General features: G+C 53.8%; 97 protein-coding genes, 1 tRNA gene and 1 other RNA gene (2 of these 99 cut by a window edge). 46 read left to right on the top strand and 53 right to left on the bottom strand.

Annotation, left to right across the window (positions count from 1 at the left end):
• The 7 genes from hmsP to bcsR all read right to left on the bottom strand — a co-directional run.
• Positions 1-1,765: the 5' portion of a biofilm formation regulator HmsP gene (hmsP, locus tag BM427_RS19135; protein ID WP_090124283.1), read on the bottom strand. 242 nt of this gene lie to the left of the window's left edge; the window shows 1,765 of its 2,007 coding nt (coding positions 1-1,765); its start codon is at positions 1,763-1,765; the stop codon falls past the left edge of the window.
• 223 nt (positions 1,766-1,988) lie between these two features.
• Positions 1,989-5,486, bottom strand: coding sequence for a cellulose synthase complex outer membrane protein BcsC (gene bcsC, locus BM427_RS19130; protein ID WP_090124280.1), 3,498 nt, complete (start codon positions 5,484-5,486; stop codon positions 1,989-1,991).
• Positions 5,468-6,574, bottom strand: coding sequence for a cellulose synthase complex periplasmic endoglucanase BcsZ (gene bcsZ / locus BM427_RS19125; protein ID WP_090124277.1), 1,107 nt, complete (start codon positions 6,572-6,574; stop codon positions 5,468-5,470). The genes bcsC and bcsZ overlap by 19 nt, the downstream gene beginning before the upstream one ends.
• Before the next feature lie 6 nt (positions 6,575-6,580).
• Positions 6,581-8,950 carry a cellulose biosynthesis cyclic di-GMP-binding regulatory protein BcsB gene (gene bcsB / locus BM427_RS19120; RefSeq protein ID WP_090124274.1) on the bottom strand — a complete coding sequence of 790 codons (2,370 nt, stop codon included), beginning with the start codon at positions 8,948-8,950 and terminating at the stop codon, positions 6,581-6,583.
• A 25-nt stretch (positions 8,951-8,975) separates the two neighbouring features.
• Positions 8,976-11,579 carry a UDP-forming cellulose synthase catalytic subunit gene (gene bcsA, locus BM427_RS19115; protein ID WP_090124271.1) on the bottom strand — a complete coding sequence of 868 codons (2,604 nt, stop codon included), beginning with the start codon at positions 11,577-11,579 and terminating at the stop codon, positions 8,976-8,978.
• Positions 11,576-12,334, bottom strand: coding sequence for a cellulose biosynthesis protein BcsQ (gene bcsQ, locus BM427_RS19110; RefSeq protein WP_090124268.1), 759 nt, complete (start codon positions 12,332-12,334; stop codon positions 11,576-11,578). Before bcsQ (BM427_RS19110) ends, bcsA (BM427_RS19115) begins: the two co-directional genes overlap by 4 nt.
• A gap of 11 nt (positions 12,335-12,345) precedes the next feature.
• Positions 12,346-12,534, bottom strand: a complete 189-nt coding sequence (gene bcsR / locus BM427_RS19105) for a cellulose biosynthesis protein BcsR (RefSeq protein WP_090124265.1) — start codon at positions 12,532-12,534, stop codon at positions 12,346-12,348.
• 174 nt (positions 12,535-12,708) lie between these two features.
• On the opposite strand from bcsR, the gene bcsE reads away from it, so the two are divergent.
• The 3 genes from bcsE to bcsG are packed head-to-tail and all read left to right on the top strand — an operon-like array spanning position 12,709 to position 16,134.
• A complete protein-coding gene (gene bcsE / locus BM427_RS19100) occupies positions 12,709-14,268 on the top strand; it encodes a cellulose biosynthesis c-di-GMP-binding protein BcsE (RefSeq protein WP_090124261.1) in 1,560 nt (519 codons plus the stop codon).
• Positions 14,265-14,462, top strand: a complete 198-nt coding sequence (bcsF, locus tag BM427_RS19095) for a cellulose biosynthesis protein BcsF (protein ID WP_090124258.1) — start codon at positions 14,265-14,267, stop codon at positions 14,460-14,462. Before bcsE ends, bcsF begins: the two co-directional genes overlap by 4 nt.
• Entirely contained in the window at positions 14,455-16,134 is a 1,680-nt protein-coding gene (gene bcsG, locus BM427_RS19090; RefSeq protein WP_090124255.1) for a cellulose biosynthesis protein BcsG, read from the top strand. Before bcsF ends, bcsG begins: the two co-directional genes overlap by 8 nt.
• Positions 16,135-16,172: 38 nt before the next feature.
• Here bcsG and BM427_RS19085 read toward each other — a convergent pair whose 3' ends face one another.
• The 19 genes from BM427_RS19085 to BM427_RS18995 form a co-directional block, all read right to left on the bottom strand.
• Positions 16,173-17,168, bottom strand: a complete 996-nt coding sequence (locus BM427_RS19085) for a family 8 glycosyl hydrolase (protein WP_090124252.1) — start codon at positions 17,166-17,168, stop codon at positions 16,173-16,175.
• 4 nt (positions 17,169-17,172) lie between these two features.
• Positions 17,173-17,655 carry a cellulose biosynthesis protein BcsD gene (bcsD, locus tag BM427_RS19080; RefSeq protein ID WP_090124249.1) on the bottom strand — a complete coding sequence of 161 codons (483 nt, stop codon included), beginning with the start codon at positions 17,653-17,655 and terminating at the stop codon, positions 17,173-17,175.
• Positions 17,652-21,647, bottom strand: coding sequence for a cellulose biosynthesis protein BcsC (locus BM427_RS19075; protein WP_090124246.1), 3,996 nt, complete (start codon positions 21,645-21,647; stop codon positions 17,652-17,654). Before BM427_RS19075 ends, bcsD begins: the two co-directional genes overlap by 4 nt.
• A 14-nt stretch (positions 21,648-21,661) precedes the next feature.
• Positions 21,662-23,947 carry a cellulose biosynthesis cyclic di-GMP-binding regulatory protein BcsB gene (gene bcsB, locus BM427_RS19070; protein ID WP_090124242.1) on the bottom strand — a complete coding sequence of 762 codons (2,286 nt, stop codon included), beginning with the start codon at positions 23,945-23,947 and terminating at the stop codon, positions 21,662-21,664.
• Positions 23,944-26,052, bottom strand: a complete 2,109-nt coding sequence (bcsA, locus tag BM427_RS19065) for a UDP-forming cellulose synthase catalytic subunit (RefSeq protein WP_090124239.1) — start codon at positions 26,050-26,052, stop codon at positions 23,944-23,946. Before bcsA (BM427_RS19065) ends, bcsB (BM427_RS19070) begins: the two co-directional genes overlap by 4 nt.
• Before the next feature lie 16 nt (positions 26,053-26,068).
• A complete protein-coding gene (gene bcsQ / locus BM427_RS19060; RefSeq protein ID WP_090124236.1) occupies positions 26,069-26,872 on the bottom strand; it encodes a cellulose biosynthesis protein BcsQ in 804 nt (267 codons plus the stop codon).
• Positions 26,863-27,348: a cellulose biosynthesis protein BcsO gene (gene bcsO, locus BM427_RS19055; protein ID WP_090124233.1), complete on the bottom strand. Its 486-nt coding sequence runs from the start codon at positions 27,346-27,348 to the stop codon at positions 26,863-26,865. Before bcsO ends, bcsQ (BM427_RS19060) begins: the two co-directional genes overlap by 10 nt.
• On the bottom strand, positions 27,335-27,598 hold the full coding sequence (locus BM427_RS25500) for a hypothetical protein (RefSeq protein ID WP_139234434.1): 264 nt from the start codon (positions 27,596-27,598) through the stop codon (positions 27,335-27,337). Before BM427_RS25500 ends, bcsO begins: the two co-directional genes overlap by 14 nt.
• 380 nt (positions 27,599-27,978) lie before the next feature.
• Complete coding sequence (dppF, locus tag BM427_RS19050; RefSeq protein ID WP_090124230.1) at positions 27,979-28,992, bottom strand: dipeptide ABC transporter ATP-binding subunit DppF; 1,014 nt, start codon at positions 28,990-28,992, stop codon at positions 27,979-27,981.
• Positions 28,989-29,972, bottom strand: a complete 984-nt coding sequence (gene dppD / locus BM427_RS19045) for a dipeptide ABC transporter ATP-binding protein (RefSeq protein WP_090124228.1) — start codon at positions 29,970-29,972, stop codon at positions 28,989-28,991. Before dppD ends, dppF begins: the two co-directional genes overlap by 4 nt.
• 10 nt (positions 29,973-29,982) lie before the next feature.
• Complete coding sequence (dppC, locus tag BM427_RS19040; RefSeq protein ID WP_090124226.1) at positions 29,983-30,885, bottom strand: dipeptide ABC transporter permease DppC; 903 nt, start codon at positions 30,883-30,885, stop codon at positions 29,983-29,985.
• A gap of 9 nt (positions 30,886-30,894) precedes the next feature.
• A complete protein-coding gene (gene dppB, locus BM427_RS19035; RefSeq protein WP_090124223.1) occupies positions 30,895-31,914 on the bottom strand; it encodes a dipeptide ABC transporter permease DppB in 1,020 nt (339 codons plus the stop codon).
• 134 nt (positions 31,915-32,048) lie between these two features.
• Positions 32,049-33,656 carry a dipeptide ABC transporter periplasmic-binding protein DppA gene (gene dppA, locus BM427_RS19030; RefSeq protein ID WP_090124219.1) on the bottom strand — a complete coding sequence of 536 codons (1,608 nt, stop codon included), beginning with the start codon at positions 33,654-33,656 and terminating at the stop codon, positions 32,049-32,051.
• A gap of 683 nt (positions 33,657-34,339) precedes the next feature.
• Positions 34,340-34,456: non-coding RNA, RtT sRNA (locus BM427_RS19020), on the bottom strand.
• Positions 34,457-34,493: 37 nt separating this feature from the next.
• Positions 34,494-34,570 (bottom strand) — tRNA-Pro (locus tag BM427_RS19015).
• 91 nt (positions 34,571-34,661) lie between these two features.
• A complete protein-coding gene (eptB, locus tag BM427_RS19010; protein ID WP_090124216.1) occupies positions 34,662-36,344 on the bottom strand; it encodes a kdo(2)-lipid A phosphoethanolamine 7''-transferase in 1,683 nt (560 codons plus the stop codon).
• Between the two features lie 198 nt (positions 36,345-36,542).
• Positions 36,543-36,974, bottom strand: coding sequence for an organic hydroperoxide resistance protein (locus tag BM427_RS19005; RefSeq protein ID WP_007369567.1), 432 nt, complete (start codon positions 36,972-36,974; stop codon positions 36,543-36,545).
• A 120-nt stretch (positions 36,975-37,094) separates the two neighbouring features.
• Positions 37,095-38,297, bottom strand: coding sequence for an L-lactate MFS transporter (locus BM427_RS19000; RefSeq protein WP_090124414.1), 1,203 nt, complete (start codon positions 38,295-38,297; stop codon positions 37,095-37,097).
• Between the two features lie 244 nt (positions 38,298-38,541).
• The gene (locus BM427_RS18995; protein ID WP_090124214.1) at positions 38,542-39,231 is read right to left on the bottom strand and encodes an autotransporter domain-containing protein; all 690 of its coding nucleotides are present in this window, start codon (positions 39,229-39,231) and stop codon (positions 38,542-38,544) included.
• A gap of 146 nt (positions 39,232-39,377) precedes the next feature.
• Here BM427_RS18995 and tag point away from each other — a divergent pair, with 146 nt between their 5' ends.
• A complete protein-coding gene (gene tag / locus BM427_RS18990) occupies positions 39,378-39,956 on the top strand; it encodes a DNA-3-methyladenine glycosylase I (RefSeq protein ID WP_090124211.1) in 579 nt (192 codons plus the stop codon).
• Entirely contained in the window at positions 39,937-40,383 is a 447-nt protein-coding gene (locus tag BM427_RS18985) for an N-acetyltransferase (RefSeq protein ID WP_090124208.1), read from the top strand. The genes tag and BM427_RS18985 overlap by 20 nt, the downstream gene beginning before the upstream one ends.
• Here the strand turns inward: BM427_RS18985 and BM427_RS18980 are convergent.
• A complete protein-coding gene (locus tag BM427_RS18980) occupies positions 40,346-42,676 on the bottom strand; it encodes a molybdopterin guanine dinucleotide-containing S/N-oxide reductase (protein WP_090124205.1) in 2,331 nt (776 codons plus the stop codon). The two genes, BM427_RS18985 and BM427_RS18980, sit on opposite strands and share 38 nt — an antisense overlap.
• Positions 42,677-42,881: 205 nt before the next feature.
• On the opposite strand from BM427_RS18980, the gene BM427_RS18975 reads away from it, so the two are divergent.
• From BM427_RS18975 to ghrB, 5 genes are all read left to right on the top strand, one after another.
• Positions 42,882-43,898, top strand: a complete 1,017-nt coding sequence (locus BM427_RS18975; protein ID WP_090124203.1) for a LacI family DNA-binding transcriptional regulator — start codon at positions 42,882-42,884, stop codon at positions 43,896-43,898.
• 113 nt (positions 43,899-44,011) lie between these two features.
• Positions 44,012-44,773: a sugar phosphate isomerase/epimerase family protein gene (locus tag BM427_RS18970; protein WP_090124199.1), complete on the top strand. Its 762-nt coding sequence runs from the start codon at positions 44,012-44,014 to the stop codon at positions 44,771-44,773.
• On the top strand, positions 44,766-45,707 hold the full coding sequence (locus BM427_RS18965) for a sugar kinase (RefSeq protein WP_090124196.1): 942 nt from the start codon (positions 44,766-44,768) through the stop codon (positions 45,705-45,707). The genes BM427_RS18970 and BM427_RS18965 overlap by 8 nt, the downstream gene beginning before the upstream one ends.
• 106 nt (positions 45,708-45,813) lie before the next feature.
• Complete coding sequence (locus tag BM427_RS18960) at positions 45,814-47,106, top strand: MFS transporter (RefSeq protein WP_090124194.1); 1,293 nt, start codon at positions 45,814-45,816, stop codon at positions 47,104-47,106.
• The gene (gene ghrB, locus BM427_RS18955) at positions 47,103-48,077 is read left to right on the top strand and encodes a glyoxylate/hydroxypyruvate reductase GhrB (RefSeq protein WP_090124191.1); all 975 of its coding nucleotides are present in this window, start codon (positions 47,103-47,105) and stop codon (positions 48,075-48,077) included. Before BM427_RS18960 ends, ghrB begins: the two co-directional genes overlap by 4 nt.
• Positions 48,078-48,457: 380 nt before the next feature.
• Here the strand turns inward: ghrB and BM427_RS18950 are convergent, their stop codons facing one another.
• Both BM427_RS18950 and BM427_RS18945 read right to left on the bottom strand, forming a co-directional pair.
• Positions 48,458-49,174: a hypothetical protein gene (locus tag BM427_RS18950; RefSeq protein ID WP_090124188.1), complete on the bottom strand. Its 717-nt coding sequence runs from the start codon at positions 49,172-49,174 to the stop codon at positions 48,458-48,460.
• Positions 49,175-50,504: 1,330 nt separating this feature from the next.
• Entirely contained in the window at positions 50,505-51,218 is a 714-nt protein-coding gene (locus BM427_RS18945) for a DUF3053 domain-containing protein (protein WP_090124186.1), read from the bottom strand.
• 391 nt (positions 51,219-51,609) lie between these two features.
• Here BM427_RS18945 and BM427_RS18940 point away from each other — a divergent pair, with 391 nt between their 5' ends.
• The 4 genes from BM427_RS18940 (at position 51,610) to BM427_RS18925 (ending at position 54,377) form a co-directional block, all read left to right on the top strand.
• Positions 51,610-51,903, top strand: coding sequence for an HTH-type transcriptional regulator (locus BM427_RS18940; RefSeq protein ID WP_090124183.1), 294 nt, complete (start codon positions 51,610-51,612; stop codon positions 51,901-51,903).
• A 517-nt stretch (positions 51,904-52,420) separates the two neighbouring features.
• On the top strand, positions 52,421-52,792 hold the full coding sequence (locus BM427_RS18935; RefSeq protein WP_090124180.1) for a response regulator: 372 nt from the start codon (positions 52,421-52,423) through the stop codon (positions 52,790-52,792).
• The gene (locus BM427_RS18930) at positions 52,789-53,427 is read left to right on the top strand and encodes a chemotaxis protein CheC (RefSeq protein ID WP_090124177.1); all 639 of its coding nucleotides are present in this window, start codon (positions 52,789-52,791) and stop codon (positions 53,425-53,427) included. The genes BM427_RS18935 and BM427_RS18930 overlap by 4 nt, the downstream gene beginning before the upstream one ends.
• A gap of 2 nt (positions 53,428-53,429) precedes the next feature.
• Positions 53,430-54,377 (top strand): sensor domain-containing diguanylate cyclase, encoded by a 948-nt coding sequence (locus BM427_RS18925; RefSeq protein ID WP_090124174.1) that lies wholly within the window; start codon positions 53,430-53,432, stop codon positions 54,375-54,377.
• A gap of 80 nt (positions 54,378-54,457) precedes the next feature.
• Here BM427_RS18925 and glyS read toward each other — a convergent pair whose 3' ends face one another.
• From glyS to BM427_RS18910, 3 genes are all read right to left on the bottom strand, one after another.
• A complete protein-coding gene (gene glyS, locus BM427_RS18920; RefSeq protein ID WP_090124171.1) occupies positions 54,458-56,527 on the bottom strand; it encodes a glycine--tRNA ligase subunit beta in 2,070 nt (689 codons plus the stop codon).
• Between the two features lie 9 nt (positions 56,528-56,536).
• Positions 56,537-57,448, bottom strand: a complete 912-nt coding sequence (gene glyQ, locus BM427_RS18915; RefSeq protein ID WP_035886762.1) for a glycine--tRNA ligase subunit alpha — start codon at positions 57,446-57,448, stop codon at positions 56,537-56,539.
• A gap of 136 nt (positions 57,449-57,584) precedes the next feature.
• Positions 57,585-57,881 carry a YsaB family lipoprotein gene (locus BM427_RS18910; RefSeq protein ID WP_175539144.1) on the bottom strand — a complete coding sequence of 99 codons (297 nt, stop codon included), beginning with the start codon at positions 57,879-57,881 and terminating at the stop codon, positions 57,585-57,587.
• A gap of 173 nt (positions 57,882-58,054) precedes the next feature.
• Between BM427_RS18910 and BM427_RS18905 the strand changes: the two genes are divergently transcribed.
• On the top strand, positions 58,055-59,050 hold the full coding sequence (locus BM427_RS18905; RefSeq protein WP_090124168.1) for an acyltransferase: 996 nt from the start codon (positions 58,055-58,057) through the stop codon (positions 59,048-59,050).
• On the opposite strand, the gene BM427_RS18900 is transcribed toward BM427_RS18905, so the two are convergent.
• The 4 genes from BM427_RS18900 to xylA form a co-directional block, all read right to left on the bottom strand.
• The gene (locus tag BM427_RS18900) at positions 59,043-59,963 is read right to left on the bottom strand and encodes a GlxA family transcriptional regulator (protein ID WP_090124164.1); all 921 of its coding nucleotides are present in this window, start codon (positions 59,961-59,963) and stop codon (positions 59,043-59,045) included. The genes BM427_RS18905 and BM427_RS18900 overlap by 8 nt on opposite strands.
• Complete coding sequence (locus BM427_RS18895) at positions 59,960-60,499, bottom strand: isochorismatase family protein (RefSeq protein WP_090124161.1); 540 nt, start codon at positions 60,497-60,499, stop codon at positions 59,960-59,962. The genes BM427_RS18900 and BM427_RS18895 overlap by 4 nt, the downstream gene beginning before the upstream one ends.
• Positions 60,500-60,620: 121 nt before the next feature.
• The gene (gene xylB / locus BM427_RS18890; protein WP_090124159.1) at positions 60,621-62,075 is read right to left on the bottom strand and encodes a xylulokinase; all 1,455 of its coding nucleotides are present in this window, start codon (positions 62,073-62,075) and stop codon (positions 60,621-60,623) included.
• Positions 62,076-62,125: 50 nt separating this feature from the next.
• A complete protein-coding gene (gene xylA, locus BM427_RS18885; protein WP_090124156.1) occupies positions 62,126-63,448 on the bottom strand; it encodes a xylose isomerase in 1,323 nt (440 codons plus the stop codon).
• 349 nt (positions 63,449-63,797) lie between these two features.
• On the opposite strand from xylA, the gene xylF reads away from it, so the two are divergent.
• From xylF to xylR, 4 genes are all read left to right on the top strand, one after another.
• Positions 63,798-64,790, top strand: coding sequence for a D-xylose ABC transporter substrate-binding protein (gene xylF, locus BM427_RS18880; RefSeq protein WP_043956119.1), 993 nt, complete (start codon positions 63,798-63,800; stop codon positions 64,788-64,790).
• 87 nt (positions 64,791-64,877) lie between these two features.
• A complete protein-coding gene (locus BM427_RS18875) occupies positions 64,878-66,419 on the top strand; it encodes a xylose ABC transporter ATP-binding protein (RefSeq protein ID WP_090124152.1) in 1,542 nt (513 codons plus the stop codon).
• Positions 66,397-67,578, top strand: coding sequence for a xylose ABC transporter permease XylH (gene xylH / locus BM427_RS18870; protein WP_090124149.1), 1,182 nt, complete (start codon positions 66,397-66,399; stop codon positions 67,576-67,578). Before BM427_RS18875 ends, xylH begins: the two co-directional genes overlap by 23 nt.
• A gap of 105 nt (positions 67,579-67,683) precedes the next feature.
• A complete protein-coding gene (gene xylR, locus BM427_RS18865) occupies positions 67,684-68,862 on the top strand; it encodes a D-xylose utilization transcriptional activator XylR (protein WP_090124146.1) in 1,179 nt (392 codons plus the stop codon).
• Between the two features lie 52 nt (positions 68,863-68,914).
• Here xylR and BM427_RS18860 read toward each other — a convergent pair whose 3' ends face one another.
• Positions 68,915-69,742 carry a protein bax gene (locus BM427_RS18860; protein WP_090124143.1) on the bottom strand — a complete coding sequence of 276 codons (828 nt, stop codon included), beginning with the start codon at positions 69,740-69,742 and terminating at the stop codon, positions 68,915-68,917.
• 315 nt (positions 69,743-70,057) lie between these two features.
• Here BM427_RS18860 and BM427_RS18855 point away from each other — a divergent pair, with 315 nt between their 5' ends.
• Both BM427_RS18855 and avtA read left to right on the top strand, forming a co-directional pair.
• Positions 70,058-72,094 carry an alpha-amylase gene (locus BM427_RS18855; RefSeq protein WP_090124140.1) on the top strand — a complete coding sequence of 679 codons (2,037 nt, stop codon included), beginning with the start codon at positions 70,058-70,060 and terminating at the stop codon, positions 72,092-72,094.
• Positions 72,095-72,243: 149 nt separating this feature from the next.
• Complete coding sequence (gene avtA / locus BM427_RS18850) at positions 72,244-73,500, top strand: valine--pyruvate transaminase (protein ID WP_090124137.1); 1,257 nt, start codon at positions 72,244-72,246, stop codon at positions 73,498-73,500.
• A gap of 155 nt (positions 73,501-73,655) precedes the next feature.
• On the opposite strand, the gene BM427_RS18845 is transcribed toward avtA, so the two are convergent.
• The 4 genes from BM427_RS18845 to BM427_RS18830 all read right to left on the bottom strand — a co-directional run bounded on the left by BM427_RS18845 (position 73,656) and on the right by BM427_RS18830 (position 78,174).
• Positions 73,656-74,129, bottom strand: a complete 474-nt coding sequence (locus BM427_RS18845; RefSeq protein ID WP_090124134.1) for a 4Fe-4S dicluster domain-containing protein — start codon at positions 74,127-74,129, stop codon at positions 73,656-73,658.
• 126 nt (positions 74,130-74,255) lie between these two features.
• Positions 74,256-76,100, bottom strand: a complete 1,845-nt coding sequence (selB, locus tag BM427_RS18840) for a selenocysteine-specific translation elongation factor (protein ID WP_090124131.1) — start codon at positions 76,098-76,100, stop codon at positions 74,256-74,258.
• Positions 76,097-77,473 (bottom strand): L-seryl-tRNA(Sec) selenium transferase, encoded by a 1,377-nt coding sequence (gene selA, locus BM427_RS18835; protein ID WP_090124127.1) that lies wholly within the window; start codon positions 77,471-77,473, stop codon positions 76,097-76,099. Before selA ends, selB begins: the two co-directional genes overlap by 4 nt.
• Before the next feature lie 92 nt (positions 77,474-77,565).
• A complete protein-coding gene (locus tag BM427_RS18830) occupies positions 77,566-78,174 on the bottom strand; it encodes a glutathione S-transferase (protein ID WP_090124124.1) in 609 nt (202 codons plus the stop codon).
• Between the two features lie 514 nt (positions 78,175-78,688).
• On the opposite strand from BM427_RS18830, the gene BM427_RS18825 reads away from it, so the two are divergent.
• The 8 genes from BM427_RS18825 (at position 78,689) to trmL (ending at position 87,269) form a co-directional block, all read left to right on the top strand.
• Positions 78,689-80,599: a PTS mannitol transporter subunit IICBA gene (locus BM427_RS18825; RefSeq protein ID WP_090124121.1), complete on the top strand. Its 1,911-nt coding sequence runs from the start codon at positions 78,689-78,691 to the stop codon at positions 80,597-80,599.
• A 132-nt stretch (positions 80,600-80,731) separates the two neighbouring features.
• Positions 80,732-81,880 (top strand): mannitol-1-phosphate 5-dehydrogenase, encoded by a 1,149-nt coding sequence (gene mtlD, locus BM427_RS18820; protein WP_482793369.1) that lies wholly within the window; start codon positions 80,732-80,734, stop codon positions 81,878-81,880.
• A 49-nt stretch (positions 81,881-81,929) separates the two neighbouring features.
• Entirely contained in the window at positions 81,930-82,466 is a 537-nt protein-coding gene (mtlR, locus tag BM427_RS18815) for a mannitol operon repressor MtlR (protein WP_090124118.1), read from the top strand.
• Between the two features lie 53 nt (positions 82,467-82,519).
• Positions 82,520-82,882: a YibL family ribosome-associated protein gene (locus BM427_RS18810; protein WP_090124114.1), complete on the top strand. Its 363-nt coding sequence runs from the start codon at positions 82,520-82,522 to the stop codon at positions 82,880-82,882.
• Between the two features lie 264 nt (positions 82,883-83,146).
• Positions 83,147-84,802 (top strand): L-lactate permease, encoded by a 1,656-nt coding sequence (gene lldP / locus BM427_RS18805; RefSeq protein WP_090124111.1) that lies wholly within the window; start codon positions 83,147-83,149, stop codon positions 84,800-84,802.
• The gene (gene lldR / locus BM427_RS18800) at positions 84,799-85,575 is read left to right on the top strand and encodes a transcriptional regulator LldR (RefSeq protein WP_090124108.1); all 777 of its coding nucleotides are present in this window, start codon (positions 84,799-84,801) and stop codon (positions 85,573-85,575) included. The genes lldP and lldR overlap by 4 nt, the downstream gene beginning before the upstream one ends.
• Positions 85,572-86,759: an FMN-dependent L-lactate dehydrogenase LldD gene (gene lldD / locus BM427_RS18795; RefSeq protein ID WP_090124104.1), complete on the top strand. Its 1,188-nt coding sequence runs from the start codon at positions 85,572-85,574 to the stop codon at positions 86,757-86,759. Before lldR ends, lldD begins: the two co-directional genes overlap by 4 nt.
• 36 nt (positions 86,760-86,795) lie before the next feature.
• Entirely contained in the window at positions 86,796-87,269 is a 474-nt protein-coding gene (gene trmL / locus BM427_RS18790; RefSeq protein WP_090124101.1) for a tRNA (uridine(34)/cytosine(34)/5-carboxymethylaminomethyluridine(34)-2'-O)-methyltransferase TrmL, read from the top strand.
• A gap of 133 nt (positions 87,270-87,402) precedes the next feature.
• Here trmL and cysE read toward each other — a convergent pair whose 3' ends face one another.
• The 5 genes from cysE to BM427_RS18765 form a co-directional block, all read right to left on the bottom strand.
• Positions 87,403-88,224, bottom strand: coding sequence for a serine O-acetyltransferase (cysE, locus tag BM427_RS18785; protein WP_090124097.1), 822 nt, complete (start codon positions 88,222-88,224; stop codon positions 87,403-87,405).
• A 137-nt stretch (positions 88,225-88,361) separates the two neighbouring features.
• A complete protein-coding gene (gene gpsA, locus BM427_RS18780; RefSeq protein WP_007369519.1) occupies positions 88,362-89,381 on the bottom strand; it encodes an NAD(P)H-dependent glycerol-3-phosphate dehydrogenase in 1,020 nt (339 codons plus the stop codon).
• On the bottom strand, positions 89,381-89,848 hold the full coding sequence (gene secB, locus BM427_RS18775) for a protein-export chaperone SecB (RefSeq protein ID WP_007369518.1): 468 nt from the start codon (positions 89,846-89,848) through the stop codon (positions 89,381-89,383). Before secB ends, gpsA begins: the two co-directional genes overlap by 1 nt.
• A gap of 38 nt (positions 89,849-89,886) precedes the next feature.
• On the bottom strand, positions 89,887-90,138 hold the full coding sequence (gene grxC, locus BM427_RS18770; protein WP_007369517.1) for a glutaredoxin 3: 252 nt from the start codon (positions 90,136-90,138) through the stop codon (positions 89,887-89,889).
• 48 nt (positions 90,139-90,186) lie between these two features.
• Positions 90,187-90,618 (bottom strand): rhodanese-like domain-containing protein, encoded by a 432-nt coding sequence (locus tag BM427_RS18765; protein ID WP_090124094.1) that lies wholly within the window; start codon positions 90,616-90,618, stop codon positions 90,187-90,189.
• A gap of 249 nt (positions 90,619-90,867) precedes the next feature.
• Here BM427_RS18765 and gpmM point away from each other — a divergent pair, with 249 nt between their 5' ends.
• From gpmM to BM427_RS18750, 3 genes are read left to right on the top strand one after another with little or no spacing between them, the layout of a single operon-like run.
• Complete coding sequence (gene gpmM, locus BM427_RS18760; protein ID WP_090124406.1) at positions 90,868-92,412, top strand: 2,3-bisphosphoglycerate-independent phosphoglycerate mutase; 1,545 nt, start codon at positions 90,868-90,870, stop codon at positions 92,410-92,412.
• 9 nt (positions 92,413-92,421) lie between these two features.
• Complete coding sequence (gene envC, locus BM427_RS18755; RefSeq protein ID WP_090124091.1) at positions 92,422-93,687, top strand: murein hydrolase activator EnvC; 1,266 nt, start codon at positions 92,422-92,424, stop codon at positions 93,685-93,687.
• Between the two features lie 3 nt (positions 93,688-93,690).
• Complete coding sequence (locus BM427_RS18750; protein ID WP_090124088.1) at positions 93,691-94,629, top strand: divergent polysaccharide deacetylase family protein; 939 nt, start codon at positions 93,691-93,693, stop codon at positions 94,627-94,629.
• Between the two features lie 335 nt (positions 94,630-94,964).
• On the opposite strand, the gene tdh is transcribed toward BM427_RS18750, so the two are convergent.
• Together tdh and kbl are read right to left on the bottom strand one after the other, a co-directional pair.
• Positions 94,965-95,990 (bottom strand): L-threonine 3-dehydrogenase, encoded by a 1,026-nt coding sequence (gene tdh, locus BM427_RS18745; protein ID WP_090124085.1) that lies wholly within the window; start codon positions 95,988-95,990, stop codon positions 94,965-94,967.
• A gap of 9 nt (positions 95,991-95,999) precedes the next feature.
• The gene (gene kbl / locus BM427_RS18740) at positions 96,000-97,196 is read right to left on the bottom strand and encodes a glycine C-acetyltransferase (protein ID WP_090124082.1); all 1,197 of its coding nucleotides are present in this window, start codon (positions 97,194-97,196) and stop codon (positions 96,000-96,002) included.
• A 216-nt stretch (positions 97,197-97,412) separates the two neighbouring features.
• Here kbl and rfaD point away from each other — a divergent pair, with 216 nt between their 5' ends.
• Genes rfaD through BM427_RS18710 form a run of 6 tightly spaced genes read left to right on the top strand, consistent with a single transcriptional unit; the run spans position 97,413 to position 103,600 of the window.
• Positions 97,413-98,345 (top strand): ADP-glyceromanno-heptose 6-epimerase, encoded by a 933-nt coding sequence (gene rfaD, locus BM427_RS18735; RefSeq protein ID WP_090124079.1) that lies wholly within the window; start codon positions 97,413-97,415, stop codon positions 98,343-98,345.
• 2 nt (positions 98,346-98,347) lie between these two features.
• Positions 98,348-99,394 carry an ADP-heptose--LPS heptosyltransferase RfaF gene (rfaF, locus tag BM427_RS18730; protein ID WP_090124076.1) on the top strand — a complete coding sequence of 349 codons (1,047 nt, stop codon included), beginning with the start codon at positions 98,348-98,350 and terminating at the stop codon, positions 99,392-99,394.
• A 3-nt stretch (positions 99,395-99,397) separates the two neighbouring features.
• Positions 99,398-100,378, top strand: coding sequence for a lipopolysaccharide heptosyltransferase RfaC (gene rfaC / locus BM427_RS18725; protein WP_090124073.1), 981 nt, complete (start codon positions 99,398-99,400; stop codon positions 100,376-100,378).
• A 3-nt stretch (positions 100,379-100,381) separates the two neighbouring features.
• Positions 100,382-101,491 carry a glycosyltransferase family 9 protein gene (locus BM427_RS18720; protein WP_090124070.1) on the top strand — a complete coding sequence of 370 codons (1,110 nt, stop codon included), beginning with the start codon at positions 100,382-100,384 and terminating at the stop codon, positions 101,489-101,491.
• Positions 101,492-101,495: 4 nt separating this feature from the next.
• Entirely contained in the window at positions 101,496-102,404 is a 909-nt protein-coding gene (locus BM427_RS18715; protein ID WP_090124067.1) for a glycosyltransferase family 2 protein, read from the top strand.
• On the top strand, positions 102,392-103,600 hold the full coding sequence (locus BM427_RS18710) for an O-antigen ligase family protein (RefSeq protein WP_090124064.1): 1,209 nt from the start codon (positions 102,392-102,394) through the stop codon (positions 103,598-103,600). The genes BM427_RS18715 and BM427_RS18710 overlap by 13 nt, the downstream gene beginning before the upstream one ends.
• 48 nt (positions 103,601-103,648) lie before the next feature.
• Here the strand turns inward: BM427_RS18710 and BM427_RS18705 are convergent, their stop codons facing one another.
• Positions 103,649-104,602, bottom strand: a complete 954-nt coding sequence (locus BM427_RS18705) for a polysaccharide deacetylase family protein (RefSeq protein WP_090124062.1) — start codon at positions 104,600-104,602, stop codon at positions 103,649-103,651.
• A 153-nt stretch (positions 104,603-104,755) separates the two neighbouring features.
• Between BM427_RS18705 and rfaQ the strand changes: the two genes are divergently transcribed.
• From rfaQ to coaD, 7 genes are all read left to right on the top strand, one after another.
• Positions 104,756-105,823, top strand: coding sequence for a putative lipopolysaccharide heptosyltransferase III (gene rfaQ, locus BM427_RS18700; protein WP_090124059.1), 1,068 nt, complete (start codon positions 104,756-104,758; stop codon positions 105,821-105,823).
• Positions 105,820-106,947 carry a glycosyltransferase family 4 protein gene (locus BM427_RS18695; protein WP_090124057.1) on the top strand — a complete coding sequence of 376 codons (1,128 nt, stop codon included), beginning with the start codon at positions 105,820-105,822 and terminating at the stop codon, positions 106,945-106,947. The genes rfaQ and BM427_RS18695 overlap by 4 nt, the downstream gene beginning before the upstream one ends.
• A gap of 1 nt (position 106,948) precedes the next feature.
• Positions 106,949-108,052 carry a glycosyltransferase gene (locus BM427_RS18690; RefSeq protein WP_090124055.1) on the top strand — a complete coding sequence of 368 codons (1,104 nt, stop codon included), beginning with the start codon at positions 106,949-106,951 and terminating at the stop codon, positions 108,050-108,052.
• Between the two features lie 11 nt (positions 108,053-108,063).
• Positions 108,064-109,053, top strand: a complete 990-nt coding sequence (locus tag BM427_RS18685) for a glycosyltransferase (RefSeq protein ID WP_090124053.1) — start codon at positions 108,064-108,066, stop codon at positions 109,051-109,053.
• A gap of 67 nt (positions 109,054-109,120) precedes the next feature.
• Entirely contained in the window at positions 109,121-110,395 is a 1,275-nt protein-coding gene (gene waaA, locus BM427_RS18680) for a lipid IV(A) 3-deoxy-D-manno-octulosonic acid transferase (RefSeq protein WP_090124051.1), read from the top strand.
• On the top strand, positions 110,395-111,165 hold the full coding sequence (locus tag BM427_RS18675; protein ID WP_090124050.1) for a glycosyltransferase family 2 protein: 771 nt from the start codon (positions 110,395-110,397) through the stop codon (positions 111,163-111,165). Before waaA ends, BM427_RS18675 begins: the two co-directional genes overlap by 1 nt.
• Before the next feature lie 3 nt (positions 111,166-111,168).
• Entirely contained in the window at positions 111,169-111,651 is a 483-nt protein-coding gene (coaD, locus tag BM427_RS18670) for a pantetheine-phosphate adenylyltransferase (protein ID WP_090124047.1), read from the top strand.
• A 63-nt stretch (positions 111,652-111,714) separates the two neighbouring features.
• Here the strand turns inward: coaD and mutM are convergent, their stop codons facing one another.
• The 4 genes from mutM to radC form a co-directional block, all read right to left on the bottom strand.
• The gene (gene mutM, locus BM427_RS18665; protein WP_090124034.1) at positions 111,715-112,524 is read right to left on the bottom strand and encodes a bifunctional DNA-formamidopyrimidine glycosylase/DNA-(apurinic or apyrimidinic site) lyase; all 810 of its coding nucleotides are present in this window, start codon (positions 112,522-112,524) and stop codon (positions 111,715-111,717) included.
• A gap of 74 nt (positions 112,525-112,598) precedes the next feature.
• Positions 112,599-112,766, bottom strand: coding sequence for a 50S ribosomal protein L33 (rpmG, locus tag BM427_RS18660; protein ID WP_003024094.1), 168 nt, complete (start codon positions 112,764-112,766; stop codon positions 112,599-112,601).
• A 20-nt stretch (positions 112,767-112,786) separates the two neighbouring features.
• Positions 112,787-113,023 (bottom strand): 50S ribosomal protein L28, encoded by a 237-nt coding sequence (gene rpmB / locus BM427_RS18655; RefSeq protein ID WP_002436699.1) that lies wholly within the window; start codon positions 113,021-113,023, stop codon positions 112,787-112,789.
• A 339-nt stretch (positions 113,024-113,362) separates the two neighbouring features.
• The gene (radC, locus tag BM427_RS18650; protein WP_090124031.1) at positions 113,363-114,031 is read right to left on the bottom strand and encodes a RadC family protein; all 669 of its coding nucleotides are present in this window, start codon (positions 114,029-114,031) and stop codon (positions 113,363-113,365) included.
• 170 nt (positions 114,032-114,201) lie between these two features.
• Here radC and coaBC point away from each other — a divergent pair, with 170 nt between their 5' ends.
• Positions 114,202-115,343, top strand: partial view of a bifunctional phosphopantothenoylcysteine decarboxylase/phosphopantothenate--cysteine ligase CoaBC gene (gene coaBC, locus BM427_RS18645; protein ID WP_090124030.1) — the 5' portion only. Its footprint extends 73 nt past the window's final position; only the first 1,142 of its 1,215 coding nucleotides appear in the window; it begins with the start codon at positions 114,202-114,204; its stop codon lies off the right edge, out of view.

Below are 115,343 nucleotides of genomic sequence, written 5' to 3'. Positions count from 1 at the left end.
TTTTCAGCACATCCACCGGCAGCGATTTCATATGATGAAGCTGGTGCAGACCGGCATAGCCCATGCCGAAATCATCCAGCGCAATGCGCACCCCGGCATTTCGCAGCGGACGCAGGATCTCCACGGCGGCTTTCGGGTCATCAATATAGCGGCTTTCCGTCACCTCCAGAATCATCGTCTGCGGGGCGATTCGGTAGCGGTCCAGCAGCGCCAGCATGTCCGGTACTCTATCGTGATGCAGCAACTGCAATGCCGGAAAATTGACCGACAGCGGTAACATAATGCCGCGCGATTGCCAGGCGGCAAGCAGGCGGCAGGACTCTTCCAGCACCCAGTAACCGACGGTCGCCATCAGGCCGCAAGACTCAATGCGTTCAATGACCTCCGAGGGTAAATCCCAGCTCCCATCAGGCTGGCGAACCCGCAGCAATGCTTTCGCGCTGACCAGTTCACCGTTGTCGATTGCCACCTGCGGCTGAAGCCAGAGCGCAAATTCCCCTTGCTCGAGGGCGGTGAGAATAGCGCTCTCCTGCGTTAACCGCTGCTGCGCCAGCTCCATCTGCTCCGGGTCGAAGAACTGGATCTGGTTTTTCCCTTTACGCTGCGCGCTGGCCAACGCTGACATGCCGCGATGATAAAGCTGCCCGGCGCTCAGATCGCCATAACACATTGCCACACCGATATTGGCGTTAGGCCGCAATTGAATACCGTTTAGCGGAACACGTTCATTAATGACAGTGAGTGCTTGCTTACATAGCGTCATCGCATGCCACGGTTCCTGCACCCCGTTGGCAATAATGGCAAAGTCATAGCCGCTGACTTGCGCCAGCACCATGCGCGGAGAAAGCACCGATTTCAGCTTCTCAACCAGCGTGACCAGCAGCACTTCACGCTGGGACTCCTGCAACACGCCGGCGGTCTCGTGCAGCGTTTCGCAGGAGACAATCATCAGCGCCATCGGCTTTTGCCGGGCCACCGTTTGCTCCAGCATCGCCATCAGGAATGCCTTATTGGGCAAATCCGAAACCGGGAAGCGAGTAGACTGAGTATTCATCTCTTCAATCTGGCGCATCAGCATCTGCTGGTTGCGGTTGTAGTTGCGCACCAGAACACCAATTTCATCATCAGAATGGTGGCCAGGCAGCGTCAACTGATGGCCAATGCTTTCCTGCGCGGACAGCGCGTTCAGTTCGGTAGAGAGTTTGCGCAGCGGATGGACGATCAGACGGTTAATGCACCAGGTGATCGCCACGGTAATCATCAGCGACAAAAGTAAGTAAGTCGTTACTAACAAAGAGAGCGTGCTGAGGATAAATTTGTAGGTGTGCCATGAATCTGCCTGCAACACCAGATACGCCAGCGGCTGCGGGTTCGCCGGACGCTCAAGCGAGTAAATCGGCAACGTAATCTGGATCGGTAATTCGAAAAAGCGGGTAATGGTGACAGGTACCGGATGCTCCGCGATAAAGCGTACGCGCAGCGCCTGGAATTGATTCGGCAATACCACATCCGCCCGGCTGACCACGCCCGCCGGTTTGATCTGTTTCAGGATGGTTTCCGCTTCAGGGATATCGGCTTTCAAAATGGCCGCCGAGATCGGTTCGCGCACAGAGCGGGCAATACTTTCCAGTTGCGTGGCCGTGTTATAGCGATTCTGCTGTAAGAAGTGAAACAGCAAAATAACGCAGAATATAAAAACAAACACCATGGAAACACAGGCAACCATGGCCATCTGTTTAATGGTTAAAGAACGGCTGACACGCAAAATTACTTCTCCAGGGACACAAAGCCATAAGTTCAGAGCTAACACAGTAAACTCTGACGGGAGAGTATACTCGATCGCAATGCGGTTAGATAAACAGGCTGATAGATCGTTTTTGCAGACGGAACAACGGCAGAAAAGGAAGATAATAGTTTAAATATCTGGCAGTTAACCGCAGTATTGACAGTCTGTCTTTACCGTGTCTCCCGCCAGGAATGTTCCTGTCTTACCAGTCAGCGTACGGCGTCAACGGCTGTGGAGGCATATCCATGTCACCCTGCCAGCCCGCCATTGAATACCGCACGAACAAAATGCCGTGACTCGGAGTGTAATCCTTCGCCTGCTGAATATCGATGCCAGCACCAAGCGACCAGTGTGATGTGACACGCCGTTCCACCAGCAACCTTGCGGTATAACCGAAACCGTTTGAACTGCTGCCCGCGCCTAAATTATCTTTATCCGCATACATTGCCGTACCGTCCGGGGAAAACGGGTTATCCGGGATAAGGTTCTGCAACGGATAGCGTAGTATCGAATCCGTCTTCGAGTGCGACCACGAAACCGAACCACCCAGCTCCCACGACCAGTTTTCCATGCGTTTGCGCCAATTGACTGGCAAAGCAAAAGAGACATATTGCTGCGGACTGTAGTAACCGCCCTGACCGAGCGAATAACCGCTCAGATCTTTATCGTAGTGCCACAACATATTGTTGGCACCCACGGTCAACCGCTCGTTGTTTTTGTTGATCAGCTTGTAGTAGTAGCCGGTCATCCAGCGGACGCGCCAGTTATCTTCGACGTTTTTACCGCTGAGAGTTTCGGCGTTCAGGCTCGACCAGACGCCGTTCGCTTCACCTTTATCGTAACTGATGCTGACCCCGCCACCGGTCGCACGTACCCCCCCCCAGGTAATGCCAGTATTCGGGTCTTTCTGCCCGGCAAAGGCCAGAAGTGAGCTGGAGATCGGACGCCGATGCGCGTTAACAGTATACCCAATGGGGCCGAGATCGTTGCTGTAACTCACGCCGCCAACCACATCGACAACATCAAATCCCATCGGTGTGGTGCCGATATCCGCCGCCCAGGTACGATCTTGCCAACCGATGGCAACACTCGCGCCGTTCGCGGTCTGGCTGGTGCTGCCGCTACACGGCGTGGCGGAACATGTTCCCCACGTCGGATCGTAGGTACCATTGGTGGTGGCAAAACTCCCGGCATCCATATTGACGACGTCGGTACGGAAGAACATGCGCCCGTCCGATAGCGGCGCATCAACCTGCAACATGGTGGTATGTGCTTTCAGGTCAGAATAACCGCCTGTACCGCTGGAACCCCAGTAATCATGTTGCAGGGTGGCGTTAACATCTTGCTGGCGGTAAAGCTCCGCCGCATCGCTGCGCACGCCGCGCTTCAGCCAGTCATCTTTTTCATCGTTGCGCATCAATTGGGTAAAGCTGGCGTTATCCGCCGGGCGCGCAGTGGTAATACTGGAAGCGACCATCGCATCTTTCCAGATTTCCAGCGCTTGCTGCGGTTCGCCATTTTGCGCCTCAAAACGGGCAGCATCGCGTAGTACCAGTGCATTCGCCATTGATGGTGCCCGGGATTTAGCCTGCGCGACAAGTGCCCTGAAAGCTTGCTGCGCGCTGGCGCTATCGCCAAGCGACGCCTGCACCAGCGCAATACGCCGTTGAGTATTGATCGAACGCGGCTGTGTCGCTATCGGCGCAGCCAGTTTCGCCAGTTGCTGACGCGCCGCCATGTTATTACCTTCTGCGGAATACACTTCCGCAAGGCCGAGTAATGCATCCTCATTGGCCGGTTCGCGATCAAGTACGCGCTGATAATATTGCCGGGCCGCACTGAAGTCGCCGCGCTGCTGCGCCCAGTCAGCCAGCGTTGAATCAATACGCGTGGAAGCTGGCTGCTGGTTTAAGAAGGTAATCGCCTGTGCTTCGTCGCCGCTATCCCGTAGCTTGTTCGCTTTAGCCAGTAACTGGTTGGCTTGCAGCCGGTCAGCCAGTTCCTGAATATTGCTGTTCCATTTTGCTTTCGGCAGCCGGTTGAGATGATTCAGTGCCGCGATTTCCTGATTATTGCCCGACAGATAGAGTCCATAAGCAAAGACCTGCTGCGGATCGTCCGGCTTTTGCGCGGCCAGTTGACTCATCAGCGAATCGGCCTCGCCACGCCTTCCGGACTGGCGTAAATCACTGGCCAGTCGATACGTTATCCAGACGTCACCAGGCGAGAGCGCCAGCCGTTTACGTTGCAACTCCGCTGCCTGCGACCATTGTCCCTGATTTTCCAGCGCTTCGGCCTGTTGCGACAAACGATCGTTCGTCATGCCGCGTTCAATATCGTCAATGCTGCGCCGCTGACTGGCGGAGAGCGACTGAATAAAGCGTTCTGCTTTTTCCGGCGACTGGGCGCGATAAATGTTCGCCAGGCCACGCACCGCATTGCTGTTGCCGCTATCTATGCGCAATGCCTGACGATAGAACCCCTCTGCCTCCGCATTATCCTTGCGCGCCATCGCCACATCGCCGAGGCCCAGAACTGCATAGCTGTCGGTGTTATCAATGCTACGTGCTTGTTGGTAAAGACGCTCGGCCTGCGCTGGATTATTGGCTTTCAGTGCCGCATCACCCTGCTGGATCAACAGCCAGTAGCGGTTCACTTTCAGCAGACTGTCCCATTTGCTGCGGCTGGCGCTCGTCGGATCCATGGAGATGGCTTTCTCAAACTGCGTTACCGCTCGTGCGCGATCGCCTCGCTGGGAATACGCCCGCCCCAGCGCACCCACAGCGTCGCTATCGTTATGGTTAGCATTGACCGCCTGCTGTAATTCCCCCACCGCCTGCGCACCTTTACCCGCGTCCACTGCCGCAAGGCCCGAGGCGCGAGCGCGAAACGCCGGATCGGCCATCTGTTTTTGCTGTGCGGCAAGCAGCGTGCGGGCGCTGTCAACAGCATCACCCGTACTGAATATCATCAGAAAATGCTGTAACGCTTTCACGCTGGCATCACTGACAGGCATATTCTGAAGTTGCTGATACCAGAGTGTGGCGGCAGCATCACGTCCACTGCTTGATTTCGCCATCTGTTCCAGCACAGCGTAGCCTTCCGCGTCATGACCATCGGCAAACAGCAACTGCGCCAGTGAGTTTTGCAACTGATCGTTGCCGGGATAACGGGCATTCAACCTTTTTAGCTGATCCACGGCTTCCGCACGGCGGGCCGGGACTTTCGACACCAGCACCCAATACTCGACCGCCAAATCGCCATCCGGCGCATTACCTTTAAACAGCGCATCGTAGGCGGCAATCGCTTCCTGGGTATGCCCGGTCGTGGCCTGCAAACGCGCCTGCTGCAAGGCCTGACGCCCCGCTGCCGTGGAGAGCGACATCGCTAACAGTGAGGACTGGTAAGCCCGGGATTCTGGTGCCAGTTGTTTCATCCGATCGAGTTGCTGTTGCGCTCCAGCATTGTCGCCCTGACGCAGTAAATAGCGGAAACGGGCGGCAATCACGTCCGGGTCGTTCGGATCGATCAGTTCAAGGCGATAGAGCGACTGACGGACTAAATCTTCGTGCCGGGTTGTTTCCCCCAGGCGCACCTGTTCCAGCAACTGTTGCTGCACGGCTGTATCCGCCGCGCGCGTAGCGGGCACCAACGCGAGGCCAAGTGAGAAACAGAGAAGGTTTACTGCGGACTTGCGCATTCGTGGCCCCAGTCAGGTTGTAACTCACCACGAGGGGTGAAACGAAAACGGTGCTCATCCCACCCTTGTCCAAACAGGGTAAGAACATAGCTGTAGTAGGCATCGTCATCGGGAAAATGGTCTGCGACGTTCTGCCGCTGCAGGGCCTGAGCATCGCGATCCTGTAAAAATGGCAACAGCGCGGCAGCAAAACCTACCGGCCCACTACCGTGGATCTTGCCGGTCGCCACATCCACTTTTTCCGGGGCCTGGTTATTTATCTTTGTGACCGTCGCCATCGGTTTAAACTTCGCCAGCAATCGCGCTTTCTGCGTGTCGCTGTCATGCAGCATGCCAGCCCACAAATAGACGCGAATTGCATCGTAGCTTCCGATCAGCGTCTTTTCGCTTTTGAGTTGCCAGCCCTGTCCCTTTTGATAACGCACCCAGTCCGGTGAAAAACCTTTTGGCGCAGTCTCCAGCAACAGCCGCAGATTGGTTTCGCGCAGCGTTGTCCAGGGTGCGCCGAAACGGGTGAAATAGCTCGCGAGTTGCGGTGGCAAATAGCCAGGGTTAAAACGCCATGCGCTGTTATCGGCAAAGCCGATTTTTCCAGGCAGCAACATCAACCCAAGCCCTGGCACCTTCACTACCTCTTCTTTGGCGATGCGGTCTAACAGCGCGTTTCCCAGGCGGGTATAAGCATCGTTTTTCCACAAGCGCCCGGCTTCCAGCAGTGACCAGGCAATCCAGAGATCGGCATCGGAAGCCGAGTTGGTATCCAGCACCGTCCAGCTCTCCTCATCTTTTTTCCCCCACAGCCAGGCGGGAAGATGGTCACGGAGAGAGCCTTGCGCCAGATTGTTTTGCGTCCATTGCAGCAGGCTATCGAATGCCTTGCGATCATTGGCCGCCAGTGCAAAGAACAGCGCATAACTTTGCCCTTCCGAGGTGGTGATTTTGCGCGCATCGCTCGGATCCACCACCCGTCCACCATCGCTGATATAGGCCTGTTTGAAATGCTCCCAGGCAGGCCAGGTGCAGGCGGCGCGCGAACCCATCACCGTCAGCATCAGCGCCATCATCACAACCCAACGTAGCGCCTTCATTACTGATTACTCATGATCCGAATCAAGGCGGCGGCGACTGATAATCCGCAACAAGCGCCACAGTACCCATGCCAGCAATACAACGGAGACCGCGGCCAGAATAGCCAGCAGCACCGGATGGTTCGCCAGCGCATACCAGATACGTTCAAACCACGGCAAGTGACCGACATAGTAGACATCGCCTACACGTAGTCCGTTAACGCCGGATTCACGGATCACCGTCACTGAACCGAAAATCGCCGCGCGTTTACCGCTGTCGTTCATGGCATTGTTCAGCAGTTCGTAACCACGCGGGCTATCCGCCAGCAGCGCCACAACGCTACGCTGATCGTTGAACGGCGACTGGAAGCTAATCACTGCCGCCATTGGGCCATCGGAGCTGACTGCCGTTTTCGCATCGGCTTTGCGGTCGGTGGCATCGGGTTCACTTGCCATGAATGGCGACTGGCGTAGTGGCGTTTTCACCCAGCTTTGCGTCGCATTCACCAGCAGGTCGATCTTCTCGTCATTTTTCAACGATTGTGGAATCGAGCCGATGATCATGATGTCGGCATCTTTGCCCTGCAACTGGCTGGCATCACTGGTCAGTTGCATATTAATGGCCGGGAAGCCGGTTTGCGCGCCGATGGTGCCAAGCATGTCCAGCAGCGTAGCAACCTGTGTTGGTGTCGCCTGCGCCGGGGTAACAATGATGGTTTGCGACAGATCCGCCATCCGGCTAAACGGGAAGCCTGCGTTAGCAAAGGCGCGCAGATCCGGCATGGCGATAAAGTGGTAATATTTTGAGAAATCAATGGTTGAGTCGTCGCCGATCACCACACGGTTCGGTACTTGCTGGAACGTCATGCAGTTATCGATACTGCCGCCCGGCATTGGATTCATATACCGAAAGTCGAAGCGCAACTGGTTGATCGCTCCCAGTTTCAGCGCCGGAATCGACACATCCGTTTTGCTGTCCAGCAGACCTTGCAGTATCGGCAGACGCAGCAACAGACGGTTGGAGTCCTGATTGCTGGTCAGGTTGAAATATTGCAGGAACTGGTTATTCAGGATGATATCCATGCGCGAGCTATCTTTGGTCAACGGCGCGGTATAACGATAGTTGAGATTCATATCGATACCAGTGCTGCGCAGCAGATAGAGATCCGGCGGCAAATTCAGTGACAGGTTGATGGATGACGGCTCCAGCCCGGTGGACTGCAACTGTTCCTCATACGTTTTCAACTCGCCGAAGGTCACCGGATGGTCTGTACGCACCCAGTTCGGCGCGTCATATGGCTGGCGAGCCAACAGCGGTTTAACTTCATCCACCATGACGCTATCACCACGGAACAGCACGTTCCCCTGAGCGATACCTTTTGCCGCCTGCAACAGATCTTTATCGTCACGCCCCATCACGATCAGCAGCTTCACATACGGGTTATCCGGATGGTTGATCATGCTGATGGTCGGCCCTTTCACCGCAGGCACATCACGCAGGAAATCCGGGCGTTTATCGTTAGTAGCGAACACAATGGCATTACGATCCGGCAGGCTGTTATAAGAGACCGGGAAAGTCTGCCCCCGCCAGCCTGCACGGGAACCGAACCAGGAAGCGATGATCGCCGCAGCCTGCTGCTGCGCAATGTCCGGCGTACCGGCAAAGACCATCGGCAGAGTTAAAGCTCGATTATCTCGCGGGTCGAAGAACGGCACAGGGAAGTGGGAGAGATCGTTTTTCAGCGGCAGACTTTGGTAGGTCATATCAAGCGAACTGCTACGACCAATATCCATCCACAGCGTGCTGCTGGCCGGGTTTTCACAAACATCACGATAGTGACCGACGAACTCCAGCCGCACGCGGTTGAAATCGGTAATAAATAGCGGATTGATTGGCACCTGCGCCAGCGTCTTCTTACCGAGCTGCTCTTTGGTGACCGGCAAAACGCCCATCAACTCATCATTCAGATAAACCTTTAACTGGGATTGTACCGGCAACAGTGAGGGCGATGGCGTGTACTCAAGGTTAAGTACCGCTTTTGACACGACTTCATCGCTACGAACGCCAAATTCAACACCACCGTCCGGGTTAATGCCGCGCAGCTCCATGCTGCCCGGCGGCGGTGCGATCTGCGCGAAGGTAAGTTTGACGTCGCGGGATGGCGAATCTGTCGCCACCACGGGTGCATTAGCGCCTGACACCACCTGGCCCACAACATTCCCTGCGGTCGGCGTTGTTGGCGTCAGCGATTCAGCTTGCTGCGGCGCTGGCATTGCGACCGGCTCCATAGCCGGGGGATTAGATGCCGGAAGCGAGGGCGCGGCAGAAGTCATCATCGGAGTCAGGGCGCTCACCCCTACCGCCACAGCACACATCCAGGAAAGTTTTCTTTTCATCGCGTTTTCATCATTGTTGAGCCAGTCACGTCGTTGGTTGCTGCACGGCCATATTCCGCGCCGGGCGACGCGGAATAAATGACACCACCCAGGCCACCAGATCGGTGAATGAGCGGAAAATCACTTTGACAGACGGCGGAGCAAATTCCGCGAGATGGCGATAGCCACGGAAACCCAGTTTCAAAATATCAAACAGACTTTCCAGAGGCTTATCTTCCGGGAAGCTGTCCTGCCACAGCGCCCACGTGTCTGCACGGGCAAAGGTACACTGCACAAAATCGATATGTTGTTTGGTGGTAAGCGACATAAGTTGCAGACCGACCTCGTTGCCATTGACGCGCGCTACCATAGCCGGAAATGCATACTCATGCTGGCCGCGCTTCAGCAACAGATTCACTTTCTGCCCTTCCAGCACCTGCGCCTGGCCATTAATCTTGATGCCCAGTCCGCCGTCGGAGAAGTCATGAACAGTACAGGAGAAAAGGTGCCCATCTTCACGGGCAATGGCTGCTGGCATGGAGATTTCGACACGGTGCGCGCGGCGTACCTGTTTGCTTTCGACCGATACGGCTACCGCGCCGCCAAGAATAACCATGTTGTAGAACACCCAGACAATACTGACGAACACGGTGAGGACTTCGTTCTCCGGGCCGTAGAAATAGCGCCAGATCCCCATTAACACGCCCGCCAGGTTAAGCAGTACCAGAAGGATGTAAGGACGAGAGATCACCCAGTCCACATATTCCTCTTCCACCAGCCCGCCTTTGGCAGTGACGTTAAACTTACCTTTGTGCGGGTTGAACAGCGCCGTCAACGTAGGCGGCGCGATATACCATGCCAGCACCGTTTCGTAGATCTCGCTCCAGAAAGAATGGCGATATTTCCCCTGGATCTTCGAGTTTGTCAGGCTGGAGTGAATCATGTGCGGCAGCACGAACAGGGCGATCATCAGCGCCGGGGCGTAAATGATGTAGGCATGCAACAGCAGAAACGCCAGCGGTGCGGTGAGAAAAATCAACCGCGGGATACCCGATAAGAAGTGGAGCATGGCGTTGGCGTAACAAAGCCGCTGCGGCAGTTTTAGCCCTTTCCCAAGCAGCGGATTGTCGAGGCGGAAAATCTGCACCATGCCGCGCGCCCAGCGAATACGCTGACCAATATGCGCTGAAAGGCTTTCGGTCGCCAGCCCTGCCGCCTGCGGAATACGCATATACGCAGAGGTATTCCCCAGCCGGTGTAAACGCAGCGAGGTATGAGCATCTTCGGTGACGGTTTCCACCGCAATCCCACCAATCTGATCCAGCGGCCCACGACGCATAACCGCACAGGAACCACAAAAGAAAGTGGCATCCCACATATCGTTGCCATCCTGCACCAGACCATAGAACAGCGTGCCTTCGTTAGGCGTTTTACGAAAGCGTCCGAGGTTACGTTCAAACGGATCCGGCGAGAAAAAGTGGTGTGGCGTCTGCATCATCGCCAGCTTTTTCTCTTTCAGGAACCAGCCCATTGTCATTTGCAGGAAAGAGCGAGTCGGAACATGGTCGCAATCGAAAATCGAGACAAACTCGGCCTTTGCATATTTCAGCGCGTTATTGATGTTCCCGGCTTTCGCATGCTCATGCGTCGTGCGGGCGATATACTCTACGCCCACCATGCTGGCGAACTGGCGAAACTCTTCGCGGCCACCATCATCGAGGATCCAGATCTTGAGTTTGTCTTTCGGCCAGTCGATACCGAGCGACGCATAAATGGTGTTTTTCACCACGTTGAGATCTTCGTTATAGGTCGGCACGAAGATATCCACCGATGGCCACAACGACATATCTTTCGGTAGCGGCACTGGCTGGCGGTTCAGTGGCCAGACTACCTGGAAATAGCCCAGCACCAGCACTATCCAGGCGTAAGTTTCGGCGAACAGCAGCACCAGGCCACACACCAGGCTGACCGGATCGTCCCAGTTGAGGGTGGAGGTATAGCGCCACCATATATAGCGACAAGAGACAGTCAGCGACAGCACAATCAGCATCAGCACGGAAAAACGTCCCGGAATGCGGCGCACCAGCAGCGCAACGCCCCATAGCAACAGCAGGAAAACGAACTGCGACAGCGGGTTAAACGGCTGTGTAATGCACAACAGGGCGAGGATTAGCGCAAACACCACAATGACACCTAAAATAAAGCGCTGCAGGTGCGGGCTGATATGACCAGGCTCTTTTTTGTGATTGAGATGCCCCGTGCGATGCGCCACGCGCTCCGGCAAGGTATCAAGCCAGTGATGCCAGCGCCCACGCAAAGTGCGGATACGGGCAAAACGCTGGCGCCGCGCCGATTTGGGCGGCCCCCATGGTAATGTGACCAGCAACCAGAGGCTTTGCAGCAGATAACGCGCAGGATCAAGCGGACGCGGTCTGTCGGGATCGATATGCGGAAACCAGTACTGCTGCTGCGCCCGCAACTGCTGCCAGCAGGGATGCTCAAGCGGGATAAACAACCAGGCCAGGATCACCCAGAAGCAGCCAGCCGCCGCACTGAACCACGATGCACCATGCTGGCGATAGCGCTGATATCGCGCACGTAAGCGCGTGCTGACCGGTGGGATCAGCAGCCAGGTAGCCGGGCCGCTCATGTCAGGTCCCTTTCTCGCTCACCACCTTCGCGTGGTTGTGCGCAATGCAGCAGGCACCAGTTCGCCAGCGTCACCATCTCTTCTGCGGCCAGCGAGTCGCTACGGTATTCACCTAAGGGTTGTTTCGATGCCAAACACTCCGCCAGCGCTTCATCACGATGGATAGTGGTCGGCAAAATGCGCGTCTGGCTTTGTAGCCAGACCTGCCACAGATCGTCCTGCAACTGACTGCCGATCCGTAGGTCGTTAATCAGAATATGCGACCCCGCAGGTAGCGGCTGCTGATGCAGGCGAATATGGCAATTAATATCGGGTTTGATAACGGTGAAAACATGATCGCACGCGGCGACAAATTGCCGCGCCAACGGCGAAAAACCGTGCGGCAGATCGATGAGCACCCAGTGATACTGTTGCTGCGTTTTTAACGCCTGTAAAAGAGAATCAGGCTGGTTTAACGCGTCATGCAGATGAATAGAACCCCACTCGCTCGCTGTAAGTTGACCGAATGGCAATATATCCAGCTGCGAAGTGTAGCGCATACCGGCATCACGCCAGTCCTGGCCATCAAGCACTGCACGTGCCCAGCCGCCACGGCTGGCAAAATCGACATTAAATGACAGGCGCAGAAGATTGTCGGGGCAAGCATCAATAACCAGCACTGACTCGCCTAATAATTGCAATGACCAGGCCAGAGCCGCTGTAATCGATGTTGTACCCACACCGCCACGGATCCCCTGTAACCCCAAAATGGTCATCTACAGTTGCCTTATTGTTGACGGGATAATTCAGCCAGCAGCGGCCAGCGCCTAATAGCCGCAGCCAACTGTTCACGCTGGGAAATATCGGCGTAATCTATTTCGGGTAGTGAAAAAGCCTTGCTCAGCGCCAAAAAATCATTTTGGAATGTATAACCCTGGGTTGGGCCTGTTTGCGCTTTAGGCTCATCATTATGCATTGTGGCTCAATCCATTGGAATAGAAAACACATGTGCTGATTGTAGCAAGGCTACATGCCCGATAAAATACATTTACACGCTAAAACTGATGTTATTTAATTTTAATGTTCGGTTTATTTCTTAGCTTTCGCTAGTAAACTGAGGTACAGACAAATTTGTTTCAAGAGGGACATTGTGGACCCCATATTTTCTATTGGCATTCGGTCGTTATGGGACGAATTGCGTCATATGCCCACGGGCGGCGTTTGGTGGTTAAATACCGATCGCGAAAATGACGCATATAGCCTTATTAATCAAACTATTGCACAGCAAAATACAGAGGCAAATGTCGCGGTTATCGGTATGGATCTCGATCTACGGAGCATCCTTAAACTGGATAAAAATCGCGGTCCAAAAGAAATTCGTCTCTTTTCCATGCCAAACCAGAGAAATAGCCTGTACTTTTTCACCCGCGATTTGCTTTGCACCATTCAGCCTGAGAATTATTTTCTTATACTGCTCTGCGCTAATAATTCCTGGCAGAATATTCCTGCACTCCAAATACATCAATGGTTGGAAAAAACGCATGAGTGGGCAAAATATCAGAATTGCACTCTGCTTGTTATTAACCCTGGCAGCAACAATGACAAACAAGCTTCGATTTTGATGAGTGAATATCGCTCGCTGTTTGGTCTGGCAAGTTTACGCTATCAAAATGGTATGCATCTTTACGATGTCACCTGGTGGTGTAATGAAAAAGGGATCAGCGCCCGGCAGCAACTGGTTCTTCATCACCATGATGACCAGTGGCAATTAGCGAAGCAGGAAGAAACCGCCGTACAACCGCGCAGCGATGAAAAAAGAGTATTAAGCAATGTAGTCGTTCTGGAAGGTGCGCCGCCGCTTTCCGAACATTGGTCTTTATTTAAAACAAACGAAGCCCTGTTTGAAGAAGCCCGCTCAAGCCAGGCGGCAACGCTGATTTTCTCCCTGGCGCGAAACAACCAGATCGACAGCATAGCCCGCCAGGTACATATCCTGCGCCGCCAGCGCGGCAGCAATTTAAAAATTATCGTCCGTGAAAGTCAGGCTAGCCTGCGCGCAACCGATGAGCGATTGTTGCTAGGCTGCGGCGCGAATATGGTTGTTCCCTGGAACGCGCCGCTGTCGCGCTGCCTGACACTGATTGAAAGCGTGCAGGGACAACAATTCAACCGGCTGGTGCCAGAAGATATCACCACCCTGCTTTCCATGACCCAGCCACTGAAGCTACGCGGCTACCAGCCGTGGAATGTCTTCTGCGATGCGATAAGCAATATGGTCAATAATCAACTGCTGCCGCCGGATGGTAAAGGGGTGTTGGTTGCACTGCGCCCGGCACCGGGTATTCGCATTGAGCAGGCACTTACCCTCTGTCGCCCTAACCGCATGGGGGATATTGTCAGCATGAGCGACAACCGGTTGGTGATGTTTCTATCCTTTTGCCGGGTCAACGATCTTGATACCGCCCTGAACCATATTTTCCCGCTGCCAACGACCGACATCTTCTCAAACCGAATGGTGTGGTTTGAAGATAATCAGATCGCCGCAGAACTGGTGCAAATGCGGATGCTGGCACCGGAAAAATTGCCTAAACCGCTGCCTGAGACTGCCAAAATGGAGAAAGTCATTAATGCCGAACATGACGGTACTGGCTGGCGGCGTATTCCGGAACCTTACTGCTTATTCAGTGACACCACGGGGCGCACATCATGATGTCAGTCAGCGATATCGTTCAGCTTATCATCTTCTGTGCACTGATCTTTTTTCCGCTGGGCTACCTTACGCGCCACTGGATACGCCCTATTCGGTCCGCATTTCGGATCTTATTTACCCGACCTCGCTATATAAAACCGGCAGGCACATTGCGCCGGGAATTGTTCGCCAAGGCAGACCGCAAACATGACTAATTCATCGACGACCACTGCAACGCCTTTGCCGCTGTGGCAATACTGGCGCGGCCTCTCCGGCTGGAATTTCTATTTTCTGCTGAAATTCGGTTTGTTATGGGCGGGTTACCTTAACTTTCATCCGCTGCTGAACCTGGTATTTATGGCATTCCTGCTGATGCCGTTGCCACGGGTGAGGTTACATCGTCTGCGCCACTGGATCGCGCTGCCGATTGGTTTTGGTCTCTTCTGGCATGACACCTGGCTGCCCGGCCCGGAAAGTATGATGAGCCAGGGCTCAGAGGTTGCAGGCTTCAGCGCAGACTATCTACTTGATCTGGTGACCCGCTTTATCAACTGGCAAATGATTGGCGGGGTTTTTGTCCTGCTGGTCGCATGGCTGTTTTTGTCTCAGTGGATCCGCGTTACCGTGTTTGTCGTCGCTATTATGATCTGGCTGAATATGCTGACCCTGACCGGGCCGGCATTTAACTTATGGCCTGGCGGCCAGCCAACCACCACGGTCACAACGACCGGCGGCGGTGCGGCTGCAACCGTCGCAGCGGCAGGAGACACCCCGGTAGTGGGCGATATGCCTGCGCAAACCGCGCCGCCGACCTCGGAAAACCTGAATGCTTATCTTGCCAGTTTTTACGCCTCGGAAGAGAAACGCCAGAGCACTTTCCCGGCGCAACTTCCCGCCGACGCCCAGCCGTTTGACCTGCTGGTCATCAATATCTGTTCCCTTTCATGGGACGATGTCGAAGCGGCAGGGTTAATGTCGCACCCGCTGTGGTCGCACTTCGATATCGTATTTAAACACTTCAACTCTGCCACCGCTTACAGCGGTCCGGCGGCGATTCGTTTGCTGCGAGCCAGCTGCGGCCAGCCATCACATAAAAACCTCTATCAGCAGGCCAACAACCAATGCTATCTATTTGATAATCTGGCGAAACTTGGTTTTACTCAGCAGTTGATGATGGACCATAACGGCGAGTTTGGCGGCTTCCTGAAAGAGATCCGCGATAACGGCGGCGTACAGGTGCCGTTGATGGATCAGTCTGGTCTGCCGCCTGTGCTGCTCGCTTTTGATGGTTCGCCGATCTATGACGATACCGCCGTGCTGAACCGCTGGATGGCGTCGGATAACGTCAAACAGGGGCAGCGCACTGCGACCTTCTACAACCTGCTGCCGCTGCATGACGGGAACCACTATCCGGGAGATCGTAAAACGGCGGATTACAAACTGCGCGCGCAGAAACTGTTTGATGAGCTGGATGCCTTCTTCACACAGCTGGAAAAATCCGGGCGTAAAGTAATGGTGGTGATGGTGCCGGAACACGGCGCGGCGCTGAAGGGCGACAAAATGCAAGTTTCCGGTCTGCGGGATATCCCAAGCCCGTCAATTACCAACGTACCGACAGCAATTAAATTCGTCGGCATGAAAACGCCCCATCAGGGCGTGCCGATTGAGATTAACCAACCAAGCAGCTTCCTGGCGGTATCAGAACTGGTGACGCGCGTGCTGGATGGCAAAATCTTCACCGAGGACAGCGTCAACTGGCAGCAACTCACCAGCAATCTGCCGCAAACGGCACCGGTTTCTGAAAACGCCAACGCCATTGTATTGCAGTACCAAAACAAGCCGTATGTGCGCCTGAACGGTGGCGACTGGGTACCGTATCCGCAGTAACGTCCTGTCCCTCTCCCACATGGGAGAGGGACAATCGGTTAGCGCTGCTGCGCCAGCCACACCAGCATCTTCAGGCTGGCAGAGTAGTAATCATCCTGCGCGGTGATTTGCGGCTCGGCCAGTCGTTCTCCCAGCGTTAAATCGCGAACCGCCAGCAGACCATCATTCATCATATAAGGCGCTGTTTCGTTGGTCGCCACATTCACCCAGGCCGGCGTTTGATTGCGATTAAAGCCCTGCCACCAGTTACGCCACGGCGTCAGCAAGGCGCTTTGCGGATCCTGCCAGCTGATATACAGCGGAATACGGATAGCATCATAACTCATGCGCGGTGGCCATTGTGTAGCCGGGGAAAGCTTGCCATCCGCCGCCAACGAAACCCAGTCTGTTGGGAGCTGCGCTTTACCAAACCGCATTTTTCCCAGCAGTTTTTGCCCGTCGGTGATCAAATCGCGCCATACCACCTGGTGGCTCCGTTTCGCGAAATCCTGCCACGCCGGGAAGATGAAATAGGCGGGATTCAGGTTCACATAGGTGTTGAGATTGAAGCCATTCGCGCCTGGCAGCATCACGCGGTAACCGGCATAACTCACCACGGTATGTTTCAGCACAGCCTGCGTGATAGCGTCTGATGCACTGGTATAAGCAGGCACATTCCAGCGCTGTCCCGCTTTCAGCAGCGCCCAGGCCAGCAGAACATCGCCATCTGTCGCATCGTTTTTATCGGCAACCGGATCGGCTTCCACCGGGTTATAACGCCAGAAAAACAGGCCGTTATCTTTATTCCTCAGGGTCTTATTCGTCCAGTTCCATATGCTGTCAAAGGCCGTCCGGTCATCACTGGCCACCGCCATCAACATGGCATAACCCTGGCCTTCAGTATGGGAAACGTTTTTGTTGCCGGTATCGACGACGCGTCCATCCGGCATTAAAAAACGGGCTTTATAACTATCCCAGGCCGTAGAAGCCTGGGAAAATGACGTAAACAACAGACTCACCATCACCACCAGCGCAGCGAAGACGCGTTTCAACATGGGTTTACTCACTTGGGTTAGCGTAACGGAAGAGAACATCCGACACAGAATAGAGCCTTTCGCGAGTAAAAACGAGACTTGTCACGCCGCCCTGCTCCTGCATCCAGCGAGTATACAGTCCCTCAAGCACGGCGCAAAAGGCAAAGCACCAGCGGGTCCGGTGCGCTTCTTCCCGCGCGACCGGCAAGCCCTGATGACGAAATGCCAGCCCGTCATCACGGGTATCAATATCGATAAAACCCCAGTTAAATAGCGCCAGTTGCGCATTGATATTGGCTTCCAGTTCGCCGACGGTTTCCGACGGCGGAAGCGGCGTGCGTTCCGCCATCGTCTCGCCCATCTGGCGCAGGAACGGCAGACTTTCCGCTTCGCCGACGTTGCTGACCATACCGTCAATCATCACGCTCAGCAGATCGAACCAGCCTGGTGCCGTTTGCTGCTGCTGAAACCACGAGAGCAGCGGCGTATCAGAAGTGTGTGTCATCATTTGTCTCCCAACATGTACCGGAGCCAAATCCCGGCGGTGCTTTCGTTATAATTGCCGAAGGTGTCGTAGCCGACTCTGCCTCCCACCGTCATATTTTTATTCACGTTGTAATCCAGCCCCGCATGGAAGTTGTAGCCGATACCGTTTTTCGACGTGCCCTGGTACTGCGCCTCTTTAATAAAGCCCAGATCCGCCAGTTGCTGGAGCATCTTCTGTGCTTCAGGCTCGGTCGGGAAATAGTCGCTTTTATCCTGGGTATAAGACTGATAACCCAGGGCACCGCCAATGCTTAGCTTCCAGTTATCGATTTTCTGCGAAAGATCGACCGGTAAAGAGACGCTGACATAGTTCTGCGGGCTGAAGTAACCGCCCTGGCCGTAAGTGAAGTAGCTGAGGTTCTTCGAGAAATCCATCCAGCCCACGCTCAAACCGGCCTGCAACTGGCGGAAATCGTCGTGCCACGGACGTAAATAGACCCCGGCATTAGCGTTCATACTGGTGTTGCTGGCAACATCCGTTCCGAGATAGCTATAACCCCCACCGCCGATGTAAAACCCGGCATCGCCATCATCGTAACTTAACTGTACCGATCCACCATTCTTGGTGACCTGCCCCCAGCGCTGACCGGAGTATTTATCCTGTAGCCCGACATATGACAGCAGGCTATCGGTGATCGCGCGGCGTTCGCCAGTGAAGATCAGCGTCAGGTAGTTGGTTAGTTTCGGCGACCACTTCACGCCGCCCACTAGCGAGGTAAGATCCTGCCCGAGCGGCGTGCTGCCGATATCCAGCTTGTAGCTGTCGCCGCTTAGCGCCATATTCAGCTCTACGCCGCTAGCGTTTTGCGAATCGGTCGAGGCGTTAATCGCATCGTTGTAATTCTTCTTGTAATTTGATGCGCTCAGGCTTTTCAGGCGGCTCGACCCCAATAAAGAAGTCAGATTGTTGTAACCCTCATCGGTAAACGGCGTCAGTTTGCTGGCATCGGCGTAACGTGCCAGATCGGTAAACTTATCGCTGCCGTCCGTTGCCGTAGAACTATTGGCATTGTTGATGGAGGTGGCAATGTTGCTTGCCGCATCCGCCAGTGGGTTTGAACCATAACGACGCCAGGCGTCGCCCGAAGCGCTACCGGAACTGAGGCTGACCGGCGTGGCGGTAAATTCAAAGCGCGCATCGCCGAACGGCGAGCTGGACCAGGTGAGCGGTGCTTTCGCTTCCGTTAACTTGCTGGTGCCGGTTTCCCCATCGCGACCGCGAATATCCACTTCGCCTTGCAGCCACATGCCGGTTTTTTCGTTCATCTGTTGCATCATGTCATCCACCTGACGCAGCGTACGGCTTTGCGCCGTTTCTACTGGCAGATCGGTACGCGTAGTGCCCGGCAGATTACTGCCTGGTTCACGTGCGACCTGCGCCACCTGCCACGGTAACGTCTGCCCATACAGCGACTGCGGCGCAGCCGTGTCAGCCGTGGTTTTACTGGTGGTCATAAACGGGTTATCAGCCAACAAAACGCCGCCAATTGTTGGCGTGGCCGCGCTGTTGGTTGACTCAAGCCCCACCAGCTTGCCACGTGCGCTACGCAACAAGGTCATCGCCTGCTGATGGTTGCCCTTCGCCTCTTCCAGCCGCGCCAGCAGCAGCAGGCGTTCCGGTGAACTGTTACTGCGCAGGCCATTCGCCAGCATCTGTGCTTTATCAATGTTATTTTCCGCTAGCGCCACATCAATCGCGCCGACGCGCGCGGCCTGATCGCTGCTGTCGCGCGTCATCAGGTAGTCATACAGCACGCCTGCTTCTTTGTTCATTTTGCCGCTCTGGTAGAGACGGCCCATGGCGAACATCAAATCGGTATTCTGCGGATCGCTTTGCAACGCGCGAATCAGTTTGTCATAGGCGGCGGCGTAGTTGCCCTGCTCGCGCAGACGATCGGCTTCATTAATCACATAACCGTTACGCACGCCCGCCAGTTGCGCCGGGGTGCTGCGCGCCTGCATCTCCGGGCTGGAAACAAACGTCTGCGCTTCCTGGTTAAGTCCGGCCTGATTCAACACGGCAATTTGATCGGCGTAATCTCCGGCATTGCCCTGCACCCCATGCTGCATATTCGCCCGCACCAGCGAAACCGCTGTTGTAAGATTGCCGGTTTGCGCCAGCATACGCGCCAGTTTCCCGACATCGGCCGGACTTTCCGGCGGCGTGCTGGCGAGCGCGTTCAGGGTATTCGACGCGGCAACAGTATTGCCCTGCGCCAGATAACGATCGGCGGTCGCCATTTGCAGGTTGAAGTTCACCCGGCGGGCGAGATCGCGCGTCTGGCTGTTTTGCCCCGCCGGCGAGATCCGCGACAACAACGAGCTGGCCTGCTGCCAGCCGCCATTTTCACTGGCGAACAACGCAGCAGCATACAGGGAGCTGGCACCCACGCCGCTGCTTTGCGCCGGAAGCATGACATTCGCCGCTTCACTCTGCTGGCCGGATTGTTGTAATAATCGCGCCAGATCGAGACGCAGCCACGGATCGTCCGGTAACCGCTCAACACCCTGACGCAATAGCGCAATCGCCTGCGGCGTATTGCCGCTGGTAGCCAGTTGTTGCGCCTGCCGACGTAGCGGATCGCCCGGCGCACCGGTCACCACGCGCGGTTGCAGCTTCGCTTGCAAGCTGGCCGGTAAGGTTCGCAGTATGCTCTGGGCTTCTGCCGTTTTATTTTGATCGCGCAGAACGTAATAGAGGTTTTCGCGCGCCGGGGCATTCTGTGGCTGGTCGTTCAGAATAGCGCGCAGCGCCTGTTCCGCCTGCGGGTAATCTTTGTTCTGGCGTAACACATCGGCGCGGAACAGTTTTGCCGCCGTTCCCCGCTCGCCGCTCTGCTGTGCCAACGGTGCGGATAAGGCCAACGCCTGGCTAACATTGCCCTCTTTCAGAGCCTGTTGCGCCTGCGCCAGTTGGCCATAAAACGCCGCATCTTCCGCCTGTGTTTTGCGCTCGGCGGAGGCATCGCCACCCTGACTTGCTGCCCGGTTCAGGTATTGTGCCGCCGCCTGATAATCACCGTTGCGCTGCGCGATATAGCCCATGCCCGCCAGTGCATCAGCATCTTGTGGGTTGGTTTGCAGCACCTGCTCAAACTGTCGCTTCGCCGTACTGGTGTCGCCGCTGTTCAGGGCGGTAAAGCCCGCGCCTTTAGCGGCGCCACCGATGTTTTTACGGTAGTAATCCTGAACTTCGCTGTCCTGTGGATGGCGCTGCAGCCAGGTGTCGTAGAAGTGCTCATCGCCGGACTGCGGCCCAAGCCACAGCAGTGCCTGACGTAAACCGGCATCGGCATCTTTGCTGCCGCTGGCCATCGGTTCGAGCATTAAAATTCCGTCGCGGCGCGTCTCTGCACGCCAGGTGAGCATCTTGCCCAACGCCACGCGCGCGGCATTGTCCTGCGGATCCTGCGCCACAATACGCTGCATTTGCGTCAGCGCCTGCGGGTAGAGCGCTTTGTCACTCGCCATCGTCAGGTAATATTCCGGCGCCAGACCCGGCGGCGGCGTATTGCCGTTAAACAGGCTGCGCCAGGTCTCCAGCGCAGCCGGAATATTACCGCTCCGCGCCTGTTGACGCGCCAGCGTAAGCTGTCCTTGAGGCACCTGCGCCATCTGTCTGGCGTTATCCAGCGCCTGCAATTCGCCATCGCCGGGCGCAGTTTGCGCCAGCCGCGAACGCCACTGCGCGGCGGTCTGCAAATCGCCATTTTGCTGTGCCCACAGCGCCATCAGATACATCGCCTGGGTGTTATTGGCATCAACCATCAACACCTTTTTCAGGGACTCCATCGCCAGGTCGTCATGGGATTTTTCATGCCAGTAGTTGGCCTGATCGAACAGCGCTTTTAATGCCGCATCATTCGGCGCGGCCTGTGCCTGCGCGGCAACGCTGAGCGCAAGTGCACCGGAGAGGCAAATGGTCGTCCACCGGTGGGCGGTTTTGTTTCGCATTGTGGTCACCCTTTTCACTTGCTGTTCTCCGGATCCAGACGTTTACGCTCACGCTTTTTCAGCGCCAGATAGAGCAACCAACCTGCCAGCGAACCGACCAGCAGTCCCAGAATGGCCAGCAACGCTGAATGTTGATTTGCATACCAGACCACCATCATCTGCGGTGGCATTTGACCGCTCGGGAACTGTTCGCCGACGCGGAAGCTGCGTACGCCGTTTTCATTGGTGATGATGGCGGCATCGCCGCGAATACCGGCGTTAATTCGCGCCGAGGCCAGATCGCTATGCAGGTGCGCAAGCTGTTCATCGCTGCTACCCAGCGCCAGTACCACCAGGCGATCATCGTTCCACGGCGAGCGGAAACTGATAAAGCCACGCCACGCTTCGTTAGAGGAGAAGTAGCGGTCGGCCTCCAGCCCTTCGGCCGCCCAGTCGCCCGCCATCCAACGCTGCACTTTCTGCCACAGGGACGGCGCGCGCACGCCCAGCGTATTGTCATGGGTGATAAACGGCGAGCCTGCCAGCAGCGCATGGTTGAAGTCGTGCTGCTCCATGCCAGTGACTGCAAGCACGTCGCGATCGCGCACCAGTTCTTGCAGGCCACCGCCGGTGGGAACACCGAGCACCACGCGGTTATGTCCCAGCGCCGTCCCGGTAGCATTGCCCGATCGCGCAGCCATATCCAGCAGCGTGGCGAGCTGCGTTTCTGACGGATTCTGCGGCAGCATCAGCACCGTTTCTGAAGCGTCCGCCATGCGAGTAAACGGAAACGACGCGCCAACGAAATAGGAGAGGTTCGGCAGCAGCGCAAAGTGACGCGTGTGGCTTAAATCGATCCATGAATCATCGTCAATGCGGCTCTTGATGTTGTTGTTGAGCAAAGTGCTGCACGGCGCATTCTCTTTCGGCACGATGTTGAAGTAGAGCGAGAGCTGGTTATCGCCGTAGATCATGTACGGTTCCAGCGGCATATCGAACGACTCCTGACGTGCATCGCCGCCCAGTTTGCGCCACAACGTTTCCAGCGCACCCTGTTTATTGACCGGCAGGTTGTGCAGGAAAGTGTCGTTCATGGTCATACTCAGCCAGGAGCGCTGCTCGTCGATCCAGTTTTCCGTCGGGAAGCGGTAACCAATATGCAGTGGGATGGTTTCGCCGTCCCACAAAAACAGATCTGGCGCAGCGCGAAACGCCACCTGCAATGGCGAGTGCCAGATCCCGGTGACGGTCAGGTTTTGATCTTTGCGGATCAACTCATGGAGCTTGATGGGACGATTGGTTGGGATCCAGCGCGGCGCATCATAGGGTTTGCTTAACGGAATGGTCTGCGCCGTAACATCAAGTGCAGGTGTTTGCGGCGGAAAATTGCCCCGCGTTAGCCGCCAGGCCGCCGCACGCAGTTCGTGTTCATCTTTGCCAACGACCAGTAGCAATTTGTACACCGGGTTCGCCGGGTTATCGATGATTTTCAGCAATGGCTGCGTGGTTTGCGGAAGCGTCAGGCCGCCGATTTGCTCACCGGGGTGACCGATCAGGATGCCGTTCTGCTCCGGCAGACGGTCGTGAAACGCCGCAAACGAGATGCCGCGATAATCGGCCTCGATCCCCATCCACGAGGAGATCAATGCGCCGGCGCTAATGGCATCAGCGCTCAACGTCGCGCCGAATGCCATCGCAATAGTCGTCGGCGACATCTGCATGCTGTCGAAAAACGGGCGCGGGAAGTGGCTAAGATCGGCACCGACATCCAGTTGCTGCCCTTCCAGCTCAAAACGCGAATCCGGCAGGATGGTGACACGATACTTATCGTTCAGATCGCGCTGGCACTGCATCGCATCACCATCATTGATTTTGAAGCTCAGGTTGTTGCTGGAAACCATCAGTGCTGCCGGAATATCCAACTGGTAGCGCGACAAATCGCTATCGGTTGCGGTCAGCGGTACGGTGCCCAGCGGCTGGCCGTTAAGCATCAATTGCAGGGTAGCATTACGCGCCGCCATTGCCGGGGAGATCTTCAGATTCAGCGCCAGCCGGGCGTTGGTAATCACCTGATCCATCGGCAGGGTAAAATCGATGCCGCCCTGGAACTGGCCACCGCTCAGGGTTAACCCCTGCGGTTGCCCCATCTGTGCCAGACTAACGCTGTTGACCACAGATGGCACAAAAGCCGATGCGCTTTGCGCCGTTGTCGGCGGGGGTAAATCGACCGGTAGCAGCGACGAAACCGTTGTTTCCTCACTGTGCAGCGGCGCCATAAACAGTGTACCGACCAGCATAGCCAGCGTTGTCAGACGTTTCATACGCTGCCCTCCTTCGCCTTCGCCGCCAGTTCTGCCTGCAGGCGGCGGTTTTCCCGACGCGATTTCCAGGTCAGCCAGAAGAGATCAAAGACGCTATGCACAATGGTCAACATCGAACGGAACGGATTATCCTGCGGTTTCGGCGGATGGATCCAGGCGTCCGCACGGGAAAGCACCACGCGCACCAGTTCACGGCGGCGCGACGGCGGAATATCGTCGAACATCAGGCGGATATACTCCGCATCGCTGGCGATGATGCGAACCGGAATGGCAATTGCACCCGATTGCAGTAACAGTTCAATCTCTTCGATTTCATCGCTCTGATGGCGTTCGTCCGGCACCACGATGCGGCAGCCGCCCATCGATAAATCGGCGGTCTGGCTGCGCGAGGTAATACCGCTGGCATAGTGGATCAACACCGGAATATCGACATCAATACGGATTGTTTTACGGGTCTGCCGGGTTTCCCGCGCCACGGCAATCGCCGCCAGCAGGAAGATCAGACTGTACAGCCCCCAGCCAACGTTGAGAGCGATAACGCGCGGATCAACGCCAAAATAATCATGAGCGCAGGCGCGGACAATCCCGGCAACTACGCCAGCGGCCAGCAATATCGCGATAATCAAATGCGGACGCACCACGCTGAAATCGAAATAGCCAACGTTCAGCAAGCCACCTTTATCGGTAACGTTAAATTTCCCACGTTTCGGGAACAGCATGGTGACCATTGTCGGCAGGGCAATATGGAACGCCAGCACGATGTCATAAATCTCTCCCCAGAAGCTATAACGGAAACGCCCGTTCAGACGCGAATTAACGTACACCGCAAGGAACAGATGCGGCAGCGCGTAGGCAAAGACCAGACTAGCCGAGGAGTGAATAATGTTCAGGTTAAACAGCAAATAAGCCAGCGGCGCGGTCAAAAAGGCGATTCGTGGCAGCGCAAACTGGTAATAAAGCATCGCACTCAGGTAGCACAGGCGCTGTGGAAGGGTCAGCCCGCGCCCCAGCAGCGGATTGTCGAGGCGGAAAATCTGCGTCATGCCGCGCGCCCAGCGGGTACGCTGGATCACATGCAGTACCAGACGTTCAGTCGCCAGACCGGCGGCCAACGGGATATCGACAAACGCCGTGCCCCAGCCCAGACGCTGTAATTTCAGCGCAGTATGTGCATCTTCAGTGACCGTTTCCACGGCAAAACCGCCAATTTCCTCCAGTGCGCTGCGACGGATCACCGCGCACGAGCCGCAGAAAAAGGTGGCGTTCCAGTTGTCGTTACCTTGTTGGATCGGGCCGTAGAACAGCGAACCTTCATTGGGAATATTACGGCCTACCGACAGATTGCGCTCGAACGGATCCGGTGAATAGAAGTAGTGTGGCGTCTGCACCAGCGCCAGTTTCGGATCTTTCAGGAAACCGCCGACCGTGGCTTGCAGGAAAATTCGCGTGGCGACATGGTCGCAGTCGAAGACGCAGATCAGCTCGCCGTGGGTAAGCTTCATCGCGTGGTTCAGGTTGCCAGCTTTAGCGTGCGCGTTGTCGCCACGCGTGATATACCCAACGCCGACATCGGCGGCGAACACTGCAAACTCCCGGCGTTTACCGTCATCGAGCAGGTAGATTTTCATCTTATCGCGCGGGTAATCAATACACTGCGCGGCGAGTACCGTATCACGCACCACATCCAGCGGTTCGTTGTAGGTCGGAATGTAGACATCCACCGTCGGCCACAGGCTCATATCATCCGGCAGTTGCACGAGTTCACGCTTCAGCGGCCACACTGTTTGCAGATAACTCAGCAACAGCATCACCCAGACATAAACTTCCGCCAGGAACAGACCCATGCCAAGCAGGGTTTCAATCTCAGAGTTAAAATGTAGGGTTTGCGTCAGGCGGAAATAGATATAGCGTGTCGACAGCAGCGCCGACATTACGACCAAAATTACTGAAATGCTGCGCTTTTTACAAAAACCAAGCAGGAACAAAATGCCGATGCTGATCAGGCCAAAAATATACTGCTTTTGACTGTCCATTGGCGTAATGACCACCAGCAGAGCGACAGGAACCATTGCCAGCACCAGCAAAACAGAAAGAAACTTTTTCATAGGTTGCCCGTGAGCGTTAGAAACCAGACATGCGCGGCGAGTTGTGAACCGTCCCGTCACCGATTTTGACGCCTAAAATACCGGCGACGCGTTTTGCAATGAGTTCAATATCGAAAGCCGCTGCAGAAGCCGGGCTAAAATCGAATACCGACTGCTGTGAGGCGTTCGCTTCGGCAACGCTTTCATCGCGGTGCAGCACGCCCAGAAGCTGGTTGCCAAGGCGCTGTTCAAGGAACGTGGTGACATCACGGCTGATCTGACGGCGGTTGTCGCTCTGGTTGACCACAAAATAATGGCCGGCTTTACGGTTGAGTACCTCTCCCGTCAGGCGGTTGTTTTCGATTTGCGGCAGCAGGGAGAGCGATGCCGTATCTGCCAACAACGTCACCAGATGCACATCAGCTAGCCGCGACATGGCTTTTAACGCAGCCGACGGCCCTGGCGGAAAATCGGCGATGATGATCAGCCCAGGGTAGTTCAAAAGCGCATTCAGCCCACGCGTTAAAAAGTGCTCGTCATTCGCCAGCCGCTCTTCAAATGTGAGGCGCTGCTCTTCCGTGGTATCGCCATAAGGCAGGACGAAGATATTGCCACCCGCGGTAAGGACAAACTGGCTCCAGTCCGACGACTCCGCCGCTTTGGTAACGTAGCCGCGACCATCCGTGAGCGGTACGCCGAAATGCAGGCGCAGCGAATTCTGCACGTCAAAATCGAGCGCCAGCACTTTACTGCCTGAACGGGCCAGCGCGTACGCCAGATTCGCCGTCAGGGTCGTTTTTCCGACACCGCCTTTCGGCGAACAAACACAAATCAACGGCATGACGCGATCCTTTCTAACAAGGAGTGTAATGGCTGGTTTTTTTCCGTTTTCGGCTTTGCTTCCCGTGCCTTAGCGGCGAAGAGTTGCGCATAATTGACGGCGGCCGATTTTGCCCCTCCGGCAGTCAGTGCTCTCACCGGGGCGGGCTCATGCGCCGGGGGAGGCATGACCGTCGGAATCTGGCTGGCAACCGCTTGAAAAATTGAAGGGGTTGGTGTTGGCACCGGCTCGTTGACGTTAGCAGCGGACGCGTTCTCTGTGCTGGCAAAGCGATCCGGTTCAACGGTTTGCGGGACGGGAACAGAAATATGGTCGCCCATGCTCAGCGTCGATGCATCCGTTACCGGGGAAAGCTGCTGGATCAGCGTCCAGTTTCCCTGGTCGCTGCCAGGGTTTTGCGCGGAGAGATCCTTAAAATTGTGTTTCTGGTTGCGGGTTTTATCCTTAAACCTCTGCAAATCATCATAATGATTCATTGTTAATCTCATGATTTACAAGATAATATTTTTCCACCGCTGCTAAAGATCTCAGCGCCCAGGTATTGGTCGAGTTGTGTCTTTTTATTTTGGCTGTGCTGTGTTGCGTGGGTACAAGATAATGTTTCGGCGATGGTATTCCGCCTGTTTTTACGTGCTGCATTTCAGCACTGCTAACTAAATGTTTATTTACGGTAAATATATAAACAATACCCATGCGTGTGCCATCTTTTTTTGTCACAACAGCCATTAAAGTATCAACACCCAAAAATTAGTGGCATTATAGATATAATGCCAATTTTAAACTAAATTTATATTTATTAATCTTAATTTATACTTGATTAAAAGAGTAATAATCCAGAAAAAGGAATGGCGTTTTTAATTTTTTATTACTTTTTGAAATATTTAGAAATAACTATTGCGGATCATAAAACTGTTTTATTCCGCTAACCCATTATTCCTGCTGAAATTATCTCTCCGTCCGTTTTTTAAGGGAAATTTATTGCAAGTTCCAAAATTAAGCCGGAACGTTTATAAGAATTATCAGCGGCGGAAAATATCGACTGCCCGTATTCTGAGTAAGATGACAGGCCCGGCAACGGCAACCTGAACGCTGCCGGGCACAGTGGATTACGCGTGCGGTTTCTCGCCGTTCTCATCCTGGTCGACGGCAAAACAGGCGACCAATTGGCCACCGTAATCTTTCAGTTGCGGCTGCAGTTGCGTGCAGGGGCCGAAACAACGGGAGCAGCGGGCGTTAAACGCACAGCCCGGCGGTGGATTAAGCGGGCTTGGCAGCTCGCCGGTCAGTTTAATGCGCTCGCGACGCTCATCCGGATTCAGACGCGGTGTTGCAGAGAGCAACGCCTGAGTATACGGGTGACGCGGGTTAGAGAAGATCTGGTCTTTCGTGCCTTTCTCAACACAGCGGCCGAGGTACATCACCATCACTTCATCGGCGATATGCTCAACCACAGAGAGATCGTGGGAGATAAAGACGTAAGAGAGCCCTAAATCCTGCTGCAAATCCATCATCAGATTGAGCACCTGCGCGCGCACGGAGACGTCCAGCGCGGAAACCGGTTCATCGGCAATCACGACGTCCGGATCGAGCATCAGACCGCGGGCGATAGCAATACGCTGACGCTGACCGCCGGAGAACATATGCGGATAGCGATCGTAATGCTCGGTTTTCAGACCGACTTTCGCCATCATCGCCAACGCTTTTTCCCGACGCGCCTCTTTGCTGAGAGAAGTATTAATCAGCAAAGGTTCTTCGAGGATCTGCCCCACTTTTTTACGCGGGTTCAGCGAGCCATACGGGTTCTGGAAGACAATCTGGATCTTCTGTCGACGCAGCTTCTGCGCATGGGGATCGTGTTTCAGCAGATCCTGCCCCTGGTAATACAGTTCGCCGCCAGTCGGGGTTTCAATCATCGTCAACAGACGGCCAAGCGTGGATTTACCACAGCCGGATTCGCCCACCACTGCCAGCGTTTTACCGCGCTCCAGGGTGAACGACACGCCATCCAGCGCTTTCACCAGACGTTCCGGGGCAAATATCCCCTTCTTCACCGGGTAGTATTTTTTCAGGTCGATAGCCTGCAACAGCGACTGCTGTATGGTGGCCTCGTGCGTACTCATAGTGTTGGCCTCCCGGCGTCATCGAGTGGGTAGTGACATTTGGACTGACGGCCGCCATCGACGGTGTTCAGTGCCGGTTCCTGCTCGCGGCATTTATCCGTTGCATACGGGCAGCGCGGATTCAGCAGGCAGCCATTGGGACGGTCATATTTGCCCGGAACAACACCCGGCAGCGAAGCCAGACGCGCTTTGTCCTGCGCAAACTCCGGTAGAGCGCGCAGTAGCGCCTGGGTGTAAGGATGACGCGGCGCGCGGAAGATATCTTTCGCTTCGCCGCTTTCCACCACCTGGCCGGCGTACATCACAATGATTTTGTGCGCCGCTTCCGCCACCAGCGCCAGATCGTGAGTGATCAGGATCAGCGCCATATTCTCTTTTTGCTGCAACTCCAGCAAAAGCTCAATGATCTGCGCCTGGATGGTCACATCCAGCGCAGTGGTGGGTTCATCGGCAATCAGTAGTCTTGGCTGGCAGGCAATCGCCATGGCAATCATCACGCGCTGGCTCATACCGCCGGAGAGCTGGTGCGGGTATACGTCCAGACGCGAAGCCGGATCGGGAATACCGACCTGCGTCAGCAGGTCAATTGCGCGCTGACGACGAGTTTTCTTATTCCCGCCCTGATGCACCTTAATCGCTTCCATAATCTGGAAACCAACCGTGTAGCAAGGGTTCAGGCTGGTCATCGGATCCTGGAAAATCATCGCCACTTCGGAGCCCACCAGACTACGGCGCTCTTTTTCCGAAATGCGTTTCAGATCCTGACCGTTGAACTCCAGGTTTTCGGCCATTACGCGGCCGGGGAAATCAATCAATCCCATAATCGCCAGTGAACTGACGGATTTACCGGAGCCGGACTCACCGACGATACCAACCACTTCGCCCTGGTTCACGCTGTAACTTACACGGTCTACAGCGCGGAACTCGGAGCCAACATCGCCGAAGTGCACCGATAATTCATCTACATTTAATAACGCCATCTCGAACCTCTTACTGCTTCAGTTTGGGATCGAGCGCGTCACGCAGGCCGTCACCCATCAGGTTAAATGCCAACACCGTCAGCAAGATCGCGACGCCCGGGAAGGTCACGACCCACCAGGCACTCTGTGCGAACTGCAACACGTCGGAGAGCATAGTGCCCCACTCCGGTGTTGGCGGCTGCGCACCCATGCCAAGGAAGCCAAGGGCGGCCATGTCGAGAATGGCGTTCGAGAAACCCAGCGACGCCTGAACGATCAGCGGCGCAAGGCAGTTGGGGAAAATATTGACAAACATCTGGCGCATCGCGCCCGCACCGGCAACACGGGAAGCCGTCACGTAATCGCGATTCACCTCCACCAGCACGGCTGCGCGCGTGAGTCGCACATAGTGCGGCAGGGCGACAAATGTCAGCGCCAGCGAGGCGTTGACGATCGACGGGCCAAAGATAGCCACCAGCACCAGCGCCAGCAACAAGCTCGGCAGCGCCAGCATAATGTCGACGACACGCATAATGATGTTGTCGATAACACCACCAAAGTAACCGGCTACCAGGCCGAGCACGATGCCCGCAATGAGCGACAATAAGACGACCAGACAGCCCACCAGCAGTGACAGACGGGCGCCAAACATCAGGCGCGACAGCGTGTCGCGGCCCACATCATCGGTACCCAGTATGTGCGTCCAGGTGCCGCCGTCCTGCCAGACCGGCGGCGCCAGCATCGCATCACGGAACTGATCGGCCGGGTTGTGCGGTGCAAGGAAGTTAGCAAACACGGCGATAATCAGCATGATCAACACGTAAGCCAGGCCAACAACCGCACCTTTGTTACGTTTGAAATAGTGCCAAAACTCCTGCAACGGCGTCATCGGTACCGGTGCCGTAATAACTTTATTTTCAGTAACTTGTGACATGATGGCCCCTTACTTCTTATGCCGAATACGCGGGTTCACCACGCCGTAGAGCAGGTCGACCAGCAGGTTGACGAGGATAATCATCGTCGCGACCAGCAATACCCCACCCTGCACCACCGGATAGTCACGGCGTTGCAGCGCATCAATCAACCAACGACCCAGACCCGGCCAGGAGAAGATGGTTTCCGTCAGAATCGCGCCCGCCAACAGCGTGCCGACCTGCAAACCGATAACTGTCACCACCGGCAGCATGGCGTTGCGTAGCGCATGCACGATAATCACACGCATGCGGGTCAGCCCTTTTGCGCGCGCGGTACGGATGTAATCTTCACCCAGCACTTCCAGCATAGAGGAGCGGGTCATACGCACGATCACCGCCAGCGGAATGGTACCGAGCACAATGGCTGGCAGAACCATATGCGCCACGGCATCGATAAAGTTACCCTTCTCGCCCCAGATGGCGGTGTCTATCAGCATAAAGCCGGTTAACGGATTGCTGTCGTCAAGGAACACCATATCGCTGACGCGTCCGGAGACTGGCGTCAGGTTGAGTTGCACAGAGACCAGCATAATCAGCATCATGCCCCACCAGAAGATAGGCATGGAGTAGCCGGTCAGCGCAAGACTCACCGCAGTATGATCGAAAATAGAGCCACGTTTGACGGCGGCCAGCACGCCCACCGGAATACCCACAGCGACCGCAAAAATCATGGCGCAGATACCGAGTTCCAGCGTCGCTTTAAAACGCGGCACAAACTCGTCCCACACCGGAAGTCGGCTCTTCAGAGAGATGCCTAAGTCACCGTGTAATACGCCCCAGACATAGTGGACATATTGTTCCCAAAGCGGCTTATCAAGGCCAAGTTCAGCCAGCAATTGAGCGTGACGCTCAGGAGAGATACCACGCTCACCCGCCATGATCATTACCGGGTCGCCGGGGATCATATGGACAAAGGCAAAGGTGAGAAGGGTGATACCGATAAACGTTGGGATAACCAGCCCCAGACGTCGGAGAATGAACTGCAACATAACCCGGATTCTCAGTAGTGACGCAGCGCCTGGCGGTGTCGCGTCTGTATTGCTCACAAACAGGAATTCCCTCCGCAGAGGGAAAACACATTACCCCCTCTCCCGAAGAGGAGAGAGGGCAGCTATCGTACTTATTATTCGACAGACACGTTTTCGAAGTGGTGTTTGCCTAATGGATCAACAACATAGCCTTTAACTTCTTTACGCACCGGCTCATACACGGTGGAGTGAGCGATGATCAGCGCCGGAGCCTGATCATGCATCACTACCTGAGCCTGTTTGTAGAGTTCAACACGCTTGTTGTGGTCGTCGGTTGCGCGAGCCGGTTGAATCAAATCTTCAAACGGCTTGTAGCACCAGCGAGAATAGTTGGAACCGTCTTTCGCCGCTGCGCAGCTGAACAGGGTGGCGAAGAAGTTATCCGGATCCCCATTGTCGCCGGTCCAGCCCATCATGACCGCCTGGTGTTCGCCCGCTTTCGCGCGCTTCAGGTATTCACCCCACTCGTAGGTCACGATTTTGGCTTGTACGCCGACTTTCGCCCAGTCAGCCTGAATCATCTCAGCCATACGGCGAGCGTTCGGGTTGTACGGACGCTGTACGGGCATTGCCCATAATTCAACAGTAAAGCCTTTATCCTGACCAGCTTCTTTCAGCAGTTGTTTCGCCTTTTCAGGATCGTAGGTGTAGTCTTTAACGTCATCGTTATAGCCCCACATGGTTGGCGGGATCAGGTTTTTCGCCGCCACGCCAGCGCCCTGGTATACCGCTTTGATGATCGCTTCTTTGTTCACCGCGTACGTTAACGCCTGACGCACTCTCACGTCATCAAACGGTTTCTTCTCGGTGTTGAAGGACATATAACCAACGTTCAGGCCAGCCTGTTCCATCAGTGTGATGTTTTTGTCCTGCTTCATACGAGCGATATCTGCCGGGTTCGGGTATGGCATAACCTGGCACTCGTTTTTCTGCAGTTTGGCATAACGTACGGACGCATCCGGGGTGATGGAGAATACCAGACGATCGATTTTCGGCTTGGTGCCCCAGAAACCGTCAAATGCTTTGTACAGGATGCGGGAATCTTTCTGGTATTGCACCAGCTGGAACGGGCCGGTACCGATCGGGTCGAGGTCCACTTTCTCCGGCGTACCGGCTTTCAGCATGTTGTCCGCGTACTCTTTGGAGAGAATGGAAGCAAAATCCATCGCCAGGTCGGCCAGGAACGGCGATTCCGGACGGGTCAGCACGAACTGAACGGTATTGTCGTCGACTTTCTTCACTTCGCTAATCAGGTCAGGCAGGCCCATGCCTTCGAAGTATTCGTAGCTGCCGCCAGAAACTTTATGGTACGGGTTCTGATCGTTTTTCTGACGGTCGAAGGAGAACACCACATCATCCGCGTTAAAATCGCGTGTCGGTTTGAAATCTTTGTTGTCCTGCCACTTCACGCCTTTACGCAGATGGAAAGTGTAGGTTTTGCCATCGGGGCTGATATCCCACTTCTCAGCCAGTCCCGGAATCACTTCCGTGGTGCCGGTTTTGAATTCCACCAGACGGTTATAAATCGGTACGGAGCTGGCATCATAGGTGGTACCAGAGGTGAAAAGCTGTGGGTTAAAGCCTTCAGGCGAGCCTTCAGAACAATAAACCAGGGTTTTAGCCTGCACGCTTGCCGCGACGGTCATGGCCACCAGGCTAAGACCGAGCTTCAGCATCCCTGACTTCTTCAAGGAAATACTCATTGATTCTGCTCCAATGTGATATGTGTTGTTACCCATGCAGTGGGTATGTCCGACAGACCTTTATTAGTTTTTTACCCGGTCTGGTCGGTTGTGCCCGAGGGCGTTATGAGAGATGGGGATTCCTTTCACAAGGTTGACTGAGTTGCAGTGCAGATTCTCCTTGAAATGCCCCTCATGCCCTACAATCTGTCAACAGAATGTCAAAACGTCAATACAGGTAACCGGGATTTACATCGACGGTGAGAATCGACAAACAAAGTTTAAAAAAACTTCAAGCCTCTATTTTCAGCAGGGAAATTTGTGCTACTACCTAAATAGCAGAATAATTCGCTTATTAACCACACTGAGGCAGTGATTAAGTTTAATGCAGATTATGAAAAATTTCTTGCAGAATGATGATTATCTGAGCGATTAATGCCGTGAACGCTAAAACGCACAGCGAAAAATGCTGCGATTATCCATAAGCAACGCGAAAAAAGATCCAAACATATATAAAAAAATACAATGGAATATCGTACAAAATTGTGAACTGGCAGCGAGAAATGGGGATAACGGAGATTTTTGATAATTTCATCGAATAGTGCTGTGGTTATCTGCTCTACGGGTTCCCGCCAGTGCGGTAAGACGAAGCGGCCATCAGGCTATTTTCAGAATGCAGCGCAGAAAGCAAAAAACCAACCTTATGGTCGATGATAGAGGTGGCTCGCCCTGCGGGCCGTTGCTGAAGCAACGTTCTCTCGCGATGCTCGAGTCGCACCTCTTCCCCCGGAAGTTCTCATCCTCTTTTTGAGGGCTGAAAACAAAAAACCCAACCTTGCGGTTGGGCTTTTTTGAATTTGGTCGGTGATAGAGGATTCGAACCTCCGACCCCTTCGTCCCGAACGAAGTGCGCTACCAGGCTGCGCCAATCACCGAATGCGGGGCGCATATTACTGCCGTGGTGTTACCCCGTCAATCCCCTGGTGTAAAAAAGCATACTGACTGGCGATAAAGCCAGCAGAGCGCTTACTTCGCCGCCTGAGTCGGTAAATGACACCAGTTATTGTTCTCGTTAATCCCACCATTTGGCGAGGTATAACCGAGGCAACCCATAATAGTGTCGTACAGTTCAACTTGACGACGCGGCGTTTTAAACGCGGCCTGCTGTTTAAGCCGGGCAAACATCTGCGCCTTTTGCGGATCCTCAAGATACTTGTCGGACATCCACACCATCATCGGCACACGGAACTGCTCCGGTGGCGCCATTTTGCGTGGCGTACCGTGCAAATGTTCCTTTTCATTGATCGACTCGCCGTGGTCAGAGGCATAAAAGATGATCGCTTTTCGGTCGCGCATCTTATCAATCACACTATCAATAAAATGATCCACATAGCTGACGGAATTATCGAAGGAGTTGATCATCTCTGCTTTGCTGCACTTGTCATCGACGCCGACGCACTCCGGTGTCCACTGCGCAAAGCTGCGCGGATAACGCTGGGTATAGTTAAAGTGTGAGCCTTTGGTATGCATAATAATCAAATGCTTACCTGCGGATTTATTGTCGAGCGAATTCTGCATTTCATTGATAAGCAGCATATCATCCACGCTTCTGCCACGGTTACGCGGTTCGGCGCCAATCTGCTCGCGATAAGCGATGTTGTCGGCCATGGTATTGCTGTAGAACCACATCTCGCTCTGCATAGCGTACAAATCGCTGGCGAAGCCCAACTGTTTAAGCACGGCAAAGACGTTTTGCTCTTTCAGTGTGCGCTGCGGGTTATCTTCCGCGCCGCCTTCACGGACAAACATACAGCGCAGAGAGAGCTTGGTCGCGGTGTCACATGAGTAACCGCGAAACGCCACGAGGTTCTTCTCCTTTGCCAGATTCGGCGTGGTATTGCGGGAGTAACCCAGCAGCCCCATATGATCCCAACGCGTGGTCTCGCCAATAATGAATACCACCCAGGTATCATCGATATCTTTTGGCGCGACATAGGTAAACTTCGTCGCCGGGTTGATCAGCGATTTATTGCCGGAGGATTCATCCACCTGTGCCCAGGCATACAGCCCCAGCGCAGAAAGCCAGTTTGACGGCAGATAAGAGTTCGCCACAACCCCGCCATAGCTCGGCATATCAACCTTTGACGTCCGCTCGTCCTGTTTCTGCTGCATGTCCAGCAGGCGGATTGGCCCCCAGACCAGCAACCCCGCCAACAACACCAGCCCCAGGCTGCGAATGCGCATCCCCGGCGTACGCAGCTCGTTCAGCAATGTAAAGCGGCAACGGTTACCCCAAATCAGCAACAACGGCAGGGCGCTCACGACCACCATCCAGGCAATAAGCTGCCAGCCCACCACTTCTTTAGAAAGATCGATGTCCGTGGTCATTACCGAAGCAATAATGCCATAGCCAATCACCACATTGAGAAATGTCATGTAGTAGCTGGCACCTGCGGAACACAACACCACCAGCGAAGCCAGCACGCGCCAGATACGGCGTCCCGTCAGCGACAACAGACGTAATAAAAAGAAAGTGACCAGTACCGTCCCAACGAGTTCGACAACTGCAGAGATACCTTTCAACGCAGTGAAGGATTGCGCATATCCATCAAACCGACGGAAAAAAACCGCGCTATTCATAAACAGACCGATATATAGCGCTAGCAGGAAGCTCAGCTTCTGCTGCGTCATTGTTTTGATATAACTCATGCAAGCAACTCGACAACTAAAGGGAAAAAACCTGACTCAGGCAGGCTATTAATTAGCAGCGGAAGTTAACACCGGAAACTTCTGAAGCGTGGTAAGTAGACCATAGCGGGGCGGAAAAGTGTCATGCGGAAAGCTTAACCAGCCATATATTTTATAAATACATGGCTGGTGTCAGAAAATTAGCACTAAAAGGCGCTATCAGGAGGTGATCACGTTAAGTTTTACGTCAATATTGCCACGCGTTGCGTTGGAGTAAGGACACACAATATGGGCTTTTTGCACCAGCGCTTCAGCTTCCTGATGATCCATGCCCGGCAGGTGAATATCCAGCTGCGCTTCAATACCAAAACCGGTCGGTAGCGGGCCAATGCCAACTTGCCCTTCAATGTAAGCATCCTGCGGTACTTTCTTTTTCTCTACCGAGGCAACATGTTTCAGCGCGCCAAGGAAACAGGCTGAATAACCTGCGGCAAAAAGCTGCTCCGGGTTAGTGACTTCACCGCCAGCACCGCCCATCTCTTTGGGTACGCCAAGTTTTACATCCAGAACGCCGTCAGAGGAGGTGGCACGACCATCACGGCCACCGGTTGCTTTTGCTTTAGCACGATAAACCACTTTTTCTAAAGACATCTATAAACTCCTTCAGTAGGGAAGAACCTGACCAATAAGGATAGACGCTCTGGAGAAGGTTGGTGGCAGAGACAGAAAAACCGTCAAGACGACGGCTTTTCATATTATTTGTCGGTTAGATCAGGCGTGCGCTTCTTTATAGACGCTACGCTGCGGCTGACGAATGGTAGTGGAGAGCGCCAGCGAAAGAATCAGCAGTGCGAAGATAACGCAGAAGGTGACATAGAAGCCGCCAAACACCGATGCAATCAGCGAACCACAGATACTGCCGATACCGAAGCCCAGGTAAATCACTCCGTAGTTTTTCGCCAGGTTGTTGAGGCCAAAGAACTCGCTGACCAGCGACGGGAACACGGTGATCGTACCGCCGAAGTTAAAAGCGACACAGGCAATGGCTGCGAAGAACGTGGTCGCATTCAGCGGTGCGAACAGCAAAGCAGCCATACCGACCAGCGAAATCACCTGACCGATAGTAATCACACGGATGCGGGAGATTTTGTCCGACAGGATGCCAAGAACCAGGCGGCCGCTGAGGTTAGCAATGGAGATAATAGTGACCGCATTCGCCGCTGTTACTATATCCAGATGAACCATGCCCTGGGCGATATCTTTTGCAACACCAATCACATACAGTCCGCTCATGCAAGCTGTGAGGAACATCACGGCCAGCATCCAGTATTGTGGTTTGCGCATGGACTGCGCCAGGGTAAAGTCGTTTTCAACAACGCCATTCACGGTAGCGACTTTCTGTTGCGGCGCATCGGTCATCAGAGTTGCACCAAAGACAATCATCACCAGCGCAATCAGACCCCAGATAACAAAAGTTTTTTCCAGGCCAACACTTGCCAGCAACTGGCTGTCGATGAATTTAAAACCGAGGCTGCCGAGGCCGTAAGAACCAATAGAGAAGGCAGAAATCAGGCCTTTACGTTCCGGGAACCATTTCACGCAGTTGGAGAGCGTTAACAGATAACCCGCACCATCGGCCAGACCCACCAGCACACCTGCGCTCATCCACAGCATCAACAGGTTGTTGGAGTGCGCGGTCAGGAAGAACCCCAGACCCAGCAGAATACCGGAAGCCATGGTGACGCGTTTCACGCCAAAGCGTTCCTGCAATTTCCCAGCAATAGAGGACGAGAGCGCAAGGCCAAGGCTCAACAAACCGAAAGAGAACGCAATCTGACTGACGGGCTCGTTCAGTTTTTCCGCCAGCGAGCTGTTGAACAGGCTCCAGGTATAAACAGACCCTAACGCGAATTGCGTAATAATGGTACCGATCAGTGTCAGCCAGCGTGTGTGATTAGCAGTTGAAGTTTTCATGGCAGTTGTCCTGCAGAAATAAAAGAGAAGTTTCACTGCCGACAACCATAACGAAGCGCATTTCATGCCGGGTGAAAAAAGGCATGAAATGCAGCCGGTGGGGAATGAAATGCATCTAAGCGGGAATGAATGACACAGTGAAATTTCAGGCCATCAATAAATCAATGTTAGTCAGTACATACTATCAATAAGAAACGCGACAGCTATTGTTTCTTAAGTGTGAAAAGTTTGTTTTAAGTGTGCTTCAAAAACGCGCGCTAACGCCCATGCTGTATAAATAATGCTGCCCCGGCGTTACATTGTCCGACTGCGATAACGACGCATAAGCGGCAAGGTGTGGGTTCAACAGCATATCGGCACCTAAGGCCACATCCATCCAGTTACCGTACTGATTCGCCGCCATTAAGCGAGTAAGCCCGGATTGGCTTTTCCAGACATTATCACCGAACTGCTGATTGAAACTGATTTTCGCCCACGGGCGAAGGTCGCCAAAACGGCTATCAAGGCGCCATCCAAGCGAGCTAATACTGGCATGCCACAAGGGATCGCTGTACGGGACGGTGGTCGCACTGTCGCCAAATTCGTTATACATTGACGTGGTTGAGCCATCATAATGCCAGGCCGCAACCGGACCGGTGGTAACGCTGCTGACCAGTGGAATATTCAAGCCAATACTCATGGTGGTGATCGGATCTAACGGTGTGTCATCCGGCAAATTCAGGGCGATACCCGGCGAATTTTGCGCAGAGCGGATGCGCTCTTCCAGAATATCGTTATAACGTGGTTGTCGTTCGCTATCCCAGGTATAGCGTTCGGTCGCGTTACTTTGCGGGTCGGTAAAAATATATTCTTGCTGCCACGCCACCGCAGGCTGAGCAAAAAGCAGACACGCAGGCAGCAGCGCCAGCGAAAGGCCACTGTTTTTTATTTTCATCAAGTTGCGACTCCAGAAAAGAGCCGAATCCGGCGTATTCGTTATCATTGTTTATGGGCTAGTGCCCTTTACTAAATATTGTCTTTCTGGTGTGCGCGTCAAGGCAGGCGGACGTTTATTTTACCAGGCATAAATGGAGTAAGAATATGCAGCGTTGTGGTTGGGTTACTCAGGATCCTCTATATCTCACGTACCATGATACCGAGTGGGGCGTCGCGCAAAGGGACGGTAAAAAGCTGTTTGAAATGATCTGCCTGGAAGGGCAACAAGCTGGATTATCGTGGATTACCGTATTGAAAAAACGGGAAAATTATCGCGCGGCGTTTTATCAATTCGAGCCAGAACGCGTGGCGGCGATGAGCGAAAAAGATGTGGAAATTCTGCTGCAAAATGCCGGCATCATTCGCCATCGCGGCAAGATAGAAGCCATTATTGGCAATGCCCGCGCATACCTGGCAATGTCGCAAAACGGCGAGTCATTTTCAGAATTTGTCTGGGGGTTTGTCGGTAACACGCCGCAAATCACCCAGGCTGCGACGCTCAGCGAAATTCCAACCTCGACAGCGGCGTCAGACGCTTTATCAAAGGCGCTGAAAAAACGCGGCTTCAAATTTGTCGGCACCACCATTTGCTACTCGTTTATGCAGGCCTGCGGTCTGGTCAATGACCATATAACCGGCTGCTTTTGCCACCCGGGAGGTATGCATGATCCGCGCGTGGCATAGCCAGGATCTCTCGCCGCTGCTGACGCTGTGGATGGAAAGCACCTGTTTTGCTCATCCATTTATCGACACGCGCTACTGGCAGGAGAGCGAAGCGCTGGTGCGTAATGCCTATCTCCCGTCGGCGAAAACCTGGGTCTGGGAAGTGAATGGCGAACTGGAAGGGTTTATCAGCGTGATGGATGAACAATTTATCGGGGCGCTGTTCGTGCGCCCCGCCGCCATCGGTCAGGGAATTGGCAAAGCGCTGATGGATCACGTCAAACAGCGCTTTCGTTGGCTAAGCCTGGAGGTATATCAGAAAAACGAACGGGCGGTGAAGTTCTACCATGCACAGGGCTTTCGTATTGAAGAGAGCGCCTGGCAGGAAGAGACTCGCCACCCGACGTGGATCATGAACTGGCAGGCGGATCAAAGGCCGTCAGCGTAAGCGCCGGACCGGTATATTTCTCTACCCATGCCAGCGCCGTGTTTCCTGAACATCCATTGCCCAGACGCGAGCTGGGCAGATCTTTGGTCAGCACATTCACGGCGCCGTTTTTACAGATACCGCCCGCCGCAGGCTCCAGATCCGGCCAGGCACCTTCGTGAATACAGATCACGCCAGGCTTGATACCCTCGGTTACTACCGCCCCTGCCAGGACCTGTCCACGCGCATTCCAGACGCGCACGACATCGCCAGCGACAATTCCGCGCGCCTGCGCATCCGCGGGATGCAGGGTAATGGGCTCGCGGCCTGCAACGGCGTACAGTTCACGTAAACGGGTAAAGTTAAGCTGGCTGTGCAGGCGATGCGCCGGATGGGCCGACAGCACCTGCAACTGATCCGGTTCGGCATTACCGTGCCATTCGTCTGGCTCCAGCCACATCGGATGCGGTGGACAGTCAGCGTAGCCAAAGCTGCGAATGCGCTCCGAGAAGATTTCGATTTTGCCGCTCGGTGTTTTCAGCGGGAAGTGTGCAGGGTCACGACGGAAATCTGCAAAGCGCACAAAACGGCCGTTCTGCTCGCTTTCCGGCATCTCAATCAGCTGATTTGCTTCCCAGAATTCGGCAAACGGCGGTAGTGTCACCTGCTGACTGACACCACGCTCAGCAGCAATATTGTAAAAAGTTTCCAGCCACTGAAGTTCGCTTTTGCCTTCAGTAAAGCGCTCGCGGCCACCTGTTTCCCAGCGCTCGCTCAGTTCGGCAAACACCTCCCAGTCATCGCGCGCTTCATACTGCGGAGCGACCACGCGCTTCATCGGCACCAGATGTTGATTACTGTAATCGCCGGTCATCGTCAGATCGTTGCGCTCAAACGAGGTGGTGGCAGGCAGAACGATGTCCGCATGCTTCGCTGCCGCGGTCCAGAAACACTCCGAAATCACCACCAGATCCGGATTCTGCCAGGCGCGGATCAAGCGATTGGTATCCTGATGATGGGTGAAATTCGCGCCGCCTGCCCACCAGACAAAACGGATCTGTGGAAAGTGCCTGTCCATACCATTGTGCTGATAAGGCGCGCCGGGGTTTTCCAGCGCTTCCACGATACGGGCAACCGGGATTTTATCCACCGCGTCAACGCCGTCCTGCACCGTGCCCTGCATCGACGCCAGAACAGCTGCGCGCCGCGTCGGGTTACCACCGTTGGCAAAATGGTAAGAGAGACCAAAACCGCCACCGGGCGTGCCAATCTGCCCGATCATGGCGGCGAGCGTGACCAGCATCCAGTGTTTCTGCTCACCATACTGCTGGCGCTGCATACCCCAGCCGGACATCAGCATTGTGGTGTTTTCATGGAAAAGTTGCGCAAGCTCGCGGATTTTAGCCGCATCGATGCCGCAAATTGCGGCTGCCCATTCAGCCGTTTTCGCCGTGCCGTCCTGCTCGCCGGTCAGGTAGGCGGCAAACGTGGGGTAACCTTCTGTGCAGCGGACCAGGAAGTCGTCATCCTGCCAGCCATTTTCCACCAGAGTATGGGCAATGCCCAGCATCAGGGCGACGTCGGTTCCCATATGCGGAGCAATCCACTCCATGCTGTCACCAAAGAAATCGACGGTTTCCGATCGCATCGGATCGATACAGATCACCCGTTTCCCGCTTTTACGCAGCGCATCAAAGTAAGGAATGCCCTGTTCGTCGGTCGCATTCCAGGCAATTTTCAGGGTGTTGAGCGGGTTCGCACTCCACAGTACCACCACCTCACTATGCTCCAGAATCAACGGCCAGCTGGTCTGCTGCTGATAAACTTCGTTGCTGCCGACGATGTGCGGCATGATTGCCTGTGCCGCGCCGGTGGAATAGTCACCCAGATGACCCGTGTAACCGCCCGCCAGGCTCATATAGCGTTGCAGCAGCGTCGCCGCTTTATGCAGTACGCCGTTAGATCGCCAACCATAGGAGCCAGCAAAAATAGACGACGGGCCGTAGCTGTCGCGGATTCGCTTGTGCTGAGCGTGGATCAGCGCCAGCGCATCGTCCCAGCTCACGCGCACAAATTCGTCCTGCCCGCGAACCCCCTGCGGATTTGACGGCGAAGCGAGAAAGCCTTTGCGTACCATCGGGAAGCGCACGCGCGTCGGGCTGTGTACCTGCTCCTGTACCACGGTTTGCAGTGAGTTAGGGTGGCGAGTCGGTAACGCGCCGCGGGAAGCGAGCACATTTTCACCGTCGGTATCGACCAGTATCGGCCCCCAGTGGGCCGCCGTAAGAACTGTTTTGATAGCAGGGTTTGCCAAAGCGCGCTCCTGAATAGCTTGCAGGTGATGGCGGCACAATGCCGCTCTGATGTTCTGTTTGCTCTATCATCCACAGCAGCAGTGTAATCGCAAAGAATTAAACGTCATTACGCGTTCACTCCGGGCAATATGCGTGTGTTAGTGCTTGATTGCCCGCGATTTCGCGCTAAGGTGTGGGCAATCATTTACGGCGAGGGAAGCAGCAATGGCGAAAACAGCGCGCCCAACCATTAGCGATGTGGCAAAAGCAGCGAAAACGGGGAAAACCAGCATTTCACGTTACCTTAACGGTGAAAAGCATCTGCTATCGGCTGCCTTGTTGGCGCGTATTGAGCAGGCCATTGCCGATCTGGATTATCGCCCAAGCCTGATGGCACGCGGTCTTAAACGTGGTCGAACCCGCCTTATCGGCCTGATCATCGCCGATATCACCAACCCCTATTCAGTGCATGTGCTAAGCGGCATAGAAGCTGCCTGCCGGGAAAAAGGGTTTACGCCGCTGGTCTGTAATACCAATAACGAGCTGGATCAGGAGCTGCATTACCTCGACTTGCTGCGCAGTTATCAGGTGGAAGGTATCGTAGTGAATGCGGTCGGCATGCGTGAAGAGGGGTTAAACCGGCTGCAACAATCCGCCCTGCCGATGGTACTGATTGACCGTAAAATCCCTGATTTCGCCTGCGATGTGGTCGGCCTGGATAATACCCAGGCCGCCACCACGGCCACAGAGCACCTGATTGAGCAGGGTTTTGAAGCGTTGCTCTTTCTCAGCGAACCGCTAGGAACGGTAAACACGCGCCGCGAGCGGCTTAGCGCCTTTCGTGCTACTCTCGCCCGCTATCCGGGCGTGATGGCGGAAAACGCCGAAGTGCCGCTGCATGAAGCTGCACTAATGGACAATGCCCTGCGCCAGTTCCATGCCCGCCACCGCGGGATGCGCAAAGCGGTGATCTCCGCCAACGGCGCGCTGACCTTACAGGTAGCACGTTCACTCAAACGCATTGGCCTGAACTGGGGCAGCGACATTGGCCTGCTCGGTTTTGACGAGCTGGAATGGGCCGAGCTGGCGGGCGTAGGTATTACCACTCTCAAACAACCAACCTGGCAAATCGGTTATGCCGCTGTAGAGCAAGTGGTGCGGCGCATTGAGGGCCAGAGCAACACGGTACGTGAACAACTCTTTTCCGGCGAACTGATCGTTCGCGGCTCCACCTCTCGTTAACGATAGTGCGTGATAGCGATCATAAATTCAGCATACTGCACTTTTCTTTGGAACCGGTTCCATCTAGCGTTAAAGACAGAACCTATTTGCTGTCTTTGCCGGGGAGCCGGAGTATGCCGAGAAAAATTATCGTTGTTACCGCCGCATACGGTCATGACACGATCCACGCAATGGGCGGGCAGATGGCCCTGCTGCCCATTATCGCCACCGCCGGAGCTGACGGCGTAGAAATCCGCCGCGAGCTGCTGAGCAGCGAGGAGATCGGCCATTTACCCTCGCTGGCATTCGCCATTGAAATGCACAACCTGCAAGCTTGTTACTCCGCGCCGGAGCCACTGTGTCTGGCGGATGGCACGCTCAATCCTCGTTTACCTGCTTTGTTGCATGAAGCCCACACGCTGAAAGCCCGCTGGCTGAAAGTCTCGCTGGGCCATTTTACCGATCAGGCGGTACTGGCAACCCTGCGCGACTGGCTGCTGACCAGCCCGGTGCCACTGGTGGTAGAAAATGACCAGACGGACTGCGGCAAACTTGCGCCGATGCTGCGCTTTAAAGCCGCCAGCCATATCCTCGCGCTGCCAGTGACACTGACATTCGATACCGGCAACTGGCTGTGGGTCGGTGATTCACCCGAAGAGGCTGCACGCCATCTGGCGCCCGCAATCAGCTATATCCATGTCAAAGCTGTTATCACTCACGGGCACACTTTTCACGCCGTACCGCCGGATGAGGTCGATGCCCGCTGGCTGGCGCTGCTTGATAACCTGCCCGCCGATGCGCCGCGCGGTATTGAATTCCCCCTGCAGGGCGACGACCTGATTGCCGTTACCCGTCATTACGTTGAACTGTTACGTAAGGAGTCACGCCATGCATAACACGCTGGATGTCATCACCATTGGCGAAGCGATGGCCATGTTTGTCGCCACCGAAACCGGCGACCTTGCCGATGCCGGACACTTTATTAAACGCGCGGCAGGCGCAGAACTGAATGTCGCGACGGGCCTGTCGCGGCTGGGGTTGAAAGTCAGTTGGGTCAGCCGCGTCGGCAATGACAGCTTCGGGCGTTTCATCCTCAATACGTTGCGCCGGGAGGGAATTGATACCCGTTGCGTGACGTTGGATGGACGCTTCGCTACCGGGTTTCAGCTTAAATCTAAAGCTGAAAATGGAACCGATCCCATTGTGGAGTATTTCCGTAAGGGCTCGGCGGCCAGCCATCTGTCGCCGGAGGATTTTAATGCCGACATCTTTAGCCAGGCGCGCCATTTGCACGTTAGCGGCGTGGCGGCTGCGCTGTCAGCAACCTCTTATGCTCTACTGGAACATGCTGTCGCGCGGATGAAAGCGCAAAACAAAACTATTTCATTCGATCCCAATCTGCGCCCGGTATTGTGGAACAGCGAAGCCGAAATGGTGGAGAAACTTAACCGCCTCGCTTTTCAGTCCGACTGGGTTCTGCCGGGGATGAAAGAGGGTTTCATTCTGACCGGCCAGCACACACCGCAAGGGATCGCCGATTTCTATCTGCAACGCGGTGTTCAGGTAGTGGTGATCAAAACAGGCGCAGATGGCGCATGGTTTAAAGCCGCCAGCGGTGAGCAGGGCGCAGTGCCGCCAGTGAAAGTGGAAAATGTTGTCGATACGGTCGGTGCCGGGGATGGTTTCGCCGTGGGCGTACTGAGCGCTCTGCTGGAAGGCAAAACACTGCCTGAGGCAGTACGCCGGGGTAACGCCATCGGCGCTATGGCCATTCAGGTGCCGGGCGACAGCGAAGGATTACCGACCCGCGCGCAGTTAGGCGCGTTGTAGTTGTTAAGCCTGAAGTTGTAAAGCCTGAAGTTATTCAACCAAAAACATCCGCCGCACTGTGCCCTACACACAGGCGGTAAGTAACCTCAACCATAGAGGCAATCTTATGAGTAACGCGACAAATTCGTCCAAACGCTGGCTGTACATCATGCCGATTGTATTTATCACCTACAGTCTGGCGTATCTCGACCGTGCGAACTTCAGTTTCGCCTCCGCCGCCGGTATCAATGATGACCTGGGCATCACTAAAGGCATCTCTTCACTGCTCGGCGCGCTCTTCTTTCTCGGCTACTTCTTTTTCCAGATCCCCGGCGCGATTTATGCAGAGCGTCGCAGCGTCCGCAAACTGATTTTTATCTGCCTGATTTTGTGGGGCGGCTGTGCGTCGTTAACCGGGATCGTCAGTAATATCCCGATGCTGGCCGCCATCCGCTTTATTCTCGGTGTGGTGGAAGCTGCGGTCATGCCCGCGATGCTTATCTACATCAGCAACTGGTTTACCAAATCGGAACGCTCGCGCGCTAACACCTTCCTGATCCTCGGTAATCCGGTCACCGTACTGTGGATGTCGGTGGTTTCAGGCTATCTGATCCAGTCCTTCGGCTGGCGCGAGATGTTCATTATTGAAGGCATTCCGGCAGTAATTTGGGCGTTTTGCTGGTGGGCGCTGGCGAAAGACAAACCGGCGCAGGTAACGTGGCTCTCAGGCGATGAGAAAGCGGCATTGCAGGCCCAGCTTGAAAAAGAGCAGCAGGGCATCAAAGCCGTGCGTAATTACAGTGAAGCCTTCCGCTCACGTAATGTCGTTCTGCTATGCCTGCAATATTTTGCCTGGAGCATTGGTGTATACGGTTTTGTACTGTGGCTACCGTCCATTATTCGCAGCGGCGGCGAAAACCTGGGCATGGTCGAAGTGGGCTGGCTCTCTGCCGTTCCGTACCTTGCCGCAACGCTGGCAATGATACTGGCCTCATGGGCTTCCGATAAACTGCAAAACCGTAAACTGTTTGTCTGGCCGCTGCTGCTGATTGGCGCGTTCGCTTTCATCGGCTCATGGGCGGTTGGCAGCGACCATTTCTGGATCTCTTATACCCTGCTGGTGATTGCCGGTGCAGCAATGTATGCCCCGTACGGGCCGTTCTTCGCCATCATCCCGGAGATGCTGCCGCGCAACGTTGCCGGTGGCGCAATGGCGCTGATTAACAGTATGGGCGCGCTCGGCTCATTCTGCGGCTCGTGGGTAGTGGGTTACCTGAACGGCGCAACCGGCAGCCCGTCGGCCTCGTACATTTTCATGGGGGTAGCGCTTTTCGCCTCTGTGTGGCTTACTTTAATTGTTAAGCCTGCTAACAATAAGCACATTCCGGCAGGCGCACCATCACAAGGGAGAACCGCATGAAGCCGTCTATCATCCTGTACAAAGCCTTACCTGATGATCTGCAACAACGTCTGGCCGAGCATTTCACCGTAACCCAGGTTGCCAACCTGAAACCGGAAACGGTGCAACAGCACGCTGAGGCTTTCGCCACTGCACAAGGGCTGCTGGGTTCCAGCGAGACAGTCGATGCTGTGCTGCTGGAGAAAATGCCGCAGTTGCGCGCGACGTCAACAGTCTCGGTAGGCTATGACAATTTTGATGTGGACGCGCTGAACGCACGTAAGATTTTATTAATGCATACCCCGACAGTACTGACGGAAACGGTCGCCGACACCATTATGGCACTGGTGCTGAGCAGCGCCCGCCGAGTGGTGGAGGTCGCCGGGCGGGTAAAAGCGGGTGAATGGACATCCGGTATTGGTGCTGACTGGTTTGGTGTCGATGTGCATCACAAGACAATGGGCATCATCGGGATGGGCCGTATCGGGTTGGCGCTGGCGCAACGCGCGCACTTCGGTTTCGGCATGCCGATTCTCTATAACGCGCGTCACCATCACACTGAAGCGGAAGCGCGCTTTCAGGCGCGCTATTGCGATCTCAATACCCTGTTGAAAGAGTCCGACTTTGTGTGCCTGGTGTTGCCGCTGACGGAAGAGACACATCATCTGATCGGTAAAGCGCAGTTTGCAATGATGAAAAAATCGGCGATCTTCGTTAACGCCGGACGCGGCCCTGTGGTGGATGAAAATGCGCTGGTGGAAGCCCTGCAAAACGGCGAGATCCATGCGGCCGGGCTGGACGTCTTCGAGAAAGAACCGCTGCCCGTTGATTCGCCGCTGCTGTCGCTGCCCAACGTCGTTGCACTGCCGCATATTGGCTCCGCAACGCACGAGACACGCTACAACATGGCGGCCTGCGCAGTGGATAACCTGATTGACGCGCTCAATGGCAAGGTGGAGAAAAACTGTGTCAATCCGCAGGTTGTGGGCTGACGGTTTACCCTGCTGCGGATCGAGCAGGAGGCGGGATCTCTCCCGCCGCCCTCTCACACTACTGTACACGCGGTTCCACATACCGCGGTTCATGTTAACGCGGGAACTGCCTTTGCAACTCCACCAGTGATATTAAGCCCAGCTTTTGAACATTCCAGCCTTTATTGCCTGGTTCATATGGCTGGCTCCCAGGCAGGCTCCACCACGCTCAGGTTATTACCCCTTAGCGGGGGTGTGAAGGACCTTCACCTCTTAATCCCTCTTTAGTCACCACAGATAAAGAACAGCACGATGTCCGTCGCACACATAAAAAAGAGGCGATTAATCGCCTCTGCAGACTAATGACAGTTAACCATCTCTTATCTACGTAGCAGCGTTTCTTATATTTCTGTCATGGGAACACCAGGGTTTAATGCTGCTAACTTGTTTATTACTCTTTTTTTCGCTTTTCGTTCCATACTCCTAAACAGAGGGTGGCCCGTAACCCTTTTCGGAGCATATATTATTTTTTTTATTTTCAACGGCTCAGTTGGAGGCAAGCCTGGGTAGATATTAATAAAGGGTTTGCATACAACCAGTATCTCATTATGTCTCTGAAGATCAGACCTATTAAGTATATATTTTGGTGAATTTATTTCATTATATGAATGACCATTTTCACCAGGCCATGCATGCCGTCCCCCGGGCTTACCTTTCCCAGATAAAATAGCATCTGTCAGTGCATAGGTGTTACGATTATTTATGCCTGCATGATTAGGAAACCAGACATCTTCGGCAAATGTACCTAAAATATTTTGCGGTGCAAAGTCTAATACAAATCCAATCTCAAAAAAAATCCCGGTATCCCGACGAAGTTCTTCCCAACTTCGCAAATTTTCCATTTTATCTCTAACATGCTTAATCTTATCCAAATCAATTAAGGATGAAGACAGCACATCCCATTGTCTGAAAACAGAACACGCATCCTTAAGAAAAAGTGGAGAGCTATTTTCATAAGCAGGGTTTATTGTATGAATTAGCACTTGAGTGTCTTTCAGGTTTCGCCACTCTGACAACTTTGCATGTAAACTTTTCTCATTCTTACATTCTCCTAACATTATTTATACTCCATTAAATAAGAACAATAATTTATCACTAGATAATAAGTTTTGAAAAACAGGCCGAAACATCTATTCTAACAATTCGGGATATATAATTAAGTAAATTCCAGGCTTTAATAATTAGCTATATTGCTTTACCCCCCCTCAAAAAAAATCATCCGACTTTGCCATCAGTATCATCTATTATCGATAACAGATACAGTGCGTTAAATGCCGCAATATTTCCTGCGACAGATTTTATATCTGCTGCGCGTGAGGCTGACTATTTTTTTGCCGGAGACCTAATTAACTCTACAGATGAAATACCACCTCGTTCCCGCTCCCTACATATTTCCCACGGAAACGTTTCAGTTCATATATTGTTATATATTCCCTTTTTCCGCTCAGTACTAATCAGTTTTGCGTCGTACTCATCCAGGTCGGCAGTAATTTTTTCATAACTACGCTCGAATGGTAAATTGTTTGCCTTATCTTGCCATTCATGACTCCATTTCTGACTGGCAAGATTGCCCGGTCACGCCTTTTCAAAACATTTAGCAAGGAGCGCACCTTTTAGAAGTAATTCATCACTTGGTCGTACTGCGATCCAAATCAATAATGGCGCTAACTAGCATAAAATTTCATTAGGATGGCTTGCCAGATCTTTCTTCTCAATATTCCAGGTTACTACATCATCATTTAGAAATCAGCTTAACACTTCATTAAGCAGCAGGAATAACGAGGTTCTTTCCATATACTTTATGCCTGACATAAGCAGTACGGCAGCAATCATACTACCCAGTATGCCTACACAAACTTCTTGAAAAAGGTGCTTTTGCTTTATCTCATTGCTAAAAATATCCTTTGCGAACCTTAATAAAATAATGCAGATTCTTCAGAGAATGTTTACACCGCGCATCTAATTTCACAGCTTCTGCATAAAGCAGGTTAATGTTTTCAGCAATATTGTTGGCCACCCGTGAAAGTCACCCTCACTGCCAAATAGACACCTTGCACCACATCCGTATTCTCCATATCCAGGCTCATGTCGAGAAATATCCGACTTTGCCGGGTTTCCCTTTATTAGTTTTCAATTACTGCGAGGTGGCAACCAAAGTCATTTTTTCTGCTTCGTTGCAGGGAAACGACAGCCAGGCGCTTTCCTGTATTTAACCTGTATCCTTATAGGCCTGCTGCACTTGTCACCTGATTTGAACAAATAATCAGTAATCAAGAGTAGTAAATTGCTGTTTATAACCGTATCAGTGTGCTATTGCAGTTTTGTCCGGGCTTTTTCAGTGACCTCAAGAGGCGATGAATCGCCTCTTTATTTATTGTCTGCGCTCGCTTACTGCTGCGTGGCGCTAATGGTCGCGGTCCAGGCCTGATTGAACGCTTGATGCTGCGCCGCCAGCGGAGCAATCAGCGCGTTATACTGGCTGGCCTGCTGAGACGTCGGGAACTGGATACCGTTGGCAACAAAGCTCACCTGCGTGTCCTGCTGGGCAATAAAGTCGCCAACCTGTACCAGTTGCTGAGTAAAGACCTGCGCCGCCGGGATCAGCGGTTGCAGCGCGTTGGCCGGATTGGTGACCACTTTGGTATACACCTGGTCAAACACCGGCTTGAGATCGTCCGCCTGCTTTAACGCCGCATGAGAAGCATCCGCCTGTATTTTCGCATTCTGCAACTGCTGACTGAGTACGCCGAGCGAGCCATTGGCCTGACGAAGCGGTTCACGCTGAGTCATATAGTCCTGCGGTACGCGGATGGCGTTAACGCTGTCCACTACCGGACGCAGACCGGAGTCCATAGCCTGATTAACCTGTTGGGAATAGCCATAAATTACAGCATAATCAGAGACAAACGGGCCGAACTGTTTTTTCTGATCTGCCGTCAGAGCGGGCAGACGTTCGCTGCTACGCATTGCCGTATTTTGCAGGAAGTCGATAAACGCCTTGCGCTGATCGCCTTCTTTATCGAAACACCCACTCAGGCTAACTACCATTAATAACGCCGCAAGAGGCGCAAACCAGCGAGAGCAGGACTTTCCTGTCGCCATTTTCTTACTCCTTTCACCCATAAAAGCGCACACCGGCACACACGTGCCTGACGGCTTACAAGGATAGTCCAGGTCCGCCTCGCAAGATACCCTTTCCTTGCATTCTTAAGACTATTAATTCGACCTGGCATGAAAATTTCCCGCAAGGTGTGCAGATAACTCTTAATCCAGATTAAACAAAAGGTTTTACATAAAAATACTGAGCGCCGGGAGAGATAGATAAATCAAAGAATTAAGCGGCAGAAGCTTCACTTAAGATGCATCTGAAGCGCATGAAAAGCCATTTACCCTACAATTAATTACAGCCAAAACCACACACCAGGACTTTTCACGACTATTCTTAATAAGCTGTATCACGATCCCGCTGTGTGATTTTTACGAGGAGTTCTCAATGGAATATAAAGATCCTATGTTTGAACTGCTGAGCAGTCTGGAACAAATTGTTTTGAAAAATGAAGTAACGCAGCCGGTAACTCTGAGCAAAAAGCCGAATTCCTTTAGTGACTTTGAACAATTGCGACGCGGAACCGGGCTTAAGATTGATGACTTCGCTCGTGTAATGGGAGTCTCAGTATCAATGGTACATGAGTGGGAATCACAACGAATAACCCCCACCGCTACCGAAATGAAACTGATGCGTCTGATTCATGCCAACCCGACGCTCAGCAAACAGCTTATAGATTGAACGTTTTTCCACCAGAACCCCCGCTGAGCCGGGGGTTTGTTATTTCTGTTTTAGCCGAATGTTCCCAAAGCGCGCAGGACCATGGCGAAAAATCATTCACTTTCACTGCCATCACCCTTAAATAAACGCGTTACAAAATTTAACGCTTTTATTTTATAGCTCTGGCACATCCCTATGATCTGGTCATTGGAGAAAAATGCTCTCCGCTGACACTCCATACCCGCTAACGAGTCCCCCACACCAGTAGACCTAACCCTCTGTGCTTCAGCATTAAATTTCACGCGGGGCTGTTATTCAGCACTAATTTTTTGTGCGCGATTGCCGATGAATATGATGACTTAACTAAAAGCAGTAGGCCGGACGTGTAATCCCGATATCAACTTCATAAAGAAAGCGACTACACAAAGCGTTAGCACAAAACGCAACGCGGCGGCAGGTGCAAGCAATAATCAGGAACGCAGTTCCATAGAAAAGCCTTGTTCTGGTGCTACGGCAACAAACAACTAAAAGAGAATGAATGATGTCCAGATATATTCTGATTGTTGACGACAGCCGCCTGTCGCGCATGATTTCACGCCAGTTTGTCACAAATCTGCATAAAGACTGGAAAATTGACGAGGCCAGCACGGGCGAGGAGGCGATCGTTCTGGCTGAAACAATGGCGCCGTATCTGATCTTGCTGGACGTTAATATGCCGGGCATTGGCGGGCTGGAGACGGCTTCGCGCATTCGTAAAAGCCACCCGCAAACCCATATTGTTCTGCTCACTGCCAATGTGCAGAATTCTGTGCAAACCGCCGCTGAAGAACTTGGCCTTGGCTTCCTGCCGAAACCGCTGAAAGAGCCGCAGCTCCATGCATTGCTGAATAGTCTGGAGGAAAATCCATGAACGCACTGTCAGATATCAGCGATATCGAAGCCGACAGCCTGATGGAGATCTTCAACATTGGCGTCGGCCATGCGGCCGCAGCAATGAGTAATATCGTTAATGAAGAAGTACGCATGTCGGTACCGACCCTTCGCTTCACCACCCGCTCGGAAGCCGCGGACGAACTGGGCGCAGACATTTCGCTGTTTGGTATCAGCCAGCATTATAAGGGCGCGTATGCCACAGAAGCGATTCTGATGTTTCCGGAAGCTGCCAGTTTTGAAATCGTACGCATGATGGTTGGCGATCTGATCCCTGCCCATGAGCTGGGAGAGATGGAACGCGAAGCGATGAGCGAAATCGGTAATATCGTGCTCAATGCCTGTGTTGGTACGCTGGCGAATATGTTCCAGAAAGAGCTACAGGGCTCTCTGCCCGAGGTTCGCGTCGGCACCAGCAATCAGATCCTCAATCCGGACCAGGATGAAAATGATCCGATGGTGATGATGTTGCGCATCGATTTTGCGCTGGAGCGCCAGCAAATTCAGGGATATCTCGCATTTATCCTGGATATGTCCGCCCTGCAAGACTTACGTGAGCAAATCCGGCTCTATATCCTCCGCCTTGAGTCCGGTTGTGTTCCTGACGGAATGTAATCATGAAAGATAAGTTGTTACTGGATGCATTCTCGGCGCTCAGCCTCGGCGTAATCATCGTTGATGCGCAATACCGCATTACGTTGTGGAACGACTGGCTGGAAGCCCATACCGGTCTTGCCGCCAGCGAAACGCTGGGGGAGGATTTTTTTACTGTCTTTCCTGACTTGCAGTGTCACCGCGTGGGCGATGCTATTCGTCAGGCGATTGGCAACAATTTATCTGCTCTGCTGTCGCAGTCGCTGCACCGTTCTCCATTTCCGCTTTATGCCGAACCGGCACGACCTGCAGCCCGGCTGAGCCAGGCCGTGACGATTGTTCCGCTAGGTACAGCTGAACGGTTTTGCCTGATCCAGATTGTAGACGTTACAACCACGGTCCGCCGCGAATCCCTGCTGCGCGATCAGGCGCATGAATTATTATCACAATCACTGTCTGATGGTCTTACCGGCGTAGGCAACCGGCGTTACTTCGATCTCTGCATTGATCGCGAATGGCGCGCCAGCAAGCGCAACAACAAATCGCTGTCGCTGCTGCTTATCGATGTCGATCACTTCAAACGCTATAACGATTGCTATGGCCACCAGCGCGGAGATGAATGTCTGCAACAGATCGCGACCGCTATGCGTAATGCACTGGATCGCCCAACCGACATGCTGTTTCGCTATGGCGGCGAAGAGTTCTGCGCCCTGCTGCCGGAAACGCACTCCGCCGATGCGGTGGAAATCGCCGAACGGTTGCGTACCAGCGTTCAACGGCTGGATTTACCCCATATCAACTCACCCAACCGCATCGTCAGCGTGAGCATTGGTGTCGCCAGCCATAACCAGCAACAGCACACAGAATACGGTCAGCTTATTCAGAGCGCTGATGACATGCTATACGTAGCCAAACGCGCTGGCCGCAATAAGGTTGCTACCAGACAGCCGCAACTGGTTAAAAGCTTATAGTGTGAGACCATAAAAAAACCCGCCGAAGTGCTGAGGGATCCCCCCAACGCCTGAGCGGGTTTTTTCATTGCAGCTGACTTTTATTGCAGCAGGGAGATATCCGCCACCTGCAGGAACAATTCACGCAGTTTCGCCAGCAGTGTCAGTCGGTTGATACGCACATTTTTATCGTCGGCGTTTACCATTACTGTCTCGAAAAACTCATCGACCGACTCACGCAATTGCGCCAGTTCAATGAGCGCTTCCTGATAGCGACCTTCAGCAAAGAACGGCTCCAGTTTATCGCGCAGCACCACCAGATTACCCGCCAGCTTGATTTCGGCCGCTTCTTTCAACACCGAGGCGTGAACGATATCGTTTAGTGTTTCATCAGACTTCGCCAGGATGTTGGAAACACGCTTGTTGGCTGCCGCCAGTGCTGCTGCCTCATCCAGCGTACGGAAGTGTGAAACCGCCTTCATACGCGCATCGAAGTCCGCCGGTTTGGTCGGACGGCGCGCCAGTACGGCCTGAATAGTGTCAACACTGAAACCTTCGTCCTGATACCAGGCGCGGAAACGCCCCAGCATAAAGTCGATGACATCATCCACCACATTCGCGTTGGTCAGCTTGTCGCCGTACAAACGTACCGCTTCTTCGGTCAGCGTTTGCAGATCCAGCGCCAGACTCTTCTCAACGATAATACGCAGCACGCCAAGCGCAGCGCGGCGCAGCGCGAACGGGTCTTTATCGCCTTTTGGATGCTGGCCGATACCAAAGATACCCGCCAGCGTGTCCATCTTGTCAGCAATCGCCAGCGCGCAGGCAATCGGGTTCGACGGCAGTTCATCACCGGCGAAACGCGGCTGATACTGCTCGTTCAGCGCAACGGCAACATCTTCTGCTTCGCCATCGTGACGCGCATAGTGCATGCCCATCACGCCCTGGGTGTCGGTAAATTCAAACACCATGTTGGTCATTAAGTCACACTTGGAGAGCAAGCCAGCGCGGGTAGCATGATTGACGTCAGCACCAATCTGCCCGGCGATCCAGCCCGCCAGCGCCTGGATGCGGTCGGTCTTGTCGCGCAGCGTGCCCAGTTGCTGCTGGAACAGCACGGTTTGCAGGCGCGGCAGATGATCCTCAAGACGTTTTTTACGGTCAGTATTAAAGAAGAACTCGGCATCCGCCAGACGCGGGCGCACCACCTTCTCGTTACCGGAGATAATCTGCTGCGGATCTTTCGATTCGATGTTGGCAACGAAGATAAAATTCGGCAGCAATTTGCCGTCGTTACCGTAAACCGGGAAGTACTTCTGGTCGCCTTTCATGGTGTAGACCAGCGCTTCCGCCGGGACAGCGAGGAATTTCTCTTCGAATTTCGCCGTCAGCACCACCGGCCATTCCACCAGTGAGGTGACTTCTTCCAGCAGGCTGTCGCTCAGATCGGCATTTCCGCCGATTTTGCGCGCCGCTTCTTCGGCATCTGCTTTGATTTTGGCTTTACGCGCATCGTAATCGGCGATCACTTTGCCGCGCTCGAGCAGAATTTGCGGATACTGATCGGCATTATCGATGGTGAATTCCGGCTCGCCCATAAAGCGATGGCCGCGGATCACGCGATCGGAATTAATACCCAGAATCGTCGCCGGAACAACGGTGTCGCCCAGCAGCAGCGTAACGGTATGCACCGGACGCACAAACGTCACTTCCGATGCGCCCCAGCGCATCAGTTTCGGGATCGGCAGCTTAGCAAGCGAAGTGGCAACCATATTCGGCAGCAGCGTTTCAACGCTTTCGCCTTTTACATGGGCGCGATAGAGCAGCCACTCGCCTTTGTCGGTCGTCAGACGCTCGGCCTGATCGACGGTAATACCGCAACCACGCGCCCATCCTTCAGCAGCTTTGCTTGGTTTGCCTTCAGCATCAAACACCTGGGCAATTGCCGGGCCGCGTTTCTCAACTTCGCGATCCGCTTGCGATGCGGCAAGTTTTGCCACTTTCAGCGCCAGACGGCGCGGCGCGGCAAACCACTGCACGTCGCCATGGGCCAGGCCCGCAGCATCCAGTTCAGCAGTAAAGTTGGCAGCGAAGGACTCGGCCAGGCTGCGCAGTGCTTTTGGTGGCAGCTCTTCGGTGCCGATTTCCACCAGGAATGTTTTCTCAGACATGGCCGCCTCTTATTTATTTCTGTTGCACATCGGGAAGCCAAGTGCTTCACGGGAAGCGTAATACGCTTCAGCGACTGCTTTGGTCAGCGTACGGATACGCAGGATATAGCGCTGACGTTCCGTTACGGAGATGGCTTTACGCGCATCCAGTAAGTTGAAGCTATGGGCGGCCTTCAGGATGCGTTCGTACGCAGGCAGCGGCAGCGGGTTTTCCAGCGCCAGCAGCTTCTGCGCTTCTTTTTCATACTGCTCAAAGCAGCTAAACAGGAAGTCGACGTCTGCATATTCAAAGTTGTAAGTGGACTGCTCCACTTCGTTCTGATGGAAGACGTCACCGTAAGTGGTTTTACCCAGCGGGCCGTCGCTCCAGACCAAGTCGTAAACACTGTCTACGCCCTGAATGTACATAGCCAGACGTTCCAGACCATAAGTGATCTCACCCGTAACCGGTTTGCACTCCAGACCACCCACCTGCTGGAAGTAAGTGAACTGCGTCACTTCCATACCATTCAGCCACACTTCCCAGCCGAGTCCCCAGGCGCCCAGCGTCGGGTTTTCCCAGTTATCTTCCACGAAACGAATATCGTGAATCGTCGGATCCATACCCAGCTCTTTCAGTGACCCGAGGTACAGCTCCTGAATATTATCCGGGGAAGGTTTAATCACCACCTGGAACTGGTAATAGTGCTGTAAGCGGTTCGGGTTTTCGCCATAACGGCCATCGGTCGGGCGGCGGGATGGCTGGACATAGGCAGTCGCCATCGGTTCTGGCCCCAGCGCGCGCAAACTGGTCATCGGGTGGGAGGTGCCGGCGCCAACTTCCATGTCCAGAGGTTGAACGATGGTGCAGCCCTGACGGGCCCAATAATCCTGTAAGGTCAGGATCAGACCCTGAAAGGTCCTGGTATCAAACTTTTGCATATTCTTTCGTGCTGGATACGTGTGGATTTAAAGGAAGCGACCAGTATACCCGCTGACTGCAAGATATACAGTATGAAACGGAGGTGTTTAAGGAAAATTGGGAGAATCATACGGCCATTGACCATGTTCTGGGCGCTTAGCGCATCGAAAGATGTAGAAACTGCCCTTCTTCGTCAAAAGCGCAGACAAACGCCTCACTACGGGGTGTCACACCGCGCATTTCGTAACTGCCGCGAAATTGTTCAAAACCGGTAACGGAAATTTTTTGCGCTGCGGTATTGTAGCGATACGCGGCGTTTTGCCGACATAATTGCTCCATGTCGAGGGAGCGAACGGGGCCCGGTCTGGCGTTTTGCGCACGTTGCACGGGCGTAGCCGGCGCGGCGCTGCATCCTGCCACTAACAGTAGCAACATCGGTACAAGAGATTTCATCAATTTTATCACCGCCCGGTTCGCTGACTGTTATTTTTAAAGGGTAACAACAATAGTTTTGCAAAACTGTGGAAAACTGCACAAGCGGATGCGGGAAAACTCAGAATTATCCAGAGCATCAAGTGCATAAATGGCAGGTCAGAGGATATTTAACATTAAAAACAGAGGAACTGATGCAGTCGAAAATTTACTGGATAGATAATCTGCGAGGGATAGCCTGTTTGATGGTGGTGATGATTCATACCACTACCTGGTACATCACCAACCCGGCCAGTATTACCACTTTCGACTGGAATATCGCGAATCTGCTGAACTCCGCCTCCCGCGTTAGCGTGCCGCTGTTTTTTATGATTTCGGGTTACCTCTTTTTTGGCGAACGTAGCGCACAGCCACGCCATTTCCTGCGCATCGCACTGTGTCTGGTGTTTTATAGCGTTATCGCCCTGCTCTATATCGTGCTCTTTACCTCAATTAACAGCGAGTTATCTCTGCGTAACTTGCTGCAAAAACCGGTGTTCTACCATCTGTGGTTTTTCTTCGCAATTATCGTTATCTACCTGGTTTCGCCGTTGATTCAGGTGAAAGCGCTCAGCGGCAAAATGCTGCTTGTGCTGGTCGTAGTCACAGGCATTGTGGCCAATCCGAATACGGTGTCGCAGAAGATTGGCCACTTTGAATGGCTGCCCATCAACCTCTATATCAGTGGCGACACGTTTTACTACATCCTTTACGGCATGTTGGGACGGGCGATCGGCATGATGGAGACGCAAAGACGGCAGTTGACACTTTTCAGCGCGGCGATATTTTTGCTGGCGGTCTGGGGAATTTCGCGCGGTACGCTGCACGAACTGAGGTGGCGCGGCAACTTTGCCGACACCTGGTATCTCTACTGCGGTCCGCTGGTATTTCTCTGTGCCATCGCGCTGTTCACGCTGGTTAAAAATACACTGAACGATCGCACGCTGCCGGGCCTGGCGCTGATTTCGCGCCACTCGCTGGGGATTTACGGTTTCCATGCACTAATCATCCATGCGCTACGCACTCGCGGCATGGAACTGCGCAACTGGCCACTACTCGATATCGTGTGGATTTTTGTCGCCACGCTGCTGGCAAGCCTGGCGCTATCAATTCTGGTTCAGCACCTCGACCGACGGCGTTTCGTTAGCTAGCCATTCGCGCCCGCGCCCGATGCAACTGACGCGGCGAGGAAAATCCGGCAGCCTGCGCCGCCTGCTCCGCGCCTTGCCCCTGCAACAAGCTCTGCTCAGCAATCACCAGGCGTAACTGTTCAAGGTAGTCGCGCACACTGATGCCCAGATGTTGCTGGAACAGGCGCGTCAAATGGCGCGGGCTGACGTGCGCGCATTCAGCGATATCCGCCAGTTGCCACGCTTTTTGCGGCTCGGCGGTGAGTGCATCCTGCGCCCGATGCACTGCCGGGTGAAGATGATTGCGGTAGCGCAGCCACGGCGAAATCTGCGGGTCGTCCCCGGAACGGCGAAACCAGACCACCATTTCACGCGCCACCGACAACGCCGTTTCCGGGCCCCGCAGGCGGTTGATCAGATGTAAGGCCAAATCGATGCCGGAAGTGATGCCCGCACTGGTCCAGATGCCGCGATCTTCAATAAAGATACGGTTCTCTTTCACCTGCGCCGTCGGCGCTACCGCTTTTAAACGCGCAATCACATCATGATGCGTGGTGCACTGCACGCCGCTCAACAACCCGGCTTTCGCCGCCAACACCGCGCCTGAGCAGACGCACATCAGGGTAATGCTCTGATTGTGGATCTGAGGTTGCAGGCGCATCAACCAGTGCAGTACGAGACTGGCCTGCGGCGTGTTGAAAAAATTCGCCGAATCGCTGACGCCGGGCAACACCAGCAAACTTCCTGCCGGCAGTGTTTCCGGCAGCGGCGAGATGTTGCCCATATTCAGGCCAATCGATGTGGGTACTTCGGCGTCCGGCCCGATGTAATGCAGGCGAAAAGCATCCTGCGCCAGCACGAATGTTTCCGCCGGGCCGGTCATATCCAGTGCCAGTACTCCCGGCAACATCACAAACCAGACATCTATCGTCATTCGCATTCCAGGATTTCGTGGACGGTTTTAATCGTGGCAAAGCGGCCTTCCAGCACCGTTTCAGTACGATGGCGCAACGCATCGCAATCCAGCGTAATCCCTTTATGTGTCATCGGAAAGGTCAGCGTCGCTTCGCTGGCAAACGTCACACGATAACCTAAATCCGAAGCCACGCGCGCTGTGGTTTCGCAGCACTGTTCAGTGCGGATACCGCAGATAATCAAATGGTTGATATCACGCACGCGCAACCAGCGATCGAGCCCGGTATCGGTAAAAGCATTGTGTACATGCTTGTAGAAGGTAACGGCCGGTTGATGCGTCAGAAAAGGCATCGGCGCGACAAAACCACTTTCCAGCGAGAAGGGGCCGCTGTCAGCAACGTGAAAGATATCGACAACCGGAACGCCGCGCGCTTCACAGCCAGCAATCAGAGCAGAAATGGCCTGCTGAAAGTCAGGAAAATCCTTCTCCTGCCAGTATTCACGGTGAAAGAAAGATTGTTGTGTGTCGATATTGATAAGGGCGGTACGTGACATTTCAGGACTCCTTGCTCAGTGGGAATAATGCTATTCTGGCAAGGAGTGTTACATCTGCTAAGACCAAAAAAGGACAACCTCAGGGTAATTCCGGCCCACTGAAGAAAGTGAGCCGGAACAGTCAGGACATCAGCGGTAACAGCTGCTGATAGATGCGCCGGAACATCTCGCGACGCGAAGCGTACCCGGCATGACGTTCAGCATTCGGCAGGTGTTGTTGTTCAATAGGAAGCTGCGGTAACAGTGTTATCAGCGGGACATCCGGGTTCATTGCGACCTGCGCCAGCCGCGCAGCGCCCAGCGCCGGGCCAACATCGCCGCCGGTACGATAATCGAGTTGCAGGCCGCTGATATCCGCCAGCATTTGCCGCCACCAGGCGCTGCGCGCGCCACCGCCGATAAGCGTAATACTCTTCGGCATCACGCCGCAGGCATGCACCACATCCATGCCATCCGCCAGCGCATAACCCACACCTTCCAGCACCGCACGCGCCAGTTCACCCTGCCCGTGTTGATGCGTCAGGCCAAAGAAAACCCCCTTCGCCTGCGGGTTATTATGCGGCGTGCGTTCGCCGGAAAGATAGGGCAGAAACCAGAGATCGCCCGCCTTGTCGTCCGCCTGCTCCGCTGCGTGGATCAGGGCAGGCACCGATTCCAGACCCGTCAGCCGTGCTGCCCAGTCCAGGCAAGAGGCGGCGCTAAGCATCACCGACATCAGATGCCAGCGCCCCGGCAGCGCGTGGCAAAAGCTGTGCACTGCGCTCTCCGGCTTGCTCAGAAACCCTTCGCTGACCGCGAAATAAACGCCGGACGTCCCCAGCGAGAGCATCGCCTGACCGGCATCAGCCATGCCCACCCCTACAGCACCCGCCGCATTATCACCACCGCCCGCCACCACGGGAACAACGGGCATTGACCAGCGTCGCGCAACCTCCGGCAGCAGTTCGCCGGTTATTTCGCTACCTTCAAACAACGCAGGCATATGTGCACGAGTGAGCGAGCAGGCCGCCAGCATCTCATCGCTCCAGTCGCGCTTCGCAACATCCAACCACATAGTGCCCGCAGCATCTGACATATCGCTGGCAAAAGCACCGGACATTTTCAGACGCAGATAATCTTTGGGTAGTAATACCTTAGCAACTCTGGCGAAGATGTCCGGCTCGTGGCGCTGAACCCACAGCAGCTTCGGCGCGGTAAAACCGGGCATCATCAGATTGCCGGTAATAGTGCGGGAATTTTTCACCTGCGCTTCCAGCAGCTTGCACTCTTCGCCACAGCGACCGTCATTCCACAAAATGGCCGGACGTAGCACGCGGTTTTCATTATCCAGCAGCGTGGCGCCGTGCATCTGCCCGGCAAGTCCGATGGCCTTCACCTGCTGTAACGAATGCGCGGCAGCCAGTGCCTGAATTGCACGATCCGTCGCCTGCCACCACTGTTCAGGATCCTGCTCGGACCATAATGGCTGCGGGCGCGATACGCTGAGTTTTTCCGTATGAGAGGCCAGCACATCCCCCTGCTCACTGAGCAGAATAGCCTTCACGCCTGAGGTGCCGAGATCGATCCCGATATACATAGTGACCACTCCTGTTGATGTGCGCCGCGTTACCCACGGCGCAGCACCGGTTACTTGTCGAAGAGGTAATGATTGACCAGATTTTCCAGTTGTTCCTGATGACCGCTCTGATGGCGCGGTGCCAGGTTCTGTTGCTCAGCGTACTTCGCCAGCTCCGTGAGGCTAAGCTGCCCCTGCAAAATTTGCTGGCCCAGCTCACCATTCCAGCCTGCGTAGCGCTTCGCAACGCGTTTATCCAGCTCGCCATCTTCCACCATGCGAGCGGCCACTTTCAGCGCCAGCGCCATGGTATCCATTGCGCCGATATGTCCGTAGAAGAGGTCATATTTATCGGTGCTCTGGCGACGCACTTTGGCGTCAAAATTCAGCCCACCAGTGGTGAAACCGCCTGCCTTGAGAATTTCATACATCACCAACGCATTCTCTTCCACACTGTTCGGGAACTGATCGGTATCCCAGCCGAGCTGCGCGTCGCCGCGGTTCGCATCCACTGAGCCGAACAGCCCCAGCGCGATGGCTGTAGCAATTTCGTGATGGAAAGAGTGGCCCGCCAGCGTGGCGTGGTTGGCTTCGATATTGAGCTTGATCTCTTTCTCCAGACCAAACTGCTTCAGGAAGCCATACACAGTGGCTGCGTCGTAATCGTATTGATGTTTAGTCGGCTCCTGTGGTTTCGGTTCGATAAGCAGTGTGCCTTGAAAACCAATTTTGTGTTTGTGCTCAACCACCATATGCATAAAGCGGCCGATTTGTTCACGCTCCTGGCGCAAATCGGTGTTCAGCAGGGTTTCATACCCTTCACGCCCGCCCCAAAGCACATAGTTTTCGCCGCCAAGCTTATGGGTGGCGTTCATCGCCGTCACCACCTGGGTGGCGGCCCAACTGAAAACTTCCGGATCGGGATTGGTCGCCGCGCCTGCGCCATAACGCGGGTTGGTAAAGCAGTTCGCCGTCCCCCACAGCAACTTCACGCCGCTCTGTTGCTGTTTTTCAGCCAGCACATCTACCATCTGCGCAAAGTTATTGAGGTACTCTTTCAGTGATGCACCTTCAGGAGAGACATCGACGTCATGGAAGCAGTAAAAGGGGACGTTCAGCTTATGGAAAAACTCAAAAGCGACATCAGCTTTGCGTTTCGCCTGCTCCATAGCCTCGCCAGGGTGCTGCCATGGGCGATCAAAGGAGCCCACACCGAACATATCCGCGCCATTCCAGCAGAAGGTGTGCCAGTAGCAAGCGGCAAAACGCAGGTGATCCTCCATGCGCTTACCGAGCACTAGCTCATCCGGATTGTAATGACGAAACGCTAAAGGATTCGTAGTTTTTGGGCCTTCATAACGAACCCGATCCAGCTGATCGAAATAAGCTTGCATAATGAGCTCCATTGGCGAGTGAACAATTCTGAAGTAATACTGGATTCTCTCTCTGGCTTGCTCAATTACGTTATTTCACACCGCCATTAAGAGAATACACAAACGTGCGCTGGCTCGCAAAATAACACCGATTATTGTTGCGTGTTGCCTTCCTCATTTTTATGCAAAATCGATTTTTCTTTTTTTAAAATAAGATCGCGGTCATAAATCAGCAAATAAACCAAAAAACGTAATGCGTGGATAAAAATCAGTAATTGCTAAGTTGACGTTCCGTGTTAAAAATTTGCTCGTCCAAAGCAGTGCATGTTTCTTTTATCTCGCTCATCACCCTACGAAAGGTATTACTATTATGAAGATAAAGAATCTTTGCCTTACACTCTGCGCCTCCCTGCTCCTTGCCAGCGCCGTTGGCCATGCCAAAGAAGTGAAGATTGGTATGGCGATTGACGATCTGCGCCTTGAACGTTGGCAAAAAGATCGCGATATTTTTGTTAAAAAAGCCGAATCGCTCGGCGCCAATGTGTTTGTTCAATCCGCTAACGGCAATGAAGAAACACAAATGTCGCAAATTGAAAATATGATAAACCGTGGCGTTGATGTCCTGGTTATTATTCCCTACAACGGTCAGGTATTAAGCAACGTAATAAAAGAAGCCAAACAGGAAGGTATTAAAGTTCTGGCTTATGATCGCATGATTAATAATGCCGACATCGATTTCTATATTTCCTTCGATAATGAAAAAGTCGGGGAATTACAGGCGCAAAGCCTGGTCAAGAAAGTGCCGCAAGGGAATTATTTTTTAATGGGCGGCTCACCGGTGGATAATAACGCTAAGCTGTTCCGTGCCGGGCAGATGAAAGTGTTAAAACCGTATATTGATAGCGGAAAAATAAAAATTGTCGGCGATCAGTGGGTCGACGGTTGGCTGCCGGAAAATGCGCTGAAAATAATGGAAAACGCGCTCACCGCTAACAACAACAAAATCGATGCTGTAGTCGCTTCAAATGATGCCACCGCTGGCGGCGCAATCCAGGCGCTTAGCGCCCAGGGCCTGGCAGGGAAAGTCGCCATCTCCGGCCAGGATGCGGATCTCGCCGGGGTAAAACGGCTGATTAACGGTAGTCAGACAATGACCGTCTACAAGCCGATTACGCAGCTTGCCAACACGGCGGCGGAAATTGCCGTTGAACTGGGCAATGGCCAGCAGCCGAAAGCAGATACTACGCTCAACAACGGTCTGAAGGATGTCCCGTCCCGCTTGCTGACGCCTATCGAGGTGACGAAAGACAATATCGACGCCACTGTCATCAAAGATGGTTTCCATCAGAAAAACCAGCTCTAGCACGTTCGGCGCGCCTCTCCATTGTGGGGCGTGCCCTCCGCCTCCTCTTTCAGGCGTTGTCAGACCAGCAAATGACGTGGAGCAGCTATGCCTTATTTACTCGAAATGAAAAACATCACCAAAGCCTTTGGTGTTGTGAAAGCCATTGATAATGTCAGCCTGCGATTGAATGCTGGTGAAGTGTTATCACTGTGCGGCGAGAATGGTTCCGGTAAATCAACACTGATGAAAGTCCTGTGCGGGATCTACCCGGCGGGCAGCTACGACGGGGAGATAGTGTTTGCCGGTGAAACCTTGCAGGCCAGCCATATCCGCGACACCGAACGTAAAGGTATCGCTATCATTCACCAGGAACTGGCGTTGGTGAAACACCTGACGGTGCTGGAAAATATTTTCCTCGGCGCGGAAATCACCCGTAATGGCGTGATGGATTACGACCTGATGACGCTGCGTTGCGAAAAACTCCTTAACCAGGTGAACCTGGCCATTTCACCCGACACCCGGGTAGGTGATTTAGGACTGGGGCAGCAGCAACTGGTGGAAATTGCTAAAGCGCTAAATAAGCAGGTACGGCTGCTTATTCTGGATGAGCCGACAGCCTCGCTCACCGAAAAGGAAACCTCGGTACTGCTGGATATCATCCGCGACCTGCGCAACCATGATATCGCCTGTATCTATATTTCCCATAAGCTCAATGAAGTCAAAGCGATATCTGACATGGTTTGTGTCATTCGCGATGGCAAACATATCGGCACTCGCGATGCGACGGGCATGAGCGAAGATGACATCATCACCATGATGGTTGGTCGCGAACTCACGGCGCTTTATCCCAGCGAGCCACATACTACCGGCGCGGAGATCCTGCGCGTTGAACACCTGACCGCCTGGCATCCGGTTAATCGCCATATTAAACGCGTCAACGATGTCTCCTTCAGCCTGAAACGCGGCGAAATACTCGGTATCGCCGGGTTAGTCGGCGCTGGCAGAACGGAAGCCGTACAGTGCCTGTTCGGCGTGTGGCCGGGCCGCTGGGAGGGCACGATTTACCTTGATGGCAAGCAGGTGGAGATCCACAACTGCCAGCAGGCCATTGCACACGGCATTGCGATGGTGCCGGAAGATCGCAAAAAAGATGGCATCGTGCCGGTTATGGCGGTGGGAAAAAATATTACCCTTGCGGCGCTGGATCAGTTTACCGGCGCACTCAGCAGCCTGGACGATGCTGCAGAGCAGGCCTGCATTTTACAGTCTCTACAACGGTTGAAAGTAAAAACTTCATCGCCATCGCTTGCCATTGGTCGCCTCAGCGGCGGCAATCAGCAAAAGGCGATATTGGCCCGCTGCCTGCTGCTCAACCCGCGCATTTTAATCCTCGACGAACCGACGCGCGGTATTGATATCGGCGCGAAGTATGAAATCTACAAACTCATTAACCAACTGGTGCAGCAAGGGATTGCCGTCATCGTTATCTCATCCGAGCTGCCCGAAGTGCTGGGATTAAGCGACAGGGTGCTGGTGATGCATGAGGGCAAGCTGAAAGCCGATCTTATCAATCGTAATCTGACCCAGGAGCAGGTCATGGAAGCGGCACTGAGGAGCGAACATCATGTCGAAAAGCAACCCGTCTGAAATGAAGCTATCCACGGTCTCACCGGGCATATTTTCCGGTCTGAAATCCCTCAACTTACAGGTCTTTGTCATGATTGCTGCCATCGTGGTGATCATGCTGTTTTTCACCGGGATGACCGATGGCGCTTACCTGAGCGCGCGCAATATCTCTAACCTGCTACGCCAGACCGCCATCACCGGTATTCTGGCAGTCGGTATGGTGTTCGTCATTATTTCCGCAGAAATTGACCTCTCCGTTGGCTCAATGATGGGCCTGCTCGGCGGCGCAGCGGCAATTTTTGATGTCTGGCTCGGTTGGCCGCTACCGCTCACCGTGGCGGTAACGCTGGTGCTCGGTCTGCTGCTTGGCGCATGGAATGGCTGGTGGGTGGCCTACCGTAAGGTGCCGTCATTCATCGTCACCCTCGCCGGTATGCTGGCGTTTCGCGGCGTGTTAATCGGCATCACCAACGGCACCACGGTTTCTCCCACCAGTGCGGCAATGTCGCAAATCGGCCAAAGCTACCTGCCAGACGGTGTTGGTTTCGGCGTCGGCATTCTGGGCATGGTGGTGTTTGTGCTCTGGCAATGGCGCGGGCGGTTACGCCGCCAGTCTCTCGGCCTCACAACACCAGCCGCCACCAGCGCGATTGGTCGTCAGGCGCTTATCGCAGTGATTGTGCTGGGCGCTATCTGGTTGCTCAATGATTATCGTGGCGTTCCCACGCCGGTGCTGCTGCTGGCGTTTCTTCTGCTGGCCGGGATGTTTATGGCTACGCGAACCGCGTTTGGCCGCCGGATTTACGCCATCGGTGGCAACCTGGAAGCCGCCCGGCTTTCCGGTATCAACGTTGAGCGTACCAAGCTGGCGGTATTTGCCATTAACGGTTTGATGGTGGCAATCGCCGGGTTAATCCTCAGTTCACGCCTCGGTGCGGGCTCGCCTTCGGCAGGGAATATTGCCGAGCTGGACGCCATTGCCGCCTGTGTAATTGGCGGCACCAGCCTCGCAGGCGGGATTGGTAGCGTTGCGGGTGCCGTAATGGGGGCATTTATTATGGCCTCGCTGGATAACGGCATGAGCATGATGGATGTGCCCACCTTCTGGCAATACATCGTCAAAGGCGCGATTTTACTGCTGGCGGTGTGGATGGATTCCGCGACCAAACGCCGGGCCTGAAAAGGGTGATGAATACAGGCGCGATCACACTGCCGGATCTTTTTTATCCGGCAGTGTGCTGGATATGATAATCAGAGTAGGTGGAAAGCTAGGAATCCCAGAGACATGTTTGAAAAACGCCATCGCATCACGCTGTTATTTAATGCTAATAAAGCCTATGACCGCCAGGTTGTCGAGGGTGTAGGCGAGTATTTGCAGGCGTCGCAATCCGAGTGGGATATCTTTATTGAGGAAGATTTCCGCGCACGCATTGAAAATATTAAAGAGTGGGTCGGCGATGGTGTTATTGCCGATTACGACGACCCGGAAATAGAACAGGTATTGGCCGATGTTGATGTCCCGATCGTCGGCGTTGGCGGCTCCTATCACACACCGGAAAGCTACCCTGCGGTTCATTATATCGCCACCGACAATCACGCGCTGGTTGAGAGCGCATTCTTGCATTTGAAAGAGAAAGGCGTACACCGTTTTGCCTTTTACGGCCTGCCCGCGTCCAACAGTAAGCGCTGGGCTGCTGAGCGTGAATATGCTTTTTGCCGACTTGTCGCGCAGGAGAAATACCGTGGTGTAGTCTATCAGGGACTGACCACCGCGCCGGAAAACTGGCAGCACGCACAGAACCGGCTCGCCGACTGGCTACAAACGCTACCCCCGCAAACCGGCATCATTGCCGTTACCGACGCCCGCGCCCGCCACGTTCTGCAAGTGTGCGACCATCTGCATATTCCTGTGCCGGAAAAGCTGTGCGTGATTGGCATCGATAATGAAGAGCTGACCCGCTATCTCTCCCGCGTCGCGCTCTCTTCCGTGGTACAGGGTACGCGGCAGATGGGCTACCAGGCGGCGAAATTACTGCATCGTCTGCTGGATAGCGAAACCTTACCACTTCAGCGGCTGCTGGTGCCGCCAGTGCGGGTGGTGGAACGACGCTCGACTGATTACCGATCGCTGAACGATCCGGCTGTCATCCAGGCGATGCACTACATCCGCAATCATGCCTGCAAGGGGATCAAGGTCGATCAAGTACTGGATGCTGTCGGTATTTCGCGTTCCAATCTGGAGAAGCGCTTTAAAGAGGAAGTGGGGGAAACCATTCATGCGGTGATCCACGCGGAGAAACTGGAAAAAGCGCGTAGCCTGCTGATTTCAACATCGCTCTCGATCAACGAAATTTCACAGATGTGCGGCTATCCGTCGCTGCAATATTTCTATTCCGTCTTCCGCAAAGAGTACGACAGCACGCCGAAAGACTACCGCGACCGCTACAGCGAAGTGCTAATATAGCGCACAAAGAAAAACGCCTTCCACAGGGAAGGCGTTTTATCGAGGAAAACAGTTACATATGTGCTGCGATTAACTGCTGATTATCCTGATACATGGCAAACAGATAATTGTTGTAACTCGCGCCGCGAGTCGAGTAACCCTTCAGCTTATGAATCATGTTTGAAGCCGTCACTTCCTGATCGGCCTTGCGTAATTGCGCGCGGGATTTACGGAACGACGCATAAGCAGAGTGCGTGTTCAGATTTGTGACATAAGCCTCCACCGACTCCTGCAAGGATTCAAAGTGGGAATAGCCGTTCACCTTACCCGGGCCATTTTTACAGGCACCTTTGGCACACTTCATACCAAACAGATTGTTATTGGTACGCGCGAGTTTGGATGTACCCCAGCCGCTTTCCGCCGCCGCCATGGTAGCGACCATACTGTCAGGAATAATATCCACGCGCTCCAGCAGCGTGTTCCAGGGGATACGGCGCGTATTCCCGGACCAGCTCACTTTGTAGCGGTTGGCAATATCCTTCAGGCGCGAGCGTTCTGCAGGCGACCATTGGCTGTCGTACTGTTTCTTTTGCAGCCAGTTACGCTCGGCGGTAATCGCTGCGTTTTTACTGGTTATGTAAGGCATTACTGTCCGGAGAAACGCTTTTTTCCTTGGGGTTCCGGAAGGGTATTTTCGCAAATCAGGAAGTGGACTGCTATTTACACTATTGCGAGAATACTCTTGTTTACTGCTTGCCTGTTTTTTTACGTTTGCCTTAGTGACGTGGGCTTTGTGACTCGCTGTTTCTGTGTGCGTCTTTGCCAGCACCCCACCCGAAAATATAAGGGTGAAAAACATGAGTATCGTCGCCCCAGGTCGTCGCATGGGTATCGATATCATTAGGTCTCCTGGTCGGATATGAACATTCCAACACCTTCTTTTTTGCATAAATTTGAGGGCTGAACCTCGAATCATACCAAAAATAGCGTACAAGAGCACGTACAGAAATAATCCAATTCCGAAACCATGTCACCAGGGAATGGTGTAGAAAATGGACAGAGAGTGATAATTGTGGTGGTTATCGCAAATCTATGACGTTCTGTGTGGCATATCACTCACCCGTTGTTCTCCTCCCTGGCGATAACGCGCACAGGATGAGTCGGCTCTGTTCTCAGCGTGGCAAACTGAAAGAAACCGCCGTTAACGGGACATCAGATGAAACACGCCGCGCTTTCACTGCTATTTATACCCTGCTTCGCTTTTGCCGACTGGTCTGTGAGCCATTTCCCTGGCTTAACCAACGATGGCACCGGTCTGTGGCGCAGCCAGACGATGCTGAAAAAAGGGGCTTATCCGCTCACATTGCAGGGGGGCCAGCAATGCTGGCAACCTGCTGAAGAAGTAAAGCTCAATCAGATGTTGTCCCTGGTTCCCTGCGCAGGCAGCGCGCCACAGTGGCGCATTTTCCGCGATGGCGATTACCAGTTGCAGCTCGATACCCGTTCCGGCACGCCCACTCTGTTACTGAGCGTGAAAAGCGAGAACACCGACACCCGCGCAAACGTGGCGCGCCAGTGCCCGGTGCGCAGCGATAAGCCGTTGACGATAGACGTCGGTGCAACCTTCCCGGAAGGCAGCCAGGTGCGCGATTTCTACAGCCAGCAAACCGCCACCGTCCGCAACGGCAAAATCACCCTTCAGCCTGCGGCAGAAAGCGATGGACTGCTGCTGTTAGAAAGAGCCGAAACTCATGGCCCGGCCCCCTTCCAGTGGCATAACGCCACCGTTTATTTTGTTTTAACCGACCGTTATGTGAATGGCGACCCGTCAAATGACAATAGCTACGGACGGCACAAAGATGGTATGCAGGAGATTGGCACCTTCCACGGCGGCGATCTGAAAGGCCTAACCAGTAAACTCGATTATTTGCAACAACTGGGCGTGAATGCGTTATGGATAAGCTCGCCGCTGGAGCAGATCCACGGCTGGGTAGGCGGCGGCACGAAAGGCGATTTTCCCCATTACGCCTACCACGGTTACTACACGCAAGACTGGACGCGGCTGGATGCCAATATGGGCCGCGAAGAGGATTTACGCACGCTGGTAGATGAAGCACACCGACGCGGGATCCGCGTGTTGTTTGACGTGGTGATGAACCACACCGGCTACGCCACACTTGCAGATATGCAGACGTATCAGTTTGGCGCGCTTTATCTGAAAGAGGATGAGCGACGCAAAATCCTCGGCGAACACTGGACAGACTGGAAGCCCAGCGCCGGCCAGACGTGGCACAGTTTCAATGATTACATCAATTTCAGCGATAAAACGGCGTGGCAAAACTGGTGGGGCAAAAACTGGATCCGCACAGATATCGGCGATTATGACAACCCCGGTTTTGACGATCTGACCATGTCGCTGGCGTTTTTGCCGGATCTGAAAACAGAATCGACCACGCCATCCGGCTTGCCCGTCTTCTACCAACATAAACCGGACACCCACGCTCAGGAGATTGCCGGTTACACGCCACGAGATTATCTGACCCACTGGCTCAGCCAGTGGGTGCGCGATTATGGTATCGACGGTTTTCGCGTAGATACCGCCAAACACGTAGAACTGGCAGCCTGGCAGCAACTCAAAACCCAGGCGACAGAGGCGCTGGCTGAGTGGAAAAAAGCCAACCCGCAGAAGAAAATCGATGATACGCCATTCTGGATGACCGGCGAATCCTGGGGCCACGGCGTCATGCGCAGCGCCTACTACGACCACGGTTTCGACGCGATGATCAATTTTGATTATCAGGAGCAGGCCGCCAGCGCCGTACCGTGCCTGGCAAATATGGATACTGTCTGGCAGCAAATGGCGGACAAGCTGCAAAGCTTTAACGCCCTGAGTTATCTCTCCTCACACGATACGCGCCTGTTCCGCGAAGGCGGCCAACAATCGGCAGAGCTGTTATTGCTTGCACCAGGCGCAGTGCAAATCTTCTATGGCGATGAATCCGCACGTCCGTTTGGCCCCACGGGATCCGATCCGCTGCAAGGCACGCGTTCGGACATGAACTGGCAGGATCTTGACGGCAAAGCAGCGCAAAGCCTGCGCCACTGGCAAACCCTGGGCCAGTTCCGCGCGCGCCATCCGGCACTGGGCGCGGGAAAACAAACCTCGCTGACACTGCCGCAAGGATATGGATTCGTTCGCGAGCAAGGAGAAGACAAAGTCATGGTTATCTGGGCAGGTACACCCCCACACTGAGCCATAAGGCAAACATCAGAATATTATGCCAACAAAAAATACTTATTTAGTATAAACAGCTAGAATCGTCACGGCGCGGCAATTTGCACACTGCTCTGCAGAGCGTTATGGTTAGCCACTTTGAACAGTAGCCCGACAGAGCAGTAGCGATGACATTTTCACTTTTCGGCGACAAATTTACCCGCCATGCAGGCATTACACGCCTGATGGAGGATCTCAATGACGGTTTACGCACCCCTGGCGCCATCATGCTCGGCGGCGGTAACCCGGCACAAATCCCGGCTATGACCGATTACTTCCATAACCTGCTTGCCGGGATGGTAGAAAACGGCAAAGCGACTGATGCGCTGTGCAATTATGACGGCCCGCAAGGCAAAACCGAGCTGCTGACAGCTCTGGCCGGGATGCTGCGCGAAGAGTTGGGTTGGGATATTGAACCACAGAATATTGCACTAACAAATGGCAGCCAGAGCGCGTTTTTCTACTTATTCAATCTCTTTGCAGGCCGTCGTGCCGATGGAACCACCAGAAAAGTATTATTTCCGTTGGCACCGGAGTACATCGGCTACGCGGATTCCGGGCTGGAAGAGGACTTATTCGTCTCGGCGCGACCTAATATTGAACTGCTGCCTGATGGCCAGTTTAAATACCATGTCGATTTCGAACATCTGCATATCGGCGAAGAGACCGGGATGATTTGCGTTTCACGGCCAACTAACCCAACAGGTAACGTGATCACCGATGAAGAGTTAATGAAACTCGATGTGCTGGCAAATCAGCACAACATTCCGCTGGTGATCGATAACGCTTACGGCGTGCCTTTCCCGGGCATCATCTTTAGCGAAGCACGTCCACTGTGGAACCCGAATATCATCCTGTGCATGAGCCTGTCGAAGCTGGGTCTGCCGGGCAGTCGCTGCGGTATTATCATCGCCAACGATAAAATCATCTCCGCCATTCGCAATATGAACGGCATCATCAGCCTTGCACCAGGCGGTATCGGTCCGGCAATGATGTGCGAGATGATTAAGCGCAAAGACCTGCTGCGCCTCTCCAAAGACGTGATCAAACCGTTTTATTACCAGCGGGTTCAGGAAACCATCGCCGTTCTGCGCCGTTACCTGCCGGAAGAACGCTGCCTGATCCATAAACCAGAAGGGGCAATTTTCCTCTGGCTGTGGTTCAAGGATCTGCCCATCAGCACCGAATTACTTTATCAGTGCCTGAAAAAACGTGGCGTGCTAATGGTGCCGGGCGATTACTTCTTCCCGGGGCTGGATAAACCCTGGCCGCACACGCATCAGTGCATGCGCATGAACTATGTGCCGGAACCCGTACTTATCGAAGCCGGAGTGAAAATTCTCGCCGAAGAGGTTGAAAAAGCCTGGCAAGAAAACGAGGCCTGAAGAGCGTTTAAAAAAGCCATCGCCGTCCGACGTTTGATCGATGGAATAGCATTACACGCTCGCTGGAAGCCGCACGTCCAACCGGCGATTTGCCATGAGGCAGCCATACGCGCAGTTGGCGCTACAGCCTGACGCTGACGAGGGACTTTAACGGCTTACGCTAGCTGGCTTCGCAGACGGCACTCACGCAGTTGCGACGGGTTGACACAGCTGAGGGCGCTGGTCGGGCAGGCTTCAACGCAGGCGGGTCCCGTTTCGCGGTGCTGGCAGAGATCGCACTTCAGCACCAGTGCACACACGTCAACCCGCATCACCTGCATCGCGCCAAACGGGCAGGCGATCATGCAGCTTTTACAGCCGATGCAGCGGGATTGCTCCACCCGTACCGCGCCGTCGGCGCGATAAATTGCGCCAACCGGGCAGACATTCACACAGGGCGCATCTTCACAGTGATGACAGGTCACAGCCGTGGAAAATGTGCCGGTTTTCACCACCCGAATGCGGGCAGAAAAGGTGGAGGCCGAGAGGGTTGCGCAATCCTGATCATCCTGGTGCGACACTACGCAGGCCACTTCGCAAGTGCGACAGCCAATGCATTTTGCCGAATCGGCGATAATAAAACAGTTCATTCCCCACTCCTGCAGGCGTTAAAAAAGCCAAGAGTGCCGAAAGCGTCGCTGCCGCGCTTTGATCGCAGAAGGGAAAGACGCCAGATTTGTCATTTGCATGAATATTTCTGGCGCTCTGCCTGGGACTTACTCCTTCAGGAAAAGGGCTTTGTCGCGCAGGATATGGTCATTGCCGCGTCGGCGGGTAAAACCAATGCGGTCAAAATATTCCAGAATCTGAATCGCCAGTTTGCGTCCCACGTTCAGGGTATCGCGGAAATCGGCGGCGCTGGTGGAACCGCGCGCCTGATCCAGATCGCGGATCATACTGGCGAAGGTGACGATCCGATCGTTACGGTAATAACGATCTTTCACGATCGCCGTAATGAGCCCCTGCTGAGCAGCCTGCCGCAGCACGCCGCGCATCATCTGTTCATCGCTTGCTGTTTCGCACGCCAGATCGCGTACCCACCACGGTTCGTCACCAAACAGTGGCGAGACCTTTTGCCAAAGATGCGCCTGTTCATCGCTGAAGCTGGTTTTGTGATCCGGTAGATGCAGCCAGCCATGATGGCTGTGAATATCGCCCGCCTCGCGCATCCGTTCGATAAGCGTGAGCACCAGCGCTTCATCTTCCATCGGCAACGCCATGCGCCGCAGGCGCTCGCGCCCAGGGCCTGGCTCTTCCCGGTGCTGCTCATGGTAGATTGCCAGCGTCTCCAGCAGCTTACGCTGCCAGCGTGCCGCCACCGGTGCATTCAAAAGATTATAGCCAGCACGAATAAAACCGGGGTTATCCAGCAGCGCTTCCAGCCCACGCGCGCTGAGCTGCCGCGCCCAGCCAAACGCCGTCAGATCGACGGCGCCGCGCAATAAATGCGCCAGCAGCGCCTGCGCATCATCGCCCGCCTGCTCCAACTGCACAATCCATTGCAGATACTCGGTTTTACGTTTGCCGCGGCGCGGTGAGTTGAGCGTGACCACGCGCGCTCCAGCCAGCGTAGTGCGCGCAGAGATATCGCGTAGCACCAGCCGATCGTTATCAGCCAGCCACAGCGGCGTATCCAGCACCAGTTCGGCAAGACCATTTTCCAGCAGCGAAACGCGGCCGGTAACATGACTGGCGGCGTGGTGAATATGTACCGGCTGCCACTGGGTCAGCGCCGTGTGCGTTTGCAGCGCGACAATTACCCGCTCCGTTGGCTCCAGCGGTTGCTGTGACAGCAACCAGTCACCGCGGCTGAGCGCCTCTTTTTCCGCGTCACCGGCAATATTGAGCGCAATGCGCTGCCCGGCGTGAGCATGATCGACCGGCTGGTTCTGCGCATGCAGACCACGCACGCGCATCGGTTTATTCACTCCGGTCAGCCACAACGTATCGCCCACGCGCACATCACCAGAGAGCGCCGTACCGGTCACCACCAGCCCGGCGCCTTTGACGGTAAACGCACGATCCAGCGCCAGGCGAAAACGTTGGTTTTCCGGGTGCGCGCGCTCCGGCAAGTGCAACAAATGCGCGCGTAATTCAGCGATGCCACGCATCTCTGTTGCGGCAGTGACAAACATTGTCGCCTGCGAATAACCAAAGGTTTTCAGCGTTTCTTGCACTTCTGCACGCACCTGCTCAATTCGCCTGTCATCCACGCGATCGGCCTTGGTTAGTGCCACGGTCAGCGCCGGGTTACCGGTAAGCTGCAAAATAGCCAGGTGCTCGCGGGTCTGCGCCATCACGCCATCGTCGCAGGCGACGACCAGCAGCGCATGATCGATGCCGCCGACGCCCGCCAGCATATTCGAGAGGAATTTTTCGTGTCCCGGCACATCAATAAACCCCGGTACGCGCCCGTCCGGCTGCGGCCAGTAGGCATAGCCAAGATCGATAGTCATGCCGCGTTTTTTCTCTTCCGGCAAACGATCGGCATTCACGCCGGTCAACGCCTCAATCAGGGTCGTTTTGCCGTGGTCAACATGCCCGGCAGTGGCAATAATCATTTCAGCAACATCTCCAGCAAGCGGGATTCATCATCAAGACAGCGGCAGTCCAGCCACAAGCGACCATCGTAAATGCGGCCAATTACCGGCTGCGGCAACGTCCGCCACTGCGCTGCCAGCGCCTCCAGCCGACGCCCACTGCCGTCGCGCGGTGTAAAGGTCACAGCCGCACCAGGCAGGCGATCGACGGGCAAAGAGCCACTGCCAATCTGTGACAGACAAGCTTCGACACGCAGGTCGAACTCGCTATATCGCGCACTCAGTGCCACGCACAGCCGCCGTGCCTGCTCGCGGATCTCCGGCTCCGGGCGCGTCAGATAACGCAGCGTCGGCAGGCGTTGCGGCAGCGTTTCCGGGTGCAGATAGAGACGCAGCGTAGCTTCCAGCGCCGCCAGCGTCATTTTATCCGCCCGCAGCGCCCGTTTCAGAGGGTGCTGCTGCAACTGCGCAATCAGCGCTTTTTTACCGACGATAATACCCGCCTGCGGGCCACCGAGCAGCTTATCGCCGGAGAAGCTCACCAGGCTGACGCCTGCGGCAATCAGCGTCTGCGGCATCGGCTCTTTTGGCAGGCCGTAGCGGCTTAAATCCACCAGCGAACCGCTACCTAAATCAACAATCACCGGCAGGCCGGCCGCTTCGGCAAGCGTTACCAGCTCTGCTTCATCCACTGCGGCGGTGAAACCGTCAATATGATAATTGCTGGTATGCACCTTCATCAGTAGCGCCGTGTTGTCGTTGATCGCCTGGCGGTAATCTTTGGCATGTGTACGGTTAGTGGTTCCCACCTCATGTAGCTCGCAACCCGCCTGACGCATCACGTCCGGAACGCGGAACGCGCCACCAATCTCCACCAGCTCGCCGCGCGACACAACGACTTCACGCCCCGCTGCCGTGGATGCCAGCATCAACAACACGGCAGCAGCGTTGTTATTGACGATACAGGCATCTTCCGCACCGGTTAGCTGGCAGAGTAAATCCGCCAGTGCGCGATCGCGGTGACCACGTCCGGCACCGTCGAGATCGTATTCCAGCGTCGTCGCGGAGCCCATCACCGCCGCAACGGCATCGACCGCTGCCTGCGGCTGCACCGCGCGGCCTAAGTTGGTATGCAGTACAGTACCGCTCAGGTTAAACACCGGGCGCAGCGCGCTGGTGCTGCACTGTTCCAGCCGCTTTTTCGTCTCGCTGGCCCAGGCATCACACCAGTCAGGTAGTGTCTGTTGCTGGCGGATTTGCTCACGCGCTTCGTCCTGCAACTGATGCAGCACCTGCGTGACGCGGTTGTGGCCGAACAGCGTTAATAAAGTGGCGAACGCCTCGTCACGTAACAGGCGATCGGTCGATGGGATCCGGCTGTAAAGAGTTGTCATGAAAAGGCCTGGCTATAAGTTGCCCCCTCTCGTCAGGGGGATTGACGTGAGGGGATTGTACAGCGACTTTGCGCAGGCCGACACCATGCTTATCAGGCCTTTGGCGGCTCCGTACGGGCGAAACTTTCACGCTGGAAGAGGTTCTCAACCAGCTTCACCAGCAGCGGGCGATTCACGCACCAGCCCGGCGAGACGTGGCGGAAGTTGAGATAACCAATCGCGCAGGCAATAGCAATGGTCGCCAGGTTCAGCGTTTCCACGCTGAGCGTTCCCTCTTGCAGGTAGCGTTCCAGCGTATCCAGACCTTGCGAAACTTTCTCCCGCTGGCGCAGCAGCTCGCTTTGCGATTGCTGCTCAACCGGGCGTGCCAGTTCACGCACCGAAAACAGCGCAGCATCCATAATGCCGTCGGCCAGCGCTTCCAGTTGGCGGATTTTCAGCGCAGCCACAGGCTCCGTCGGTAATAACGCCGGTGCGATACCTAGTAACTCAATGTACTGCGCGATGATCGGCGAGTCGAACCAGACTTCACCCTCATCTGTAATCAGCGCGGGGACCTTACCGAGCGGGTTGTAGTGCGCTACGCCATTGATCGCGTTGTAGGGCTGCTCGTTGATAAATTCAAAGGTGATCCCCTTTTCCAGCAGCATCACGGAGATTTTGCGGACAAAAGGGCTGGTGTAGCTGCCGATAAGTTTCATTTTTTGGGTCCTTTTTTGCCAACAAAAAGTTAATTATGTACTAGTCGTCGTAAATTGGTTCATCAACGTGAAAACTTCCGATACTAAATTAAGCTTCGCCATACTGCCTGAAAGGAAGTTACAGGTTGTCCTGATTGTAAAAAGACAGTTTGCTGGTGATCACACTCGGAAAACTCCCGGCAAAAATATCTTGTGATTTGGATCACAAATAAATAACAAAATAGCCATGACAAAATGTGATCATAATCACATTAAACCCCCATAAGCGTTCGGTTTTTATCCGTTGTTCTTTTTTTACACTGATTTTTTGTGATGTAAATCACGCTAATAAGCGAGATATCCCCCACATTTGCGTGATCAAGATCACATTAAAGGTCATCGTCTGGACAGTTAGGCAATTCGGTGCGAGATTTCGCCTCACAGATAACCCAGGTCCGGCTACCTCTGCCGCCACGTTAACAACAAACCTCGGGCTTCCGGCCTGTGCGATAGTAAACATAAGAAGGGGTGTTTTATGTCATCCGATATCAAGATCAAGGTGCAAAGCTTTGGTCGTTTTCTCAGCAATATGGTGATGCCCAACATCGGCGCGTTTATCGCGTGGGGTATCATTACCGCATTGTTTATTCCTACAGGGTGGTTACCAAACGAGACGCTGGCGAAACTCGTCGGCCCCATGATTACGTATTTGCTACCGCTGCTCATCGGTTTCACCGGTGGTCGTCTGGTTGGTGGTGATCGCGGCGGCGTAGTGGGTGCTATCACCACAATGGGGGTTATCGTCGGTGCTGATATGCCGATGTTCCTCGGTGCGATGATTGCTGGACCGCTTGGCGGCTACTGCATCAAGAAATTTGACGCTGCCGTAGACGGCAAGATCAAATCCGGTTTCGAAATGCTGGTGAACAACTTCTCTGCTGGCATCATCGGTATGATCCTCGCCATTCTGGCATTCCTTGGCATCGGCCCTGCCGTAGAAGTGCTGTCCAAAGCATTGGCTGCGGGCGTTAACTTCATGGTTGTTCATGACATGCTGCCGCTGGCGTCCATCTTTGTTGAACCGGCGAAAATCCTGTTCCTCAACAACGCCATCAACCATGGCATCTTCTCGCCACTGGGTATTCAGCAGTCTCATGAACTCGGCAAGTCCATCTTCTTCCTGATCGAAGCAAACCCGGGTCCAGGTATGGGTGTGCTGATGGCGTATATGCTCTTCGGCCGTGGCAGCGCGAAACAGTCTGCGGGCGGCGCGGCAATCATCCACTTCCTGGGTGGTATCCACGAAATTTACTTCCCGTATGTGCTGATGAACCCGCGTCTGCTGCTGGCGGTAATCCTCGGCGGTATGACTGGCGTGTTCACCCTGAGCGTGCTGAACGGCGGTCTGGTTTCTCCGGCTTCTCCGGGTTCCATCCTGGCGGTGCTGGCGATGACGCCGAAAGGCTCTTACTTCGCTAACATCACGGCGATTCTGGCTGCACTGGTCGTCTCCTTCGTTATCTCTTCTATCCTGCTGAAAACCAGCAAAGTGAAAGAAGAAGATGAAGATATCGAAGCGGCTACCCGTCGCGTGCATGACATGAAAGCCGAGTCCAAAGGCGCAACTCCGCTGTCGGCTGGCGATGTCACCAATGACCTGAGCCATGTTCGTAAAATCATCGTGGCCTGTGATGCCGGTATGGGTTCCAGCGCCATGGGGGCAGGCGTACTGCGTAAGAAAGTGCAGGATGCTGGGCTGACCAATATCTCGGTGACGAACAGCGCAATTAACAGCCTGCCGCCGGATGTCGACCTGGTGATCACGCACCGCGATCTGACAGAACGTGCAATGCGTCAGGTACCGCAGGCGCAGCATATTTCGCTGACTAACTTCCTCGACAGTGGCCTGTACACCAGCCTGACTGAACGTCTGGTTGCGGCACAGCGCCACACAGACAACGAAGCAAAGGTGACAACCAGCCTGAAAGACAGCTTTGATGAGGCAGACAGCAATCTGTTCAAACTGGGCGCAGAGAACATCTTCCTTGGCCGCAGCGCGAACACCAAAGAAGAAGCGATTCGTTTTGCCGGAGAGCAGCTGGTGAAAGGCGGCTATGTTGAGCCGGAGTATGTGCAAGCGATGCTGGATCGTGAAAAACTGACCCCTACTTATCTGGGTGAGTCAATCGCTGTTCCGCACGGTACGGTGGAAGCCAAAGACCGTGTACTCAAAACTGGCGTGGTTTTCTGCCAGTATCCGCAAGGTGTGCGTTTCGGCGAAGAAGAAGATGACATAGCCCGTCTGGTCATCGGTATCGCCGCGCGTAACAACGAGCATATCCAGGTTATCACCAGCCTGACCAACGCACTGGATGATGAGACGGTCATTGAACGCTTGGCTCAGACTTCCAGCGTTGAGGAAGTGCTGGCGTTACTGAACAAGTAATCAACAAAGCCCGGTGGCAAATGCTTACCGGGCTTTTGTACTCTCCCTTCGGGGAGAGGGTCAGGGTGAGGAGAACGATATGTGTTCTTCACCCAGGCCCTCTCGGGTAAAACATTTATGAAGGTTAATTTTATGAAAGCATTACATTTTGGCGCAGGTAATATCGGACGTGGTTTTATCGGCAAACTGCTTGCCGACGCGGGGATTGAACTGACATTCGCCGATGTGAATCAGGTCGTGCTTGATGCCCTGAATGCCCGTCATAGTTATCAGGTTCATGTTGTGGGAGAAAAACAGCAGATTGATACCGTTTCCGGCGTCAACGCTGTCAGCAGCATCGGTGATGAAGTGATTGACCTGATTGCGCACGTCGACCTGGTTACCACTGCCGTGGGACCGGTTGTTCTGGAGCGCATCGCTCCGGCGATTGCCAAAGGTCTGGCGAAGCGCAAAGCGCAGGGCATCAACACGCCGCTGAATATCATTGCCTGTGAAAACATGGTACGCGGCACCACCCAACTGAAAGGCCATGTTATTGCCGCACTGGCCGATGCCGATAAAGCGTGGGTAGAAGAGCATGTCGGCTTTGTCGACTCGGCCGTTGACCGTATCGTTCCGCCAGCGGAATCCGCAACTAACGATCCGCTGGAAGTGACCGTGGAAACCTTCAGCGAGTGGATTGTTGATAAAACGCAGTTCAAAGGTGCCCTGCCGGTCATTCCAGGAATGGAGTTAACCGATAACCTAATGGCATTTGTTGAGCGCAAGCTCTTCACGCTGAATACCGGGCATGCTATAACCGCGTACCTTGGAAAACAGACTGGCCATCAGACCATTCGTGATGCCATCCTCGACGACGCTATTCGCGCCGTGGTGAAGGGCGCGATGGAAGAGAGCGGCGAGGTACTGATCAAGCGTTATGGCTTCGATCCCGAAAAGCATGCTGCGTACATTCAGAAAATCCTCGGCCGTTTTGAAAACCCGTGGCTGAAAGACGATGTGGAACGCGTTGGCCGTCAGCCGCTGCGTAAACTGAGCGCCGGTGACCGTCTGATTAAACCGCTGCTCGGCACGCTGGAGTACAACCTGCCGCACGCAAACCTGGTAAAAGGTATCGCCGCCGCGATGCACTACCGCAGCGAGCAGGATCCGCAGGCGCAAGAACTGGCACAGCTTATCGAAGAGAAAGGCCCGCAGGCAGCGCTGGCGCAAATTTCCGGCCTGGATGCCAACAGCCCGGTAATTACCGAAGCCATCGACGCATATAACGCAAAGGCATGATGCCGGTTTTGGCGCGGGGATCCCGCGCCAGTTAACGAAATTGTCAGATATGCAGGCAATAATGGAACAAACGCAGGCTTTCGAAAACCGTGTACTCGAGCGTCTGAATGCGGGCAAAACCGTACGAAGCTTTTTGATTGCTGCCGTTGAACTGCTCAATGAAGCCATCAATATTCTGGTATTGCAGGTATTCCGCAAAGATGACTACGCGGTGAAATATGCTGTAGAGCCGCTGCTTGACGGAGATGGACCGCTGGGCAATTTATCTGTGCGGCTGAAGTTGATTTACGGCCTGGGCGTGATTTCCCGGGCGGAGTACGAAGACGCGGAGCTCCTGATGGCACTCCGTGAAGAGCTGAATCACGACGGCACGGAATATGCCTTTACCGACGATGAAATTCTCGGTCCGTTTGGCGAACTGCATTGCGTGGCAGCCCTGCCACTAACCCCGCAATTTGATACCAGCGATGCCGATCTGTTCGCCATGCAGAAACAGCGCTACCAGCAAGTGGTGCGCTCTACCATGGTGCTTTCATTGACTGAGCTGATTTCCCGCATCAGCTTAAAAAAGGCATTCCATAAGTAAGCGCCGCCGCAAATGTTGTATCCTTGCATTTTCCCCCAACAAAACTGAGCACCATGAAAGACGTTGAAAAGAACGAAATCAAGCGCCTGAGCGACCGCCTCGATGCGATTCACCACCAGCAGGCTGACCTCTCTTTAGTCGATGCGGCAGAGAAATACGCCGAACTGGAAAAAGAGAAAGCCACACTGGAGACGGAAATTGCCCGCCTGCGCGAGCAGCACAGTCAGAAACTGAGCAAAGAAGCGCAAAAACTTCTGAAAATGCCGTTCAGACGCGCCATCAGCAAAAAAGAGCAGGCCGATCTCGGTAAGCTGAAAAAAAGCATTCGTGGGCTGGTGGTTGTGCACCCCATGACAGCATTGGGCCGCGAAATGGATCTCGACGTAATGACTGGCTTTGCCAAAAACGAATTCTAAACGGTATCGCCCTTGTCGCGTACTGAGCGCGGAGGGGCGACCTAAATTGGCCCTACCAATTCCACTTTGACTTTCTCCCTGCTTCACAGATCCATCAAATCCTGTCACATAGCCATTGCTCAAATGCAACATCTGGATAACCATTCGTTATCACCAACCCTACACCATCACATTGGCAGGACCACTTTTACAAAACTTGTGACGCAGAGTTAAGCACAGATTTACCGCGTACCGGCTTTGTTGTGGTTCTCTGGAGATACCTGCATGAGCCTCTGGCAACAGAATTACGACCCCGCCGGGAACCTCTGGCTATCGAGTTTGATCGCATCGCTACCGATCCTGTTTTTCTTTTTTGCTCTGATAAAACTCAAGCTCAAAGGCTACGTGGCCGCGAGCTGGACGGTCGCCATCGCCCTTGCGGTGGCGCTGCTGTTTTACAAGATGCCAGTGGATCACGCCCTTGCTTCAGTAGCTTACGGCTTCTTCTATGGCCTGTGGCCCATTGCATGGATCATCGTGGCAGCAGTATTTGTCTACAAGATTTCGGTGAAAACCGGGCAGTTCGACATTATCCGCTCATCAATCCTCTCAATTACGCACGACCAGCGCCTGCAAATGCTGATTGTTGGCTTCTCGTTTGGCGCGTTTCTCGAAGGGGCGGCCGGGTTCGGCGCACCGGTGGCCATCACCGCCGCATTGCTGGTTGGGCTGGGCTTTAATCCACTGTATGCTGCCGGCTTATGCCTGATTGTAAATACTGCGCCCGTGGCATTTGGCGCGATGGGTATTCCGATTCTGGTCGCAGGCCAGGTCACCGGGCTGGAGAGTTTTGAAATTGGCCAGATGGTCGGTCGCCAGTTGCCATTCCTGACCATTATCGTGCTGTTCTGGATCATGGCAATTATGGATGGCTGGCGTGGCGTGAAAGAGACCTGGCCTGCAGTGCTGGTGGCAGGTGGTTCATTTGCTGTTACCCAATATCTGAGCTCCAACTTTATCGGCCCGGAACTGCCGGATATCATTTCATCGCTGGTTTCACTGGTGTGTTTGACGCTGTTCCTGAAACGCTGGCAGCCAGTGCGTATCTTCCGCTTTGGCGATATAGGCGCGTCGCAGGTCGCTCTCGATTTAAAACGCACGCACTACAGTGCCGGGCAGGTTCTGCGCGCCTGGTCGCCGTTCCTGTTCCTGACGGCAACTGTCACGCTGTGGAGCGTGCCGCCGTTCAAAGCACTGTTTGCACCAGGCGGTGCGCTGTATGACTGGGTCTTCAATATTTCCGTGCCACATCTCGACAAGCTTGTTGCCCGCATGCCGCCAGTTGTGAGTGCCGCCACGCCGTATGCTGCGGTGTATAAATTCGACTGGTTCTCCGCAACCGGCACCGCCATTTTGTTCGCGGCGATCCTGTCGATTGTCTGGCTGCGTATGAAGCCAAAAGAGGCGGTTAGCACCTTCGTCAGTACGCTCAAAGATCTGGCACTGCCGATTTACTCGATCGGTATGGTGCTGGCCTTCGCATTTATCTCGAACTATTCCGGGCTGTCGTCGACGCTGGCGCTCGCGCTGGCACATACCGGTAGCGCCTTCACCTTCTTCTCGCCGTTCCTCGGCTGGCTGGGGGTATTTCTCACCGGATCCGACACGTCATCGAATGCGCTGTTTGCCGCGCTGCAGGCGACCGCTGCTCAGCAGATCGGCGTCTCGGATGTGCTGATGGTGGCCGCTAACACCACCGGCGGCGTCACCGGCAAAATGATATCACCACAGTCGATTGCCATTGCCTGTGCGGCGGTAGGACTGGTTGGCAAAGAGTCTGACCTGTTCCGCTTTACCGTTAAACACAGCCTGATTTTCACCTGCATGGTGGGTGTGATCACCACACTTCAGGCTTATGTATTGACCTGGATGATCCCATGACAGTTTTACCCCGACGCCTGGTAGACGAGGTTGCAGACCGCGTTCGGGCGCTGATTGCTGAACAACAACTGGAAGCGGGTATGAAACTGCCCGCCGAACGCCAGCTGGCCGCACAGCTTGGGATTTCGCGCAATTCGTTGCGTGAAGCCCTTGCGAAGCTGGTCAGCGAAGGCGTGCTACTGAGCCGTCGCGGCGGTGGTACGTTTGTTCGCTGGCAGCACGAAACCTGGTCAGAACAAAATATTGTTCAGCCATTGAAAACACTGCTCAATGACGATCCCGATTACAGCTTTGATATCCTTGAAGCCCGTCACGCCATTGAAGCCAGTACTGCCTGGCATGCCGCCATGCGTGCCACCGAAGCGGATAAAGAGAAGATTGCCCTGTGCTTTGACGCCTCGCAGTCAGATGATCCCGATCTCGCGTCACAGGCGGATGTGCGTTTCCATCTCGCCATTGCGGAAGCCTCGCATAACGTAGTGCTGCTGCAAACCATGCGTGGCTTCTTCGATCTGCTGCAATCCTCAGTAAAACAGAGCCGCCAGCGCATGTATCTCGTGCCGCCCGTTTTTGCCCGTCTGACCGAACAGCACCGCGCGGTGATGGATGCTATTTTCGCGGGCGATGCTGATGGCGCGCGTCAGGCGATGATGGCGCACCTCGGTTTTGTACACACCACTATTCGACAATTTGATGAAGATCGGGCCCGCCATGCGCGCATCACCCGCCTGCCCGACGAGCAGCATTCGCATTCAAGGGAGAAAAAAGCATGATTATTTCCGCAGCCAGTGACTATCGCGCAGCGGCAAAACGCATTTTGCCGCCATTTCTGTTTCACTATATCGACGGTGGCGCATATGCCGAATATACCCTGCGCCGCAACGTGGAGGATTTGTCACAGGTGGCGCTACGCCAGCGAGTGTTGAAGGATATGTCCACACTCAGCCTCGACACCACACTGTTCAATGAGAAACTCAGTATGCCGGTGGCGCTGGGGCCGGTCGGACTGTGCGGTATGTATGCCCGTCGTGGCGAAGTGCAGGCCGCAGGCGCTGCCGATGCGAAAGGCATTCCATTTACTCTCTCCACCGTTTCGGTGTGCCCGATTGAAGAAGTGGCGCCAACCATCAAACGCCCGATGTGGTTCCAGCTTTATGTGCTGCGCGATCGCGGCTTTATGCGTAACGCGCTGGAGCGGGCAAAAGCTGCAGGCTGTTCGACGCTGGTCTTCACCGTAGATATGCCGACGCCCGGCGCGCGCTACCGCGATGCCCATTCTGGAATGAGCGGTCCCAATGCCGCCCTACGCCGCTATGTGCAATCGGTATTTCATCCACAATGGGCGTGGGATGTGGGGGTGAATGGTCGCCCGCATGATTTGGGTAATATTTCCGCCTATCTCGGCAAACCGACCGGGCTGGAAGACTATATTGGCTGGCTTGCGAAAAACTTTGATCCCTCTATTTCCTGGAAAGACCTGGAGTGGATCCGCGAATTCTGGGACGGTCCGATGGTGATCAAAGGGATCCTCGATCCGGAAGATGCCCGCGATGCAGTGCGTTTCGGCGCTGATGGTATTGTGGTTTCCAACCACGGTGGCCGCCAGTTAGATGGTGTGCTCTCTTCCGCCCGTGCATTACCGGCCATTGCCGATGCAGTAAAAGGCGATATCACCATTCTGGCTGACAGTGGCATTCGCAACGGTCTTGATGTAGTGCGTATGATTGCGCTCGGTGCTGATTCTGTGCTGCTGGGCCGTGCGTATCTGTACGCACTGGCAACGCATGGCCGTAAGGGTGTGACGAACTTGCTGGATCTGATCGAGAAAGAGATGAAAGTGGCAATGACGCTGACCGGTGCGAAATCGATTCGCGAAATCAGCAAAGAATCTCTGGTGCAGACGCTCCATCAACTACCTGCCGCGCTGGCGCCGCTGGCGCATGGCGATGCGGCTTAGAGAGTGCTATCCTGCCCCCGCTATCAAGGGGGCAGTATGTTAAACATCGTATTATTTGAACCAGAAATCCCGCCCAATACCGGGAACATTATTCGCCTGTGTGCCAACACCGGTTTCAGCCTGCACATTATCGAACCTATGGGGTTTACCTGGGACGATAAACGCCTGCGTCGCGCAGGGCTGGATTATCATGAGTTCGCTGCCGTGAAGCGCCACGCAGATTATGCTGCGTTTGTCGAAGCCCAGCAGCCACAGCGCCTGTTTGCGCTCACCACTAAAGGCACCCCTGCACACAGCGCGGTCAGTTTTCAGGACGGGGATTATCTGATGTTTGGCCCGGAAACGCGCGGCCTACCCGCTACGATCCTTGATGCGCTACCGCCAGAGCAAAGAATCCGTATTCCGATGATGCCGGACAGCCGCAGCATGAACCTGTCGAATGCGGTATCCGTGGTGGTGTATGAAGCCTGGCGCCAGTTGGGCTATCCCGGCGCGGTGCTGCGTAGTTAACGTATTGTCGGATAGCGGCGATAGCTTATCCGAACTGGAGGTTGGTGCTAACACGTCAGTTTTTCTGGCATTATTGGCGATGGCAGATTGAGCACTGCCCTGGTTCAAACTGCCGAGGAAAATAGCCAGAAAGTTAGATGCCGTCGCCATACTCGAACCCGTGCTTGATGCCATTAAAATGCTGATCCATATCCATCGACGGTTTATCGCTTTCGGGTTTGCCCACGATGCGCGCCGGGACACCAGCCGCAGTAGTGTGCGGCGGTACGGGTTGTAGCACCACCGAACCGGCACCGATTTTCGCGCCGCGTCCGACTTCAATATTCCCGAGGATTTTCGCTCCGGCACCAATCATCACCCCTTCGCGGATCTTCGGATGACGATCGCCACTGGTTTTCCCGGTACCGCCGAGAGTGACTGACTGGAGAATCGAAACGTCGTCTTCAATGACAGCGGTTTCACCAACCACAATACCGGTGGCATGATCGAGCATAATGCCGCGGCCGATTTTCGCCGCCGGGTGGATATCCACCTGGAAGCTCACCGACACCTGATTTTGCAGGAAAATTGCCAGCGCCTGGCGGCCCTGTGACCACAGCCAGTGACCAATCCGATAGGCCTGTAAGGCGTGAAAACCTTTCAGATAGAGCAACGGCGTGGAATATTTATCCACCGCCGGGTCGCGCGTACGCACGGCCTGAATATCGCAGGCAGCGGAGGCGATCATTTCCGGATCGGCAGCATAGGCTTCTTCCACCACTTCGCGGATGGCAATCGCCGGCATAATCGGCGACGCCAGTTTGTTCGCCAGCATATAACTCAGAGCGCTGCCCAGATTCTCGTGCTTGAGTAGCGTTGCATGATAAAAACTGGCCAGCATCGGCTCGCACTCCGCCAACGCCCGGGCTTCGGCTTTGATATTTTTCCAGACCAGATCCAGTTCTTCACACGGCATTGCTTACTCCAGGAATATCTGCGTTTCCATAAACAAAAATATTGATGCGTCGAAGCAGCAAGCCCGTGCGCCCAGGCGCTTATACAAGCAACCGGGGACACAGGCTCAGCCAACAAAGAGGCAACAAGAAGAAGTGTTTAGTGATTGCTGCGTTCGTCTTTGCGAGCACGACCCAATAGCGTCAATGCTGCCTCGCGTGCATTCTTTCCGCAATACAATACCTGATAAATTTCCTCGGTTATTGGCATTTCAACGCCAAACCGATGCGCCAGCGCGCGAACTTCTTTGGTATTGCGATAACCTTCCACCACCTGGCCAATTTTGTCCTGTGCGCTTTGCACATCCATTCCCTGGCCAAGCATCATGCCGAAGCGGCGGTTACGCGACTGGTTGTCGGTACAAGTCAATACCAGATCGCCTAAACCCGCCATGCCCATAAAGGTGGACGGATCGGCCCCCAGCGCTGCACCAAGACGCGACATTTCCGTCAGACCGCGAGTGATCAGAGCCGTACGGGCATTCGCGCCAAAACCAATGCCATCAGACATTCCCGCGCCGATCGCAATCACGTTTTTCACCGCGCCGCCAAGCTGCACGCCGATGAAATCCGGGTTGCTGTAAACACGGAAGCTTTTGCCACAGTGGAGAAGCTGCTGAAGATCTTCAGAAAATTGTGGATCGGTAGAAGCCAGGGAAATAGCCGTCGGCAAACCTGCCGCCAGTTCTTTGGCAAATGTCGGACCGGAGATCACCGCCAGCGGGATCGCCGAACCTAAAACTTCACGCGCCACGTCCTGTAGCAGTCGTCCGGTTTCCGCTTCCAGACCTTTCGTCGCCCACACAATACGTGCATCATCACGCATCAGCGGCTTTATCTGCGACAGCACATCGCCAAAAACATGGCTGGGTACGACCACCAGAATATTGCGGCTAGCGGCCAGCGCGCGCGCAAGGTCGCTTTCTAATTGCAGCGAATCAGGAAAAGGCACATCGGGAAGAAATGCGGCATTGCAACGATCATGTTGCAGGGTTGCGATATGTTTCGGGTCATGACCCCACAGCACAACCTGGTGGCCATTTCTTGCCAGCGTGATGGCAAGAGCGGTGCCGTAAGAACCGGCACCGATCACAGTCATTGCAGCATTAAGTGCGTTCATCAGGCATCCTGATGTTGTTCAGCACCTTCGCCAGTCTGCTGTTGCAGGTAGTTCATGAACAGCGCATCAAAGTTAACCGGCGCAAGGTTCAGTTGCGGGAATGTACCGCGGGATACCAGGCTGGTGATGCATTCGCGAGCATACGGGAACAGAATGTTCGGGCAGTATGCACCCAGGCAATGCGCCATCTGCGTTCCTTCGATACCGTCGATAGAGAAGATGCCGCCCTGCTGCACTTCACACAGGAAGCCGGTTTCTTCACCAAGAGAAGCCGTTACAGTAACGCGCAATACGACTTCATAAACGCCTTCAGCCAACTGTGTGGAGGCCGTGTCGAGATCCAGTTTCACCTCCGGCTGCCACTCCTTCTGGAAGACGTGGGGCGCATTCGGCGCTTCGAAAGAGATATCTTTCGTATAAATACGCTGAATCTGGAAAGTCATTTCGGTGTTGTTTTGTTCAGACATGAGTGAATAACCCTTAAATGTTGTAGTGCTTTTAAGCATTAACGTAAAAGCGGATCCAGCCCGCCACGCGCATCCAGCGCATATAAATCGTCACAGCCGCCGATGTGCTGTGCATCAATAAAAATCTGCGGAACCGTTGTACGGCCACTACGTTGAATCATCTCTTCACGTTTTACCATGTCGCCATCGATCGGCAGCTCAGCAAAAGCGACGCCTTTACTGCTCAGCAGCGCTTTTGCGCGGTGGCAGAACGGGCAGGTTGCTTTCGTGTAGATCTCAATATTGGCCATAACTTTAGTCTCCTGATGTCCCCTGCGAGCCGCAGCTCGCCGGAGCAATTATTTACCACGAACCAGTGGCAGATTCTCACCGATCCAGCCTGAGATACCGTCTTTAAGCACAAAGACTTTCTCGAAGCCCGCTTTCACCAGTTCATTTGCCGGCACCTGCGCCTGCACGCCAGTACCGTCAACAACAATAATTGGCGCGCTTTTGTGTTTCTCAAGCTCACCTACATTATTGGCTTTGATCTCGTTTGGCAGCAAATTAACTGAGCCTGCAATGTGCCCCTTTCGGAAATCATCACGCTGACGCAAATCCACAACGACAGCCTCTTCTTTGTTGATCAGGCGTGTGGCTTCGCCGCGAGATATCACTTTCACTTTCGACGCCAGGCCTTTGAAAGTAGTGAATAATACAGCCCCGAATAACGCAATCCAGGCGATACACAGTATGGGGTTGCGGCTAATAAATTGCATAATTTCTTGCATCTGGGGTAACAGCTCCCGACTTAGTGATTAAAAAACCAGGAAAGGAGTATACCTGCGCAGTGTGGCAAATACAGCCAGCGAGCACGATGGAATGCATTTTCTGCGGAGTGTTACGAAAAAAAGAAGGAAACCCCCGTAAATCAGCTGGTCAGGCAGCCGTTTTCTTTGATCTTCTGCGGCTATTTTATCGATTCAGCTGTAGTAAAATTACGCAAAATTTTTTTGTCTTCTGAGCAAGAGGGTGTCGCAATGTCGGTTTCTAAAAAACCTATGGTACTGGTGATTCTGGATGGCTACGGCTACCGCGAAGACCAGCAGGATAACGCTATTTTCAACGCAAAAACCCCGGTAATGGACCAGCTGTGGGCAAAGCGACCGCACACACTGATTGATGCGTCAGGTCTGGAAGTCGGTCTGCCGGATCGCCAGATGGGCAACTCCGAAGTCGGTCATGTCAACCTCGGCGCTGGTCGCATTGTTTACCAGGATCTGACCCGTCTGGACGTTGAAATTAAAGAACGAACCTTCTTCAGCAACCCGGTGTTGAGCGGCGCAGTAGATAAAGCCGTGGCAGCCGGTAAAGCCGTACATATTATGGGCCTACTTTCCGCAGGCGGCGTGCACAGCCACGAAGACCATATTATGGCGATGGTTGAACTGGCCGCAGAGCACGGCGCTGACAAAATTTACCTGCATGCGTTTCTCGACGGTCGCGATACGCCGCCACGCAGCGCTGAATCTTCACTGAAAAAATTCGAAGACAAATTCGCCGCGCTGGGCAAAGGCCGCGTCGCGTCGATCATTGGCCGTTACTACGCCATGGATCGCGACAATCGCTGGGATCGCGTAGAACAGGCGTATGATCTGATGACGCAAGCGAAAGGCGCGTTTACTGTCGACAGCGCTGTGGCTGGCCTGCAAGCGGCTTACGCCCGCGATGAAAACGATGAATTTGTCAAAGCGACCGTGATCCGTGCTGCAGGCCAGGCTGATGCCGCTATGCAGGATGGCGATGCACTGATTTTCATGAACTTCCGTGCTGACCGCGCGCGTGAAATTACCCGCGCTTTCGTCAATGCTGATTTCGACGGCTTCGCACGTAAGAAAGTAGTTAATGTGGATTTCGTTATGCTGACGGAATATGCCGCAGACATCAAAACCGCCGTGGCTTACCCACCAGCCTCTCTCGCTAACACGCTTGGCGAGTGGATGGCGAAGCACAACAAAACGCAGTTGCGCATCTCTGAAACAGAAAAATATGCGCATGTGACCTTTTTCTTTAACGGCGGTGTTGAAGAGCCGTTCCCGGGCGAAGACCGTATTCTGATCAACTCGCCAAAAGTGGCGACTTACGATTTGCAGCCGGAAATGAGCTCGGCCGAGCTGACCGAAAAACTGGTTGCGGCGATCGCCAGCGGCAAATACGACACCATCATCTGTAACTACCCGAACGGCGATATGGTTGGTCATACTGGCGTGTTTGATGCGGCCGTTGCCGCGGTTGAAGCACTGGATCACTGTGTGGCGGAAGTGACCAAAGCGGTCGAAGCTGTGGGCGGTCAATTGCTGATCACCGCCGATCACGGTAACGCAGAACAGATGCGCGACCCGGCAACCGGCCAGGCGCATACCGCGCACACCAACCTGCCGGTGCCGCTGATCTACGTTGGCGATAAGTCAGTGAAGGCGGCTGCAGGCGGAAAACTTTCCGATATCGCACCGACCATGCTGACGCTGATGGGCATGGAAATCCCGCAAGAGATGACTGGTAAGCCGCTGTTCATCGTGGAATAATCGCTCCCCATGAGGGGAAAGGCGATTTTTTCAATTACATGGGGTAGGTTTCGGCCCCTTCTTTGCGCCAGCGCACTCAGCGCTGGCGCATTGCTGTGCGCCGTTTCCGCCCATGCAGATGACCGCGACCAGCTCAAATCCATTCAGGCCGATATCGCCGAGAAAGAGCGCGCGGTACGCCAGCAACAACAGCAACGCTCCGGCCTTCTTGCCCAGCTTAAAGCGCAGGAACAGGTTATTTCCGCCGCCGCCCGCCAGTTGCGGGAAACCCGGAACACACTTGCGCAACTCAACCGCCAAATCGATGAGATGAATGCCTCGATCGCCAAACTGGAACGCCAGCGCGTCGCACAGGAACGCAACCTTGCCGCGCAACTTGATGCCGCATTCCGTCAGGGGCCGCATACGGGCATTCAACTGATTTTAAGTGGTGAAGAGGGACAGCGCAGCCAACGTTTACAGGCTTACTTCGGCTATCTCAACCAGGCGCGCCAGGAAACGATCGCCCAGTTGAAGCAGACGCGTGAAGAAGTGGCGACGCAGAAAACCGAACTGGAAGCTAAGCAGAGCCAGCAACAAACCCTGCTTTACGAGCAAAAAGCGCAGCAGGCCAAACTTGAACAAGCCCGTAATGAGCGGCAGAAAACCCTTTCCGGGCTTGAATCCTCCATCCAGGAGGGACAACAGCAGCTCAGTGAGATGCGCGCCAACGAATCCCGCCTACGTGACCGCTTAGCCCGTGCGGAAGCGGCAGCCAAAGCGCGCGCCGATCGCGAAGCACGTGAAGCGCAGGCCGTGCGTGATCGCCAGAAAGAAGCCAGTAGCAAAGGTACTACCTACAAACCAACCGAAAGTGAACGCTCGCTGATGTCCCGTACCGGCGGGTTAGGCTCGCCATCGGGCCAGGCGATCTGGCCGGTTCGCGGTCCGTTGCTGCATCATTATGGCGAACAGTTGCAGGGTGAGCTACGGTGGAAAGGGATTGTTATCGGTGCGTCTGAAGGCAGCGAAGTCAAAGCGATCGCCGATGGACGCGTGATCCTGGCCGACTGGCTCCAGGGTTATGGTCTGGTGGTCGTGGTTGAGCACGGTAAAGGCGATATGAGCCTCTACGGTTATAACCAGAGCGCCCTGGTCAGCGTCGGCACGCAGGTGCACGCAGGCCAACCGATAGCCCTCGTAGGCAGCAGTGGCGGTCAGGGCCGGCCTTCACTCTATTTCGAAATTCGCCGTCAGGGTCAGGCGGTCAATCCACAGCCGTGGTTGGGAAGATAAGTTTTGCTTCAGTTTCGTCATCTCGTGCTTTCTCTCGCCGGTGCGCTGGTTTTCTCCGCGCCGGTCCTCGCCGGAAAACTGGCTATCGTTATCGACGACTTTGGTTACCGTCCCCAGACTGAAAATCAAGTGCTGGCGATGCCACAGGCGGTCTCCGTTGCAGTGTTGCCCAACGCCACATATGCACGGGAAATGGCGACCAAAGCCCACAACAGCGGCCATGAAGTGCTGATTCACCTGCCGATGGCGCCGCTCAGCAAGCAACCGCTGGAAAAAGACACTCTGCGTCCCGAAATGAGCAGCGCGGAGATTGAACGTATTATCAGCGATGCCGTCAGCAAAGTGCCCTACGCCGTGGGGCTGAATAATCACATGGGCAGCGCCATGACTTCGAGCCTTTTCGGCATGCAGAAAGTGATGCAAGCGCTGGAACACTATAACCTCTACTTTCTCGACAGTATGACCATCGGCAACAGCCAGGCGCTACGCGCATCGACGGGAACCGGCGTGAAGGTGCTGAAGCGCAAAGTGTTTCTCGACGATACGCAAAACGAAGGCGATATTCGTCGTCAGTTTAACCACGCCGTTGAGCTGGCTCGCCGTAACGGTTCCGCTATTGCTATCGGTCATCCGCATCCGACCACTGTTCGCGTTCTGCAACAGGCGCTGTCCAGCCTGCCTGCGGATATCACGCTGGTGCGCCCGAGCAGCCTGTTGAATGAACCGCAGATCGATACTTCAACACCAAACACCACAGCGCCTGGCAGCATCACTCCGCCACCACGTAACCCATTCCGCGGTGTTAAGCAGTGTAAAACGAAGCAAAAACTGCAGCCGGTTTATGCCAGCCGTTTCTTTAGTGTAGTGGGCGAAAGCATTCGGGATAGCTCGCTAGTGCGTTATATGCAACACCAGTGGCAAGGTTGGGGCCTGAAAGAATAATTTCCGCCAGTTAACTAAAACTCATCACCCAGCCTGTTCGATTTAAGAACCTCTTTGTGCAAGCCAAAAGGTTAAGAAATGCCGCAACGACATAAGATTCTCCTGCTTGATACGGGTAAGGGAGAGCGAAGCTCCGCGCAGCAGGGTAACTGTCATATCGAGCAAAGCGTTTTGCGGTACTGATGAAGTGAGTTCAGGGACTGGCTAAAAAATTTTGGCAAACGTGTGAAGCGGGCATAGAGGAGTGACCTTACTTGTTGGTGGAACACTAAGATCACAACCTTCTATGCCTGTGTTTATTTATGGGGAACCGTCAGGGCTGCGGCCCCTTATTTTTATTCCCAGCTCAGAATCACCTTGCCGGATTGGCCTGAGCGCATGGCATTGAAGCCCTGCTGGAAATCGTCAACGCCAAAACGGTGAGTGATAATCGGCGAGAGATCCAGACCAGACTGAATCAACGCCGCCATTTTGTACCAGGTTTCAAACATTTCACGGCCGTAAACCCCCTTGATAAACAGGCCCTTGAAGATAACTTTGTTCCAGTCGATCGACATATCCGAAGGCGGAATACCAAGCATTGCAATGCGCCCGCCGTGGTTCATGGTATCGAGCATTGTACGGAATGCGGGTGGCGCTCCAGACATCTCGAGACCCACATCGAACCCTTCAGTCATGCCCAGTTCCGCCATCACACCATCCAGACTCTCTTTAGCTACGTTCACGGCACGGGTAACGCCCATTTTGCGGGCCAGTTCCAGGCGATACTCGTTTACATCGGTGATCACAACATGACGGGCGCCGACATGCTTCGCCACGGCCGCCGCCATGATGCCAATCGGACCGGCACCAGAGACCAGCACATCTTCCCCCACCAGATCGAAAGAGAGCGCGGTATGCACGGCGTTGCCAAACGGATCAAAAATAGAGGCCAAATCATCAGAGATGTTGTCCGGAATTTTAAAGGCGTTAAACGCCGGTATCACCAGATACTCGGCAAAACAGCCAGGACGGTTTACGCCGACGCCAATGGTGTTACGGCACAGGTGCGTACGCCCGGCACGGCAGTTTCGGCAGTGGCCGCAGGTAATATGGCCTTCGCCGGAGACGCGATCGCCAACCTTGAATCCTTTCACTTCCTGACCGATCCCTACCACTTCGCCGACATATTCGTGGCCAACCACCATCGGCACGGGAATGGTTTTTTTCGACCAGTCATCCCAGTTGTAAATATGCACGTCGGTTCCGCAAATCGCGGTTTTACGAATTTTAATCAGCAGATCGTTATGCCCGACTTCCGGTTCCGGTACGTCGGTCATCCAGAGGCCTTCTTCCGCTTTCAGTTTGGATAACGCTTTCATGTCAGGCCCTCAGGCAATCACACCCAGTTGTTTACCAATACGGATAAACGCTGCCACCGCACGTTCAATTTGCTCAGGGCTGTGTGCCGCAGACATCTGCGTGCGGATACGCGCCTGGCCTTTTGGCACCACCGGGTAGAAGAAACCGGTGACGTAAATGCCCTGCTTTTGCAGTTCGCGGGCAAAGTTTTGCGCCACTACGGCATCGCCCAGCATCACCGGGATAATGGCGTGATCTGCACCCGCCAGCGTAAAACCTGCGGCGGTCATTTTTTCGCGGAACAAGCGAGCGTTGGACCACAGACGGTCACGCAACTCTGCTCCAGATGCCAGCATCTCCAGCACTTTAATGGAGGCGGCAACAATCGCCGGTGCCAGAGAGTTGGAGAACAAATAAGGGCGGGAACGCTGACGCAGCCACTCCACCACCTCTTTGCGTGCAGCGGTGTAACCGCCTGATGCGCCGCCCAGCGCTTTGCCAAGCGTACCAGTGATGATGTCCACGCGCCCCATAACATTGCAGTACTCGTGCGTGCCACGACCGTTCGCACCAACAAAACCAACCGCGTGAGAGTCGTCTACCATCACCAGCGCGTCATATTTATCTGCCAGATCGCAAACGCCTTTCAGATTCGCGATCACGCCGTCCATCGAGAACACGCCATCAGTGGCAATCAGCACATGACGGGCACCCGCTTCACGTGCCTCTTTCAGACGTGCTTCCAGCTCCTGCATATCGTTATTGGCATAGCGATAGCGCTTCGCTTTGCACAATCGCACACCGTCGATGATCGATGCGTGGTTCAACGCATCGGAAATGATGGCATCTTCCGCGCCGAGCAGCGTTTCAAACAGCCCGCCGTTGGCGTCGAAGCAGGAGGAGTAAAGAATGGAATCTTCCATGCCGAGAAACTCGGCCAGCTTCTGCTCCAGCACTTTGTGGCTGTCCTGAGTACCGCAGATAAATCGTACCGACGCCATACCGAAACCATGGCTGTCCATGCCTGCTTTCGCGGCGGCAATCAATTCAGGATGGTTGGCCAGACCGAGATAGTTATTGGCGCAGAAGTTAATGACGTGGCCACCATTTGCCACATTGATATCCGCCTGTTGAGCCGACGTGATAATGCGTTCTTCTTTAAACAACCCTTCCGCCCGCGCGGTTTCCAGGTCATTCGTTAACTGCCGATAAAAATCCCCACGCATCGCAATTCTCCAGACTGGGCAAATTTCGGAACATCTTACCGAAAGCTATGCGGTGATACGAGATGACGCATCATCCATTATGTAATTTGTAGCATAAATCACGCATCACTAAGTCCTTCCCTGGGGGAATGGCTGAAGGGGCGGCAATGTGATGGTATGATAAGAACTATTAGTGTTTGAGATTGTCTCAACGCTCCACTTTTCAAAGGTACAGTTATGATCATCGTTACCGGCGGCGCGGGTTTTATCGGCAGTAACATTGTTAAAGCCCTGAATGATAAAGGCATCACTGATATTCTGGTGGTGGATAACCTGAAAGACGGCACCAAGTTCGTCAATCTGGTTGACCTGCACATCGCCGACTACATGGATAAAGAAGACTTCCTGATCCAGATTATGGCCGGGGAAGAATTCGGTGACATTGACGCAGTATTCCACGAAGGTGCTTGCTCCTCCACGACAGAGTGGGACGGCAAATACATGATGGATAACAATTATCAGTACTCTAAAGAGCTGCTGCACTACTGTCTGGAACGTGAGATTCCCTTCCTGTATGCCTCTTCCGCAGCCACATACGGCGGCCGTACCTCCGACTTTATTGAATCCCGCGAGTATGAAAAACCGCTGAACGTTTACGGCTACTCAAAAATGCTGTTTGACGAATATGTGCGCAGCATTCTGCCGGAAGTGGATTCACCGGTTGTTGGTTTCCGCTATTTCAACGTTTATGGGCCGCGTGAGGGTCACAAAGGCAGCATGGCGAGCGTGGCTTTCCACCTCAATACCCAACTGAACAACGGTGAAAACCCGAAACTGTTCGAAGGTAGCGATAACTTTAAGCGCGACTTCGTCTACGTAGGCGATGTGGCCGCCGTGAATTTATGGTTCTGGGAAAACGGTGTATCCGGTATTTATAACCTCGGTACTGGCCGCGCAGAATCTTTCCAGGCAGTTGCCGATGCGACACTGGCTTTCCACAAGAAAGGCACCATTGAGTACGTTCCGTTCCCGGAAAAACTGAAAGGTCGCTACCAGGCGTTTACCCAGGCGGATCTCACCAACCTGCGCAAAGCGGGCTATGACAAGCCATTTAAAACTGTTGCCGAAGGCGTCACCGAGTATATGGCCTGGCTGAACCGCGACGCGTAAGTATGAAAATTTTGGTGATTGGCCCGTCATGGGTAGGCGACATGATGATGTCGCAAAGTCTCTATCGCACGCTCAAAGCGCGCTTTCCCCAGGCGATAATCGATGTGATGGCACCCGCGTGGTGCCGTCCTCTTTTATCACGAATGCCGGAAGTCAACGAAGCGATCCCGATGCCGTTAGGCCACGGAACGCTGGGAATTGGCGAGCGCCGCAAGCTGGGCCATAGCCTGCGGGAAAAACACTATGACCGGGCATACGTCCTGCCAAACTCCTTTAAATCGGCACTGGTTCCTTTTTTTGCCAGAATCCCTCATCGTACCGGCTGGCGTGGCGAGATGCGTTATGGTCTGCTGAACGATGCACGAGTACTGGATAAGCAAGCCTGGCCGTTGATGGTCGAACGCTACGTAGCACTTGCCTATGACAAAGGCGTCATGGCGTCGGCGAAAGATCTGCCACAGCCGTTACTGTGGCCGCAGTTGCAGGTCAATGAAGGGGAAAAATCACAAATCTGTGCCACGTTTGCCCTCTCAGCAGAACGCCCGATGATTGGCTTTTGCCCCGGTGCAGAGTTCGGCCCCGCCAAGCGCTGGCCGCACTATCACTATGCGGAACTGGCAAAGCAGTTGATTGATGAAGGTTATCAGGTGGTGCTGTTCGGTTCCGCGAAAGACCATGAAGCGGGCAACGAGATCCTCGCCGCGCTGAGTATTGAGCAACAAGCCTGGTGCCGCAATCTGGCCGGGGAAACCCAGTTGGAGCAAGCCGTAGTGTTGATCGCCGCCTGCAAAGCCGTCGTCTCCAACGACTCTGGTCTGATGCACGTCGCCGCCGCGCTCAACCGCCCGCTGGTGGCGCTGTACGGTCCAAGCAGCCCGGATTTCACCCCTCCGTTGTCGCATAAAGCGCGTGTCATCCGTCTGATTTCTGGTTATCACAAAGTGCGTAAAGGCGATGCTGCCGAAGGCTATCATCAGAGCCTGATCGACATTACGCCACAACGCGTACTGGAAGAGTTAAATGCACTACTGCTGGATGCGGAAGGATAACCGATGCGGGTATTGATCGTGAAAACCTCTTCGATGGGTGATGTGCTGCATACCTTGCCTGCGCTGACAGATGCCATGCAGGCAATTCCTGAGGTCCGCTTTGACTGGGTGGTCGAAGAGGGATTTGCACAGATCCCTTCCTGGCATGCCGCCGTTGATCACGTCATTCCGGTGGCAATCCGCCGCTGGCGTAAAACCTGGTTTTCCGCGCCCATAGCGGCGGAGCGCAAAGCCTTCCGCGAAGCCGTGCAGGCCGAACGTTACGATGCCATCATTGATGCGCAAGGATTGGTGAAAAGCGCCGCGCTGGTCACCCGGTTGGCGCACGGAGTGAAACACGGGCTGGACTGGAGCAGCGCACGCGAGCCGCTGGCAAGCCTGTTTTACAATCGTCGTCACCATATTGCAAAACAGCAACATGCGGTGGAACGTATCCGCGAGTTGTTTGCCAAAAGCCTCGGTTACACAAAACCGCAAACCCAGGGCGACTATGCGATTGCGCGCCATTTTGCAATGGCCGATACGACGCATCCGCCGTACGCCATCTTTTTGCACGCCACCACACGCGATGATAAGCACTGGCCGGAAGGCCGCTGGCGTGAACTGCTCGAATTAATGCAACCAACCGGTATCCATATTAAACTGCCATGGGGCGCGGAACATGAACGCCAACGCGCGGAGCGCATAGCGGCAGGCTTTGATCATGTTGAAGTTTTGCCTAAACTTTCGCTGGCGCAGGTTGCGGCACAACTTGCCGGTGCGCAGACTGTCGTTTCCGTCGATACGGGGCTGAGCCATTTAACAGCCGCGCTCGATCGCCCAAATATCACACTGTTTGGTCCAACCGATCCGGGGCTAATTGGCGGATACGGTAAAAATCAGCATCAGGTGGTAAGCCCGACCGGGCGGATGAGAGATATAACAGCGGATGAAATTTTCACGTTTCTTCAGAACCACCATCCACTGTGCGATAGAGATGCCTAATCAATGAGTTATATTTTTCTGCTGATTTTATTACTGCCGATTAAAACCATCGGTAAGCTATTCCGTAAGAAAACCGGGCGTAATCTGGTCATTCAAACAGCTAAAATTGGCGATTTTGTTAACGTGACACCCTTACTGGCGTACCTGCAGAAAAGTGATGTACTGATAAGCCGAAGCGTGAGCATGTTGGCAAAGCATGATGAGACCATTGAAACAGCTTTTTTTATTGAGCAGCGCAAACGCAATCTGTGGCAAAAGCTCAGTTTTGCCTGTCATATCATGAATCGCTACGACAATGTCTATCTGCTGCAACCGAATAGCGTAAATCTGTTCTTTGCCGCTGTTTGTAATGCCAGTAATAAGCAATTTATCAGTACCTATGCGCGCAAGTGGTATCACGGGGTCTTCTATGCAACGGCACATGGCATCGTCGATCACGGAAAAAAGACGTTGTCCGTAACCAATTATTTGCACCTGGCTGACCGTTCACTTTCCTGGCAGATGTCTCCCAAGCACGCGACTAAACCGCTTTTCAGACCGGCCGTCTATCCGGAGATCCTCGATAAACCGGGCGTCATTCGTATCGGTATCAGCATTTCCGCAGGTAACAATGCCAAAACGGTTCCTCCGGTTATCTGGAAACGTATTGTTGATTGCCTGGCAACGCTGCCCTGCGTGTTTTACGTATTTGGGACACCGGATGAGCAGTCGTGGATGGATGACATAACCGCAGCCTACGGCCATTTCCCCCATTTTGTTAATATGATAGGTAAAGTCTCACTTGAAGAATTGCCCTGGGCTATTTCCAAAATGGACTGCTATATCGCTTCGGATTCGGGCAATATTTATATCGCCGATGCAGTTAATGTTCCGGTCGTTATGCTGTTTGGGCCATGTTGCCATTACGAACAACGCCCCTTAGGCAAGACCCTTTTGATTGGTGACGATAAGAATATTTGCTCTTATGTCTTTGAAACAAAATACCATTTTTCACAGGATCGAGAGGCGTTATTTGCCGTTACCGATACCTCGCTTGATCAGATTGAACAATTCATTCGTGAATTACCCCAAGCCAGCGTATTACTCAATGTCCGCAACGCACAAGGTAACTGATTCTATGGCTTTTCTTAGCGTTATCATCGCAGCGCATAATGCTGAAAAAACACTTACCGCGACCCTTGAAAGCCTGCTGGCAGCCATCGATACCTGCACTAAAGAGCTTGAAGTTATTATCTTTAATGACAGCTCAGAAGATGCGACACAAACCATTATTGATGCGTGGAAAGATAAATTACCGCACGTGACTAGCCGTCAGGTAAGCTACCGCAACGTCGGCCAGGTACGTAACAATGCCGTTTCCCTGGCCACAGGCGAATACATCACGATGCTCGATAGTGATGACCAGCTAAAACCAAATAGTCTGCGTGATGCCGTGAATTTCCTCAAAGCACAGCAGCCAGATATGCTGTTGACGCATCTGCTTGAGATCCGCGATGCCCGCAAAATTTCTACCGCGTGGCAGGGTTTCAACCCGATACCGTTATCAACCCATGATGCTGTGCGACGTTTTCTGCTCCATAAAGATTTTCAGGCGCATCTTATTGGGCAGTTTATACGGCGAGAGCTCTATAACAGTAATCCCATACCTTCAATGATTTGTTACGAAGATTTTGCTGTATTTCCCGGAATGTTGATGCAAGCTAAGAAAATATTTTATCAGCATCAGGGATATTATTATTACATTAAAAGTAACGATAGCCTCTCCAGCACCCTGAGCGCCAGCAAAATCGCGCCGCTTATTGAGTGTACGTTACAGATGGAAAAAACCTTTCCGCGGCAATTCCGGCACCTGGTTAATTGCCACTGGTTTGATATTTACAGTAATCATAAAAAATATCTTACTGATAAGCAGCTGCTTATAGTCAAGCAGCGCGTCAGTGAGCTTTATTCGCTTTCATTTTATCTGTCCGGCGATGTTCGCTTTAGCTATAAAAAAAGGGTCATTAAGGCATTATGGAAAAAGTAAGATTACGGCTTTATCAGTTAACACTTGTTTTAGTATTTGCCTCGGTGGCACTTGCTCTGGTCAATTCAGGCATGCAGAGACAATGCTTTTATATTGCCGTATACGCCAGTATTATTGGCTTACTTTTTGAATCAAAAAGAATTTCTCATCGTCCTTTTAGTATCGCACTACCAATTTTACTTCTCGGCGTGTTAAACTTGGTATGGTATTTCATTTATGAGTACCAGACGGAAGGCATTAACCAATATAACGCCTACCTTGGCACCAGCAAGAAGCTGATCCTGGCAAGCTTGTTAGTTTTCTATATTGACAGATTTAAGTGCTACATAACTAAAGAGAACTTCCAGAAATATTTTCTGATCGCTACAGCTACAGGTTTTACGTTGGCAACGGGTGAGGGCTTATGGCAAGCCTCTCAGGGAGTGGAGCGTGTTATGATGGCGATTGATCGCCCCACCGTGTCCGCCTATGTGTATTCCGTTCTTTCGTTGGCCTTCGTTTATAGCCTCTATTTGCAGCAAAGTGTAAAACTCTACGTGCTGGCTGGCATTACTATTTTGCTTTCCTGGTTCATTATTCTGCTGAGCGGTACCCGAGCGGCTATGGGACTGTATTTAATTCTGGCCATTGTGCTGACACTTTACCATTTCCGCAAAATCCATCTTAAATCTATGGTGATTTTTTGCTGCATCGTGGCAGGTATTTTTGTCGTCAGCTATAAGCCGCTGATCGCGCCTAAGATTGCACAAACGCAATTTGAAATTGAGGATTATCAGAAAGGCCAGGATAGTACTTCACTTGGCGCACGTTTCTCCATGTGGATTATTGGCGTACAAAATGGCCTTGCACATCCGTTGGGGCAATCCATCGAGAGCCGTGAAACCTGGTCGCAAAATTACGTCAAAGAGGGGCATCCACACCTCGCGGCCTCGTTGCAATACATCAGGATTCATTTGCACAATGAATTTATCGAGAAATACTCGCTTCAGGGTATCCCCGGGCTGCTGCTGCTATTGTTTTTCTTTATTTCGGTGATTTCTTACGCCATCCGCAATAATAATGGGCTGTTGCTGGCGACAGTGCTGCTTTTGCTTCTGTACGGAATGACTGACGTCATCCTCCTCAGTTCGGAGGCGGTGCTATTCTTTATGACCGTCTTTGCGCTGGCCACATTCTTTTCTCGAAAGAAAGCGTGACGATAAAAAATGCCCGATAATGGATTAACTCCATAAATCGGGCATTATTTATTTCTGCTGCTGATAAAACCCGGCCAGCGTCATACCTTGTGTTCTGGCAGCGAGCCACTCAAACAGCTCTTCTAGATCCCGGTATAACCCCTCAATAGCGGCTTCATCCTTAAAGGTTGGGCTGCCGCCCGGCATAAATTCCGATGAATGCAGCATAAACTCGACGTATCCATTCCCTTGCGCCAGACATTTTTGCGCAACATCAATCATCTGTGCGGTATTCCCGCCGGAAGGGCGTAGCCAGTTCACCGAAGGCGAACGGTATTTGCCACGCAACCGATCGTAGCTCTGCTTAATCGCGTTGAGCCATGCGGAATGTTTGTATTGAATGCTCATCGGAACCTCAAGCAATGAACTGGTTCCGGGCTTAGAAATATCTTCTACATCAAGGAAATAAGCGTGCTGCGGAAAATGCTGGTAATCCGTACCGCCAGAACCTTGCGGTGCGCCTTTCGCATTACGCCAGTTAACACGAGGTGTAACCGAACAATCGACCAGGTAGCCCAGTTCGATTAGCAATTTCGCGTAGCGGCTGTCAAATGCCCAACGTCCGGCGCGGTGACTCAACATTTTGGTGCTGAAGGTATCCTCAAGTAACTGCGTCATAAAACAGACTTTTTCACGCAATACTGCCGAGGGATACTCAATCAGATAGGGCTGCCAGCGCCAGTCATCACCCGTTAAATCATGATCAGGGGGGCTATTCCATGCATGAAGGTGCATGCCAACCTCCCCTTCCCCTCGGGCAATGACATCTTTTGCGAACTCAACAAACACCGGATCGGTTGCCATTTCATAATTGGTTAGCCAAACGGGTTTAAACCCGAAACGCTCACACAATGCCTGAAAACGTGCCAGATACCGCGCATTCTCCGTTTTGATCTCACGGCGATTTTGCCAGAGGTTATCCCCCTCTGTATCAATCGTGATGATAAATGCCGGTTTATCCATATTTAGCCCAGGTAAAATAAAAGTCAGTGCTATGTTACGCACTCTCATCACGATGAGTAAACACTTAGAGATAAAATCCTGACGGCATGGAGAAAGAGTGCAAGACAACATCAGGTCTATTAGAATTACAGGAAGGTTGTTGCCAATAAGACGATGATGAATAACATACTTAATACGCCTGATTTACGCATTTTATTGATTAAACTTCGTCATCATGGCGACATGTTGCTGACGACTCCAGTGATAAACTCGCTTCGCCAGAGCTTACCGGATGCACAAATTGATGTCCTACTGTACGAAGAAACACGCGACATGCTGGCAGCGCACCCGGCGATTAATACGATTTATGGTATTGATCGCAAATGGAAGCAACTTGGTACGCTCAAACATTTGCAAAAAGAGTGGCAGTTACTGCGCGCGCTCAGAGCCCGCCAATATCATCTGGTGATAAACCTTGCCGATCAATGGCGCAGCGCCATTGTGACTCGCTTTACCGGCGCCCCGGTTCGTCTTGGCTTCGGCTTCAATAAACGTAAAAATGCCTTCTGGCGCTTTTGTCATACCGGACTGGTTTCCGTTGCAAACCACAATGTGTTGCATACCGTTGAACAGAATTTATCCATTCTTTCTCCCTTATCGGTTCCTCCCGTCTCAACAGTGACGATGAGTTACAGCGCGGATGACTGGAATTTCGCCCGACAAAAGCTGACAGCACAAGGCATTGGCGATCGCTATATCGTCATTCAGCCGACATCGCGCTGGTTCTTCAAATGTTGGGATGAAAACAAAATGGCGCAAACTATCACAGCGTTGCAGCAGGAAGGCCATACCATTGTGTTGACCGCTGGACCGGATAAAAAAGAGTTGTCGATGGTTGACAGGATCCTCCGCGCATCGCCGCAGACCGGTGTTATCTCACTTGCAGGCGAGCTCTCGTTGCGCCAGCTTGCGTCGCTTATTGACCATGCCGACCTGTTTATCGGTGTCGATTCTGTTCCCATGCATATGGCTGCTGCGTTGCAAACGCCCTGCGTTGCGCTTTTCGGCCCGTCAAAACTCACTTTCTGGTCGCCCTGGCAGGTCAATGGCGAAGTGATCTGGGCAGGTAATTTTGGACCGCTTCCCGACCCTGACGCCGTTGATACCAAAACCAGTGAACGTTATCTCGACGCCATCCCCGTTGATGCAGTTGTCGATGCAGCGAAGAGGTATCTGGCATGAAGCGCCACCGTCTGGCTATTGTTCGTCAAAAATATCGCCCTGATGGTGGTGCGGAGCGCTTTGTCTCCCGTGCGCTGATGGCTCTTGGTAATCAAAATCTGGAGCTAAACGTCATCACCCGAGAGTGGCAAGGAGAGCGTCAGGATGACTGGCACATCCATATTTGCAATCCCGCCAAATGGGGACGAATTAGCCGGGAAAGAGGCTTTGCTAACGCTGCGCGTGCGCTCTGGCAGGAGCAGCAATTTGATATTGTTCAGAGTCACGAACGTATCGCGGGTTGCGATATTTATCGCGCCGGCGACGGCGTGCATCAGCGGTGGCTGCAGCAGCGTTCGCGTATTCTTCCCAATTGGCGTGCAAAAATGCTGATGCATGACCGCTATCACCGCTATGTCATGAGCGCCGAACGCGAGATGTATCAATCGCCAGAGCTGAAAGCGGTTATCTGCAATGCGGAAATGATTAAGCGAGAAATCGTCGAAGACTTTGCCGTTGACGCAAAAAAGATACACGTCATTTATAATTCAATAGATTCCAGCCGTTTCATTCCGGCGGAGAACGCGCAGCGTGCAGCGTTGCGCCAGCAGTATGGGCTTCCTGCTAGTGCCACTGTTTTTTGTTTTGTGGGCTCGGGCTTTGAACGAAAAGGCCTCGCTGCAGCGATCGAGTCGATAGCGGGTACACCGGCTTATCTGATAGTCATAGGCCAGGATAAAGCAGAAAAACGTTATCAGGCGCTTGCACAGTCACTGGGCTGTAAAGAACAGATCCGGTTCATGGGTATGCAAAAAGAGACGTTGCCTTTTTATCAACTTTCCGATGGTCTGTTGCTACCAACGTTGTATGATCCTTTCCCAAACGTCATTCTGGAAGCGATGGCATGTGGTTTACCCGTCATCACGTCAGATAGCTGCGGTGGCGCGGAATTTATAGAACAAGGAAGTAATGGTTTCTTTTGTGATGCCCTTGATATCGGCAGGTTAAGAGAGGCTGTGATGGCCATTCCATCACTGGAAAAGAGCAATGACATGGGCATGAAAGCCCGCGATAAGGTTAAGGATTCAACCCCAGGAAAGCTGTCAAGCCAGCTAATTTCGCTTTATCAAAATATTCTGGATTAATATGCGTATCCTGATGATTATTGATGGCTTACCCGGTGGAGGCGCGGAAAAAACCGTCCTCACGCTCTCCAGCGGCCTGGTGGAAATGGGACACCAGGTCTCGCTTTTCTCACTGCGTAAAGAGTGCGATTACCCCATTCCTGAAGGTGTGGAGTTCCAGGTAATCCAGGATAAATGCAAAAAGCCCTGGCGCAAGCTTACAGAGATCACGCGTCGGGCAAAACTGTTAGATGAAGCGATTATTACGGCAGAACGTAGTGGAAAATTTGATATCGTTTTTTCCCATCTGCATAAAACCGACCGTATTGTCGCCCACAGCCGCGTGCTTGATCGCGACAAAGTCTGGTTTTGTATTCACGGCATGTTCTCATTTTCCTATCTTTGCCACCGCCGTGGATTTTCCCGCTGGTTTAAGCATCTGAAGATGCGGCACATCTACGAAAACCGCAATATAGTGGCGGTCTCGTCAGCCGTGCTGCACGATCTTTCCGATACGCTGGCAATTCCTCTGCGTCGCAGTGCAGTCATCCATAACCCCTTCGATGTCAAGGCTATCCAGGAACTGGCCGGGCAGCCATTTGAAATGCAGGGGCAGGACTACCTGATTCACGTTGGGCGCTTCCACGAACAGAAAAGGCACGACCGCTTGCTGCGCGCTTATGCGCTTAGCAAAATCGAGGTGCCTTTAGTGATGATGGGTAACGGCTCAGAAGCAAAAATCGCGCAGTTAAAGGCGCTTGCAGAAAGTCTTGGAATCGCTAACAGGGTTGTGTTTCATCCATTTGTAGCGAATCCCTATCCCTGGATCAAAGGTGCCCGCCTCTTAGTGTTAAGCTCGGACTGCGAAGGATTTGGTAATGTTCTGGTCGAGGCGATTATCTGCCAGACGCCACCGGTTAGCACTAACTGCCCAGGTGGGCCAGCAGAGATTCTGACGGGGCCACTTGCTCGCGGCCTTAGCGACCTGACCGACGAGTCGCTGGCAAAAACGTTATCCGATATGTATGCCAATCATTCCCAGGGAATAGATGGCGAGACAATTTCATCCTACGGTATCCATGCGATTTGCCAGCAGTATCTTGCGCTGGCGGAAAATAATAAGTAATCAGGTTTCTTATGCAAATTTCAGCGCCTATGTTAAGCGTAGTGGTTGCCGTCTATAACGGCGAAGCGTTCCTCGACCAGTTTTTCACTTGCCTCGTCGCACAAAAAATCGACAGCATGGAAGTGATCATTGTCAATGATGGTTCCACGGACAGATCGATGCAGATCGTGGAGCAATGGCGCGATCGACTACCGCAGTTGCAGGTTATTGAGCAAGAAAATCAGGGTGTTTCGGTTGCCCGCAATTCCGGGCTGGCCTGCGCAAAGGGAAAATATCTTTCTTTTCCGGATATTGATGACGTTTTCAAACCCGGTATGTATCAGCGCCTGCTTGATATGGCCAACACGGGAAATCTGGATGTTGCGACCTGTAACGGTAACTATGTCTGGGAAAACGACAAAAAACCTACCCGTCCGATTTTTCCGCCTGAAAAGTTACAATCAACGGGGGTTCAGGCTGGCCCGGCATGGCTTAAACAGGCTCTGGATTCGCGTAAATTCCTGCATGTTACCTGGCTGAATATCTATCGACACGATTTCATCCGTCAGCATAACTTTCATTTCGAACCGGGTCTTCGCCACCAGGATATTCCCTGGACAACGGAAGTCCTGCTCGCTGCTGGGCGTGTGCAATATACCAGTGAACAATTTTACGATTACTACATCCACTCAGCGTCCGTTTCGCACATGCCGGACACGGACGACACGCTGATTCGCTCGGCGCGTCACTACATGAAAATCCTGCAAATGCTGGATGCAATTAATCAGCGCTATGCGGATAAAGTTAAAGATATACCGGCATGTTACTGGCAGATAGCCAAAGAAGGGCTCGGCATCATCCATACCTTTGATACCATGAAGGATGAAAGCAAGAAGGCGATGATCATTCGCGAGTTTTTCGAGAAAGGTATCTGGAAGCTCATCTGGAAAAGCGCAAAAAGTCCACGTTTGCGCTGGCGCCTTGGCCGCCGCTACTTCCGTCTCAAAAGGTATCTGGCATAAGGTATAGCTTTAGCTGTCCTAAATGCTTAGAATTTGCCCGCCGAATCTTAAAAAAACGGATAGTCGCTTGGAATTGTTGTATACCACCCTGCTTTACTTAATACAGCCTCTGGTGTGGTTGCGATTATTAATTCGCAGCCGCAAAGCCCCTGCTTACCGTAAACGCTGGGCTGAACGTTATGGATTTTGTCGTAACAAAGTGAAGCCGGACGGTATTTTGTTGCATTCCGTCTCCGTAGGCGAAACCCTGGCGGCCATCCCCCTGGTGCGCGCGCTGCGTCATCGCTACCCCGCATTACCGATCACCGTCACCACCATGACGCCAACTGGTTCGGAACGCGTGATGTCCGCCTTTGGTAAAGACGTTCATCACGTTTATTTGCCCTACGATCTGCCGTGCGCCATGAAGCGTTTCCTGAATACCGTGCGCCCGAAGCTGGTGATCGTAATGGAAACCGAGCTATGGCCGAATATGATTTCTGCCCTTCATGCCCGGCAAATTCCACTGGTGATTGCTAACGCGCGCCTTTCCGGGCGCTCGGCGAAAGGCTATGCCCGGTTGGGTAAAGCGATGCGTCGTTTGCTCAGCAAAATCACCTTGATTGCCGCACAAAACCAGGAAGATGGTGACCGTTTCCTGCAACTTGGGCTCAAACGCAACCAGTTGAGCGTTACCGGCAGCCTGAAGTTCGATATTTCTGTTACACCTGAGCTTGCCGCGCGCGCCGTGACGCTGCGCCGCCAATGGGCACCGCGCCGTCAAGTATGGATTGCCACTAGTACGCACGAAGGTGAAGAAGCAGTCATTTTACAGGTACACCGCAAGCTGTTGGAAACGTTCCCCGATTTGCTGCTGATCCTGGTACCTCGCCATCCTGAGCGTTTCCCGGATGCGCGCAACATGACGCAAAAAGCCGGGTTCAGCTATACCCTGCGCAGCTCAGGCGAGATCCCATCCGGCAGCACCCAGGTGGTTATTGGCGATACCATGGGCGAACTGATGCTGCTGTACGGTATTGCCGATATTGCTTTCGTCGGCGGTAGCCTGGTTGAGCGCGGTGGTCATAATCCTCTGGAACCCGCGGCCCATGCCATTCCGGTATTGATGGGGCCACATACCTTTAACTTCAAAGACATTTGTGCACGTCTGCAGGAAGCGGAAGGGCTGATCACTGTGACAGGTGTGGATTCGCTGGTGAAAGAAGTTTCCACACTGCTGACGGATGAAGACTACCGCTTATGGTACGGTCGCCATGCCGTTGAGGTTCTGCACCAGAACCAGGGCGCGCTGGCGCGTCTGCTACAACTCCTGCAACCGTATTTGCCTCAGCGGAGCCATTAATGTCCAGACGTTTGTCGGTGGTGATGATCGCCAAAGATGCGGCGGATCTGCTGCCCGATTGCCTTGCGTCCGTGGCCTGGGCGGATGAAATCGTGCTGCTGGATTCGGGCAGCCGCGACGACACCCCCGGCATTGCCAGCCGCGCTGGCGCTAAAGTCTTCAGCCATACCGACTGGCAGGGCTATGGCATTCAGCGTCAAATTGCCCAGCGTTATGCCAGTGGTGACTATATTCTGATGATTGACACCGACGAGCGCGTAACCCCTGAGCTGGCAGAACAACTGCGTCAGGCGCTGGCTGCGCCGCAGCCCGGTGCAGTTTACAGCATTGCGCGTCGCAATTATTTTCTCGGGCGTTTTATGCGCCACAGTGGCTGGTATCCGGATCGCGTCACGCGCCTGTACGAACGTGAACGTTACCAGTACAACGCTAACCGCGTTCATGAGTCACTCGATGCGCCACAGGCGCAGATAATCGCCCTGAGCGGTGATTTACTGCATCTGACCTGCCGTGATTTCGCCAGCTTCCAGCGCAAGCAGCTCAATTACGCCACGGCGTGGGCGCAGGAACGCCATCAGCGCGGGAAAAAAACCTCACTACCGGGTATTTTCGCTCATACTTTGGGCGCATTCACAAAAACGTTGCTACTGCGTGGCGGCGTGCTAGACGGCAAACAAGGCTGGTTGCTGGCGGTGGTTAATGCACAGTATACGTTTAATAAATACACCGAGCTGTGGGCGCTGAACCACGGTTATTCAGAGAAAGAATAAGCGATGAGTACAAAAGCGATTTATCCCGGTACTTTCGATCCGATCACCAATGGCCACATTGATATCGTGACTCGCGCCGCAGCCATGTTTACCGAGGTCGTGCTGGCTATCGCCGCCAGTCCAGGCAAGAAACCGATGTTCAGTCTTGATGAGCGAGTGGCACTGGCGCAATCAGCGACGGCGCATTTGCCAAACGTTACGGTAGTAGGGTTCAGTGATTTGATGGCGAACTTTGCCCGTGCACAGCAGGCAAATATTCTGATCCGCGGTCTGCGTGCCGTTGCAGATTTTGAATACGAAATGCAGCTGGCGCATATGAACCGCCATCTGATGCCGGAACTGGAAAGCGTGTTTCTGATGCCGTCGAAAGAGTGGTCGTTTATCTCCTCATCGCTGGTGAAAGAAGTGGCGCGCCATCAGGGCGATGTTGCTCACTTCCTGCCGCCGAACGTGCACAAGGCGCTGCTGGAGAAGCTTACTGCCTGATAGTGCTTCGCTTATCAGGCCTGGCAACACCGGTATGGCGGAAAACCAGAGCCGCTATCCGGCTTATTTCTGGCAGCGGCGACAGTAAAACGTTGAGCGCTGTGCGTGCCTGGCGGCCACAACCGGTGTACCGCAAACGCGACAAGGTTCCCCTTCCCGCCCGTACACCTGTAGCTCCTGCGCAAAATAGCCAGGTTTCCCGTCGCTTTGCAGAAAATCTTTTAGCGTAGTTCCACCCTGTTCAATGGAACGCAGCAGCACAGCTTTGATCACCCGCACCAGAATTTCACATTCCTGATGTGAAAGCGAAGAGGCCAGGCGATCCGGATGGATCCCGGCGGCGAACAGCGATTCGCTGGCATAGATGTTTCCTACACCAACCACCAGCTTGTTATCCATTAACCAGGGCTTGATGGACGTTTTTTTCTTTGCGCACTTCTGCTGCAAATAATCGGCATTAAAGGCTTCGCTTAACGGTTCAGGACCAAGGTGGGCCAGCACATTGTGGCCTTCCAGCTCTTTGGTCCACAGCCATGCACCAAAGCGACGAGGATCGGTGTAGCGCAGCACTTTGCCGTTGCTCATCACCAGATCAACATGGTCATGCTTTTCAGCAGGAAGCTCATGAGGAAGGATGCGTAAGCTGCCGGACATACCCAAATGGATGATGATCCAGCCATCAGGCAACTCCAACAGCAGGTATTTCGCGCGACGCTGAACACTCAGCACCGGTTTATCGCTCAGGGCGTGGATCTCATCGGAAACCGGCCAGCGTAATCGCCCGTTGCGTACCACTGCATGAAGAATGGTTTCGCCAACCAGGTGTGGTTCGATACCCCGGCGGCTGGTTTCTACTTCGGGTAATTCAGGCATCTCATCTCCGCTTGCGGGTTATCAGAAATGCAAAAACCCCGACAGTGCGGGGTTTTTGTGGAAGAAGACTAAAATTATTTGATTTTAGCTTCTTTGTACAGCACGTGCTGACGGACAACTGGATCAAATTTTTTCAGTTCCAGTTTTTCCGGCTTAGTACGTTTGTTCTTCGTGGTGGTATAGAAGTGACCAGTACCAGCGGAAGAAACCAGCTTGATTTTCTCACGAATACCTTTAGCCATGATTTATATCCTCTAAGTACTTAGTACTTTTCGCCACGGGCACGCAGTTCAGACAGAACTGTATCGATGCCTTTCTTATCAATTACACGCATACCTTTAGCAGATACACGCAGGGTGACAAAACGCTTTTCGCTCTCAACCCAGAAACGGTGAGAGTGCAGGTTCGGCAGGAAACGGCGTTTAGTCGCGTTCAGTGCGTGGGAACGGTTGTTACCGGTCACCGGACGCTTGCCAGTAACTTGGCAGACTCGGGACATGTCTATTCTCCAAAAATCAAATTAGCTCGAGCTTCGTATGGGGTATCGGCGCCTCGTCAGGCTTTACAGCCCGGTCATCGCAGTTCTACACGTCATCCTTCCGGCTGCCTCTGCGTTGGCTGCGCTCGCTTATCCAGCTCACGTACTTATGTACGTTCACAGGGATTCACTCTCTTGCCGCCCTGACGCAACTTGAAGGATTTAGTGTCTAAGTGAACTCTCGATTGCCAGGCCCAAATGCCAAACCCGAGATTCTCAAAGGTGGCGTAGTATACGCTGAGTCGGCGGTGTGCTCAAGTCCCGAACAGACAAAGATCCCCGTGGATCGCCTAAAATGACTTAAATCCAGCCGCGTTCTGCAAACGAAACGCATTCTCCGCGACCAACGACCAGGTGATCAAGCACACGGATGTCCATGAACTGGCAGCATTTTATCACTCGCTCAGTGATTTGCTTATCCGCCTTGCTTGGCTCAGCGTTACCTGAAGGGTGATTATGCGCGAGGATCACGGCGGCTGCATTCACTTTTAACGCTTCACGCAGAATTTCCCGCGGATGCACTTCGACATGGTTAATGGTGCCGCTAAACAACCGGCAGTGCTTCAGTATCCGGTTCTGGTTGTCCATCAGGATCACCATAAAGATCTCGCGATCTTCTCCCGCTAACTGACTCTGCAGGAATTCGCGTGTCATATCAGGATTTAGCAGCGAGCTCTCTTCCAGCAGGCGCGCATTATAGTAACGGCGGGCCAGCTCGCCGATGCCTCTTAACTGTGCATATTTCGCCACGCCGATTCCGTGCACATCCCGAAAATCTTCCAGCTCGGAAGAGAGCAAGGTATAAAGCGAACCAAATTGCTTCAGCAGTTCGCGGGCAAGGGTTATTACACACTTTCCTCGCGTTCCGGTGCGCAGAAAAAGCGCCAATAACTCCACATCTGATAATGTCTCAATGCCATACTGCATCATCTTTTCGCGCGGCTTCTGGGGTGTCAAAACAATGTCCATATTTCCTCCTCCCGATCCCACGTTTATGTTGCCATTCCACGCTCCCTCCTTCGATAGCCAATGTCAAAGCCTGCGTAGCACCTCGCAAAGTGCTCTGCGGGCAAAAGCACGACAACATCAGGATTGTGATAAAATGCCCAACTTCTGGTGAAATCCAACAGGAAAGAATCATGATCAGTCTGGCGGGTAAAAAAATTGTCCTCGGCGTAAGCGGCGGCATTGCGGCTTACAAAGCGCCTGAGCTGGTGCGCCGTTTGCGCGATCGCGGCGCAGAAGTTCGCGTGGTAATGACTGAAGGTGCCAAAGCCTTCATTACCCCGCTTAGCCTGCAAGCCGTTTCCGGGAATCCGGTTTCCGACAGCCTGCTCGATCCAGCAGCCGAAGCGGCAATGGGCCATATTGAACTCGGTAAATGGGCCGATCTGGTGATTCTGGCACCCGCCACTGCCGATTTGATTGCCCGCGTCGTCGCCGGAATGGCTAACGACCTGGTTTCCACGATTTGCCTCGCCACTCCTTCACCTGTCGCGGTAGTGCCAGCAATGAACCAGCAAATGTATAGAGCTGCAGCAACCCAGCATAATTTGCAGGTGCTGGCCTCACGCGGTCTGCTGCTGTGGGGACCGGACAGCGGCAGTCAGGCCTGTGGCGATGTTGGCCCTGGCCGCATGCTGGATCCGCTGACGATCGTCGATATGGCAGCCGCGTATTTTTCGCCTGTCAAAGATCTGCAACATCTGAACATCATGATTACCGCCGGCCCAACCCGAGAGCCGTTGGATCCGGTGCGTTACATTACTAATCTCAGTTCCGGTAAGATGGGCTTCGCCATTGCAGCCGCCGCCGCCAGCCGCGGTGCAAACGTCACGCTGGTTGCAGGTCCGGTCACATTGCCAACGCCAGCGCTGGTGCAACGCATCAATGTCACCACCGCGCTGGAGATGGAAGCAGCCGTGCAGCGTAGCGCACAGCAACAGCACATTTTTATCGGCTGCGCCGCCGTCGCTGATTACCGCGCGGCCAGCGTGGCGGAAGAGAAAATTAAAAAACAAGGCGATGAAATCACGATAAAAATGGTAAAAAACCCGGATATCATCGCTGGCGTTGCCGCACTTTCTGCCCATCGCCCCTTTGTCGTGGGATTTGCCGCCGAAACAAATAATGTGGAAGAATATGCCCGGCAGAAACGCGCCCGTAAAAACCTTGATCTGATTTGTGCTAACGATGTTTCTCATTTAGATCAAGGGTTTAATAGCGACAACAATGCACTACATCTTTTCTGGCAGGAGGGCGACAAACGTCTGCCGCTGGA

It is taken from the genome of Kosakonia arachidis, from assembly GCF_900116535.1.
Classification (GTDB): Bacteria; Pseudomonadota; Gammaproteobacteria; order Enterobacterales; family Enterobacteriaceae; genus Kosakonia; species Kosakonia arachidis.
Note: the sequence above shows the minus strand (reverse complement) of the source record. Positions and strands in the feature narration are given on the sequence as shown.

Excerpts from the sequence above, each read along its gene's own strand:
- BM427_RS18985 (WP_090124208.1), top strand. The coding sequence starts at position 39,937 with ATGATCCGCGCGTGGCATAGCCAGGATCTCTCGCCGCTGCTGACGCTG.
- BM427_RS18690 (WP_090124055.1), top strand. The coding sequence starts at position 106,949 with ATGCGTATCCTGATGATTATTGATGGCTTACCCGGTGGAGGCGCGGAA.
- xylH (WP_090124149.1), top strand. The coding sequence starts at position 66,397 with ATGTCGAAAAGCAACCCGTCTGAAATGAAGCTATCCACGGTCTCACCG.
- envC (WP_090124091.1), top strand. The coding sequence starts at position 92,422 with ATGAGGGGAAAGGCGATTTTTTCAATTACATGGGGTAGGTTTCGGCCC.
- BM427_RS18960 (WP_090124194.1), top strand. The coding sequence starts at position 45,814 with ATGAGTAACGCGACAAATTCGTCCAAACGCTGGCTGTACATCATGCCG.
- rpmB (WP_002436699.1), bottom strand. The coding sequence starts at position 113,023 with ATGTCCCGAGTCTGCCAAGTTACTGGCAAGCGTCCGGTGACCGGTAAC.
- rpmG (WP_003024094.1), bottom strand. The coding sequence starts at position 112,766 with ATGGCTAAAGGTATTCGTGAGAAAATCAAGCTGGTTTCTTCCGCTGGT.
- dppF (WP_090124230.1), bottom strand. The coding sequence starts at position 28,992 with ATGAGTACGCACGAGGCCACCATACAGCAGTCGCTGTTGCAGGCTATC.
- BM427_RS18875 (WP_090124152.1), top strand. The coding sequence starts at position 64,878 with ATGCCTTATTTACTCGAAATGAAAAACATCACCAAAGCCTTTGGTGTT.
- xylA (WP_090124156.1), bottom strand. The coding sequence starts at position 63,448 with ATGCAAGCTTATTTCGATCAGCTGGATCGGGTTCGTTATGAAGGCCCA.
- glyS (WP_090124171.1), bottom strand. The coding sequence starts at position 56,527 with ATGTCTGAGAAAACATTCCTGGTGGAAATCGGCACCGAAGAGCTGCCA.
- lldR (WP_090124108.1), top strand. The coding sequence starts at position 84,799 with ATGACAGTTTTACCCCGACGCCTGGTAGACGAGGTTGCAGACCGCGTT.
- rfaC (WP_090124073.1), top strand. The coding sequence starts at position 99,398 with ATGCGGGTATTGATCGTGAAAACCTCTTCGATGGGTGATGTGCTGCAT.
- bcsR (WP_090124265.1), bottom strand. The coding sequence starts at position 12,534 with ATGCATAATGATGAGCCTAAAGCGCAAACAGGCCCAACCCAGGGTTAT.
- BM427_RS18965 (WP_090124196.1), top strand. The coding sequence starts at position 44,766 with ATGCATAACACGCTGGATGTCATCACCATTGGCGAAGCGATGGCCATG.
- BM427_RS18905 (WP_090124168.1), top strand. The coding sequence starts at position 58,055 with ATGCAGTCGAAAATTTACTGGATAGATAATCTGCGAGGGATAGCCTGT.
- BM427_RS18715 (WP_090124067.1), top strand. The coding sequence starts at position 101,496 with ATGGCTTTTCTTAGCGTTATCATCGCAGCGCATAATGCTGAAAAAACA.
- tag (WP_090124211.1), top strand. The coding sequence starts at position 39,378 with ATGCAGCGTTGTGGTTGGGTTACTCAGGATCCTCTATATCTCACGTAC.
- bcsO (WP_090124233.1), bottom strand. The coding sequence starts at position 27,348 with ATGAATCATTATGATGATTTGCAGAGGTTTAAGGATAAAACCCGCAAC.
- dppA (WP_090124219.1), bottom strand. The coding sequence starts at position 33,656 with ATGAGTATTTCCTTGAAGAAGTCAGGGATGCTGAAGCTCGGTCTTAGC.
- bcsD (WP_090124249.1), bottom strand. The coding sequence starts at position 17,655 with ATGATGACACACACTTCTGATACGCCGCTGCTCTCGTGGTTTCAGCAG.
- BM427_RS18765 (WP_090124094.1), bottom strand. The coding sequence starts at position 90,618 with ATGCAAGAAATTATGCAATTTATTAGCCGCAACCCCATACTGTGTATC.
- dppD (WP_090124228.1), bottom strand. The coding sequence starts at position 29,972 with ATGGCGTTATTAAATGTAGATGAATTATCGGTGCACTTCGGCGATGTT.
- BM427_RS18695 (WP_090124057.1), top strand. The coding sequence starts at position 105,820 with ATGAAGCGCCACCGTCTGGCTATTGTTCGTCAAAAATATCGCCCTGAT.
- rfaD (WP_090124079.1), top strand. The coding sequence starts at position 97,413 with ATGATCATCGTTACCGGCGGCGCGGGTTTTATCGGCAGTAACATTGTT.
- bcsG (WP_090124255.1), top strand. The coding sequence starts at position 14,455 with ATGACTAATTCATCGACGACCACTGCAACGCCTTTGCCGCTGTGGCAA.
- bcsB (WP_090124242.1), bottom strand. The coding sequence starts at position 23,947 with ATGAAACGTCTGACAACGCTGGCTATGCTGGTCGGTACACTGTTTATG.
- eptB (WP_090124216.1), bottom strand. The coding sequence starts at position 36,344 with ATGAGTTATATCAAAACAATGACGCAGCAGAAGCTGAGCTTCCTGCTA.
- BM427_RS18860 (WP_090124143.1), bottom strand. The coding sequence starts at position 69,742 with ATGATATCGATACCCATGCGACGACCTGGGGCGACGATACTCATGTTT.
- bcsZ (WP_090124277.1), bottom strand. The coding sequence starts at position 6,574 with ATGAAGGCGCTACGTTGGGTTGTGATGATGGCGCTGATGCTGACGGTG.
- bcsQ (WP_090124236.1), bottom strand. The coding sequence starts at position 26,872 with ATGCCGTTGATTTGTGTTTGTTCGCCGAAAGGCGGTGTCGGAAAAACG.
- BM427_RS18855 (WP_090124140.1), top strand. The coding sequence starts at position 70,058 with ATGAAACACGCCGCGCTTTCACTGCTATTTATACCCTGCTTCGCTTTT.
- tdh (WP_090124085.1), bottom strand. The coding sequence starts at position 95,990 with ATGAAAGCGTTATCCAAACTGAAAGCGGAAGAAGGCCTCTGGATGACC.
- xylR (WP_090124146.1), top strand. The coding sequence starts at position 67,684 with ATGTTTGAAAAACGCCATCGCATCACGCTGTTATTTAATGCTAATAAA.
- gpmM (WP_090124406.1), top strand. The coding sequence starts at position 90,868 with ATGTCGGTTTCTAAAAAACCTATGGTACTGGTGATTCTGGATGGCTAC.
- rfaF (WP_090124076.1), top strand. The coding sequence starts at position 98,348 with ATGAAAATTTTGGTGATTGGCCCGTCATGGGTAGGCGACATGATGATG.
- BM427_RS18825 (WP_090124121.1), top strand. The coding sequence starts at position 78,689 with ATGTCATCCGATATCAAGATCAAGGTGCAAAGCTTTGGTCGTTTTCTC.
- xylB (WP_090124159.1), bottom strand. The coding sequence starts at position 62,075 with ATGTATATCGGGATCGATCTCGGCACCTCAGGCGTGAAGGCTATTCTG.
- BM427_RS18910 (WP_175539144.1), bottom strand. The coding sequence starts at position 57,881 with ATGAAATCTCTTGTACCGATGTTGCTACTGTTAGTGGCAGGATGCAGC.
- BM427_RS18995 (WP_090124214.1), bottom strand. The coding sequence starts at position 39,231 with ATGAAAATAAAAAACAGTGGCCTTTCGCTGGCGCTGCTGCCTGCGTGT.
- BM427_RS18900 (WP_090124164.1), bottom strand. The coding sequence starts at position 59,963 with ATGACGATAGATGTCTGGTTTGTGATGTTGCCGGGAGTACTGGCACTG.
- mtlR (WP_090124118.1), top strand. The coding sequence starts at position 81,930 with ATGCAGGCAATAATGGAACAAACGCAGGCTTTCGAAAACCGTGTACTC.
- dppB (WP_090124223.1), bottom strand. The coding sequence starts at position 31,914 with ATGTTGCAGTTCATTCTCCGACGTCTGGGGCTGGTTATCCCAACGTTT.
- BM427_RS18940 (WP_090124183.1), top strand. The coding sequence starts at position 51,610 with ATGGAATATAAAGATCCTATGTTTGAACTGCTGAGCAGTCTGGAACAA.
- BM427_RS18970 (WP_090124199.1), top strand. The coding sequence starts at position 44,012 with ATGCCGAGAAAAATTATCGTTGTTACCGCCGCATACGGTCATGACACG.
- lldD (WP_090124104.1), top strand. The coding sequence starts at position 85,572 with ATGATTATTTCCGCAGCCAGTGACTATCGCGCAGCGGCAAAACGCATT.
- BM427_RS18705 (WP_090124062.1), bottom strand. The coding sequence starts at position 104,602 with ATGGATAAACCGGCATTTATCATCACGATTGATACAGAGGGGGATAAC.
- kbl (WP_090124082.1), bottom strand. The coding sequence starts at position 97,196 with ATGCGTGGGGATTTTTATCGGCAGTTAACGAATGACCTGGAAACCGCG.
- BM427_RS18685 (WP_090124053.1), top strand. The coding sequence starts at position 108,064 with ATGCAAATTTCAGCGCCTATGTTAAGCGTAGTGGTTGCCGTCTATAAC.
- mtlD (WP_482793369.1), top strand. The coding sequence starts at position 80,732 with ATGAAAGCATTACATTTTGGCGCAGGTAATATCGGACGTGGTTTTATC.
- grxC (WP_007369517.1), bottom strand. The coding sequence starts at position 90,138 with ATGGCCAATATTGAGATCTACACGAAAGCAACCTGCCCGTTCTGCCAC.
- BM427_RS18935 (WP_090124180.1), top strand. The coding sequence starts at position 52,421 with ATGATGTCCAGATATATTCTGATTGTTGACGACAGCCGCCTGTCGCGC.
- glyQ (WP_035886762.1), bottom strand. The coding sequence starts at position 57,448 with ATGCAAAAGTTTGATACCAGGACCTTTCAGGGTCTGATCCTGACCTTA.
- BM427_RS18945 (WP_090124186.1), bottom strand. The coding sequence starts at position 51,218 with ATGGCGACAGGAAAGTCCTGCTCTCGCTGGTTTGCGCCTCTTGCGGCG.
- radC (WP_090124031.1), bottom strand. The coding sequence starts at position 114,031 with ATGGACATTGTTTTGACACCCCAGAAGCCGCGCGAAAAGATGATGCAG.
- BM427_RS18810 (WP_090124114.1), top strand. The coding sequence starts at position 82,520 with ATGAAAGACGTTGAAAAGAACGAAATCAAGCGCCTGAGCGACCGCCTC.
- dppC (WP_090124226.1), bottom strand. The coding sequence starts at position 30,885 with ATGTCACAAGTTACTGAAAATAAAGTTATTACGGCACCGGTACCGATG.
- cysE (WP_090124097.1), bottom strand. The coding sequence starts at position 88,224 with ATGCCGTGTGAAGAACTGGATCTGGTCTGGAAAAATATCAAAGCCGAA.
- xylF (WP_043956119.1), top strand. The coding sequence starts at position 63,798 with ATGAAGATAAAGAATCTTTGCCTTACACTCTGCGCCTCCCTGCTCCTT.
- ghrB (WP_090124191.1), top strand. The coding sequence starts at position 47,103 with ATGAAGCCGTCTATCATCCTGTACAAAGCCTTACCTGATGATCTGCAA.
- bcsA (WP_090124271.1), bottom strand. The coding sequence starts at position 11,579 with ATGAGCGGCCCGGCTACCTGGCTGCTGATCCCACCGGTCAGCACGCGC.
- bcsF (WP_090124258.1), top strand. The coding sequence starts at position 14,265 with ATGATGTCAGTCAGCGATATCGTTCAGCTTATCATCTTCTGTGCACTG.
- BM427_RS19085 (WP_090124252.1), bottom strand. The coding sequence starts at position 17,168 with ATGTTGAAACGCGTCTTCGCTGCGCTGGTGGTGATGGTGAGTCTGTTG.
- trmL (WP_090124101.1), top strand. The coding sequence starts at position 86,796 with ATGTTAAACATCGTATTATTTGAACCAGAAATCCCGCCCAATACCGGG.
- BM427_RS18710 (WP_090124064.1), top strand. The coding sequence starts at position 102,392 with ATGGAAAAAGTAAGATTACGGCTTTATCAGTTAACACTTGTTTTAGTA.
- secB (WP_007369518.1), bottom strand. The coding sequence starts at position 89,848 with ATGTCTGAACAAAACAACACCGAAATGACTTTCCAGATTCAGCGTATT.
- BM427_RS18925 (WP_090124174.1), top strand. The coding sequence starts at position 53,430 with ATGAAAGATAAGTTGTTACTGGATGCATTCTCGGCGCTCAGCCTCGGC.
- BM427_RS18975 (WP_090124203.1), top strand. The coding sequence starts at position 42,882 with ATGGCGAAAACAGCGCGCCCAACCATTAGCGATGTGGCAAAAGCAGCG.
- selB (WP_090124131.1), bottom strand. The coding sequence starts at position 76,100 with ATGATTATTGCCACTGCCGGGCATGTTGACCACGGCAAAACGACCCTG.
- rfaQ (WP_090124059.1), top strand. The coding sequence starts at position 104,756 with ATGATGAATAACATACTTAATACGCCTGATTTACGCATTTTATTGATT.
- bcsA (WP_090124239.1), bottom strand. The coding sequence starts at position 26,052 with ATGAAAAAGTTTCTTTCTGTTTTGCTGGTGCTGGCAATGGTTCCTGTC.
- lldP (WP_090124111.1), top strand. The coding sequence starts at position 83,147 with ATGAGCCTCTGGCAACAGAATTACGACCCCGCCGGGAACCTCTGGCTA.
- BM427_RS18675 (WP_090124050.1), top strand. The coding sequence starts at position 110,395 with ATGTCCAGACGTTTGTCGGTGGTGATGATCGCCAAAGATGCGGCGGAT.
- avtA (WP_090124137.1), top strand. The coding sequence starts at position 72,244 with ATGACATTTTCACTTTTCGGCGACAAATTTACCCGCCATGCAGGCATT.
- coaD (WP_090124047.1), top strand. The coding sequence starts at position 111,169 with ATGAGTACAAAAGCGATTTATCCCGGTACTTTCGATCCGATCACCAAT.
- BM427_RS19005 (WP_007369567.1), bottom strand. The coding sequence starts at position 36,974 with ATGTCTTTAGAAAAAGTGGTTTATCGTGCTAAAGCAAAAGCAACCGGT.
- selA (WP_090124127.1), bottom strand. The coding sequence starts at position 77,473 with ATGACAACTCTTTACAGCCGGATCCCATCGACCGATCGCCTGTTACGT.
- BM427_RS19075 (WP_090124246.1), bottom strand. The coding sequence starts at position 21,647 with ATGCGAAACAAAACCGCCCACCGGTGGACGACCATTTGCCTCTCCGGT.
- BM427_RS18720 (WP_090124070.1), top strand. The coding sequence starts at position 100,382 with ATGAGTTATATTTTTCTGCTGATTTTATTACTGCCGATTAAAACCATC.
- gpsA (WP_007369519.1), bottom strand. The coding sequence starts at position 89,381 with ATGAACGCACTTAATGCTGCAATGACTGTGATCGGTGCCGGTTCTTAC.
- BM427_RS25500 (WP_139234434.1), bottom strand. The coding sequence starts at position 27,598 with ATGGCTGTTGTGACAAAAAAAGATGGCACACGCATGGGTATTGTTTAT.
- BM427_RS19000 (WP_090124414.1), bottom strand. The coding sequence starts at position 38,297 with ATGAAAACTTCAACTGCTAATCACACACGCTGGCTGACACTGATCGGT.
- BM427_RS18930 (WP_090124177.1), top strand. The coding sequence starts at position 52,789 with ATGAACGCACTGTCAGATATCAGCGATATCGAAGCCGACAGCCTGATG.
- BM427_RS18950 (WP_090124188.1), bottom strand. The coding sequence starts at position 49,174 with ATGTTAGGAGAATGTAAGAATGAGAAAAGTTTACATGCAAAGTTGTCA.
- BM427_RS18895 (WP_090124161.1), bottom strand. The coding sequence starts at position 60,499 with ATGTCACGTACCGCCCTTATCAATATCGACACACAACAATCTTTCTTT.
- BM427_RS18830 (WP_090124124.1), bottom strand. The coding sequence starts at position 78,174 with ATGAAACTTATCGGCAGCTACACCAGCCCTTTTGTCCGCAAAATCTCC.
- bcsB (WP_090124274.1), bottom strand. The coding sequence starts at position 8,950 with ATGAAAAGAAAACTTTCCTGGATGTGTGCTGTGGCGGTAGGGGTGAGC.
- mutM (WP_090124034.1), bottom strand. The coding sequence starts at position 112,524 with ATGCCTGAATTACCCGAAGTAGAAACCAGCCGCCGGGGTATCGAACCA.
- BM427_RS18845 (WP_090124134.1), bottom strand. The coding sequence starts at position 74,129 with ATGAACTGTTTTATTATCGCCGATTCGGCAAAATGCATTGGCTGTCGC.
- bcsC (WP_090124280.1), bottom strand. The coding sequence starts at position 5,486 with ATGCGCAAGTCCGCAGTAAACCTTCTCTGTTTCTCACTTGGCCTCGCG.
- bcsQ (WP_090124268.1), bottom strand. The coding sequence starts at position 12,334 with ATGACCATTTTGGGGTTACAGGGGATCCGTGGCGGTGTGGGTACAACA.